Origin of the sequence: Methanolobus sp. (assembly GCF_016278385.1) — an archaeon.
GTDB lineage: Archaea > Halobacteriota > Methanosarcinia > Methanosarcinales > Methanosarcinaceae > Methanolobus.
Window position 1 is genome coordinate 1 of record NZ_JADQBY010000004.1, and the last position, 90,297, is coordinate 90,297.

At 41.5% G+C, this 90,297-nt stretch carries 93 protein-coding genes, 4 tRNA genes and 1 pseudogene; 52 read left to right on the forward strand and 46 right to left on the reverse strand.

The window, feature by feature from the left end; translation table 11 throughout:
- Positions 1-130: 130 nt before the first annotated feature.
- The 3 genes from QZZ23_RS01885 to QZZ23_RS01895 all read right to left on the reverse strand — a co-directional run bounded on the left by QZZ23_RS01885 (position 131) and on the right by QZZ23_RS01895 (position 2,472).
- Positions 131-349 carry a hypothetical protein gene (locus tag QZZ23_RS01885; RefSeq protein ID WP_292466507.1) on the reverse strand — a complete coding sequence of 73 codons (219 nt, stop codon included), beginning with the start codon at positions 347-349 and terminating at the stop codon, positions 131-133.
- Positions 350-733: 384 nt separating this feature from the next.
- A complete protein-coding gene (locus QZZ23_RS01890) occupies positions 734-1,570 on the reverse strand; it encodes a hypothetical protein (protein ID WP_292466508.1) in 837 nt (278 codons plus the stop codon).
- Positions 1,571-1,575: 5 nt separating this feature from the next.
- On the reverse strand, positions 1,576-2,472 hold the full coding sequence (locus QZZ23_RS01895; protein WP_292466509.1) for a hypothetical protein: 897 nt from the start codon (positions 2,470-2,472) through the stop codon (positions 1,576-1,578).
- A gap of 698 nt (positions 2,473-3,170) precedes the next feature.
- Between QZZ23_RS01895 and QZZ23_RS01900 the strand changes: the two genes are divergently transcribed.
- From QZZ23_RS01900 to QZZ23_RS14645, 4 genes and pseudogenes are all read left to right on the forward strand, one after another.
- Positions 3,171-3,980: a hypothetical protein gene (locus QZZ23_RS01900; RefSeq protein WP_292466510.1), complete on the forward strand. Its 810-nt coding sequence runs from the start codon at positions 3,171-3,173 to the stop codon at positions 3,978-3,980.
- Positions 3,981-4,083: 103 nt separating this feature from the next.
- The gene (locus QZZ23_RS01905; RefSeq protein ID WP_292466511.1) at positions 4,084-4,683 is read left to right on the forward strand and encodes a hypothetical protein; all 600 of its coding nucleotides are present in this window, start codon (positions 4,084-4,086) and stop codon (positions 4,681-4,683) included.
- 257 nt (positions 4,684-4,940) lie between these two features.
- The gene (locus tag QZZ23_RS01910) at positions 4,941-5,660 is read left to right on the forward strand and encodes an NAD(P)-binding domain-containing protein (RefSeq protein WP_292466512.1); all 720 of its coding nucleotides are present in this window, start codon (positions 4,941-4,943) and stop codon (positions 5,658-5,660) included.
- A gap of 95 nt (positions 5,661-5,755) precedes the next feature.
- Positions 5,756-5,908: pseudogene (locus tag QZZ23_RS14645) on the forward strand (hypothetical protein); the annotation flags it as partial.
- A 314-nt stretch (positions 5,909-6,222) separates the two neighbouring features.
- Here QZZ23_RS14645 and QZZ23_RS01915 read toward each other — a convergent pair.
- Positions 6,223-7,815 carry an FMN-binding glutamate synthase family protein gene (locus tag QZZ23_RS01915; RefSeq protein WP_292466513.1) on the reverse strand — a complete coding sequence of 531 codons (1,593 nt, stop codon included), beginning with the start codon at positions 7,813-7,815 and terminating at the stop codon, positions 6,223-6,225.
- Positions 7,816-8,275: 460 nt separating this feature from the next.
- On the opposite strand from QZZ23_RS01915, the gene glnA (QZZ23_RS01920) reads away from it, so the two are divergent.
- A complete protein-coding gene (gene glnA, locus QZZ23_RS01920; protein ID WP_292466514.1) occupies positions 8,276-9,604 on the forward strand; it encodes a type I glutamate--ammonia ligase in 1,329 nt (442 codons plus the stop codon).
- A 3-nt stretch (positions 9,605-9,607) separates the two neighbouring features.
- Positions 9,608-10,117 carry a GNAT family N-acetyltransferase gene (locus tag QZZ23_RS01925; protein WP_292466515.1) on the forward strand — a complete coding sequence of 170 codons (510 nt, stop codon included), beginning with the start codon at positions 9,608-9,610 and terminating at the stop codon, positions 10,115-10,117.
- Between the two features lie 217 nt (positions 10,118-10,334).
- Here the strand turns inward: QZZ23_RS01925 and QZZ23_RS01930 are convergent, their stop codons facing one another.
- The 5 genes from QZZ23_RS01930 to glnA (QZZ23_RS01950) form a co-directional block, all read right to left on the reverse strand.
- Positions 10,335-11,357 carry a Coenzyme F420 hydrogenase/dehydrogenase, beta subunit C-terminal domain gene (locus QZZ23_RS01930; RefSeq protein WP_292466516.1) on the reverse strand — a complete coding sequence of 341 codons (1,023 nt, stop codon included), beginning with the start codon at positions 11,355-11,357 and terminating at the stop codon, positions 10,335-10,337.
- Between the two features lie 5 nt (positions 11,358-11,362).
- Positions 11,363-12,103: a hypothetical protein gene (locus QZZ23_RS01935; protein ID WP_292466517.1), complete on the reverse strand. Its 741-nt coding sequence runs from the start codon at positions 12,101-12,103 to the stop codon at positions 11,363-11,365.
- Positions 12,104-12,108: 5 nt separating this feature from the next.
- Entirely contained in the window at positions 12,109-13,617 is a 1,509-nt protein-coding gene (locus QZZ23_RS01940; RefSeq protein WP_292466518.1) for a glutamate synthase-related protein, read from the reverse strand.
- Positions 13,614-14,666 (reverse strand): glutamine amidotransferase family protein, encoded by a 1,053-nt coding sequence (locus tag QZZ23_RS01945; protein ID WP_292466519.1) that lies wholly within the window; start codon positions 14,664-14,666, stop codon positions 13,614-13,616. The genes QZZ23_RS01940 and QZZ23_RS01945 overlap by 4 nt, the downstream gene beginning before the upstream one ends.
- A gap of 208 nt (positions 14,667-14,874) precedes the next feature.
- A complete protein-coding gene (gene glnA / locus QZZ23_RS01950; RefSeq protein WP_292466520.1) occupies positions 14,875-16,215 on the reverse strand; it encodes a type I glutamate--ammonia ligase in 1,341 nt (446 codons plus the stop codon).
- 417 nt (positions 16,216-16,632) lie between these two features.
- Between glnA (QZZ23_RS01950) and QZZ23_RS01955 the strand changes: the two genes are divergently transcribed.
- From QZZ23_RS01955 to QZZ23_RS01975, 5 genes are all read left to right on the forward strand, one after another.
- Positions 16,633-17,154 (forward strand): hypothetical protein, encoded by a 522-nt coding sequence (locus tag QZZ23_RS01955; protein WP_292466521.1) that lies wholly within the window; start codon positions 16,633-16,635, stop codon positions 17,152-17,154.
- A gap of 351 nt (positions 17,155-17,505) precedes the next feature.
- Positions 17,506-18,024 (forward strand): CoB--CoM heterodisulfide reductase subunit C, encoded by a 519-nt coding sequence (gene hdrC, locus QZZ23_RS01960; protein WP_292466594.1) that lies wholly within the window; start codon positions 17,506-17,508, stop codon positions 18,022-18,024.
- Positions 18,021-18,917, forward strand: a complete 897-nt coding sequence (hdrB, locus tag QZZ23_RS01965; RefSeq protein WP_292466522.1) for a CoB--CoM heterodisulfide reductase subunit B — start codon at positions 18,021-18,023, stop codon at positions 18,915-18,917. Before hdrC ends, hdrB begins: the two co-directional genes overlap by 4 nt.
- A gap of 110 nt (positions 18,918-19,027) precedes the next feature.
- Positions 19,028-19,102 (forward strand) — tRNA-Arg (locus tag QZZ23_RS01970).
- Between the two features lie 36 nt (positions 19,103-19,138).
- Complete coding sequence (locus QZZ23_RS01975) at positions 19,139-19,591, forward strand: N-acetyltransferase (protein WP_366931295.1); 453 nt, start codon at positions 19,139-19,141, stop codon at positions 19,589-19,591.
- A 25-nt stretch (positions 19,592-19,616) separates the two neighbouring features.
- Here QZZ23_RS01975 and QZZ23_RS01980 read toward each other — a convergent pair whose 3' ends face one another.
- Both QZZ23_RS01980 and QZZ23_RS01985 read right to left on the reverse strand, forming a co-directional pair.
- Complete coding sequence (locus QZZ23_RS01980; protein WP_292466523.1) at positions 19,617-20,054, reverse strand: GNAT family N-acetyltransferase; 438 nt, start codon at positions 20,052-20,054, stop codon at positions 19,617-19,619.
- Positions 20,051-21,241, reverse strand: a complete 1,191-nt coding sequence (locus tag QZZ23_RS01985; RefSeq protein ID WP_292466524.1) for a M20 family metallopeptidase — start codon at positions 21,239-21,241, stop codon at positions 20,051-20,053. The genes QZZ23_RS01980 and QZZ23_RS01985 overlap by 4 nt, the downstream gene beginning before the upstream one ends.
- 187 nt (positions 21,242-21,428) lie before the next feature.
- Here QZZ23_RS01985 and QZZ23_RS01990 point away from each other — a divergent pair, with 187 nt between their 5' ends.
- On the forward strand, positions 21,429-22,370 hold the full coding sequence (locus tag QZZ23_RS01990) for a nucleotidyltransferase domain-containing protein (protein ID WP_292466525.1): 942 nt from the start codon (positions 21,429-21,431) through the stop codon (positions 22,368-22,370).
- Positions 22,371-22,402: 32 nt separating this feature from the next.
- On the opposite strand, the gene QZZ23_RS01995 is transcribed toward QZZ23_RS01990, so the two are convergent.
- A complete protein-coding gene (locus QZZ23_RS01995; RefSeq protein ID WP_292466526.1) occupies positions 22,403-22,720 on the reverse strand; it encodes a DUF2098 domain-containing protein in 318 nt (105 codons plus the stop codon).
- A 62-nt stretch (positions 22,721-22,782) separates the two neighbouring features.
- Entirely contained in the window at positions 22,783-23,739 is a 957-nt protein-coding gene (gene mptA, locus QZZ23_RS02000; RefSeq protein WP_292466527.1) for a GTP cyclohydrolase MptA, read from the reverse strand.
- Between the two features lie 423 nt (positions 23,740-24,162).
- Between mptA and QZZ23_RS02005 the strand changes: the two genes are divergently transcribed.
- Positions 24,163-24,453, forward strand: coding sequence for a non-histone chromosomal MC1 family protein (locus QZZ23_RS02005; RefSeq protein ID WP_292466528.1), 291 nt, complete (start codon positions 24,163-24,165; stop codon positions 24,451-24,453).
- A 167-nt stretch (positions 24,454-24,620) separates the two neighbouring features.
- Complete coding sequence (argB, locus tag QZZ23_RS02010) at positions 24,621-25,514, forward strand: acetylglutamate kinase (RefSeq protein ID WP_292466529.1); 894 nt, start codon at positions 24,621-24,623, stop codon at positions 25,512-25,514.
- Between the two features lie 21 nt (positions 25,515-25,535).
- On the opposite strand, the gene QZZ23_RS02015 is transcribed toward argB, so the two are convergent.
- Positions 25,536-26,576, reverse strand: a complete 1,041-nt coding sequence (locus QZZ23_RS02015; protein WP_292466530.1) for an archaeosine biosynthesis radical SAM protein RaSEA — start codon at positions 26,574-26,576, stop codon at positions 25,536-25,538.
- A gap of 30 nt (positions 26,577-26,606) precedes the next feature.
- On the reverse strand, positions 26,607-27,521 hold the full coding sequence (gene guaA, locus QZZ23_RS02020; protein ID WP_292466531.1) for a glutamine-hydrolyzing GMP synthase: 915 nt from the start codon (positions 27,519-27,521) through the stop codon (positions 26,607-26,609).
- 259 nt (positions 27,522-27,780) lie between these two features.
- Between guaA and recQ the strand changes: the two genes are divergently transcribed.
- Positions 27,781-29,859: a DNA helicase RecQ gene (gene recQ / locus QZZ23_RS02025; RefSeq protein ID WP_292466532.1), complete on the forward strand. Its 2,079-nt coding sequence runs from the start codon at positions 27,781-27,783 to the stop codon at positions 29,857-29,859.
- Between the two features lie 23 nt (positions 29,860-29,882).
- On the opposite strand, the gene QZZ23_RS02030 is transcribed toward recQ, so the two are convergent.
- The 3 genes from QZZ23_RS02030 to hxlA all read right to left on the reverse strand — a co-directional run bounded on the left by QZZ23_RS02030 (position 29,883) and on the right by hxlA (position 32,135).
- Positions 29,883-30,008, reverse strand: coding sequence for a hypothetical protein (locus QZZ23_RS02030; RefSeq protein WP_292466533.1), 126 nt, complete (start codon positions 30,006-30,008; stop codon positions 29,883-29,885).
- Positions 30,009-30,076: 68 nt separating this feature from the next.
- Positions 30,077-30,835, reverse strand: a complete 759-nt coding sequence (locus QZZ23_RS02035) for an A24 family peptidase C-terminal domain-containing protein (RefSeq protein ID WP_292466534.1) — start codon at positions 30,833-30,835, stop codon at positions 30,077-30,079.
- Position 30,836: 1 nt separating this feature from the next.
- Entirely contained in the window at positions 30,837-32,135 is a 1,299-nt protein-coding gene (gene hxlA / locus QZZ23_RS02040; RefSeq protein ID WP_366931299.1) for a 3-hexulose-6-phosphate synthase, read from the reverse strand.
- A gap of 80 nt (positions 32,136-32,215) precedes the next feature.
- Here hxlA and QZZ23_RS02045 point away from each other — a divergent pair, with 80 nt between their 5' ends.
- The 3 genes from QZZ23_RS02045 to pyrI are packed head-to-tail and all read left to right on the forward strand — an operon-like array spanning position 32,216 to position 34,115.
- Complete coding sequence (locus QZZ23_RS02045; protein ID WP_292466535.1) at positions 32,216-32,662, forward strand: DUF5788 family protein; 447 nt, start codon at positions 32,216-32,218, stop codon at positions 32,660-32,662.
- A gap of 59 nt (positions 32,663-32,721) precedes the next feature.
- Positions 32,722-33,648, forward strand: coding sequence for an aspartate carbamoyltransferase (gene pyrB, locus QZZ23_RS02050; RefSeq protein ID WP_292466536.1), 927 nt, complete (start codon positions 32,722-32,724; stop codon positions 33,646-33,648).
- Positions 33,645-34,115, forward strand: coding sequence for an aspartate carbamoyltransferase regulatory subunit (gene pyrI, locus QZZ23_RS02055; protein WP_292466537.1), 471 nt, complete (start codon positions 33,645-33,647; stop codon positions 34,113-34,115). Before pyrB ends, pyrI begins: the two co-directional genes overlap by 4 nt.
- Positions 34,116-34,321: 206 nt before the next feature.
- On the opposite strand, the gene dapB is transcribed toward pyrI, so the two are convergent.
- From dapB to QZZ23_RS02075, 4 genes are all read right to left on the reverse strand, one after another.
- The gene (gene dapB, locus QZZ23_RS02060; protein ID WP_292466538.1) at positions 34,322-35,113 is read right to left on the reverse strand and encodes a 4-hydroxy-tetrahydrodipicolinate reductase; all 792 of its coding nucleotides are present in this window, start codon (positions 35,111-35,113) and stop codon (positions 34,322-34,324) included.
- Positions 35,110-35,985 (reverse strand): 4-hydroxy-tetrahydrodipicolinate synthase, encoded by an 876-nt coding sequence (gene dapA, locus QZZ23_RS02065; protein WP_292466539.1) that lies wholly within the window; start codon positions 35,983-35,985, stop codon positions 35,110-35,112. The genes dapB and dapA overlap by 4 nt, the downstream gene beginning before the upstream one ends.
- Before the next feature lie 24 nt (positions 35,986-36,009).
- Positions 36,010-36,204 (reverse strand): 30S ribosomal protein S17e, encoded by a 195-nt coding sequence (locus tag QZZ23_RS02070; protein ID WP_292466540.1) that lies wholly within the window; start codon positions 36,202-36,204, stop codon positions 36,010-36,012.
- Positions 36,205-36,319: 115 nt separating this feature from the next.
- Complete coding sequence (locus QZZ23_RS02075) at positions 36,320-36,607, reverse strand: hypothetical protein (RefSeq protein ID WP_292466541.1); 288 nt, start codon at positions 36,605-36,607, stop codon at positions 36,320-36,322.
- A gap of 126 nt (positions 36,608-36,733) precedes the next feature.
- Here QZZ23_RS02075 and dinB point away from each other — a divergent pair, with 126 nt between their 5' ends.
- The 5 genes from dinB to QZZ23_RS02100 all read left to right on the forward strand — a co-directional run bounded on the left by dinB (position 36,734) and on the right by QZZ23_RS02100 (position 41,806).
- A complete protein-coding gene (gene dinB / locus QZZ23_RS02080; RefSeq protein WP_292466542.1) occupies positions 36,734-37,822 on the forward strand; it encodes a DNA polymerase IV in 1,089 nt (362 codons plus the stop codon).
- A 302-nt stretch (positions 37,823-38,124) separates the two neighbouring features.
- Entirely contained in the window at positions 38,125-40,041 is a 1,917-nt protein-coding gene (locus tag QZZ23_RS02085; protein WP_292466543.1) for a methyltransferase domain-containing protein, read from the forward strand.
- Between the two features lie 177 nt (positions 40,042-40,218).
- Positions 40,219-40,503 (forward strand): ferritin family protein, encoded by a 285-nt coding sequence (locus tag QZZ23_RS02090; RefSeq protein ID WP_292466544.1) that lies wholly within the window; start codon positions 40,219-40,221, stop codon positions 40,501-40,503.
- Between the two features lie 18 nt (positions 40,504-40,521).
- A complete protein-coding gene (locus tag QZZ23_RS02095; RefSeq protein WP_292466545.1) occupies positions 40,522-40,794 on the forward strand; it encodes a ferritin family protein in 273 nt (90 codons plus the stop codon).
- Positions 40,795-40,903: 109 nt separating this feature from the next.
- The gene (locus tag QZZ23_RS02100; protein ID WP_292466546.1) at positions 40,904-41,806 is read left to right on the forward strand and encodes a pirin family protein; all 903 of its coding nucleotides are present in this window, start codon (positions 40,904-40,906) and stop codon (positions 41,804-41,806) included.
- Here the strand turns inward: QZZ23_RS02100 and QZZ23_RS14650 are convergent.
- The 6 genes from QZZ23_RS14650 to QZZ23_RS02125 form a co-directional block, all read right to left on the reverse strand.
- Positions 41,799-41,945, reverse strand: coding sequence for a nucleoside-triphosphatase (locus QZZ23_RS14650; RefSeq protein WP_366931300.1), 147 nt, complete (start codon positions 41,943-41,945; stop codon positions 41,799-41,801). The genes QZZ23_RS02100 and QZZ23_RS14650 overlap by 8 nt on opposite strands.
- Positions 41,946-42,036: 91 nt before the next feature.
- Positions 42,037-42,321 carry a hypothetical protein gene (locus QZZ23_RS02105; RefSeq protein WP_292466547.1) on the reverse strand — a complete coding sequence of 95 codons (285 nt, stop codon included), beginning with the start codon at positions 42,319-42,321 and terminating at the stop codon, positions 42,037-42,039.
- 164 nt (positions 42,322-42,485) lie between these two features.
- Positions 42,486-43,229 (reverse strand): heparan-alpha-glucosaminide N-acetyltransferase, encoded by a 744-nt coding sequence (locus QZZ23_RS02110; RefSeq protein ID WP_292466548.1) that lies wholly within the window; start codon positions 43,227-43,229, stop codon positions 42,486-42,488.
- 23 nt (positions 43,230-43,252) lie between these two features.
- Positions 43,253-43,720, reverse strand: a complete 468-nt coding sequence (locus QZZ23_RS02115; protein ID WP_292466549.1) for a Zn-ribbon domain-containing protein — start codon at positions 43,718-43,720, stop codon at positions 43,253-43,255.
- Positions 43,721-43,794: 74 nt separating this feature from the next.
- Positions 43,795-44,658, reverse strand: coding sequence for an S-methyl-5'-thioadenosine phosphorylase (mtnP, locus tag QZZ23_RS02120; RefSeq protein WP_292466550.1), 864 nt, complete (start codon positions 44,656-44,658; stop codon positions 43,795-43,797).
- Between the two features lie 17 nt (positions 44,659-44,675).
- A complete protein-coding gene (locus QZZ23_RS02125) occupies positions 44,676-45,374 on the reverse strand; it encodes a phosphoribosyltransferase (RefSeq protein ID WP_292466551.1) in 699 nt (232 codons plus the stop codon).
- Between the two features lie 140 nt (positions 45,375-45,514).
- On the opposite strand from QZZ23_RS02125, the gene QZZ23_RS02130 reads away from it, so the two are divergent.
- From QZZ23_RS02130 to QZZ23_RS02150, 5 genes are all read left to right on the forward strand, one after another.
- Positions 45,515-45,589 (forward strand) — tRNA-Met (locus QZZ23_RS02130).
- 124 nt (positions 45,590-45,713) lie between these two features.
- Positions 45,714-45,788, forward strand: a tRNA-Met gene (locus tag QZZ23_RS02135).
- Positions 45,789-45,867: 79 nt separating this feature from the next.
- Complete coding sequence (locus tag QZZ23_RS02140) at positions 45,868-46,701, forward strand: DMT family transporter (RefSeq protein WP_292466552.1); 834 nt, start codon at positions 45,868-45,870, stop codon at positions 46,699-46,701.
- Positions 46,702-46,853: 152 nt separating this feature from the next.
- Positions 46,854-47,081 (forward strand): DUF5654 family protein, encoded by a 228-nt coding sequence (locus QZZ23_RS02145; protein WP_292466553.1) that lies wholly within the window; start codon positions 46,854-46,856, stop codon positions 47,079-47,081.
- A gap of 192 nt (positions 47,082-47,273) precedes the next feature.
- A complete protein-coding gene (locus tag QZZ23_RS02150; protein WP_292466554.1) occupies positions 47,274-48,593 on the forward strand; it encodes a signal recognition particle protein Srp54 in 1,320 nt (439 codons plus the stop codon).
- Positions 48,594-48,627: 34 nt separating this feature from the next.
- Here QZZ23_RS02150 and QZZ23_RS02155 read toward each other — a convergent pair whose 3' ends face one another.
- Complete coding sequence (locus QZZ23_RS02155) at positions 48,628-49,197, reverse strand: GMP synthase subunit A (RefSeq protein ID WP_292466555.1); 570 nt, start codon at positions 49,195-49,197, stop codon at positions 48,628-48,630.
- A gap of 263 nt (positions 49,198-49,460) precedes the next feature.
- Here QZZ23_RS02155 and QZZ23_RS02160 point away from each other — a divergent pair, with 263 nt between their 5' ends.
- The 7 genes from QZZ23_RS02160 (at position 49,461) to QZZ23_RS02190 (ending at position 56,203) form a co-directional block, all read left to right on the forward strand.
- The gene (locus QZZ23_RS02160) at positions 49,461-50,828 is read left to right on the forward strand and encodes an ATPase domain-containing protein (RefSeq protein ID WP_292466556.1); all 1,368 of its coding nucleotides are present in this window, start codon (positions 49,461-49,463) and stop codon (positions 50,826-50,828) included.
- Between the two features lie 152 nt (positions 50,829-50,980).
- Positions 50,981-51,778: a 2-amino-3,7-dideoxy-D-threo-hept-6-ulosonate synthase gene (locus QZZ23_RS02165; RefSeq protein ID WP_292466557.1), complete on the forward strand. Its 798-nt coding sequence runs from the start codon at positions 50,981-50,983 to the stop codon at positions 51,776-51,778.
- 37 nt (positions 51,779-51,815) lie between these two features.
- Positions 51,816-52,958, forward strand: a complete 1,143-nt coding sequence (locus QZZ23_RS02170) for a 3-dehydroquinate synthase II (protein WP_292466558.1) — start codon at positions 51,816-51,818, stop codon at positions 52,956-52,958.
- A gap of 16 nt (positions 52,959-52,974) precedes the next feature.
- Positions 52,975-53,679, forward strand: coding sequence for a type I 3-dehydroquinate dehydratase (gene aroD / locus QZZ23_RS02175; RefSeq protein ID WP_292466559.1), 705 nt, complete (start codon positions 52,975-52,977; stop codon positions 53,677-53,679).
- A complete protein-coding gene (locus QZZ23_RS02180; protein WP_292466560.1) occupies positions 53,676-54,497 on the forward strand; it encodes a shikimate dehydrogenase in 822 nt (273 codons plus the stop codon). Before aroD ends, QZZ23_RS02180 begins: the two co-directional genes overlap by 4 nt.
- Positions 54,494-55,810: a prephenate dehydrogenase gene (locus QZZ23_RS02185; protein WP_292466561.1), complete on the forward strand. Its 1,317-nt coding sequence runs from the start codon at positions 54,494-54,496 to the stop codon at positions 55,808-55,810. The genes QZZ23_RS02180 and QZZ23_RS02185 overlap by 4 nt, the downstream gene beginning before the upstream one ends.
- Before the next feature lie 102 nt (positions 55,811-55,912).
- A complete protein-coding gene (locus QZZ23_RS02190) occupies positions 55,913-56,203 on the forward strand; it encodes a hypothetical protein (protein ID WP_292466562.1) in 291 nt (96 codons plus the stop codon).
- Positions 56,204-56,225: 22 nt separating this feature from the next.
- On the opposite strand, the gene tpiA is transcribed toward QZZ23_RS02190, so the two are convergent.
- The 4 genes from tpiA to QZZ23_RS02210 all read right to left on the reverse strand — a co-directional run bounded on the left by tpiA (position 56,226) and on the right by QZZ23_RS02210 (position 61,122).
- Positions 56,226-56,894, reverse strand: a complete 669-nt coding sequence (gene tpiA, locus QZZ23_RS02195; RefSeq protein WP_292466563.1) for a triose-phosphate isomerase — start codon at positions 56,892-56,894, stop codon at positions 56,226-56,228.
- A 161-nt stretch (positions 56,895-57,055) separates the two neighbouring features.
- The gene (locus QZZ23_RS02200; protein WP_292466564.1) at positions 57,056-58,234 is read right to left on the reverse strand and encodes a bifunctional 5,6,7,8-tetrahydromethanopterin hydro-lyase/3-hexulose-6-phosphate synthase; all 1,179 of its coding nucleotides are present in this window, start codon (positions 58,232-58,234) and stop codon (positions 57,056-57,058) included.
- A gap of 215 nt (positions 58,235-58,449) precedes the next feature.
- Positions 58,450-59,061: an endonuclease III gene (nth, locus tag QZZ23_RS02205; RefSeq protein WP_292466565.1), complete on the reverse strand. Its 612-nt coding sequence runs from the start codon at positions 59,059-59,061 to the stop codon at positions 58,450-58,452.
- A 96-nt stretch (positions 59,062-59,157) separates the two neighbouring features.
- A complete protein-coding gene (locus QZZ23_RS02210; protein ID WP_292466566.1) occupies positions 59,158-61,122 on the reverse strand; it encodes a PAS domain S-box protein in 1,965 nt (654 codons plus the stop codon).
- 182 nt (positions 61,123-61,304) lie between these two features.
- Between QZZ23_RS02210 and QZZ23_RS02215 the strand changes: the two genes are divergently transcribed.
- From QZZ23_RS02215 to QZZ23_RS02225, 3 genes are all read left to right on the forward strand, one after another.
- On the forward strand, positions 61,305-61,769 hold the full coding sequence (locus QZZ23_RS02215; protein WP_292466567.1) for a YqaA family protein: 465 nt from the start codon (positions 61,305-61,307) through the stop codon (positions 61,767-61,769).
- 142 nt (positions 61,770-61,911) lie between these two features.
- Positions 61,912-62,112, forward strand: a complete 201-nt coding sequence (locus QZZ23_RS02220) for a hypothetical protein (RefSeq protein ID WP_292466568.1) — start codon at positions 61,912-61,914, stop codon at positions 62,110-62,112.
- Between the two features lie 58 nt (positions 62,113-62,170).
- Positions 62,171-62,244 (forward strand) — tRNA-Val (locus QZZ23_RS02225).
- A gap of 99 nt (positions 62,245-62,343) precedes the next feature.
- On the opposite strand, the gene QZZ23_RS02230 is transcribed toward QZZ23_RS02225, so the two are convergent.
- Positions 62,344-64,296, reverse strand: coding sequence for a PAS domain S-box protein (locus QZZ23_RS02230; protein ID WP_292466569.1), 1,953 nt, complete (start codon positions 64,294-64,296; stop codon positions 62,344-62,346).
- Between the two features lie 287 nt (positions 64,297-64,583).
- On the reverse strand, positions 64,584-64,799 hold the full coding sequence (locus QZZ23_RS02235; RefSeq protein ID WP_292466570.1) for a hypothetical protein: 216 nt from the start codon (positions 64,797-64,799) through the stop codon (positions 64,584-64,586).
- A gap of 236 nt (positions 64,800-65,035) precedes the next feature.
- Between QZZ23_RS02235 and QZZ23_RS02240 the strand changes: the two genes are divergently transcribed.
- The 4 genes from QZZ23_RS02240 (at position 65,036) to QZZ23_RS02255 (ending at position 70,918) form a co-directional block, all read left to right on the forward strand.
- Positions 65,036-65,548 (forward strand): deoxyuridine 5'-triphosphate nucleotidohydrolase, encoded by a 513-nt coding sequence (locus tag QZZ23_RS02240; protein WP_292466571.1) that lies wholly within the window; start codon positions 65,036-65,038, stop codon positions 65,546-65,548.
- A 54-nt stretch (positions 65,549-65,602) separates the two neighbouring features.
- A complete protein-coding gene (locus QZZ23_RS02245; RefSeq protein WP_292466572.1) occupies positions 65,603-66,397 on the forward strand; it encodes a 2-amino-3,7-dideoxy-D-threo-hept-6-ulosonate synthase in 795 nt (264 codons plus the stop codon).
- Between the two features lie 413 nt (positions 66,398-66,810).
- Positions 66,811-68,556 (forward strand): glycine--tRNA ligase, encoded by a 1,746-nt coding sequence (gene glyS / locus QZZ23_RS02250; protein WP_292466573.1) that lies wholly within the window; start codon positions 66,811-66,813, stop codon positions 68,554-68,556.
- 91 nt (positions 68,557-68,647) lie between these two features.
- Positions 68,648-70,918, forward strand: coding sequence for a DEAD/DEAH box helicase (locus QZZ23_RS02255; RefSeq protein WP_292466574.1), 2,271 nt, complete (start codon positions 68,648-68,650; stop codon positions 70,916-70,918).
- A gap of 44 nt (positions 70,919-70,962) precedes the next feature.
- Here QZZ23_RS02255 and QZZ23_RS02260 read toward each other — a convergent pair whose 3' ends face one another.
- Positions 70,963-71,433 (reverse strand): Sjogren's syndrome/scleroderma autoantigen 1 family protein, encoded by a 471-nt coding sequence (locus QZZ23_RS02260; RefSeq protein ID WP_292466575.1) that lies wholly within the window; start codon positions 71,431-71,433, stop codon positions 70,963-70,965.
- Between the two features lie 118 nt (positions 71,434-71,551).
- Here QZZ23_RS02260 and QZZ23_RS02265 point away from each other — a divergent pair, with 118 nt between their 5' ends.
- From QZZ23_RS02265 to QZZ23_RS02285, 5 genes are all read left to right on the forward strand, one after another.
- The gene (locus QZZ23_RS02265; RefSeq protein WP_292466576.1) at positions 71,552-71,818 is read left to right on the forward strand and encodes a UPF0147 family protein; all 267 of its coding nucleotides are present in this window, start codon (positions 71,552-71,554) and stop codon (positions 71,816-71,818) included.
- A 147-nt stretch (positions 71,819-71,965) separates the two neighbouring features.
- The gene (locus tag QZZ23_RS02270; protein ID WP_292466577.1) at positions 71,966-72,601 is read left to right on the forward strand and encodes a haloacid dehalogenase; all 636 of its coding nucleotides are present in this window, start codon (positions 71,966-71,968) and stop codon (positions 72,599-72,601) included.
- A gap of 28 nt (positions 72,602-72,629) precedes the next feature.
- Positions 72,630-74,249: an O-phosphoserine--tRNA ligase gene (gene sepS, locus QZZ23_RS02275; RefSeq protein ID WP_292466578.1), complete on the forward strand. Its 1,620-nt coding sequence runs from the start codon at positions 72,630-72,632 to the stop codon at positions 74,247-74,249.
- Positions 74,242-74,400 (forward strand): hypothetical protein, encoded by a 159-nt coding sequence (locus QZZ23_RS02280; RefSeq protein ID WP_292466579.1) that lies wholly within the window; start codon positions 74,242-74,244, stop codon positions 74,398-74,400. The genes sepS and QZZ23_RS02280 overlap by 8 nt, the downstream gene beginning before the upstream one ends.
- Before the next feature lie 208 nt (positions 74,401-74,608).
- Complete coding sequence (locus QZZ23_RS02285; protein WP_292466580.1) at positions 74,609-75,265, forward strand: DUF169 domain-containing protein; 657 nt, start codon at positions 74,609-74,611, stop codon at positions 75,263-75,265.
- 8 nt (positions 75,266-75,273) lie between these two features.
- Here QZZ23_RS02285 and QZZ23_RS02290 read toward each other — a convergent pair whose 3' ends face one another.
- Positions 75,274-75,663 (reverse strand): DUF473 domain-containing protein, encoded by a 390-nt coding sequence (locus tag QZZ23_RS02290; RefSeq protein WP_292466581.1) that lies wholly within the window; start codon positions 75,661-75,663, stop codon positions 75,274-75,276.
- Positions 75,664-75,667: 4 nt separating this feature from the next.
- Positions 75,668-76,414: a proteasome assembly chaperone family protein gene (locus tag QZZ23_RS02295; protein ID WP_292466582.1), complete on the reverse strand. Its 747-nt coding sequence runs from the start codon at positions 76,412-76,414 to the stop codon at positions 75,668-75,670.
- A gap of 148 nt (positions 76,415-76,562) precedes the next feature.
- Between QZZ23_RS02295 and QZZ23_RS02300 the strand changes: the two genes are divergently transcribed.
- A complete protein-coding gene (locus QZZ23_RS02300; protein WP_292466583.1) occupies positions 76,563-77,156 on the forward strand; it encodes a pyruvate kinase alpha/beta domain-containing protein in 594 nt (197 codons plus the stop codon).
- A 50-nt stretch (positions 77,157-77,206) separates the two neighbouring features.
- On the opposite strand, the gene QZZ23_RS02305 is transcribed toward QZZ23_RS02300, so the two are convergent.
- Positions 77,207-77,386, reverse strand: coding sequence for a hypothetical protein (locus tag QZZ23_RS02305; protein WP_292466584.1), 180 nt, complete (start codon positions 77,384-77,386; stop codon positions 77,207-77,209).
- Between the two features lie 31 nt (positions 77,387-77,417).
- The gene (locus QZZ23_RS02310) at positions 77,418-78,239 is read right to left on the reverse strand and encodes a F420-dependent methylenetetrahydromethanopterin dehydrogenase (RefSeq protein WP_292466585.1); all 822 of its coding nucleotides are present in this window, start codon (positions 78,237-78,239) and stop codon (positions 77,418-77,420) included.
- A gap of 227 nt (positions 78,240-78,466) precedes the next feature.
- On the opposite strand from QZZ23_RS02310, the gene serB reads away from it, so the two are divergent.
- Both serB and QZZ23_RS02320 read left to right on the forward strand, forming a co-directional pair.
- A complete protein-coding gene (serB, locus tag QZZ23_RS02315; RefSeq protein ID WP_292466597.1) occupies positions 78,467-79,372 on the forward strand; it encodes a phosphoserine phosphatase SerB in 906 nt (301 codons plus the stop codon).
- Positions 79,373-79,412: 40 nt separating this feature from the next.
- On the forward strand, positions 79,413-80,273 hold the full coding sequence (locus QZZ23_RS02320) for a coiled-coil protein (RefSeq protein WP_292466598.1): 861 nt from the start codon (positions 79,413-79,415) through the stop codon (positions 80,271-80,273).
- A 380-nt stretch (positions 80,274-80,653) separates the two neighbouring features.
- Here the strand turns inward: QZZ23_RS02320 and QZZ23_RS02325 are convergent, their stop codons facing one another.
- The 5 genes from QZZ23_RS02325 to tgtA all read right to left on the reverse strand — a co-directional run bounded on the left by QZZ23_RS02325 (position 80,654) and on the right by tgtA (position 86,677).
- Positions 80,654-81,013 carry a hypothetical protein gene (locus QZZ23_RS02325; protein ID WP_292466586.1) on the reverse strand — a complete coding sequence of 120 codons (360 nt, stop codon included), beginning with the start codon at positions 81,011-81,013 and terminating at the stop codon, positions 80,654-80,656.
- 754 nt (positions 81,014-81,767) lie between these two features.
- Positions 81,768-82,913, reverse strand: a complete 1,146-nt coding sequence (locus QZZ23_RS02330; protein WP_292466587.1) for a radical SAM protein — start codon at positions 82,911-82,913, stop codon at positions 81,768-81,770.
- Positions 82,914-82,916: 3 nt separating this feature from the next.
- Positions 82,917-84,074: an NAD(P)/FAD-dependent oxidoreductase gene (locus tag QZZ23_RS02335; RefSeq protein WP_292466588.1), complete on the reverse strand. Its 1,158-nt coding sequence runs from the start codon at positions 84,072-84,074 to the stop codon at positions 82,917-82,919.
- A gap of 25 nt (positions 84,075-84,099) precedes the next feature.
- Positions 84,100-85,044, reverse strand: coding sequence for a UbiA family prenyltransferase (locus QZZ23_RS02340; RefSeq protein WP_292466589.1), 945 nt, complete (start codon positions 85,042-85,044; stop codon positions 84,100-84,102).
- 163 nt (positions 85,045-85,207) lie between these two features.
- On the reverse strand, positions 85,208-86,677 hold the full coding sequence (gene tgtA / locus QZZ23_RS02345) for a tRNA guanosine(15) transglycosylase TgtA (RefSeq protein ID WP_292466590.1): 1,470 nt from the start codon (positions 86,675-86,677) through the stop codon (positions 85,208-85,210).
- A gap of 135 nt (positions 86,678-86,812) precedes the next feature.
- Between tgtA and QZZ23_RS02350 the strand changes: the two genes are divergently transcribed.
- Both QZZ23_RS02350 and QZZ23_RS02355 read left to right on the forward strand, forming a co-directional pair.
- On the forward strand, positions 86,813-88,270 hold the full coding sequence (locus QZZ23_RS02350) for a TrkH family potassium uptake protein (RefSeq protein ID WP_292466591.1): 1,458 nt from the start codon (positions 86,813-86,815) through the stop codon (positions 88,268-88,270).
- Entirely contained in the window at positions 88,267-88,926 is a 660-nt protein-coding gene (locus QZZ23_RS02355) for a TrkA family potassium uptake protein (protein ID WP_292466592.1), read from the forward strand. The genes QZZ23_RS02350 and QZZ23_RS02355 overlap by 4 nt, the downstream gene beginning before the upstream one ends.
- 61 nt (positions 88,927-88,987) lie before the next feature.
- On the opposite strand, the gene QZZ23_RS02360 is transcribed toward QZZ23_RS02355, so the two are convergent.
- Positions 88,988-90,127, reverse strand: coding sequence for a hypothetical protein (locus tag QZZ23_RS02360; protein ID WP_292466593.1), 1,140 nt, complete (start codon positions 90,125-90,127; stop codon positions 88,988-88,990).
- Between the last annotated feature and the right edge of the window lie 170 nt (positions 90,128-90,297).

Sequence of the window (90,297 nt, forward strand, 5' to 3'; positions counted from 1 at the left end):
TAAATTGAGTTTGAATACTTAAGTGAATCTAAAATCAAGGTATATCGAAATCCTCCAGAGTGAATATTTTAAAAATCAGAGGAGAAAATAATTAATGGCGCCTGAACACTGAAAAACTATTATTCAACATTTACCATTTTAAATCATTTTTGGATAATTGTATTTTGGTATCATACATGGATCTGTTTAACAAAGCATCCATTTGTTCATTATCGAGTTTCCTGACAAAACATGAAGCAATATAATGCTTATCAGGATAAAGTACCTGAATGCGGATTGCGTCCTTAATTCTTGACTCAATGAATTGTTTTAATGAATCATTCAGATCTTCCTTTTTTATCACCACCATCGATTAAGAGATACCACGGATAGGGTTGGTATCCCTTAAACGAAGAGGGGGTTGTTGGTACTGTGGTGGCATCTTAGGCTGGATGTGGTTGGGGGTTAGATGCCACCAAGTGGGGTGGTGCCTGCCAGATCAGTAACGCTGACAGGCAATTCCCTAATTCGTAGTATTAAATATAAGGATATTTATAGAAAAATACAGCATTATATCTGCCAAATAAATAATGAAGCTTTAAAGAGAGATTAATTAGCAAAAAAAGCAATTATAATTGCTTTAAAACTTATTAGAACCGTAATAACTATTTATTAGTATTTATTACGATTTTAATAAATTATACCACTTTAAATATAAAACTATGTGCCACAGACAAAATAAGATAGACTAATATCAGAGGTCAGATTCTGTAAAAAATAGAATATTACCTCGTCCTTCTCTGACTTTTCGCAACTTTCCCCATTTTTCAAGATTAAGAAGCATCACACTGACCTTGCCTTCTGAATATTCCAGATGTTTACGTAGGTCCTTTTGTGCCATTGTTCCCCCATGAGATTGAATAATGTCCAGTATTTCCTGATGTTCAGATGACAATGATCCTGTTGATATTGCCTCTTTTACAGGGAAATTGCTTTCATGCGTTTTTGTGACAAAAATATCAGATGAAGATACAGACTTCGTGTCATCATGAAAAAGATCCATTTTCAGATATTGTTTATCTGCATCTAAAGAAAAACCCATAATTTCTGTTCGTGTCACCATTTCCGCTTGTGATCTTTTTTTGAATTTGTATAATATCATTACTAAAAGAACAAGCACTAACAGAAGAGGGAGAGGAAATAGATATTCTACGGATATGTGGTCTACAGAAACAATACTATCTTCCACTGCAATACCTGTGTATGCGGGCAATAGCAACATATCAACTACATAGCTGCCGTTATCTGATATGGTAATAACTTCCTCATCATAGTAGGTAAGTTTATCATCTTCAAAAAAGCTGGCGTTTATAAGGTAAGTACCATTAGGCAACTCAAAAGAGTAAAAACCATATTTTGCAACCATGGATTGCTCAGGGGTTGAGTTCACCTCAATCAGAGAATTATTAAGAGGATTAAATGTATTCCATTCATATGTAGTTCCATGAACAGTTGCAGTAGCACCAACAGGAACAATCCATAAAAAAAGAAAGATGATAGCGATGCAGGATGCAATATATGTTGCCTTCATGCCATTTACTCTTTTGTTTGGTATTTCATATCAAATATAGGCGGTATCCAGACACCTTCATTGCTCGTACTTCTATTGGAAAGCATATAGGTACCTTTACCGTATAACTCAACCTCTCCGGTGCCGTTTACATCAATGATCAGATCATTGCTTATGATAACTACCGTAAGCACTGATCCTGAAAGAGTAACATTGCCCTGGACGTCATTATACGAAAGGATCTGCTGCATTGCATCACTTTCTGGAACAATGACCTGCTCAGACTTTACTTCAGAACCCTTAAATTCTTCCGTATTGATCTCCATATCGCCTATGAAATCAAGTATTGTTAACTTACCTTCGGAGATACTTAATTCAAGATCAATGTCACCTGAAAGTATAGCAAGACCACTACCATTGGCTACAAGATTACTGTTATCCGCGAGCATAAGTGGTCCCGGAAGATATGCCTTAACATCATCGAATATAGGTTTTAGTTCTGAATTTGCGTGAATGATACTTTCCTTTGACAAACGGATGTATTCATCTTTTTCAGTATCTGAGGATGCATTTTTAGCCTGTTCCAGATAAGTCCTGGATTCAGATACCAGCATGGAATAATTATCAACCGTCGGCTCCAGTTCGGTTACATTGTTCCCTTCGGCCTTCATTTCAGCGATAAACTTGTCAAGATGCTCTACCATTTCCTCTGATTTCTGGATATTGTCACTTAGGAATAACTCCCCATCATTGGGAAAAGCAGGTTTATCATCATGAGGTTCCTTGATCACATAAGATGAATATTTAGAAATAAAGTCATGATGATTACCTTTATCTCCAGGATTTTCCCATGAATCTGTTATACCCATTATTGCTACAATAAATATGAGAAGCATTATCATTACAAGTGGCATTTTCTTCATTGTGATCTCACCACACAGGAATGATTCCCATATATTTCGATTCTTTGTTGCAGATTGACATATTAAAATACACCTTAACGTTTTTACTACATCCACAGAAAAGCGAGATTTAAATATAAACATACTTAAGCAAATGATTAAAAAATAGCAAAAAATAAAGCAATAATATCAGGTTTTAACCTTTATGAAGCTTTTTTGTAGGATATATTTAGAAATAAACAATCATTTAGCCATTAAATAAAAAAACCTCTGCAACAGACCACAATATATCCATAGTACAAATTATGAACTATGAAGAAAGAAACATAATCCGGCAAATGACAATACATCTAATTTGAGATATTAAAGAACGGATTAAAATAGCTATAATGAAAAAATTGTACAGCACATTGGATCATACTGAAAAATATTATTGAACCTATTCTGAGATTACATCTTTATAGCTCCCAACATTATACCGGGATTACAAAGATATGATTATATGTGACTTCATCCCACCTATTTAGAACTTTAAGGATTTTAAAGATTCTATTCCAATATAAAACTTTATTCAAGTTTTATTTTCTAATTTAAAGCTCTAATTTCGCTTTTTTTAGTTAAGTATTCTTATATTCAAGCCCGATAATCTGGAAATTGTCAGAAGCGCGTCAATAATTGAGGTGCTTGTCTGATAGTAGAAAAAAAGGAGAACAAAAAAAATGAAACAGAAACTCTTGAAAGCAATTGCCTGTCTTTCATTAGTATTGATGGTGTTCAGTGCTATGGCACCTGGCGCCTTTGCTGATGTTACAGGGACAGCAAGTGATGCAGATAAATTCAGTGAACATAGTAAAATGAGAAATGGTTCACGCGGTGGTCCAGGAATGGACAGAGGAGAAGCTGTAGAAGCAATGGAATTTGACAGTGAAGACCAAGAACTTGAATTCGTTGTTGAGAAAACAACTGAATCTTTTAACTACAGAATCGAAAGACTGAACGAAATGCTTGAGAACATTGATGAGATGGATAACGAGAACATCACCGAAGAATCAATTGAAGAGCAGATCACAGAACTTGAAACGCTCCTTGAAGACATTGAAGCTGCAGAAACACTGGACGACTTCAAGGCAATAATGGAAGAAGCAAAAGAGTCCATGATGGAAAATATGCCTGAAAAGGGCGAAAGACCAGCTATGGAAGAGATGGAATTTGACAGCGATGAAGAGGAAATGGAGTTCATTGTAGAAAAAGCAACTGAATCTATCAACCACAACATTGAAAAACTGAATGAAATGCTCGAAAACATTGATGAGATAGATGATGAAAGTGTCACCGAAGAATCAATTGAAGAGCAAATCGCTGAACTTGAAACACTCCAGGAAGACATTGAAAGTGCAACAACACTGGATGAACTTAAGGAAATAATAAAGGAGGCAAGAGAAAACAACCCACAACCACATGGACACGGACACGGAGGAGAATTCGGACCTATGAATCCTGACTTTGAGGAAGGAGTAAAAGCTGAGTAATAAAAAATGAATTGACTGTGAAATATATAGTACCACCAACCATGAGATAGGGTCACTCATCCTATCTCACAAATAACTTACCGATTTTTAAGGGGTTATAAGTATGAAACAAAAATTAACCATAACATTTGCACTATTGATGATACTATTCAGCACTGCAATACCGGGCGTGTATGCCATGGAAGATGAAAAAACCATGGGAATGCCTGAGATGAATACTGAGCAGATGAAAGAAATGACTCTTGAAATGATAGATAACAGTATAGATTCATTAACCAAACTCCAGGATGAACTTGAAAATGAAGACCTTCTTGACTCAATAGATAGTCTGCTTAAGCAGATGGAAACACTAAAGACCGAACTTGAAGTAACCGATGATGAAGATGAAATAGCTGCTATCATGGAAGAGTTCAGGAGCTCAATGGAAGAAGCACCTGATGAGATCCGTGAGACTCTTATGCAGAAAGGCCCCGGTGAAGAAGGGCAGGGACCTGCAATGGAAGGCAATGAAAACATAGAGCCTCTTGAAGGAGATTTCCCCGGCAATGGAACTATGGAATACAAAGGACCAATGAATGGTGACGCACCAATGGATAAAACGGATGATGCTCCAGCAGGCGATGAAACAGACTCCAAAGAATCATCGGAAAAAAGCACAGGACTTCTCAGCGGCCTTATTAACATGATCAAGTCGCTGTTTTAAACCAACAATCCTTACCTGATTCACCGGTTTACCTGATATTCTCCTGATTTCATTATTAAGGCAAACCTTTTTTGCTTTTTTGTATTAGTGGTAGAAGACAAATACTGCCAGAAGATATAGTAAATAAGGAGTTACTATATATACCATGACAAGGATTAACACAGTCAAATATCACATGTCATAATTGACGAGATAATACCAAAAACGTTAACATATAATAGAATCTCATAATATCCTCACAAAGCAGGAGAAAGGTCATGATAATTGCAATACTTGGAGGCACAGGCAATATAGGTAAAGGCTTTGCGCTTCGCTGGGGTCAGAAGCACGAAATAATTATAGGTTCCAGGGATTTGAAAAAAGCCGAAGCTGTCGCTGCAGAATACAACGAAGTACTTGAAAAATACGGACATAAAAGATGTATAACAGGTACCGATAACAGAACAGCCGCAGAAAAAGCCGAGATCGTAGTCATTGCTATTAGATATAATCAGCTTGCTCCTGTTATGGAACTGATATATCCGGTCATTGAGAACAAGTTAATTATCAGTGTCGTTGTACCTATGGAAAAAAATATGTGCTATATCAGCCCTGGAAGCAATTATCCACGAACTCTGATAGAGAGTAAGGAATTCAACACCCAGTATTTCTGTTTCTCAATACCTGAGGCAGGAAGTGCAGCCCAGGAAATCTTCACGATGATACCTGAAAGCACCGAACTTGTAGCTGCATTCCATTCGGTCCCTGCAAAGAAACTGGCTAATCTCGACATGGAACTGGACTATGACATAGGAGTATGTGGAAATTCCATGCATTCAAAAGAAATAGTCTTCGATCTGGTCAGGAACATCTCCAATATGAGACCACTGGATATCGGTCCACTGGAAACGGCAGGAATGGTTGAGTCCCTCACACCTTTACTTATTAACGTTGCAGCAAGGAACGAAATGAAGGACGTTAGCCTTAAATTCGTTTGAACTATCAGCTTTGCAAGGAAGAGACCAATGGGTCTGGAAGAAAAATACAATTAACTATTTCATGAGCTTACTTATTACACGGCCTCCCATCATTTATTCATCAATATGTAGTTGATGCGTTTGCAGCACAATATGCCAAAAAAGATACTAGGAACATATCCCTCACTTTTGCTCTTATTGGCTTTTATCTGCACATTGAAAAGAATCATTCCGGCAGAGAAGTGCAAAAGACCCATATGAAACTGGCAAAACAACGCAAGGATTGCCTTCATTCAATCTGCCGGGCGAAAGAGGAGACATTACAATTTCAGATGTCATTGGAACCTTACTTGGCCCGGAGAGGAAGGAAGTGATCGACAAGTGATCTGCTTCTGTCTGGGAAACGTATAGCGAAAGTCATCAGATAATCACAAATCTTGTACAAACTGGGCTTTACGACAGAAAATAAAGATATCGTTCAATGTCAAATTCAACTGTTGGCCTGGCAAAAGATAAGTGTAATAGGCTTTGTGATATATCATCCAAAATAAAAAAGAAAAAGTAAGCATTCAGCTTACTTTGTTTATCCGTCAAGTATCTCTTCTGCGATGTCCCTGTAGGCATCCATTACATAGGAGATTCCGGTTACTTTTGCTGCCTCTTCTGTAAGTGTCATAAGGTCCTTACGTGAGAGTGTAGAGGTGTTGAATCTCCTTGAGCCAGCCATGAGTTGCTGCAGACCTACTCTCGTCTTTTCAGAATAGGAATAGATACCAATGGCACCCAGTGGGATATCGTTTATGTCGTTACCATAGCGCTCTTCAAGTTCTTCGTAGTGAACAAAGATCTCTTCTTTCCTGTGTCCGAATTCAGAAACTGTCTTTGGAAGATCTCCTTCTTCAAGCCATTTGCCGATATTCTTTCCAACCATTCCCGGAATCATCAGGCCACGGCCCATGCATACTGCCTTGAAGTATGGAGCGCCCATTGCAAGAGCCTTGTAAATACCATCTTCACTTGAGAATCCTCCGGCCATTGCAAGGTCAGGTACCCTCTTGCCCTTAGCGCTGAGCTTGTCTGCAAATTCATGTACAAGTGATTGCAGGTAGATTGTTGGTGTTCCCCATTCTTCCATCATTGGCCATGGGCTCATGCCGGTTCCACCTGGGGCACCGTCATAGGTGAGCAGGTCAATCTTTGCATCGGAGCTGTATTTAATGGCCATTGCAGTTTCTGCCATGGAGTATGCACCGGTCTTCAATGTGATACGGTCGAATCCAAGTTCTCTGAGTCTGTCACATTCTTCATGGAATCCTTCCTCGGTGACAAAACCAAGTCTGGAATGTCTTTCGAATTCTCTTATGGCTCCAATCTTGTATGCTTCCTGTACAGATGCAAGTTCAGGATCAGGTGTTACTATGTAACCTCTTTTCTTAAGCTCAATGGCGCGGTCAAGTTCCTTTACCTTGATCTCTCCTCCGATACATTTTGCACCCTGTCCCCATTTGAGTTCAATGGTGTCCATTTCATGTTTGCTGGAAAGATATTCTGCAACACCAAGCTGTGTGTCCTCCACGTTCATCTGAACGAGCATTTCACCGTAACCGTCATGGAACTTCTTGTATAACTCAATCCTGCGGTCCATCTCCGGGGATTCTGATACAAGGCCATTACTGTCTCTTTTAAGTTCTGGATCAACACCGCAAACATTCTCACCACAGACGATGGTGATACCGGAAATAGCTGCACCGATGGCGAAGTGTTCCCAGTTCTTCCTTGCAATATCAGTGGAACCTAATGCTCCGGTGAAGATTGGTACTTTCATCTTTACTTTTTTGTCCCATCCATATTCTGTTTCTGTGTCAACGTTCGGGAATCTTGCAGTTTCAGGGCCAGCTACCATTCCATCCGGCATACCTATAGCTCCAACAGCGTATCCCTGTATATTCAGGTGGGAGTAGTCTATTGGATAATTTTTGTCTGCACCTGCAGTGACCTCACCAAAAGGTCCGGGGTAGAGAACTTCACGTCCCCTGAAAGTAGATTTAAAGATTTCACAGTTTCCACGGCATCCGTCCACACAACGTGTACAGAGGCCTGACATCGGTACTACACTCTTTGACCTGTTAAAGGTCCTAGTAGCGTCATTTGCATTTGGTTGCCTAAGGTTGCCCATGCTTTTGTCACTTCCTCTATTTTATAATACTATTTTTGTACAGGTCGGTCTTCCTACCCCCGGCCTGTTCCTAACCATCTGGATAGTAATAGTAGGATAACGGTTGGCTTGTGCTTTTATATATACTTTGTTATTTTCCGAGTCTTATGGCTGTCCAATATCGCTATCCAGCAACCGTGTGCCGCCTCTCTATATATATTTGTGTTTATTCATCAGGATATTAGGATAATATTTGATATTGTACATTTTGCCCTAGCTTATTAAGTCATCTATATTGGCTATAACTAACTCAATTACATATTTTGGCAAACATGGAATTTATATTATTTTTGAGAGAAACAACCGAAATTCCGGATCTATAAGCAATCATACAGCAAACTATAACTTCATGGACTGAGATAGCCTAAATCGATTTTGCATTCCATGTGCAAGATATAGAGGAAAAATAGCAGGCGATCAAATGATAATTTGCAATAAGGAAGACGTTATCAAAGTCGTTGAAACAAGCAACGTGAAGTTCATACGTTTGCAGTTCACTGATATACAGGGTATGGTAAAGGATGTTGAGATCCCAGTCACACAAATCGAAAAAGCCTTAACCGTCGGAATATCCTTCGATGGATCATCCATTGAAGGTTTTGTAAGGATCGATGAATCAGACATGGTGTTAAAACCGGATATAAGAACATTTGCAATACTGCCCTGGAACAACGATAAAGGTCTGGTAGCAAGAATGATCTGTGACATTTATATGCCAAACGGAAAACCGTTCGAAGCTGATCCCCGTTATGTCCTTAAAAAGGTCATGAAAGAAGCTGAAGAGATGGGATATGAGCTCAATGTAGGCCCTGAACTGGAGTTTTTCCTTTTTGAGAAGATAGATGGAAAGGCAACTGTAATACCTCATGATTATGGAAGGTATTTTGAATTTGCACCTACCGATCTTGCAGAGGATATCAGAAGGGAAATTGTCCTGACCTTAATGGACCTTGACTTCGATATTGAGGCCTCACATCACGAGGTAGCTTTTGGCCAGCATGAAATCGATTTCAAATACGGGGATGCGCTGACAACGGCAGACAATGTAATGACGTTCAAGTATGTCACCAGAACCATTGCAAAAATGAATGGCCTACATGCCACCTTTATGCCAAAGCCAATTGCTATTGAAAATGGATCAGGTATGCATGTGAACCTTTCACTTTCAAAGGATGGCGAGAATGCATTCTATGATGAGAATGGAGATATGCAGATCAGTGAAACCGCAAGACAATTCATTGCAGGTGTCCTGAAACACATCAAAGCCATATCATGCATTGCAAACCCACTTGTAAACTCATACAAGAGACTTATCCCCGGGTATGAAGCACCTGTTTACATAACTTGGTCAGGTGCAAACCGCAGCTCCCTTATACGTATACCTTCCCCCAGGGGCAAAAGCACAAGAACAGAGCTTAGAAGCCCGGACCCCTCATGCAACCCCTACCTGACATTCGCAGCAATCCTTGCTGCTGGTTTAGAAGGAGTAAGGAACAAGATGGACCCCGGAAAGATTATGGATTACAATGTCTTTGACCTGACTAAACAGGAACGTGCAGAGAGAGGTATTGAAACACTGCCATCAACCATTAGTGAAAGTGCAGATTATCTCGAGAGTGATGAACTCCTTAAAAGCACTCTTGGAGAACATGTCCACGACAATATACTGAGACTTGCAAGGGCAGAATGGGATGCGTACAGAACACAGGTCCACGACTGGGAGATACAGCGTTACCTGAATACTATCTGAGATATGGGTCTGATATATTCAATAAGTGAAACAAGAAAAACAGATTATCTACAGGTCAAGAGATTCATTGAACTTGTAGATAATGATTTTCATCCTCCCCTGAGTGAAAGGGAAGGAGGCATCTCAGAAAGGATAGATGTAGGTCTGGATACATCCAAAGCAAATTTTTTTGTTGCCAGGTTAAAAGAAAGAGATTCATCCGATCATATTGACGGAATTGTAGGTATGGTGGGTTATACAATGAACTGGAAAAGTGGTGATACCGCTTACATTAATTTTCTTGCCACAAATCCTCTTTACAGGAACTACGGAATCAGCCGGAATCTTTGCCTGAGACTTGAAGATAAACTGAAAAAACAGGATTTCAAAACAATCTATCTTTGCACATGGTCAAGCAATCCTGCTGCAATATATTTCTATGAGAAGCTCGGATATTATGCATATTCTGTTGTTCTTGATGACAGAGGAAGAGGAATAAATACGATATACTACAAAAAGAACATCAGCATATAGTTATGCAAAACAATAATATACGATTAGATTATCGATAAGAGAGTCTTTTTCTTAAATTTACATTCATTACGGAAAACCTTGCAGGATATACCTTATCCTCATGATTTCACCGTTTTGAGTGAAAAAAGACAGGACACGAGTGCCTATTGCATGGTTAGGAAGAATAGAGGAAGTGGTAGGCACCGTGTCCATAAACGTGATATGTTTTGTTTTTGGGTTACTCCTCTGGCATTCGTTCAAGCTTTTTTGAAGATAGCTTTTCAACCAATTCCAGATTCACATCATTTTCAAGTGACAGTTTTCCATTTCTTACCGCATTGTCAACAAACTGTTTGCCAACAGGGTTGCGTATTATCAGGGTAGTGTAACCCTGGGCACTGCCGATGGAACCTGCCGATATGTCTGCATCCAGCGCAGTGAGATCTGTACAGATATGACATCCCGGACGAACACAGTCTTCAACATCTTTTAGTGAGATAATCGTCATGTTTCCGTCTTTCAGGGTGATCTCAAGCTTACCCTTTACATCAAAGTGTATGATGTCAAGAGGATCTATCTGGCGCTCTGCAATGAGTTTGTCCTGTACAAGTTTTTCGTAATCGAAGGTTTCCGTACAGAAAAGCCCCACTGCAAGACGTATGTATTTCCTGAATGGACGCAAAAGGTCCATTTCGCTCTTTCGCATCTTACTTACAGCCTGCATGACACAAGGAACACCTACTACTGCTATGTTGGTGTACTTTTTAGTAATTACAGCTTCTTTCAATGAAGCTACAAGAGGAACCCACCAGTTGTAACGGCTTCCTGCATGGTGGACAAGCACTTCTGAGGATGTAATTACAGATGATGAAGGGCGCAGTGTCCAGGGATCTTCCACAACAGTAACTATTGCATCTATCATTCCCTGTTCAAGAGCATTCGTAAGTATTGCTGTCACAGCTCCACCACTTTGCTTTCTTGGAACATCTGTCTCTGCCTTTGCGGACACGATGTCCATGTATTCACCAAGAACCTCAGATGATGGTTTGCCAATTCTTGGGCACACTTCATAGCATGCACCACAGGGAACACCGTCATTGACATCCTTACAGTAGCCACTGTTGAGAGGATGCGTGGAATCCCTGCCGATTTCAAAGTAAATGGCATCTGCCGGGCATACAGCCACACATGCGCCACATGATGCGCATTTTCCTGTGTCCCAGATTTCTGCCTTCAGATCTAGATAATTTTTACCTGCCATTAGAATCACTCCCATGTGTATTTACCTGCAAATGGCCTGCTGCTTGCAGGAATTATTTTTGAATAGTTCGTATCCAGGAATTGAGACGAATCTATGCCAAACCTTTCACAGAAATCTTTTATCACAGGAGTAAGCCTCTCCAGGTCATCTTCATTGAACTTAACTTTCTTGGCTCCGACACCAAGCAGTTTTTCGTTGACATCGCCCCTTATGATGATCTCTCCGCCATGTATTCCACTACCGATACCACGGTCCTGTATCGTTGGTTCCTGTCCAATGCCAAATACAAGTATGAGACCGCCGGCCATGTATTCTCCAAGGAAGGCATGGCTTGTACCGCCTACGACAAGGATAGGGCGCTTGCCATCATACTCCTTCATGTGGATACCGCCGCGGTAACCGATGTTGCCTTCTACAAAGACCTTCCCACCGCGCATACTGTGTGCTACTGCATCTCCGGCACTTCCGTGAATTATCAATGATCCGTAATCCATCGTGTTTCCAGGAGCATGCTCTGCATTACCGAAAATCTCACATTCGGGACCGCTCATGAACATACCAAGGTCTCCGCCGGGAACACCGTTAATGGTGATCTTTGCATCGCCCCTTACACCATTGCCGATGAAACGCTGTCCCAGAACATTATTGAGCACTATTTCCTTTACACCAGAAGCTACTGCTTCACGGATCAGTTTGTTCAGAGGAGTGTAGTGCATACCTTTGGCATCAATTACTAAAGGTTCCACTTCAATCAGGCCCCCACAGATTCTATTTTGAGTACGTCAAGCAGACCTTGGTCAAGCATGTAACCACGCAGACGTTCACGGTTTCCGCGAAGACTCTCAATACTGTTGAGACCTGCTGCACCCATGAGTTCACTTATTTCAAGTGTCCAGGCATTGATAAGGTTTGCAACATTTTCTGAACCTACCTCAGGGTCTATACGGTCAACCAATTCCTGTTTCTGAGTTGCGATACCCCATGGACAGAGTCCACGATAGCAGTTTCCACATACACGGCATCCTAATGCTATGAGTGAGGCTGTTCCAATATAAACTGCATCAGCACCGAGTGCTATAGACTTTGTAATATCAGCACTGTTGCGGATACCACCACTTGCGATCAATGAAACTTTATTCCTTATTCCCTGCTCATTCAGTTTCTCATCCACTGCAGCAATAGCAGCTTCAATAGGAATACCGACATTGTCCCTGAACACCTTTGGTGCTGCACCAGTACCGCCTTTGAAACCATCAATTACAACAGCATCAGCATCTGATCTTGCGATTCCTGCTGCAATTGCTGCCACGTTATGTACTGCAGCTATCTTTACGAAGACCGGCTTTTTCCACTCAGTGGCCTCTTTCAGACTGCGCACAAGCTGGGCAAGGTCTTCTATACTGTAAATATCATGATGAGGAGCTGGACTGATTGCGTCTGAACCCAGTGGTATCATACGAGTACAGGAAACATCAGCACATACTTTCTCTCCAGGGAGGTGACCACCAATACCGGGCTTTGCACCCTGACCCACCTTAATCTCAATGGCTGCACCGCGTTCCAGATAGTCGATGTCAACACCGAAACGTCCTGATGCGATCTGGACTATGGTATGGTCCTGATAAGGATAGATGGACTCGTGCATTCCTCCCTCACCAGTACCCATGAAAGTTCCGGTCTTTGCCACTGCCTTTGCAAGACTTAGCTGTGCATTCAGGCTGATGGCACCGTAACTCATGTGACCGATCATTATAGGAGTGTCAAGTTTAAGGTTTGGAGCAAGTTTTGTTTTGAGATCAATGTCACCATTGTTCTTTGTAAATTCAAGTTTTGCAGGCTTCTTACCAAGGTATGTCCTCAGCTCCATTGGCTCCCTGAGAGGGTCGATACTTGGATTGGTGACTTGGCATGCATCCAGCACCAGCCTGTCAAATATAATAGGATAATCGCGCGCATTGCCCATTCCGGAAAGGATTATCTTTCCAGTGCGTGCCTGGTTGATCACGTCTTCACGTGCCTCTGCTGTCCATAGAGGATGACTGCGGTAGTCCACAGGCTTTTCCTGGAGATTGATAGCATCTCTCGGACACATGGAAATACATCGGTGGCATGCCGTACATTTGCGTGAATCGATGAGTATCTTATCATTCTCGATCCTGTATACACCATATGAACAGTTATCGACACAACGCATGCATTTCATGCACTGGTCACGGTCAATACTTATCTTGTACTTTAGGGGAACACTTCCAAGGCTCATATTGTAACCCTCCCGATAACTGGTTCGCCCGCCCTGGGCATGTATATTGTCTTTACTTCAGGATCCATTGTGCGTATGGCAGCCTCTTCACTTGAGATGTATAGACGGGAACCGTTCTCTCCTACAATAAGTGGACGTAGTTTTATCCTGTCAGTGAAACCTACGATCCCATCCTTTGTAGCAACAACTATTGCAAAGGGACCGTTCATCAATGCAGGTCCGTATGTAAGACGCAATGTACGAAGGAACTCTTCCTGCTTTTCTGGCATTTCATCGATCTCATCCCAGAAAGGGGGTGCAAGTGCCGTAACAACGGTCTCAGATGGAAGTCCATGTTTTCTTCCTAGAAGGTCGAAAAGGTAGGCTACAACTTCCGTATCGGTGAACATTGTACAATCGTATCCATTGCTTTCCACATAACGACGGTTAGTACCGTAAGAAGTTATCTCACCATTGTGAACAACTGACCAGTCAAGCAAGTTGAAGGGGTGAGCTCCTCCCCACCATCCGGATGTATTGGTAGGATAACGGTTGTGTGCAAGCCAGATGTAACCTTTGTAATCCTCTATGCGGTAAAAGTTAGCTACATCCTCTGGCCATCCTGATGCTTTGAAAACTCCGAGGTTTTTTCCAGAGGAAAAGATCAAAGCACCTTCAACGGTTGAATTGATACTCATCACAAGACGTTTGACATTATCATCGTCAGGATTTGTAGTACCCACCATCAGATCAGTATAAGGTTTGAAGAAATATCTCCAGGGTATGTGTTCCTTTTTGAGACCCGGTTGTTCATATGTAGGGATTTCTTCCTGATGGACGACTCTGCCCCATGTTTGCAGTATCTTATCCACCATAGTTTTTGGTTCTAGCAAATTATCAAAAAATACATGGATGGCGTAGCAATCTGCGTAGTCAGGGTATATACCATAAGCTACGTATCCTGCGCCTTCTCCACTTCCTCTTTCATCCATCAGACTCAGGGCTTCCTTTATGCTGGAGCCGTCCATTCTGGACATAGTCCGATCGATTACGCCTATAATTCCACACATGTTGATCACTATGAGTATTTAATCTAAGGGCTATTAAAGAGCATTCACCTGATATGAATTTAACCATGCAAAAATCCATAAAGGGAAAGCTCGGGGTTGTGTGAACAACTTCTATTCACGTTTTAGCAACAACAAGAAACGCTGCTGACTTAAGATCAATTATAAATTATGATTTTGAAATATAAAGTGAAAGTAAGGGGAATTCCCCTTACAGTATGCTAAGGTATGTGTCCAGTTCCCACTGGTGGACCTGTGCCTTGTAGTCATCCCACTGGGCATTCTTTGCTTCGAGATAGTTTTCGAATACGTGGTCACCAAGAACTTCCTTTACAAATGAACTTCCAGCCATAAGATCAATAGCTTCCTTCAGGTCGCCTGGCAGAGATGCAATACCTTGTGCTGCCCTGTCCTCTTCAGTAAGCTTGAATATGTTGACATTTGTTGGTGCTGGTGCTTCCATTTTCTTCTCGATACCGTCAAGACCTGCACTGAGCATTGCTGCAAAGGCGAGGTATGGGTTACATGCTGGGTCAGGACATCTGAGTTCTACCCTTGTACCGAGGCCTCTTGATGCAGGAATCCTGATAAGGGAACTGCGGTTTGATGCAGACCATGTACAGTAGATAGGAGCTTCATATCCAGGTACGAGCCTCTTGTATGAGTTTACAGTTGAGTTGGTAATTGCAGCAAACTCACGGACGTGTGTGAGGAGACCTGCGATGTACTGCTTTGCAATTGTTGAAAGCTGGTCAGGAGTATCTGGGTCGTAGAATGCGTTCTTTCCGTCCATCATAAGGGACTGGTTGGAGTGCATACCTGAACCGTTTACACCGAAGAGTGGTTTTGGCATGAAGCTTGCGTAGTATCCCATGTGATATGCAATGGATTTTACAACATACTTGAAGGTTACAATGTTGTCACATGTGTTAAGGACATCACCGAATCTGAAGTTGATCTCGTGCTGTGATGGAGCTACTTCGTGGTGTGATGCTTCAATTTTAAAGCCCATATCTTCAAGAGCGAAGTCAATAGCCCTTCTTACATCCTGTGCCTTGTCAAGAGGTGCGAAATCGAAATATCCACCATTGTCAGTAAGGTTTGTTGTTGGATGACCTTTCTCATCAAGTTCGAAGAGGAAGAACTCAAGTTCAGGACCGGTGTTCATTGAGTATCCAAGCTCTGCTGCTTTTGCAACAGCCTGCTTCAGAACATATCTTGGGTCGCCCTCGAAAGGCTTTCCGTTTGGTCTGTATACATCACCAATGATACGAGCAACTGCGCCTTCCTTTGGCCTCCAGGGGAGGAGTCTGAAGGTGGTTGGATCTGGCATGAGGATCATATCAGACTCTTCGATCCTTGTGAATCCTTCAATTGAGGAACCATCGAACATTACACCGTTCTCAAATGCACCTTCGAGATCTTCTGCAGGGATTGCCCAGCTTTTGATCATACCCATGGTATCGGTGAATTGGGTTCTTATGAATTTGACATCGTTCTCGGTTACAGCCTGTAACACGTCTTCCTTAGTTACTGGATTTGCTTTTACCATTTTGAATACTCCTCTATTCGCTTAGGGGTGTAAGTAACCTGTTACCTACTCATTACTATATATAAGTTTGCACACATAGAAGAATAAAACGGATTACTTGCTAAATAAAAACAAGCCCTGAAAATAATTAAAACTTGCCTCTAAAATGATACAAAATAACAATATTCATATTCTATCTCTACAACTATCCTAGATAGTTAAGTAAATCGGAATTATTATTGATTTGACATTAATAGATTTGAAGTTACAGTTATTTTTTGAGATGTTTTCTAATTGACTCCAAAATCCTTAAATTCGCTACACAAAACACATATCTTAAAAGAAATAATCAACATTTAATTCAAAATCTTGTCACTTGTAGAAAAAAAATAAATAAAGAGTCTGGATGAGAATTAATCACTGTTTTGGAGAACAAATATGGATAAGTCAAATAACATAACATTAAAATATCTCTTTGTTTTGTTTATTGGAACATTCGCATTCTTTTTTATTGGAGGTGCCATAGGAGGAAAACATCAACTAGTAATGCCTATTCTCTCTGCATTGTTGATTTTTATGTTGATTTTTATGCTGATTTATGGCATAGGATTAGTCATATTTAGGAATTTTTCAACTGGCTTTATTCTCAAAACGTTTGCAATATCGTTTGGTGTGCTATTCTTGATTTATACTGGTTCCATTGGATGGGATGCTTACAGTCCTTCTAATGTAAGGTCAATCTATGCATATGAACTGGAAAGTGCGCCCGATGAATTTGTTGTTGTAACGCAGGAGGAGCTGAATGAATATCCCGGCCTAAAACGAGCGATCGAAACCAAAAATCATGTGGAAGTGAGTGCGAAAGAATTTAGGAGAACGCTGGGTTTTCTTGGACAAAACGGAATTTATAATATCAAAATAGGAGATGAATATTATCAGATCGTTTTCTCATCAACCTGAAAAATCGTTATTCAGCAAGTAATAACTATGAAGTGGAAACAAATTATGGGCATTATTATGGAATTAACAAACGAAGAAATAAATCTTGATCGTTATTGTCGGAAACTATATCAGATTTGCAAAAAAGTATACAAAATAACAAAAACAGGATTTTGAAAAATAAATCAACATTTTCAGATATGGTATAAAACCAGTTTCATATCAAAACTCCATTCGTTGCAAAAAGTTAAAACAAAGAAAAAAGAATGTCTATATCTAAGGTTGCCGCAACCTTGTAGGGATACTTACGGATGGTTTATTATTCTTACAAAAATATTGATTTTAAGATAAGTGAGATTGGACATGACGGACATGAAAAAGTTTGGAACTGGTATTTTGGATGAACTGAAAAATGCATCCATTGATGCATCCAAATGTATGCAGTGCGGAGTCTGCAGTGCCAGTTGCCCCTCCGGAAGACATACAACCCTGAATATAAGAAAACTTGTAAGAATCGCAGGCAAGACTAACGACATACTCAGCAATGAGGAACTCTGGATGTGCACCACATGTTACAATTGTCAGGAAAGATGCCCCAGGAATATAAATATAGTAGATATATTACTGGACATCAGGGCCATTTCCGTACATCAGGGATTCATACATCCCGAACACAGAGTTGTCTGTGAAATGTTACTCGAATATGGACATGCAGTACCCATTAATGAAAAGAACAGAAAAGAAAGGGTGAATCTCGGACTGGAAGAACTTCCTGAGACCGTGCACAAGTATGAAGACGGACTTGAAGAAGTGAAGACACTGCTTGCATCCTGTGGTTTTGGAAAGCTTATAAAACATACTGAAAGTCGAGTAACGGAAGATAAAACATGAAAGGATTATCACTCTTTTTAGGATGTCTTGTGCCCAACCGCTACCCCGGAATCGAACTGGCAACGAAGCTATGCCTTGCAAAGCTTGACATTGACTGTACCGATCTTGCCGGTGCATCCTGCTGTCCGGCTCCCGGCGTGTTCCGTTCCTTTGACAGGACAACATGGCTTACGCTTGCAAGCCGCAATATTGAATTGTCAGAAAAAATGGAAAGGGATATGTTGACAATTTGCAACGGATGCTTCAGTACCCTTGCAGATGCAAACCACAGTATAAAAGAAGATGACTTTGCAAAAAAAGAGGTTAACGAGCATCTGAAAAAAATCGGAAAGGAAGTAAAAGGCAACATTGACGTCCGGCACATAATAGAATTCCTGTATGAAGAATACGGACCTGAAAAGATTGCATCCTATGTTGAGAGACAACTGGACATCAGGGTCGCAGTACACTATGGATGCCACCTTATCAAACCCACAAAAGATAGAGGACTGGGTAATTTTGAAAGACCAACTTTCTTTGACGAACTGGTCACTGCACTTGGTGCAACAAGTATTGAATACCCGGACAAGATGGCATGCTGCGGAGCCGGTGGGGGAGTGCGCGCCTCTATGAAGGAAAAGTCACTGGAAATGACAGAGGCAAAACTTTCCAGAATAAAAGAAGCAGAAGTGGATTGCATAGTCAACTCGTGCCCGTTCTGCCACATGCAACTGGGTGAAGGGCAATCCGAGATCAAAGAGCAAATGGAAATTGAGTACGATATTCCTGTGCTACACTACACACAACTTCTCGGACTTGCACTTGGATTCACTGCAGAAATGCTTGGAATTGACACAAACATAGAGAAGAACAGGAAATTTATGGACCTACTGGACGCAGAAATAGAATCTTAAAACACATTTCCCCGCTTTTTATGAAAAATATACTACAAGATTATTGACAGGAAATCTATATCACCAATAACTTTAAGATATTGAATGTTATTACGTGAGTAGCACAACATGAGCGTGTGGCCTAGTCAGGATATGGCGGCAGCCTCCTAAGCTGCAAGCCGGGGGTTCAAATCCCTTCACGCTCGCTATTTCTCTTTTTAACAATTACCGGAGATTGATAATTGATAATCAGAAAGGCTACTGTCAATGATATACCTGGAATTAAGAGCATCATAGACCATTATGCAAAACAGGAAAAGATGCTTCCACGTTCATTGAGCGAACTGTATGAATTCACCCGCAGTTTTTACGTTTGTGAGATAGACAATGAAATTATAGGCTGCTGCGCCCTGCAGGTAAGCTGGGAGGATATGGCAGAAGTACTATCATTTGCTGTGAAACCTGAGTATAGAGAACAGGGCATCGGTACGGAACTTATCAAAGCCTGCCTTAAAGAAGCAAAAGACTTTGCCATCAACAACGTGTTTACACTGACCTATGCAGTTCCATTCTTTGAGAAGCAGGGCTTTGAGATAATCGACAAACAACGACTTCCGCACAAAGTATGGAGCGGATGCATAAAATGCCCTAAATTCCCAAATTGCGATGAAGTTGCAATGATGAGAAATATATAAGAGATCATTACTTTGATAAATTCAGTTACAGGGACTTTCCAAAATACAAAGTCCCAGCATCTTCTTTTACTATTTCAAAACCATTGTCCAGATAGATTGAAATGGCTTTTTTGAGAGATTTATCTGTTTTCAATTTTGCAAATGAATAGTTCTTTTTTGAAAAATCCAGTGCAGCCAGGAATAAAGAAAGACCAAGACCTTTTCCACGGCATTCTTCTTTCACATACAACCTTTTTATTTCACAATGACCCGACCCCAGATCCTTGACCGCAGAAGTGCCGACAATCTCACCATTATACAAATATATGAAAAAAGCACCTCCGTGCAGAAGGTAATTCCCCTCGATATCATTCAGATCGGAATCCTTTAATGGATCATAGTCAAATCCTTCACCTAAAAGTACACCGATAACAAAATCCCTTGTTCCGGAAGAATACTCTGATGAGAAAGGAACTATATTCATTCCAGATATTCCCCATGATTTTTCAGAAAATCAACAGCTACAGAGTAGAGTAACTCAACACCGGTAATTAATACATCCTCATCTATGTCAAAGCTGGCTGAATGATTTCCTTCCACAATCCCTTTATCTTCATTCCTTGTCCCGATAATCGCATACATACCCGGAACTTCCCGTAAGTAGTAGGCAAAATCTTCTGCACCAAATATTGCTTCTGCATGAGTATTAACAATGGGATATTTACTTTTCAGCAACTTTGAAGCCGTGTCTGTAAAAAGAGGATCATTGAAAAGGACAGGATAACCGCGATAAATTTCAAGTTCATAAGAAGGAACTCCATTAAAGTATTCCCATGAGTATGAAACCATAAGAGAATCAAGAATCAAAGACATCGTTTCTTCTATGACATCAATATCCACATCATCGAATGTCCTGAAACTACCCACAAGTTCAAGCTCATCCGGCGACCTGTTGAATTGTTTGCCACTATGGATAGTACCAAACCCAAGTACGTAGTCCGAAGGAGATACTTTTTGAGATATTAAAGGATTCAGAGAAGAAATGAATTCTGAAGCTATCTGAATCGGATCAATACAGTAAGCAGGTATTGAATGGTGACCGCCTTTTCCGTATATCTTCACAGTAAAGCGATTCGAACTTGCCATGAAAGGGCCTGGACGTATATTTATGACACCGACATCAACATCACCAAATATATGAAGACCAATGATGGCATCCACACCTTCAAGTCCGCCTTCATCTATGACCCGCGACGCACCTCCCGGCGGGACTTCCTCAGCAGGCTGGAAGATGAATTTTACAGTCCCGCTGATATCATTGCGCCTTTCCTTTATGAGCCTGGCAACCCCCAGAACGATAGCCATATGCCCGTCATGCCCGCATGCATGCATTACTCCGGCATTCTGTGAGATATATTCTTTATTCAGTGTTGTCAGGGATTCTTCTGCCGCAAGTGCGTCAATGTCCGAACGGATAGCGATACATGGACCTGAACCCCTGCCGTGAACTTCTGCAATAACACCGGTATCAGCAATCTTCCGGCAATCAATCCCAAGTTCTGTTAGAACCGACATTATCATTGCCTGCGTACCATGCTCATGAAAACTCAGTTCCGGATTCCTGTGGAACTCCCTGCGAATATCCCGTACCCATTTTTCAAAGGATTGCAAATCATTTCACCCTACAGCAACAATTAAAAATCAATTATATTGAACAGACGATGTTATCAGAAACATATATTAGATTTAATACCTGCCACCATGTCAGCACTATTTTTATGTAAAAAGGTATTTTACCTGTACAAATATCTGCCGGAAAATACACATAAAATACCGGAAAACATCAGGAAGGTTAAATATGATAAAAACAAGACTCAGGGATTTCCTTGTTACAAAGGATGACTGGATTTTTGCAGTTTCCGATTATTTTCATCCACATGGAATCAGGTCAACAATGAGATACGTGCCTGACGAGGAAGGAGAACGAGAACTTAACGGTAAACGCTATAAGAAATATGATTTTGACGTGGCTTTTGACTTCATGCGTGCAAACCGTCCCGAATGGGTTGAGGATGTGCATGTAGTACCTGAAGACCAGATCAAAAAAGTACTTCCTCCAAACAGTGTTATTGACAGCCTATATGACTCTGACAAAAGAGTGAAGGCCGTTGTGGATGTTCTTGAGAAAGCGGACATCGACCGGGAAATGATGGGCGTTACCGGCTCACTTTTACCCGGACTTCAGAACGAAGGCTCAGACATTGACTTTGTGGTCTACGGCGAACAATGGTTCACAGCAAGGGATGCCATCGCAGAGGCAAAGGCAGAACCCGGACCCATAGAAGATATTGATGGAACGATGTGGAAGAAAATATACAATAAACGCATCCCTGAGATATCATTTGAGGAATTCATCGCCCATGAGAAAAGAAAGGGCAATCGCGGAATGGTTGATGGTACATATTTCGATCTTCTCTTTGTCCGTGACTGGGAGCAGATACAAGAGCCTACTTTACGTGGGAAGGACATCGGAACTATGAAAATAGAAGCAAAGGTCACAAATGCAGACCTTGCCTTTGACAGCCCTTCAGTATACAAAGTTGAACATGATGAGATAGACCACGTGCTTTCATACACCCACACCTATGCAGGACAGGCACTCCCCGGAGAAATAATTGAAGCACAGGGTGTTGTTGAGCAAGTTGGCGACATTAAAAGACTTGTCGTGGGAACTTCCAGAGAACCAAAAGGTGAATGGATACGCTCACTAACATTACTTGAAAAAGAAGGCCTTATTTAAATTCGTGTTTTAAAACAGACATGTAAAGGCGGTTAGCCGCCGCCTGTTACCTGTCCAATATCATATCCGGCTTCGTCTTCTGCTCCGTAAGTCTGTATATATGATTCAGCATCTTTGACAGAAGTACGGGATTTAATTTCTTCTTTCAGGTCGCTGGCATCTGCGATGACAAGCGTCTCAGGCTTGTAAAAAAGATTGGTGCGATCTACCAACACCCAGACACCGTCATCATCTGTTTTAAGATCGAGAACCATTCCTACAGTACCCGTATTCATGTACCTGACAATAGATCCTATTTCAATCGGATTGCCGTCCATACCCAGAGTTTCGATCTTTGCTGAATCTTCCACGATATAACTCCTATAATTTAATTTAACTTATGGATGTTATATGAAACCAGACAGATTAATAGTTAAGCATCCTGAGAGATTTCCAGGCGCAGATCACCAAGGCTTGCAACCCTTTCAGCAAAAGCATTGTGCCTGTGTATGCTTTCTTCATTGATCTGTTTGATCGTCACAATTGCCTCATTGGGCAGATGTTCAAAATCCTTGACAACGTTCTTTGCCATGGTCCTTACACAATCCTCCACAAACTTAGGATTATTGTGTGCAGTCTGAACAACCATTGCCTCATCAGAACGCTTAAGGAGCTCAAATACACTGGAACTCATGGATCGTTCAATAATCTCTATTATATTCTCAAGTGAAACGAAAACATTGCCTTCTACTTCAATTGAGATTATACCGCGTCCACGCTGGTTGTGTGTTGCCATAGGAACTCTATGAAGGAATTCCGCAATATGTTTGTCATCAACACCAATTTTTACCAGTTCCTTCATTGCATTATCTCTCATAATCTCTTGAGCACATGGGCATGCAGTCATTCCCACAACCTCTGCACCAATGAGTTTCTTGACGATTATATTCTCGATGTCTTCACGCATGGCAATCGCTTCAGCAAATATTTCCACGACTTCCTGGCACTCCATCTTTGTAGAAGGAGATTCTCTTTTTACGACATACTCACTTTTCAGAATTACTTCTGCACGTGTGGCATATTCATGGCGTTTCAACAGGCTTTGGGCAACATCGCTACACAACTGTTCTATTTCATAGACAGGCATGTTTACTGCTTTTTCAAGAACTTCGTCCACTGCCTCAAAGTTGCGTGACAGGTTCGCGCCTTTCAGATGAGAAGGCAGATCTACGAAGATATCAAAAGTGCATATCAGGATAACAGGACGCTTGTCCTGCCTCTTGATCTGAACGAGTTTTTTTACATTAGTAACACCGACGCGAGTCAGGTTAATAGGTATCTGCGGCTTGTTTGCCTGTATATCAGGTAGTTTAACAACAGGGACTTCCATTATAATAACCTCTAAAATTCAAAAGATGGTAAACCATTCTACAATGGTAGATATATCATGCTGAAAGGGAGTCATTACATGTAAATGTTGTGTTAAGTTCCCCAGATACTAAAAGAAAACAAAGTAGAAACAGAAGAATATACAAAGTACAAATACAACAACATACGCCCCTTATGAAGAGGTAGAAGCGCATTACTGTAAATCAAGTTGACTTGATATGTTGCCACATACTGCTCTCTTACAAACTGAGACTAAATGAAAATATTATAATAATTCATCCATATTTCATGTAGAATCACGCCCTAAATCACGAGATATGTAGTAAAACAAGAACAAAAGACAACATTAAAAGAAAAATATATATACCTTATATACTAAATACGGATATCAGTGGTAATCGCATAATGATTACGAGGTGATATCATGTCTGAAACAAGAAATTTTGTGTTAAGAGACAAGAAAGGAAATGAACATGGGGTGTTCACAGGGAAACAGCCCAGACAGGCTGCTCTTAAAGTGGCAAATAGAGGAAAAGGAACAAAATCAAAGCCAGATGAAATCAGGCTTCGTGAGCGTGGAACAAAGAAGGTACACGTATTCAAAGGCTGGAAAGAAAAAGTTGCAGCCCCAAAGAACAAACCAAACTGGATGCCTGACAAGATCAACAAGCCTTTTGTAAAGAAGGTAGGCATTGAAAAGCTGGAAAAAGTCTGAATTTCATAAAAGGACTCATCGCATGGGTCCTTTTGTTTTACATATATTTTTTGCATCCTTATTCCTGCGGCTGAAATAACTTTTAAATCATTTGAGCATATAATTATAAGCTCCGGATTTCAATCGAAGATATATAGGACTTAGAAATTTAATCGCAGGTATATATAATGACACTTAATCGAGAGAATGTGCTAATCGAGGCATTGCCCTACATAAGGGATTTCCACGATTCAATAATGATTATCAAAGTAGGTGGCCATGCCATGGTCAATCCTGAAGTGATGAGTGACATCATACAGGACATTGTTCTTCTGAGATTTGTAGGGATACACCCTATCATAGTTCACGGGGGCGGACCGGAGATTTCCGAAAAGATGAAGCGCATGGGCAAAGAATCCCAATTTGTAGGCGGCCTGCGGATAACAGACGATGAAACACTTGAGATCGCACGCATGGTCCTTGTGGGCAATATAAACACCGAAATCGTTGCACTTATTGGAAAACACGGTGCTAAAGGGATTGGACTTTCCGGAAAAGACGGGAAGATGATCATCGCAAAGAAAAAACCATTCCAGAAAGTTATGATTGAAGATGTGGAACACGAGGTAGACCTGGGATGGGTAGGAGATACAGAGATAATTAACACAGACCTCCTCAACATACTAATTCGGGAAGACTATATACCGGTGATATCACCAATTGCCATGGACATCAATGGTAAGGCACTGAACATCAATGCAGACACCGTTGCAGGCGATATAGCAGCCGCTCTTAAGGCAAAAAAACTAATCCTTATGACCGACGTCCCTGGCCTTCTGAGAGACATTAATGACAGGAGTTCACGCATCTCAAGAGTTGCTGTTGAAGAAATTGAAGAACTGATAAACAGTGGGCTAATATCAGGAGGGATGATACCTAAGATGAGAAGTGCCGCCGGATCGGTTATGAGCGGAGTTGAGAAAATACACATAATAGATGGAAGTGTGTCCCACTCAGTGTTACTTGAACTTTTCACAAATACCGGAATCGGTACAATGGTCTACAAAAAAGAAGATGAATGAGAACTCATCTTAATGTTATTTTTAATCCATTATCGGACTGCCGAATGTATGGTCATCGAGTTCCAGTACCTGCTCCCACAGATTTTTACAATCGCAGGAAAGATGCTCCAGACATGAAAGGTCCTGCGTAAGCGAGAACAACCTGATGGCATCTGCAACGTCATGACTGCATTCCCTGCAGTTACGCGGACCTCTTTTAGAACCTGCACCTACAGGATCGGATGTGATTATCATATCAGGGAAATCTTTCTTCGTCCTCTGCAATATATCCACAATGCTCCATAACCAGGGAGGTCGATACTGCTTTCTTTCCCATAGATACTCAACATATGTACCGCGCTGGACATTACACAGATTAATGGAAAAAGTATCAGAATACTGCACAGCATCACGCACTGTCTGTATGATATCCTCCAATGCCTCTTTTTCAGACAGGAACAGAGGTTTCAGCATCAGATATGATTTTACTGTTGCACCATTTGCTCTTGCTGCCGTTGCGGCATCGATGAAGTTCTTGAATGTGAATCCTTTGTTGATAGATCTTTTACGGATTACATCAGAACTGGTCTCAAGACCCATTGCAACTTCAAATGCCGTGTTTTTAAGAGTGCTTACACAATCCTTTACACTTTCTTCTGTCACAAATTCCGGACGTGTTTCAGCCAGTACTTTTACGACCCTTTCATCAGCATCAAGTTCACCCAGTATCCTGTGCCGCACCTCAAGAGGAATCTCATTCGTATCAAGGAAACTGCCGGAAGTGAATATCTTGACCATGAACTTATCAAAATCCGAAGCCTTCCTCATTGCTCTTGTAAGCTGGGCTAACAAGTCATCGTCTGATGGAGCGGTATGTGCACTATCATAGACATAGCCACACATGGTGCAGCCTCCTGCCTTACCCCACCAGCATCCGGATGTCTTAAAAATTATAGTAATGGTGTCTACCTGCTCAGTACCGAGAAGGTCTTTCCCGGCCCACACAGCAGCAGGCTCGTTGGTACGAGAGGGTTTTATCCTCTGGCGATTACGGATATCAAGAACTTCTTTATTTAATGACATTTGCCTGAACTCTTAGTATAAATGTAATATTCACTCGAACTCTATTGTAGCTGGTGGTTTGGGGGTCAGATCATACAGAACCCTCGCAACTGAAGGGATCTCTGCAGTGATACGCGATTCTATAGTTCTAAGAACACTCCATGGAAGCTCCATTGCTTCTGCAGTCATGCCGTCCCTTGAACCTACTGCCCTTACAGCAACTATCCAGCCATGTACTCTCACATCACCCTTGACTCCTGTGCCCTTGCCCACAATTGCGGCAAAGGTCTGCCAGGGATGGAATTGCTCTACAAGCTCTTCTTCAACAATTGCATTTGCTTCCCTTACAGCATCTACAAGCTCCTCAGTGACCTTGCCGACGATCCTTACTGATAAACCGGGACCAGGGAAAGGCATCCTCTCAGATATCTCATGAGGGAGTTCCAGTGCACGGGCAACCTCGCGGACCTCATCCTTGTACAGGTCATCTATTGGTTCCACAATTGCCTTAAAATCCATAACTGAAGGAAGACCACCGACGTTGTGGTGTGATTTTATGCCACCTTCGGATTCTATCCGGTCAGGGTAAATGGTACCCTGAATCAGATATTCGGCTTTCAGTAACTTTGCCTCATCCTCAAAGACACGTATAAAAGCCTCACCGACTGCCTTGCGTTTCTCCTCAGGATCCTCTATACCTGCAAGGGCTGAGAGAAAACGATCCTTTGCATCTACTACCTGAAGGTTCATGTCGGAGAATATTTCCTTTATTCTCTCGGTCTCACCCTTGCGCATAAGCCCGGTGTCAATGTATATAGGTGTCAGTTTGTCACCAATAGCACGGTGTGCAAGGATTGCACATACTGAACTGTCTACACCTCCGGAAAGTGCAATAATGGCTCTGCCATCTATCTGCTGCTGAATCTTATCTATTGCCTTAGGAATGAATTTGTCTACTTTTACCATGAATGATAACTCCAAATATGAGATTTTTATGGGAATTTTTAGGGATTTTACCCTGAAATAGTATTTCGTACATATTAATGCTCGCCCGGACATAAGAGCCTTGCCGGAAAGAATAATCAAAAAACAGTCCTATTTGAGCACCAATCACTCACATCTCCCCAGAAAGAGGTTTGGAAGATATAGAATACTTTCACCCTGCATACAAGACAATTAAATACCTCAGTTAGATATATGCAGTAAAAGCAAGTATGGTCAAAAGATGCACGAAACTCTCCGGAAGTATTTTGGATATTCTGATTTTCGTCCCCTTCAGGAAGACATAATTAACGATGTGCTCAATGACCGGGATACTTTTGTGCTAATGCCCACCGGAGGAGGGAAATCCCTTTGTTACCAGCTTCCTGCCCTTCTGAGGGATGGCATTACAGTAGTCGTATCTCCCCTTATATCACTCATGAAAGACCAGGTGGACAGCCTGAAAGAGAACGGCGTTGATGCGGCCTACCTGAATAGCACGCTGAAGCCTGCCGAGTCAAAGCGCATATATGAAGAACTGAAAAGGGGAGAGATAAAGATACTGTATGTTGCGCCTGAAAGACTGAATATGTCAAGCACTATTACGCTGCTCAAAGGTTTGAATGTAACTCTTTTTGCAATTGATGAGAGCCATTGTATTTCCGAATGGGGACATGACTTCAGACCGGAGTATCGCAAGCTCAATTACCTTAAGAAAAAATTCCCAAATGTCCCCATCATTGCACTTACTGCAACTGCTACGCCAAAGGTCAGGGAAGATACGATTCAGCAGCTTGGTATTGCAGAAGGAAAAACATATGTTGCAAGTTTTAATCGCAAAAACCTGTTTTATCGGGTCAGGGCAAAAAAAGACACATATGACAATTTACTCCAGTACCTGAGAAAGAAAAAAGGAGATAGCGGCATAATCTATTGTCAAAGCCGCAAGACAGTTGACAGCCTTAGCACCAAACTAAGGAAAGCCGGCTTCAACGCACTTCCATACCATGCGGGCCTTACAGACAATCAGAGAGAAAAGAACCAGGATCTGTTCATTAAAGACAGGACAGACATCATTGTCGCTACTATTGCCTTTGGAATGGGAATCGACAAGCCTAATGTTCGTTTTGTAATCCATTACGACCTTCCCAAAAACCTTGAGGGCTATTATCAGGAAACCGGACGAGGTGGCAGGGATGGTTTGGAATGCGAGTGTGTTCTTTTCTTCAGTCGTGGTGACAAATACAAAATAGAGTATTTCATCAAACAGAAAGATAAGAAAGAAGAAAGAGACATCGCCCTCAAACAGCTCAATGACATGGTAGATTACTGCGAAACCAATGTATGTCGCCGGAAAGTATTGCTTGGGTATTTTGGGGAAGAAGTGTTAGAAGAGAATTGCGGGAAATGTGACGTTTGCCTGCAACCACGCATTGAAGTTGATGGAACAGGTGATGCAAAGCTGCTAATTAATTGCATAAAGGAACTTGACCAGAGATTTGGAATGAACCATGTGATTGATGTGCTCACCGGCAGCCGGGCAAAGAAGATCACTGACAAGAAACACCACCTTCTCAAAAACTTCGGACAGGGAGACATGCATCTAAAAGCAGTCTGGCTGGACATGGCAAGAGAAATGGTGCGACAGGATGTTATAAAAGTAGAGGGTGCGCGTTACCCCCTGCTAAAATTGAACCGGAAGAGTGAGGAAGTCCTCGCTGGTGAAAGAATGGTAACCTTCACACGAAAAGTAAGTGAGGACTGCCAGGAAGATTATGAGCCAGTTTCTTCTTCACCCATCAGAGAAGAAAACTTTGGATCACCATCTCCGACCCTACACAGGAAAGTAAGTGATGACCCCGATAAAGATCTTTTCAACAAACTGAAGGAACTGCGTATATCACTGGCCCAGATGCAGGACGTACCCCCATATATCGTGTTTGCGGACACCAGTCTTCGTCAGATGGCTGCTAAAAAGCCGCAAGATAAAGCAGAACTCTTGAAAATAACCGGTGTAGGAGAATACAAACTCAAGAAATATGGAGACATGTTCCTTAAGGAAATAGCAAAGCATTGTGACGGACCTGAGGGTAAACAAACAATCGATAAAAAGAATGCTTCCAAAGCAGTTGTCAAAAAAGAAAATAGTGCTAAAACAAGTTCTTTGACAAGCCCAAAACCTGCGCTCAAAAAAGAAATGGTACTCAGAGCATTGAGTGAACTGGAAAATGACCTCCTCATAGCAATAAAAGACAAACTGGGCGGCACATATTCCGATGAGGAAATAAGGAATATATATCAATCACTTATCAAAAATAAATGATAATGATCGAATTTTCAAATTCATTATTCACATGTATCCAGCAGATGCCTTTTAGGGCGAACCCTCTGGTCACCCGGATGAATAGGATTTACTTTTGCTTCCTTTTCGTATTTTTTCTGCGTTTTATCTTCAGGATTTTTCTCTGTCATATAACCCACCTCTAATTAGTAATTTGTAAGCCCGGCTATTAAAAGTTAATGAAAAGAAAAAGAGCAATTCACATCATCATGAATTGCAGTGTTATATAAAAAATAAGGTCCCCGAATACCACTGCGGTGATAAAACCTGCGGTGATAGGAATCATAAATGGAAGACCGGGAGTTATCCACACACCACCCTTTACTTTTCCAGCTTTCTGGTAGCCTTTCAATTCAGATATCACTTCAGAACTAAGTTCAGTACCTGACCTTGAAAATTTGAACTTAACACCATCCTTGGTTTTACTGTAAGCATCTATCATGCGAAAATGTCCTTTTTCCAGTTTGGAAATAGGCATGATGTAACCGATGAACATGTAGTATGGCCGCTTTAATGACTCTGTGGGATTTTTAAGCAGGTTGTATAGGAAAAGTCCTATAGGCACTATGATCGTGAGTATTACAGAATTTCCAAATACACTAAAAGCAAAGATATTGAAAAGTGGAACTCCATATACAGGAAGTGATGTTGAACCTATCATAATTGCCGGAAACGTGGGGATTATCAGAGAAATAACCATTAGAACCTTAGCATCAGCACCACCAAACGCCCCTAGCTGGAAAAGCACATACACAAAGGCGAAGATGAAAAGGAATGTAAGTATGTTGCGTATGAGATATGGAAAACCATAGGTCATAAGGTCGTACATTATAAAGATGAATCCAACGCCAAACATCATGATCCATACTTCATTGACAACACGGCGGGTTTTGATATCAGCATAGCAGGCATACAGTAAAAAAGGCATGCATGCAAGTACTTTGAGTATTTCTATCATTTCAGTGTTTCTCCCATTTTTTCAGTTTCATGACCTCTGAGAGGGTTGATCCTCTGCGTATCTCTTCAAAAAGGCGCTGTTCGGTCTTTTCGACTTCCTTTGCACGCCTTGCAATCTCATAAGCACGTTCCTTTGGGATTACCACGACACCATTATCATCTCCGATGATATAATCACCCGGATTTACGGACTGGTTTCCACAGACTATTTCAGAATTTATTTCACCAAACCCTTTGGGCTCTCCGGCATTAGGAACATTACAGGTTGCAAAAACAGGTAACCCTATTTTACGAATTTCATCTATATCCCTCACTGCCCCATCGACGACAACTCCTGCTATACCCCTGTTAAGACAGCTTAGGGTTGCAAGGCCACCCCAGGGCGCAACATGCCTGCTGCCGTTATAAATAACAATCACGTCCCCTTCCTTTGCCCCATCTATGGCTTCCACAGCCTTGGCCCAATCACCTTTGAAGGTCTGGACCGTAACCGCAGTACCAACCATTTTTTTACCAGCCACCATGGAGAATATATCCTGCATGGCCCCTTTACGATGCATGGAATCTGAAATATTGGGAGTGGAAACACCTTCCAGTATCTTACGGATCTCTTCGTCATGTGATGTTTTCAATACAGGTGCAACAGAAGGAAAATCAACACTTTGCCGGATGGCATTTGCTGAGGCGGTCACATTGGATGAGCGAATAATATTTCCCCCAACAATCACAATGTTCGCGCCAGAGGTCACAGCTTCCGAGCATGAATCTGCGTCCAGCCCGCCTGCTATGGCAACAGGAATACTCACGTGTTTCACGACTTCTTTCATTATGGCAAGTGAATCCTGACCTCCCATCTGCTGGTCTATGCCCGCATGCACATTAATGTAATCAACCCCCATCTTTTCCAGTTCGATACTACGGGAAACAGGGTCATTGACAGATATCAGGTCTGCCATTATCTTCACACCATATTTTTTTGCGGCACGTATCGCTTCCTGAATGGTGGAATCATCGGCACTGGCAAGTACAACAACAATGTCTGCACCTGCTTTTGCACCCATTTCAACTTCTATAGAGCCGGTATCCGCTATTTTCATATCTGCGATAATTGTCCTGCCAGGAAAATTTTTCCGGATTTCCCTAATGGCATCCATGCCATCGCTTTTTATGAGCGGCGTTCCGACCTCGATCCAGTCCACACCCCCTTCAAGAGATTCTTTTGCTATCTGTATTGCTCGGTCCGTTTCTAAAATGTCAAGAGCTACCTGAATGATTGGTTTGATATGATCACCTTTGGAAATACTTACACTACTAAAATACTTGAAAACCTATAAATTTAATCACGCAAAACTAATATCTTGTGAAATAATCCGGGAGAAAAATGACTGAAAATGAAGAGATATCCGATCAGGAACGACAAATATTGCTGAACAGACTCCATAAGTGTCTTTTCTGGGTAGGAGAACAGATTCCCAATAAGATATACATCAAAGGAAAAGAGGTAAACCTTCATGAAGTTGTCTGGGAGATAGTCAATAAAACTAAGCTGGACGAGGATGACCTGAAAAACATTGATTATTTTTTAGAGCTCTTGTGCGATAAAGAAAAAGAATACGACGACTGCCTTGAACATGATCATCTAAATTGCGAGGAAGCAAAAGAACTCTTTGATCAAGCAGCGGGTGTTATGCGGGCGATTATGGACCTTAAGGAACTGACAATATCCTCAAAAAGAAAAGTCATTTTCAAAAACCGGCAAATATGCAATGATGTGAATACAGATGAATGGGATACGCTGACAGAAGATATAAAGCAAAATGAACTCTGAATACATATATCCCCATTATCAGGCAAATATTATATCCCATGTAATGCCTCTAGTAGTCAATGAAATTCAAGGACCAACATATCATTTCCATGAGAGAATTCCCAAGGGAAATGATCGATCATATCCTCAATGCTGCTGAAAAGATGGAGCCCATTGCACATGGGAAACAGAAATCAGACATGCTTGCCGGAAAAGTTCTTGCAGTCCTCTTTTTTGAACCAAGTACCAGAACCAGGATGTCTTTTGAGACTGCAATGTTGCGGCTTGGAGGAGATGTACTGAATTTGGGATCGGTGGATGCAAGTTCCATAGCCAAAGGAGAAACATTGGCGGATACCATTAGGGTTGTCGATGGCTACGTAGATGCTATTGTGTTACGTCACCCTAAAGAAGGTGCAGCGCAGCTTGCCTCTGAATTCTCAATAGTGCCTATTCTTAATGCAGGAGACGGTGCAGGCCACCATCCAACACAGACACTGCTTGACCTTTACACCATTAAGCGTGAGAGCCACCTTGAAGGATTAAAGATTGCACTTGCAGGTGACCTGAAATACGGAAGGACCGTGCATTCTCTTTGTTATGCGTTATCCCTATATGGCGCACAAATAACACTGATATCCCCAAAAGAACTTCGTATGCCGGAAGAGATAATCAGCGACATAATAGCAAGGGGTGCAAAAATCATTGAAACTGATTCAATTGAGGATGCCATCAATGATGTTGATGTGCTTTATATGACGCGCATACAAAAGGAAAGATTCCCGGATGCTGCAGAATATCAGAAAGTTGCAAATAAGCTTAAGATAACAATTGAAACATTAAAAGATGTGAAACCTGAATTAAAAATCATGCATCCGTTGCCAAGGGTTAACGAGATAGATACAAAAATTGATGATACACCCCATGCATGTTACTTCAAGCAGGCATTCTATGGAGTACCTGTACGCATGGCACTTTTAGGACTGGTTTTGGGGGCTATAGAATGACTGACATCGAAACAGAACTAAGGGTGCGCAGGATAGAGAATGGAACTGTTATAGACCACATCACTGCAGGAAAAGCATTAAATGTGCTAAAGATACTCGGACTGCCTGATTCATCCCACGGAGTCGTAAGTGTCCTGATCAACTCCCATGGAAAATATGGGGAAAAAGATGTCGTGAAGATCGAGAATCGTGAACTTAAGGTTGAAGAGGTTGACAGAATAGCGCTTATTGCACCTAACGCAACTATCAACATCATACGCAACTTCAATGTAACAAGCAAGAACAAGGTGCATATACCATCTTTTGTAGAGAACGTTGTAGGATGTATAAACCCTAATTGTATTTCCAATAGTGATGAACCCATCACCTCGAAGTTCAAAGTGGATACTGAAGATACATGCCTGAAACTCAGATGTTTTTACTGTGGCCGGATGATATCAGAGAATATTGCAGAGCATCTGCTCTAGAGTAGAGTTAAATAAATAAAAAGGAAGAAACGGTTGGAGGTAGAAATCATGGCACCAAAATACACATGCTACAATTTATAATATATAATAACACATATATATAATTGATGGCCATTGTTAATGATTTAACATGAACTTTTATGCAAATAAATCACTCGAACTATGCCACAAATGAACACGTCTGTTCCAAAAAAAAGGTTTTGCCATTAAAGGCCAAGAATATCCTGCATGGTATAAAGCCCGGGTTCAGCATTACCAATCCATGCAGCTGCTTTTACCGCACCGCCTGCAAATGCCTGCCTTGAATGAGCCTGGTGTTTTATTTCGATCCTTTCACCATCACCTGCAAAGAGGACTGTATGATCACCTACAATATCCCCGCCACGAACAGCATGAATACCTATTTCTTTTCCACGTGGAGCAAGACCCTCACGGCCATAGACATAATCTTTGCCGCCAAGAACCTTGCTGATAACTTCAGCAGCTCCTTTGGCGGTGCCACTTGGAGCATCTTTCTTCTGATTATGGTGGGCTTCAATGATCTCAATATCAACATCATCAAGATACTTTGCTGCTTCACCAAGGAGCTTGAAGAACACATACACACCAACTGAGTAGTTAGGTGAGATAATTCCTGCTACATTGTTGCTGGTAATTGAATCCTCTATGGATTTTTTCTGCTCAGGAGTCAGACCGGTAGTACCTACCACTAGACTCACACCACATGCTGCTGCCCTTGGGGCATTGACCGCTGTAGCATTCGCAATGGTAAAATCAATAAGCACCTGAGTGCCGGTGTTTTTCAAAACAGATTCCATGTCATCAACATGGGACAATGGGACGTTCAAAGTACCTATATGAGCTACCTCGCCCACATCCTCACCGATGTTCATAAGATCGAAAGCTGCTGTTAAGCAAACATCTTCAGACCTGATGATATTGTCAATGAGGAGTCTGCCCATTCTTCCCGAAGCACCGGTAACTCCAACGTTTATCATAAGATGCACCCCATGCTGCGAAGAACCTTTTCGAGTTCAACGCTGTTCCCTTCACTTAGAGGCGCAAGAGGGAGTCTCATAGCTCCACTTGACAGACCGAGAAGTTCCACAGCGCGCTTCACAGGAATTGGATTGGTCTCTGTGAATAATTCACGGATAAGAGGTGCCATTTCAAAATGAAGTTTTTTTGCAGTTTCGAAATCACTGGCTTTTACAGCATCATAGAGCTTTACCATCATTTCAGGAACAATGTTGGCAACAACAGATATCACACCTGCTCCGCCCATAGCAAGTATTGGAAATGTAAGTCCGTCCTCACCTGAGAGAACTACAAAATCTTCATCGACAGTCTGTTCAAGTATCTGTGACACTTTTCCAATATTGCCACTTGCCTCTTTTACAGCCACAATGTTCCCTACTTTTGAAAGCTCAATAATTACTTCCAAAGGCATATCCTGTCCTGTTCTGGAAGGTACGTTATATAGTACAATAGGGATATCAGCAGATTCCGCTATTTTCTTAAAATGAGCAATTAGTCCTGCATTATTGGGTTTAATGTAATAGGGGGATATAATAAGAACACCATCTGCCCCGGAGTCCGCCGCATGTTTTGTGAGTTCAACTGCTTCAACAGTGTTGTTAGAACCAGTACCTGCCATGACAGGAACCTTCGCACAATCAACACAAAGGTTGATCAGCTGTTTATGCTCCCCTGTTGACAGGGTAGCAGATTCACCGGTCGTGCCACTGACAACAACTCCGGAAACGCCACCTTCTTCAACATAATTGACAATATTTCTGAAACTTTCCTCATCAATGCTATTATCACTAGAGAATGGCGTTACAAGAGCAGGCAAAACTCCTTTGAACATGGGAATATCCCCTCTCCAAATAAATTACTGTAATGGCTTATGTGTCATCTTTCTTGTCACGTAACCAGCTACACGGTTTCTGATAACCTTGCTCTCAATGGTGGTGTACTTTGACACAAGTGGCTTATTCTTATCGAAGTCAGTTGTAAATACATCACCATGCTTTTCTACTAAGCGAATTGAAATTCTCTTGATATTGGTTTGTCTAATATTTCCCATGATAATTCTCCATTATTATTAAAATGAAACTCTATGATAGTAACTTGTATCGGGTTATAATAAATACCCTTACATTTATACCTTTTGGAATACTGAAATGCACCTGAAGACTTAATTATATATCTGTTTTTCCCAGAAGACGGTCAATTGCTTTTGCGTCTTTGAAAACTGGCTCTCTTGTGCCTTTTTGATTAAAAAAGAGAGCAATGAGCACAATTAGAAGGCCGATATTGGGATTTAAGTATGCAATAAATATTCCCAGAAGAATAAGTGTTGATGCCAGAATACCTTTTATGACACCTTTGCGGTAAGAGCCAAGACGAGTTCTTTTATAGATGCGAATATCCCGCAAGGTAAGGAAAAGGACAACAACATATGCCAGCATCGCTATATAAACGTACATTTTCACACCTGTACCCTTTAACTAGCTATTAACTTGATAACACTTGCCCATGGTCCGGGATATTATACCAGGGTTCTGTTGAGGCAGGCATAATTAGTTAAATCCGGAAATATACATAAGGTTTGAATGAAAAGCTCACCCAGGGAACGGATAACACTGCATCTGGACATGGACAGTTTTTACTCTTCTGTGGAAGTAAGAGAAAGACCGGAACTGAAAGGATTACCGGTTGTTGTGGGTTCAGACCCGAAGGGCGGCAGCGGAAGAGGAGTTGTAAGTACATGCTCCTACGAGGCAAGGGAATTTGGAATACATTCCGCAATGCCCATATCAAAAGCCTACCGGCTCTGCCCTGATGCAGTTTTCCTTCAGGTCAACATGAATCTTTACAAAGATGCTTCTGAAAAAATAATGAATATCATACGTATTTTTGCAGACAAATTCCAGCAGGTAAGTGTGGATGAGGCTTACATCGATATTGGGGATTCGATAAGTGATTATGAGTCTGCGACTCTGCTTGCAAGAAAGATCAAAAGCGAAGTCAAGCGATTGCAGGGACTTACATGCTCCATAGGAGTCGCACCCAACAAGGTCATTGCAAAAATAGCATCTGATTTCAATAAACCCGACGGACTTACAATTGTAAGACCGGAAGATATACAGGATTTTCTATTTCCCCTTCATGTATCAAAGATACCGGGCATAGGAAAGAAGACACAACCCATTCTTCAGGAAATGGGAATAGAAACTGTGGGACAGCTTGCATCATGTGATGTCCAGCTTCTTATAGCGCGTTTCGGGAAGTTCGGAGTAGTAATGCACCAGCTTGCAAACGGTGTAGACATGCGCGAAGTAAAGGAACGCGAAGAAGTGAAATCCATCAGCACTGAGGATACTTTTGATGAAGACCTATCAGATGCCGAAGATATCGAAAAATCACTTACCAGCCTTTCAGAGAAGGTCTATGTATCACTCCTCAAAAAGCGTTTCAGGTTCAGGACTGTGACCCTCAAGGTGCGTTTTGAAGATTTCAGGACATACACAAGGGCAAGGACATTACATGCAGCCACTACGGACAAAGAGGCAATCAGAAAAACATCCTGCAGCCTTATGGAAGAGTTTCTTGGAAAAGGGAGATTCCGATTACTGGGAGTCGGGGTCACTAAACTTGAAAAACTTGATGAGAGACAGACTTATCTTAGCGATTTCCTGTAAGTGAATGCCTATCTTTAATACTGCCACATTCTTTGAAAAACAAGACAAACGATACATAAACACAATATATAAGAGATTTAAAAGACTATAAGAGATTTATTTGAGCTTTAATTAAGTAAATAAGCTTATTTTAAAGAAAAAACCAGTATCAACATTTATATTCATTTTTTAAACGAATTCAAGCACTATAAGTGAACTAATACTGCAATAAAAGATTTTATCACAGGTTTTTTATTCTTATAACCCCTATCGAGCGTTGGTTGCATATATTATACATTCCGAAAATTAGAGGGTTATACCTGATGAAAGATAGATCTAAAGATTACCAGAACAAAGAAAAACAAAAACCAAGGACATTGGGACCTGTACCGCACCTTGAAGAGCATGTGAACCCGGACTGGTGGAAGAAAATATTCAATTCACTCTACCTGAAAACCGATGCAGATATCGTTGATGATGCATCCATCACCAGACAGGAAATAGATACATTCTCTTCAATTCTCAATATTAATCCTGAAAGCCATGTACTTGACCTGTGCTGTGGGCAGGGCAGGCATTCACTTGAGCTTGCAAGAAGGGGATTTAAAAATGTTGAAGGACTTGACAGGTCACACTATCTCATACAAAGGGCAAAGAACTCTGCAAAGAAGGAGAGTCTTGGAGTCAGGTTCAAAGAAGGGGATGCAAGGAAAACACCCCATCCAACAGACACCTTTGATGCTGTAATGCTCCTTGGAAACAGTTTTGGTTATTTTGAGACATCTGATGAAGACCTGAGAGTACTGAAAGAAGTAAAAAGGGTCCTCAAACCGTGGGGAAAGATCTTACTGGATGTTGCCGACGGATCATATCTAAAAGAAAAATACCAGCCACGTTCGTGGGAATGGATAGATAAACATAACTTCGTCTGCAGGGAACGCTCCATATCCACAGACGGACAGAAACTGATATCAAGAGAAGTAATTGTTAACGATACCTCAGGAGTTATTGCAGACCAGTTCTATGCAGAACGCCTCTACACCACCGAATCAATGATAGAGCTTCTGAAAAAGGCAGAGTTCGTCGACATAGAGATGGTAGACTCCATCGATTCCCAGACACTTAGAAACCAGGATCTCGGAATGATGGAGAAACGCATATTGGTCACTGCATCTGTGAGGAAAGACTGGACGCCTAAGAAGAAAAAAGTGAAGGATATTGAAAAGAATGTTGTTGTGGTCTTCGGTGACCCGAGGAAAAATGATTCACTAAAACCATGTGGCATCTTTGATGACGACGACATATACACCATTGACCAGCTAAAAGGCAGCCTCAACGAGATAGAAGGTTATTCTGTCAAATACCTAGACAACCATGATACGCTTATTAGCGACCTTTCAAAACTGAGAGGAAAGATAGATTTCATTTTAAACCTCTGTGATGAAGGATTCGGGAATGACCCCAAGAAAGAGCTGCATGTACCTGCCATTATGGAGATGCTGAACATCCCGTACACAGGTTCAGGCCCACAGTGCCTGGCTTTCTGTTACGATAAAGCACTTGTGATAGGTATTGCCAAAGACCTTGGAGTTCCGGTGCCAGAGGGAATCGTTGTAAAAGGAGAGGACAACCTGTTCGAACTGCCAATGGATTTCCCAGTCATTGTGAAACCAAACTTCGGAGACTCAAGTTTTGGCTTGAACCAGCACAGCGTATGTAACAACCGTGATGAGGTTGTCAGGGCTATTTACGACATCAGGGAAGGACTGGGGTACGATAAACCCATACTTGTAGAGGAATTCCTTACAGGACAGGACCTGAGCATCGGCATAATAGGAAATCCTCCTGAAAACTACACAGTCCTGCCGCTTACAAAGGAAGATTACTCGGAACTGCCCGGTGATCTCCCCAGATTATGCGGTTACGAGGCTAAATGGATACCTGATTCACCATACTGGAAAATCAAATCCGCACCAGCAGACCTTCCAAAAGAAACAGAAGAACTCATAGTTGAGTGCAGTCTGAAACTTATCAACAGGCTTGAATGCAGGGACTACACCCGTCTGGACTGGAGAGTTGACTCATCAGGAACGCCTAAACTGCTGGAAGTCAACCCCAACCCAGGATGGTGCTGGGACGGGCATCTGGCAAAGATGGCGAAGATAGCCGGCATCTCATACACTGAGATGATAAGGATGATCCTTAAAAGTGCGGATGAAAGGATATCTGCACAGAGGTAATACTTTTTTTATCAGAGGGATTTAACATCCCTCTTTTTTTAATAGGTTCCGGCTAATTTAAGTAATCTGACTAACCATGGATAAATGGGAGTGAATATGGATGTTTGGATAGAAGATATCGAAACGACCAATTCTATTTTTATAAATACAAATGCGGAGTAAACGGAGTGTGTAAAAGTGTTTTCAAAAGTACCTATCGATATTGCAAAGATGAGCAAGGAAGACATAAATAAAGAAATGCTCAGGGCTGCACTGATCGCAGAATTGGATGCCATCAATCTTTATGAGCAGATGGCAGGCATGACCGAGAACGATGAAGTCAGGAGAGTTCTCCTTGATGTTGCAAAGGAAGAAAAGACCCACATAGGTGAGTTCCAGACACTCCTGCTGAGGATGGACAAAGAGCAGGTTGAGGAACTTGAAGCTGGCAGGGAAGAAGTGGACGAAGAGTTACATAAATAATATCAAGGAGAGGGTAATTTGTTCTCAGAAGTTCCAATTGATATTGAAAAAGTAAGTAAAGAAGACCTTGACAAAGAGATTATGAGAGTGGCCATCATGGCAGAGTTCGATGCAATAAATATGTATGAACAGATGGCAAATCTTACCGATGACGAGGATCTTAAGATCATCCTGCTGGACATAGCCAAAGAAGAGAAAGTACATGCTGCTATGTTCCAGACAGTGCTCATGGAAGTGGATCACGAATACCTGAAGGTCATGGCAAGTTATGCACTGGTAAAAGATAAGTGACTTACATTTATTCGCCAAACGATATTGAATACTTTTCTTTTTTTCATTGACATGCCGGTACTAAAAACACTTAATATGACCTGAAGACAATATCCCATTAGGGAATATTATGGGAAACATCAGAAAGGTCAGAAAGATACTGAAGAGCATGCCAACCATTGAAGGTGCAGGAGTACACCTCAAAAGGGCATTCGGGTTTAACCACGTACCACAACTTGATCCGTTCTTACTGCTTGACGATTTTCATTCAGATAATCCAAAGGAGTACACCATGGGTTTCCCCTGGCACCCGCACAGAGGTATGGAAACTATAACCTACGTGCTTCAAGGCAACGTGGAGCATGGAGACAGCATGAACAATAAAGGTGCCACCGGACCCGGAGATGTGCAATGGATGACAGCAGGCAGCGGGATAATCCATCAGGAAATGCCAAAAGGTGACAACAACGGAAACCTGTGGGGCTTCCAGCTATGGGCCAACCTCCCTGCATCCCGGAAGATGATGGTTCCACGTTATCAGGAAGTAAAAAGCAGCCAGATACCAGAAGTCACCATGGACAACGGCACCCGCATCAAGATAATATGCGGAAAAATAAACGGAGTTCAGGGCCCTGTAAAAGACATTGTCACAGACCCCGAATACCTCGACGTAACTGTTCCTGCAAAAACCTCTTTCGAGTATCCGACAAAACCCGGATACACCGTAGTAGCCTACGTCATAGAAGGAGACGGACACTTCGACCCTGAGAACGACCAGTACTCATACGAGGTAGATGGAGCAAAGTATTTCGACCTTGAAGGCGGCTCATCCACCAAAAAAGATAATCTCGTCATGTTCGACGACGGTGAAAAGATAGCCATCAATGCCGGAGAGAATGGAGTCCGTTTCCTGCTGATGACCGGCAAGCCCATCGGAGAGCCTGTTGCCTGGTACGGACCGGTAGTCATGAACACCCAGGAAGAATTACAGCAGGCTTTTGAGGATTACAGAAACGGGACATTTGTTAAGTGAAAATAAGATGAAAAGCCTTACAATTCCCTGCCACACGAATCTCCGCAGTCCTGATGCCACAGGCTTTTAGATCAAGCTTTTCCACAGCCCCTGCTACTACAGTCGATTTGCCAACATCCGGTTTTCCAGTTACATCTATTCAAAGCACCTGAAATCTCCTTTCAGATTAGCCACAAAAATTACAAATAAATAAACCGAGAGTGAATCCCGGCCATTATCACTAATTCCAATCAGACTGATATGTCTTCTATCTTGTCCAGGAAGATGATTTCTGGTTTGCTGATTACGCCCACTTCTCCCATTTTCTTTTTTAATTCTGCAGATTCTGTGAACTTGCGTGCGTTCTCAATAGAATCCCACTCGAAAAGGATTGCCAGAGAATTAGGATCTTCTGATGTGCGGAAAACCATTCCACCTTTGGAACCATTCGCTTTTCGAGTAGAACCGTTCTCGTCAAATCCTTGTTTCCATTTAGAAAAATCTTCGACTCTATGTTTGATAAGTACGTATACCATTGTTTATAACCCCAATATTCCTCTGGCTTACATCTATATAGTGTTTTACAATCAAATTAATATTACTTCTAAACAGAACTCTTTGTTAGAACCAGTTAACTTTGAACCTATTCATAGAATTCTCAAAATATTGAGGATTTCTATACATACAGAATACGATCAATTCAAATTGAAGCAAACAAAAACAAAATCCCTACAATCACCGGCTGATGCACCAGATAGATCAGCAACGACTTTTTGCCCAGATACTCCAGCAACCTTACGACAGCATTGCTCTCACACTCACACATCCTGAAGCTCCGCTGATAATCAGGATACAAGCTGTTCCCTGTGAAAACACCCAGCAGGACCACGCCAAACCATGGGATCAGTGGAAAGTAGTCAAGGGTATAGAAACCGTAGGGTTTGATGCCAAGCCAGAGCAGCCAGGGGAAATCTGCATAGGCTCTATCCATGACCACACCTGCAAACAGGAACATAATACCTGCAATCAGGCTGAACTTCCTGTATTTCAGGAATGGATAGGCAAGGATTATAGAAACACCGATGAGGTGCAGGATTCCAAAATAGATAGTACCTCGTTCAAGGGCGGTTGCTGTGACAACTGTGATTACAAGACCCCATGCAAAAATACCTGCACCTCTTTTGAGAAAATGAGAGAACTGGTTCTGTGTGCCATGTATGGATAATGCGCGGGAATAACTTAGCGTAAGGGAAACACCCGCAAGGAATATGAAGAGAATTGCGGCACTGCGTCCTATTATCAGGAGAATACCGGAATGCGTGTTAAATTCATGAATCCCGAGAAAATCAAGATCAAAAAAGAAATGATAGATAACCATCAGAAAGATGGCGATACCACGGAAGGCATCAACTTCAAAGAATCGTTTGTTCTGGCTCTTATCCATTGTCTGCCCCTAAAAGAAAATGCTCACCTTTTCTTCTTTTTCTTGTCCCTCTTATCATTATCCTTAAATACGGAAGCAAGGTGCAATGCGTAAGCACCATCCTCTTTAATGGCCATGACTATTTCCTTGCGACCAAGTAGGGAATCAAGGTTCAGCTCATAGGAACCGGGGCCAAGAATGCGCACGGATTCAACACGCTCACCTTCCTCTTCAATAACACAGGGAGGGGATTTTTCAACACCCAGAATATCATCTATCTCCCGGATAATCTTTTCAGATGGTCCTTTAGAATTACCTTCATGGGATGTTTCGTCAATAATAGTGTGCTTTTCCTCATTTTCAGTGCCTTCGCCACCCTTCGCGACAGAGCCGGCAGCCTCCTCCTCACTTACGTAAAGGAATTTATTCCAGCCACATTTAGGGCATCCGCTCAATATTACTGAAGCACCGTCTACAAAGATAGATTCGCATCTTGTACACTTATGAGGCATTGATCCACCGAATTAAATAAGCACAACGATATATTAAAACACTTGCGATATGTCTGTAACAGACAGCAAGCTCATCAATCATTGAGATACCTGCCAATAAAAGGATCAAGACGCCTTTTGGTATCAGAGGGAATCATGGACGGGACTGTGGTTATGGCACCCATCAGGGCATCCTTGCACATACAATGCTGCTTAAGGCTGAGTTTGTCAAGTGATTGCACAATTATATCTTTTACAGCAGTCTCGTTCTTCATGGCATTCTCAATGATAGCTTCAATGGTCACATCTTCCTCATGCCACACATCATAATCTGTCACCGTAGCTATCATGGAATAGCAGATCTCTGCTTCCCTGGCAAGTTTAGCCTCAGGGATTGCAGTCATACCAATAATGTCAAAGCCAAGTGCCTGATATACACGGGATTCTGCACGGGTTGAAAACTGCGGACCTTCCATACAAACGTATGTACCGCCTTCTTTCACAGCATAACCTCTGGACCTGGCAACATCAACTATGGTCTTTGAAGTTTCAGGACAGAACGGGTCTGCAAATCCCATGTGCACTACGATCCCGTCCTCGAAGAACGTAGATGGTCTGGATTTAGTATTATCATATATCTGGTTTGGAATCACTATGTCCAGCGGTTTGAACTCTTCCCTAAGGCTGCCAACTGCTGATGCCGCAATTATGCGTTTCACACCGAGTTTTTTAAGCGCGAAGATATTGGCCCTGGAATTCAGTTCAGATGGAGATATCCTGTGCCCTACCCCATGCCTTGGCAGGAAACAAACGGTCTTATCCCCGAGTTCCCCTATTGTTATGGAGTCGGAAGGTTTACCAAAAGGCGTATCAACATCCACATCACGTACTTTGTCCAGCAGATTTGCATCATATATGCCGCTTCCGCCAATTATTGCAATGTCAGCTTTTTCCTGCATTATATCCCTCATTTTATTCAGATAAGTTTCCAGTATTGCTTTCCGTCTTCGCTAACAGAGCTTACGACACCCCGACGGTGCATTTCGTCCATTATTTCAGGAAGACGACCAGGTTGTGCAATCTCAAATGCAAATGAATCCAGTGAATGATAAATATAGAGACCATGCCTGATAGCAGGAATGTCCCACTGTACTCTGCCCTCTTTTTTCATAAGCGTTGAAATCAGATCGATCATGTCCTCGATGAAATTCCAGGGGAAAACAACCCATGCCCATTCCTCAAGGCGCTCACCACAATAATCCGGATCAAATTCGGAAGAATTCAGATACTGAAGGGTTGCTGTCCTCACTTCTTTTGGACCCTGTTTATTTACATATTCAACAGAATGTATGAGACTCTTGCCCGTATCAGCAATATCATCAACAATAAGTATGTTCTTCCCAGAAACAGACTTATCAGCAAGAGGATATTTTATCAGTGGCTCATCACCGGCAAGTGCAGTGCCCAGGTAGTGCTCTATCTTCAGGCTTGTCAAATCATCAAGACCCAGGAAATCACACAGCACACGTCCTGCAAACCATCCACCTCTTGCAAGAGCTATTATCATATCAGGTTCATAACCTGAAGCTTTCACTTCATTTGCAACTTCCCTGCAAAGGTCGTAAATGTAATCCCAGTTTGTAACAACGCATTTGAATTTATCAGGTAAGGCCATTTTATCTCTCCAATGCACCTTATTTGTAGAGACAAGATATATATTTATTTCACATCGAAAATTACCACTAGACGAAATGCATATATACTATGTAGATGTTGAAGGGGGAGTACCTTTCCAAAACAAACATCAATCAACGAAGCGGGGTGGGGTAGCCAGGAGATCCCGACGGGCTCATAACCCGTAGACCGATAGTTCGAATCTATCCCCCGCTACTTTTCTAACATTCATTTTTGGTTTTACCATCAATTAGTGTGTTAGAGACGTGTTTTGGAAACATACATATATAGTATGGAAACATAGTGAGATTATATTTCTAAATTAAAAAGCAAACTCCGAAGCGGGGTGGGGTAGCCAGGAGATCCCGACGGGCTCATAACCCGTAGACCGATAGTTCGAATCTATCCCCCGCTACTTTTCTAACATTCATTTTTGGTTTTACCATCAATGGTGCATTAAAACATTTTTTTTTCAAGCAACCGGAGTAAACGAGGTGGAATTATCTATTGCCATATTCGGACTCGCAGCGGCAGCCTGTTGGGGAGCCGGGGATTTTAGCGGAGGAATTGCAACAAAACGCAGTGGAGTATTGATAGTTGCAATAATTTCTCACATCCTGGAAATAGTAATACTTATTTCTGCTGCATTGCTGTTCACAGAAAACGTACCGCCTACAACGGATTTCCTATGGGGTGCAATCGCCGGACTTGCAGGAGGAATAGGAATCCTTGCCCTTTACCATGCACTATCTATTGAAAAAATGGGCATTGTAGCCCCTATTACAGCGGTTTTAAGTGCAATTGTGCCCATGACATACGGAATAATAACAGAAGGACTTCCTACTACAAGTCAACTTATCGGTTTTCTTTTTGCGTTCATCGGAGTATGGATGATATCAAGAGAAGAGAACAATCCGAAGATAGAGTTGGAAAAACTGAAGCTTCCGATTATTGCAGGACTTGGTTTCGGGCTTTTTATGATACTTATCGATCAGGTACAGTCAAGTAGTGTATTCTGGCCACTTGTCGGAGCGAGGATGGCAACCATCCCGACGTTCATACTTGTAGCCTCCTACAAAAAGCAAATTAAGATACCGAACCTTAAATTTTTACCACTCATAGCACTCGCCAGTTTGCTGGATACGAGCGGAACCGTATTCTATGTCCTTGCCTCAAAGACCGGAAGACTGGATATTGCTGCCATCCTTACTTCAATGTACCCTGCAATAACCGTACTTCTTGCATGGGTACTTCTGAAAGAGAGATTGAAGAACAGGCAGTGGGTTGGCGTATTTGCCGTCATGGTAGCAGTAGTATTAATAGCATAAATGTCCCAATGAGCCATATTTTGAAAATATATTTTTGATTAGTGATATTTTGTGAAAATATTGAGTGTACTGACAGGTTAAGTTCATATCTATTGTGATGGAATAGATAGTTATCCTAAAATAGTTTTATTTGAAAACAAGGAGGTTTTGAAATGAAAGGAGAAGTTATTGAAAAATTGGCTGCACTTATGACCGCAGCATTCGGGCTGGTAGCAGCTCTTGCATGGAACGGAGCTATCCAATCACTGTTTGCAGAAGGAGGACCATTTTATTTCCTTGCTGCCTGGGGAGTCTGGGCATATGCAATCTTTGTTACTATCCTTGCAGTCGTAGCTACAATTTGGATAGGCAGGATGGCTGAAAATACAACGAAAGAATGATTTTTAATTCTTTCCATTTATTTTTTAGTTTCTTTTTATCCTAGTTAATTATCCTAATAGAAACCATGCACTTGCTTTTGGCTATTTTTGATTTGTATCTGTTTTATGAGATGGACTACATTCCCACTAGGATTAAATATGAACTGCCCATTTAATAGAGCAAAAGAGAGATTTGAAAAGGATGATCCTTAAATGGTAATGGATAAACTCGGGAATTCCCTGCAGGATGCCCTAAAAAAACTGGTGAAATCAGGACGTATCGATGAAAATACCGTAAATGAGGTTGTCAAGGATATACAGAGAGCTTTGCTTCAGTCTGATGTTAACGTTAAGCTGGTCATGCAGATGTCCCAGCACATCAAAGAGCGTGCACTGAAGGAAGAAGTCCCCTCCGGAATGAGTCCCAGAGAACATATAATAAGGATAGTCTATCAGGAACTCATCAATATCATTGGAAAGAGTACAGACATTCCCCTTAAAGCACAGACCATTATGATGGTCGGTCTGCAGGGTAGTGGTAAGACAACCACTTCCTCAAAGCTCGCACGCTATTTCCAGAGAAAGGGACTGAAACCCGCAGTAGTTTGTGCCGACACATTCAGACCTGGTGCTTACCAGCAGCTTAAGACTCTCTGTGCCAAACTCAACGTCCCATTCTATGGGGAAGAAGGAAACCCTGATGCAGTAGGAATTGTAGAGAGAGGCCTGAAAGAACTTGAAAAGAATGACATACTCATTGTGGACACCGCCGGTCGCCACTCACTCGAGAGTGATCTCATCACCGAGATGGAAGAAATACACGCCATTGCCAAACCTGATTACAAACTTCTTGTGCTTGACGGTGCAATTGGTCAGCAGGCAAGCGAACAGGCACGTGCATTCAATGATTCCATAGGAATATCAGGAGTCATAATCTCCAAACTTGACGGTACAGCAAAAGGAGGTGGTGCACTTTCTGCAGTATCTGAGACAAATTCATCCATCGCTTTTATTGGTGTAGGAGAGACACCGGATGACCTTGAGAGATTCGAAGCTGACAGGTTCATTTCAAGACTTCTGGGAATGGGCGACATCAAGAGTCTTATCGAAAAAGCGGAAGAAGCCCTTGGAGAAGAAGACTTTGACATGGAAGCAATGCTTCGTGGAAGATTCACGCTCAAGGATATGTACAAGCAACTTGAAAGTCTCAATAAAATGGGACCAATGAAACAGATCATGCAGATGTTGCCACTGGGAGGTCTTGGCGCCAAGATTCCCGAAGATGCATACAAGGTTACCGGTGACAAGCTTGGACGTTACAGAGTACTCATGGATTCCATGACAGAGGAAGAAATGCTAAATCCAAGAATTATTGGTAGTGCTCGCATCAAGCGAATTTCCAGAGGTTCTGGCTCCAGTCCGGAAGATGTAAGGGAACTACTAAAGTATCATAAAATGATGCAAACCGCCATGAAAGGATTCCGTGGTGGGAAATTCAATATGCAAAAAATGATGAAGAAAATGGGAATGTGAGAACTAATAAGTCTCATGTAGGAGAATGCTAGACTTAATAAGTCTCGCATATCTCAAAGAAATTCATCAAAAGTTTTTCTCCTTTTTCTGTGTGTGCCACCTCAGGGTGCCACTGAACACCAAATATAGGCCTGTCCACATGCCTCATTGCCTCATATTCACAGACATTGGACCTTGCAAGCTGTATGAAGTCCTCAGGCATACTTAAAACTTCATCGGCATGTGATGCCCATACAGAGGTTTTTGGACCAAGTCCTTTCAAAAGCTCATCCTCGTCAATGATCTCAACTTCAATATCAGCATAGCCACCTGAAGTACCTGGACCAATCTCACCACCAAATGTTTTTGCGATAAGCTGATGCCCAAGACAAATGCCAAGAATCGGAATGTCAATGCTTTCAACATATTCAGCACATATACCAGCCCTTTCCATTGTCGGACCACCACTCAGTATAAGCCCGTCAGGACCTTCATCAAGAATATCATCAACCGGTGTTGTGTTGGCAATTATCTTTGTATCCATATCCAGATCCCTGACTGCACGGTGGATAAGATGACAGAACTGCCCGTAGTTATTGATTACAATAATCTTTTGTTCCCTCATAAATTATTTCCTTAATAGATTTGTTTAACATTTGTATTAATGCCATAATAGTAATTAACCATATAAGAGCGTTTCATACTTGCTTCAACACCAAATAGTATGTGTTCAAAATAGACTAAATAATATTTTTGACATGATAACTAATGAATAATGTTAAGTAAAAGTACAAACAAAACTACTAAATAAAGAGGAAATTAGATATAAATATAGAACATAAGTAAATTCCCTTTGTTCCCATACTAGCGATAAGGTGAGGTACCATATTGGAAACTAAATTTACAGGAATACCAGGCTTAGACGAGGTATTTGGCGGAGGCATCATTTTGCCATCCACAATACTGATAGCAGGAAATCCAGGCAGTGGGAGGACCATACTTGGAATACAGAGCTTATGCGAAGCATCCAGAAACGGAGAAAAGACTCTTTTTATCAGCGTCACCACGAAATCCGAAGCTGCGATACGTGAAAACCTTTCAAGCTATGATTTTTACGACGAGTCAATAAATGTACATACATTCAGCATTAGCTCCGTGGAAAGAGATCCACTTACAATGCTTGTCGAGCTGGGAAATATTGTGATGTCCCTTAAACCTGACAGGGTATTGATAGATTCGGTCACACCAATTGGATTTGGCTTTGCTGAAGCTGAAAGAAGAAGATTTATGTATTCTCTTAATTCTGCAATTGGAGAATGGAATGCCATTGTCTATCTTACAGGAACAATGTCACAGTCAGATGTTTGTAGATTAGTTATCAGTGACATAGTAGATGGAATTGTTTACCTTTCACAGGATATCCAGAGAAGGGGAAGCAAACGCATAATTAAGATAATGAAAATGAACAATTCCAGCTATATCGAAGGAGAACACACTTTCGATATTTCAAGTGCTGGAATAAACGTATATCCAAGAATAATCGCCCCTAATACTGAGCAATTATCAGAAGTTAGCAGAATAGACGTAGGGATACCTAAATTCAATGAATTAAGCCGTGGCGGACTTTTTGAACTTTCATCAACCCTCATAGCAGGAAATACAGGCACTGGCAAAACATTGTTCGGGCTTTATTTTATTGTTCAGGGGGCAAGGAATGGAGAACCAGGAATAATAAGCACTTTTGAAGATAACCCCACTGAACTACGGCGCTATGCTGCAAGCCTTGGACTTGAGCTTGAAGAACTGGAAGATAAGGGACTTATAAAAATAATATATACCCCTCCGTCGGAGATCAATGCTTGCAGACACACAGTTCACCTCAGGAAGAACATTGAGGAAATTGGAGCAAAAAGGGTACTTCTTGATGACATATCAGGGTTTGATTACGTGTTTGAAAACCCTGTTGCAAAAAGGGAACACATTTCCAATCTAATGAGAGTTTTCAAAAATATGGGCCTTACATCCATGTTAATCAGTGGTAACAGTGCAGCAGGTAACAACGTGCTTGTAACTGAGATACCTTTATCGTCACTTGTAGATGTTTTGATACTTCTAAAACATATGGAAATAGATAAGGAGATCAAAAAGACAATGTCCATTCTGAAAATGCATGGCAGTGATCATGAGAAACATCTTATCAGCTATGATATTAACTCTGAAGGAATAAGCATTGGCAAATTCCTGAAGGACATATAATTTTTTTAATCTTTTTTTGTAAAGGTACATAAAAACATTTAAATAATAAACCGTGCTACTATGTCACACAGTAACACAGATAATATAAATACATTGATGCTCATTATAGCACATTAATACACACTTATTTACATACACAGAAGGCAAACAAAATGGCAGAAATAGGCAAGAAGATCCGCATCGAAAGAATCATGCACAGAGAAAGCAGGAACATAGTAATAATACCCATGGATCACGGAATCTCAGACGGACCTATAAAAGGTCTGATCAATGTGACAGATACCATCAACAAAGTTGCAGACGGGGGAGCAGATGCTGTCCTCATGCAGAAAGGGATTGTCAACCATGGACACAGAGGATACGGACACGATGTAGGACTCATAGTTCACATCAGTGCATCCACCATCCTTGGACCTGACCCGAATAACAAGGTCCAGGTCTGTTCTGTTGAAGAGGTAATGAAAATGGGCGCAGATGCAGTTTCAATACATGTGAACGTAGGATCAGAAACTGAAGCGGACCAGCTTCAACAACTAGGAAACGTATCCGAGGAATGTAACTACTGGGGAATGCCACTTCTTGCAATGATGTACCCACGAGGTAAAGACATCAGCAACCCACATGACTCCGAGCTCATAGCTCATGTTGCCAGAGTCGGTGCTGAACTTGGAGCAGATGTCGTTAAAACACTATACACTGGTGATATTGATACATTCAAAGACGTTGTCCAGGGATGCCCTGTACCAATTGTTATTGCAGGTGGACCAAAGACAAACACTGATGAGGAATTCCTGCAGATGATCGAGGGTGCAATGGAAGGCGGTGCAAGGGGCGTTGCGATTGGAAGGAATGTGTTCCAGCACGAGAACCCTACAAAAATTACAAAAGCCATAACAGAGATAGTGCACTACAAAAAGTCAGTTGAAGAAGCACTGGAAATGCTGAAATAAGCTAAGATTGTTTCCTGTGCTTGCGGACGTGCTCATTATGAATAACAAGATAATCTGGATAAAAGCCGATGAAGGCAACTGGGATGAACGCAAGGCTGTAATTACAACCGGAATGGAATCCGGCGTAGATGCCATTATGGTTGATGCTGCTGATGTTGGAAAAGTAAAAGAGCTTGGAAATGTTAAAATAGCAGCCTTTTCCACAAATCCTGTAGAAGGAGCGGATATTATCGTAGTAGGAAAGGGAGGAGAAGGAGACGGAACAAAACCATTACCACCTGACTATGGCGGTTCCCTTGATATTACAACAGCCCTTCGCCTGAAAGATAAAGGATTCAAGGTTGCAGGATACGTAATCATTCGCAACAAGGATTACGAGAACTTTGCAGCAGAAATGGGAAGTGTCTGCGATTATCTTGTAACCATAGGCACAGACTGGCAGGTCATACCTCTGGAAAATCTCATCGCAGGACTGCAGAAGGAGAATGTTATGCTCCTGTCCGGCGTTCAGAATTCAGAACAGGCAAAGCTTGCCTTTGAAACAATGGAACACGGTACCGACGGAGTAATGCTTGACACTAAGGACCTGAGCCAGATCAAAAAGACAGCAGAAGTAGCTGAAACTGCAGGTGTTGATAACCTTGAGATCAAAACAGCTGTTGTTACAAAAGTAGAGTCCATAGGAATGGGCGACAGGGTTTGTGTAGACACATGCAACCTCATGGTCAGAGGAGAAGGCATGCTTGTAGGATCACAGGCAAACGGTATGTTCCTGGTGCACTCCGAATCAGAGGAGAGTCCATACGTTGCATCCCGTCCGTTCAGGGTTAACGCAGGTGCAGTACACGCCTACATCAAAGTAGGAGAAAAGACCCGCTACCTTTCCGAGCTTAAAGCAGGCGACGAAGTAACAATAGTAAACGGTGATGGAAAGCAGAGAACAGGTGTAGTTGGAAGAGTAAAGATAGAAAGAAGACCACTCATCCTTGTTGAAGCAGACATTAACGGCAAGATAATCAAGAACATACTGCAGAATGCAGAAACCATTAAACTCGTTACAAAGAACAAGGACCCGATAGCTGTTACTGACCTCAAGGTTGGCGACGAGATACTTGTCCATTCAGAAGATATTGGCCGCCATTTCGGAATGAAGATCGAAGAGACCATTATCGAAAAGTAAACAGGAGGTATTGCTAATGGTTAAGATAGGAATCTTTGACCTTGAAAAGAAACCTGCAATCGTTTCAGTGATAGACGAAGACCCGGCAGAGAATGCAAAGGCTGCAAACTGGCTGGGTGCCAATGTCCTTGAACTGAGACTTGATCTCCTTAATTTTCCAGATATTGAGGAAGCTAAAAAGACCATTGGCAGGATCAAAGTGAATACCAGCCTTCCGTGTATTGCTACCAATAGGTTACAATCTGATGGCGGCAAATGGGAAGGTTCAGAAGATGACAGGATCAAATTATTAATTGACATTATGCCTTTTGTGGAAGCTGTAGATATCGAGCTTAGCGCAGATGAAGAGCAGCGAAAAAAGGTAATAGCAGCGGCAAAAGCAGCAGGTATAACAGTTATTGTATCAGCCCATGACTTTGACAAGACACCCTCAGTTGAGGAAATGAAAAAAATACTCAACAGCGCACATGAAGCAGGTGCCGATATTGCAAAGCTGGCAGTCATGGCAAAGTCAAAGCAGGATGTACTTGACGTTCTTCAGGCAACTGCTGATATGGAAAAACCGGTATGTACCATCGCAATGGGAGATGTCGGCAAACACAGCCGCATTGTTGCTCCTTGCTACGGTTCACGTCTCACATACGGAGCAATTGCAAAAGCAGTTGCCCCTGGACAGATCAAGATACACGAACTCAAATCAGCTCTGGAGATTCTCTTTTGAACACAGTATACGGTGTATACGGAGACCCAATAGCACATTCATTATCCCCGAATATGCATAATGCTGCTTTCAGGGAACTTGGCATGGAATCCACATACCAGGCATTCAGGGTCAGTTCTGAGAACCTCAAGGATGCACTCCTTGGAGCTAAAGCCATGGGTTTTGGCGGAGTTAACCTTACAGTGCCACTAAAGCAGGAAGCCCTGGGAATAGTAGACGCAGACCCGCTGGCTGAGAGTATTGGCGCCATTAATACAGTTGATTTTAAAGATGGAATGATAGGCTACAACACCGATGGCATCGGTGCAAAACGCGCCATTGAGGAACAGGAGATCAAGATAAAGGGTTCAAAAGTACTCATTGTAGGTGCAGGAGGCGCTGCAAGAGCCATTGCATTCCAGTTTGCAAGGGATGGAGCAAACATTACCATTGCAAACAGGACAGAACAAAAAGCACTTGACCTTTCCATGGAAGTCTCAAGTGTTGGCCTTGCTACCGGATGCGGAATTGATTGCATTAAAGACATGATCGCCGACAGTGATATCCTTGTAAATTGCACGACACTTGGCATGAAACCAAATCCAGAAGGAACTATTGCAACTGCTGAAGATATGCACCCGGACCTTACAGTATTTGACATTGTTTACAACCCGCTGGAAACCAGATTGCTAAAGGAAACAAAGAAAGCTGGTGCAAAGGCTATTACAGGTGAGATGATGCTTGTCTACCAGGGTGCTGAGGCATTCCGAATATGGACAGGTGTTGAGCCACCTATTGAAGTTATGAAACAAGCGGTACTGGAGGGCCTTGGAATTTGAAAGTCCTCATCATAGGCGGTACCGGCGAAATGGGACAGTGGTTCACACCTTTTTTCAAGAACCACGGTTACGAAGTTGTCGTGTGGGGCAGCAGCGGGAAGATTGAGGTTGCCGAACGAATGGGAGTCGAGTTTGCCAATGACCTTGATGCTGCAATAAGCACCGGCGATATTGTTATTGTAACAGTACCCATCAATATTACCGAGAAGATCATCAGTGAAACTGCACCTAAAATGAAGAGTGGAAGCCTGCTTATGGATTTCACATCACTTAAGGTCGGACCCACTGATGCCATGAAGAAGTATGCTCCCAAAGACGTGGAGATACTCGGCACCCACCCAATGTTCGGACCTTCGATACCAAGTCTGCACGGACAGATCTTCATTTTAACACCAATTAACGGACGATGTGAAAAATGGTTCCCTGTGATGCGCTCACTTTTTGAGGATAACGGGGCACACATCGAAGTTATCACCCCCGCAGAGCACGACAGATTTGTTTCCGTAGTGCAGGGACTAACTCACTTTGCTTACATTACCATAGGAACCACATTTGACAGTCTTGATTTCAGTGTGAACGAATCAAGGAGGTTCATGAGTCCGGTTTACGACATCATGCTTGATTTCGTTGGCAGGATACTGGGACAAAATCCATACCTCTACGCATACATCCAGATGGAGAATCCTGAAGTCCTTAAAGTGCATGATGCTTTCATGCAACAGTGCAAGGAAATGTCCGCAATTGTCAGAAAAAAGGATGTTGAAGCATTCACAACTAAAATGAGAGATGCTGCCATTCATTTTGGAGATACGGCATCAGCACTTCGCCGCTCGGACAAGCTAATAAACTCGAAAATAGCCGAGTTCGACGAACTGATCGATTCCATTGGTATGGAAAGAGGACTCAAACACATATACTCCAATATTGTACACGTAGGAATAGTAAAAAAAGTCACTCCAAGAAGTGTAGTCCTCTTCATAGGTAATCGGCTAGTGCCCCTAAAAATGGAGAATTTGCGCCTCCTTTCCACAGAGGAACTCAAAAGATGGAAAAAAGAGATATTGAGACACCATACAAGAGATATCTCAGTACTTATCCCACAAGGGTCAAACCCCGAGACTATTTGTAATATAATCGCCTGCAATGATAATATTATTTCTGTAAGGAAAATCGACACATACACCGGAGTGAAAGGAACAGACAAGATCAGTGTAACTTACCGTGTCAACATAACCGGAGATTCTGACGCAGGAAAGGTGAACGATAAGATCGTGGAGCAGCTTTGCGGCATAGGCTGTAAACTCAGAACTTAATGCGCCTTATAAATGAATTTTAGGTTAATTGCTTCCATTTTCTAACAATTTATCAGGGTAAACGTTATCAGGCATCTGAACCTACATCAAGTAAGTGATAACGTGAAAGGTTCATCCCCAAGCCCCCAACAATATAACCTGGTCTATAAGATTGGTATCTTTTTTACCGCTGCTTTCGGACTGTACCTTGGAATATCGGGGCTTTACCTCATAATAACGGATAGGAACTTCATAGCTGGCATACCACTCTTCATTGCCGCAATACTGATAGCACCCCCGCCAATAGGCATATACAAAATGGTGAAAGATAAATTCAATGTAGACCTTTCAATGGCCTTACGGATGATAATTGCAACCCTGATGCTGTTCATTGCATGGTTGAATCTGCGCTGAAAAACAAGTAAGAAAAAAATAATCAGACCTTGCTCACAAGGTCCTCAAGCGCAGCCTTAGGATCTGCTGCCTTCACAATACCCGACGCCAGCAGGACACCGACTGAACCAAGTTCAAGAGCTGCTGCAAGGTCTTCCCCTTTTGAGATACCTGCGCCACAGAGAACCTGTACTGCCGGGTTGATTCTCTTGACCGCTTCAACAGAACCCGTTACAACCCCAGGGTCTGCTTGTGATACAGGAATACCGGAACCGATGAGCTCGGGCGGTTCAACTGCTACATAGTCAGGACCAAGGGCTGCTGCTGCTGCTGAAGTTGCAATGTTGTTGGTACAGACTATTGTTTTAAGGCCTGCGCCTTTTGCAATAGTGATGGATGCATCGATGTTTGCAAGTGTAAGACGGCATTCTGAATGATTGATGAGGGTTCCAACTGCGCCTGCGTCTTTGATCGACTGAACAAATGCGCTTCCTGTAAAGCTGCCCGCACCTACAGGGTCAAGGCTCTGGGAATAGACCGGCAGGTCAACCTGTGACGCAACACGGTAGATATCACAGAATTGAGGTGCAACACCAATCTCGATACCTGAATCATCTGCAACTTCTTTACATGCCTGTGCAACCTTTACGGCGCCTTCGCCTGTACTCTCAAGATATGTCTTGAGGTTTAGGACTATCAATGTAGAACTCAAACTCTATCACTCCAATATGAATACCACTATACGTGCAATAAATGTAGAAGTATAGATGTAAGTTCAACTATAAATATAAAAGGCAAGTGAACAGGTCAAAATAAAAGCAAAGAATAAAAGAAACTGAAAAGAAAAAAGAAAAACGTGTGATATCACACGTTTTAGAAGTCAGTCATTACTCTGAACTGGTCAATCTCAGGGTTGTTAAGACCTTCAATGAACTTCTCTGCGACCTGCCTTACATCCTTTGCATTGGTGATTGCTCTTCCAACTACAAGAACGTCAGCACCTGCTTTGAGTGCTGCTGGCATTGTATCGATACGCACGCCACCAGCTACTGCCACAAGGATCTTTGGTGAGAGTGCCTTGATATCCTCAATGCTTCCCCATGCGTGTTCTGAGGTCTCTACATCGATACCACGGTGCAGTTCAACTACATCAGGGAATACGTCAAGCTGCTTGAGTACAGCTACAGGATCAGCACAGTTGAGTGTGTCCATGATAGCATAGATACCTGTCTTGTGAGCTTCCTCAATCACTTTGTTCATGGTTGCTATTGGTGCAAGTGCTGAAACAACGATTGCGTCTGCGGTTGCGTCTGCCACCATACGTGCCTCGAGGTTTCCTGTGTCCAGGGTCTTAAGGTCAGCAACTATGAATGCATCCGGGCGGACCTCTCTGAGCTTTGAGATTACGTCAACACCATAGCGTTTGATAAGAGGTGTGCCTGCTTCAAGAATAACGTGGTCACTCTTTGGAATCTGGTTGACGATGCTAAGAATCGCACTGATGTTCGGGTTGTCAAGTGCAACCTGAAGATATGGCGGGTTCCAGAGTCTGGATACCTTAAATCCCATGATAGCATGGCCCATTCTGTCCTTCTCCTTGAGTACAGTGTCAACATCCGGGAAACCAGCTACTGCGCGATTTACAGCGAGTTTTGCTGCTCCATAGTTGTATCTGTAGATCTTGTTGTAGTCCTTTGCATCAGGGTGGATGAACACACTTGCAACAATAACTAGGTCTTCAATATCCATGTCACCAAATACTCCCTCTTCAAGAGCATCTGCAACAGCTTTGGATACAGCAGCCTGTGCAGGACCGAATATCAGTGCAGCCTGATCCATGTTCTTTACTGTGACTTTAGGCACAATAAGTGTTGCTGGCTTTGCAGGAAGGTTTGGACGAATAACTGAAAGCAGAGGTGTGTGACCTACTGACAATTGCGTAAAACCATTTGCGAATGCCTGGCCCACTGGACCATCTTTATTGCCGACCATAACGTCAACGTGTGCGAGTTCTGGTGCCTCGCCAATTAATGCTTCTCCGATTAGTAACATGATTCTCACTCGTATATATATATAGTAAATATCAATTTGTTTACAATTTATTTATTAGTTAATTAATGCTATTTGCTGGTATGAAATTTATCAGTTCTCGTGCAAAACCAGCACTTTTTATATTAGAGTTACGGCATAAAACACAAGATTTGTGCTTTATATAGTATATGGCAATAAATAGTTTGTTGAAACTGTGGTTTTTAGCTTTAAAAGAGTCAGATAATCTTTGGACAGATATCGTCCATAATACACCCATCACATTTCGGACCCACCGGACGACACACATTCTGCCCGAACAGAACCATAAGCCCATTTATGTCCTTCCAGTCATCCTTTGAAACCACTTTTTCAAGCTCTTTTTCCGTTTCATCAGGCTCCGAGGTTTCAACCAGACCCATACGATTGGATATCCGGTGTACATGTGTATCCACTGCAATGACATCCTGCTCAAATCCATACCCAAGCACGCAGTTGGCAGTCTTCCTGCCCACGCCGGGAAGTTTGAGAAGCTCATTCATACTGTCGGGGACAACTCCACTATAATCCTGTAAAACGATGCGGGAAATATCAATGATACGCTGGGCTTTCACCCTGTAGAAACCCACATTCCTTATCAGTTCCTGTATCTCATCCACGTCTGCCTCTGCCATTTGCTGAACTGTGCCAAATACACTGAAAAGCTTCTTCGTTGTCGGGATAGTCACATCATCACGGGTACGCTGAGACAGGACAGTGGATATCAGAAGATAGAAAGGATCACGGTTAATGTGAAAATAACCATTCGGATACAGTTCCCTGAGGCGTGAGACTACATCTTCGACGTACATCAAATGAGTGAAAAACGTCAGGATATAAAATGCTTTGCAATGGAGTATTGAAAAATGAAAAACAGGGACCAATAATTAAAAAAGAGCAGCAAGACACTATTCACCTGGAACTATACTTTTGTTCATATCTTCAATATTAGTTATGGAGCACGGAGGTAATATCACATGGACAGTTGTTCCTGAACTCTCTTCACTTTCGATCCATATTTTACCACCATGGATTTCAGCAATGGTTTTGCTCACATATAGCCCAAGCCCGCTTCCACCATACTTTCTTGACATGGACCCATCTATCTGATAAAAACGCCTGAAAATATTAGACAATTCATGCTTGGGTATGCCTATACCTGAATCTTTGACAATGATATGGACATTGTCCTGATCCTTAAATGCACTCACCAGAACTTTTGACCCATCAGGACTGAACTTGATAGCATTATCAATTATGGACCTGAAAAGATAAGGTATGTACTCCACATCCCCGTTTATCAGGGGCAAGTTATCCTCAATATCAACCAGAAGAATCAAATCCTTGTCCTGTGACCTGAATTTGAAATAATCGATCACTTTGTTCAAACTGTCAACTATTCTGATAGGTTCCAGCCTGTAATGCACCTTGCCGGATTTTACAATGCTCATGTATATCATTGAATCCATCAGAAAGCTCAGCTGGTCATATTTTTCAAGGACTGTTTTCATAGCATTTTTCTGTTTGGAGTTAAGCGGCCCCAGAACTTCATCATAAACAAGTTCACTGTAACCTTTTATCGAGATAAGGGGAGTTTTTATTTCATGACTTAAGTTAGAGATGAATTCATTTTTCATCTGATCAAGGGATTTGAGTGCCTCATTCTTGTCTGCCAGTTCTTCGACATACACACCGATTTCCTTTTCAGCTTTTTTCCTATCAGAAATATCACGGGAAACTCCAAGAAAAAACTGGAAATTGCCATCATCATCATAAACAGGGTTCGCAACCGTTTCCGTCCACACACGGTGCCCGTCCCTGTGAAACTGCTCTATCTCATAAATCTCAGAATATTGACCTGCGCCAGCTTCTAATTTACTATAAAACCTGTTCATTGCCTCAACGATCGTCTTCTTGTGCTCTGGTGGGAAGATATCATCAAATGTCTGCTGAGCGACTTCTTGAGGTGTGTACCCGCGCAATTTGAAAACAGAAGGACTGGTATAGTTGAACTTACCATCCGGAGTGAGAGTCCATATCACATCATTTGCACTTTCAGTGAGAAGACGGAACTTCTCCTCTGAGGCTTTTAGTTTCATTGTTGCCAGCCTCTCATCAGTTACATCTGAACCAGAACTCAGGATCTCTAAAATATCACCATTAACGTCTCTGAAATAATTATTATTCCAGCAAATAATCCTTTTTTCTCCTTTTTTTGTGAGGATGCAGCTTTCAAACTCTTTAACCTCATCGATGTTATCTCCCATTGCATTGATGAACACAGAGGAAAAAAGGTCTCTGTTTTCCGGTGGGACGACCTTTTTAATCCAATTATTACCAATTAGTTCGGATTCTTCGTATCCAAGCACCTGACAGCATTTTCTGTTCACAAGTTTTACTGTACAATCATTGTTAAAAGCAACAATCATAGAGCCCGCTATATCAAGATAATTTTGTGCCCTGTCCCTCTCAAAGATAAGCTCATCATATAGCTGCTTATTTTTTATCAGGGTATTTACGCGAGTAAGTACTTCCAATCTCTCAATTGGTTTTACAAGAAATTCATCAGCACCTGCTTCAAGCCCTATTATCTTGTCATCCAGTGTTGAAAGAGCAGTAACCATAACAACTGGTAAAAACTGAGTAGAACGGGAGGATTTAATCCTGCGGCACACTTCATAGCCATTCATACCAGGCATCATTACGTCAAGTAAAACAAGGTCGATGTGTTCAGAGTTCAGAATAGCAAGCGCATCTTTCCCATTATAGGCTGCGAATGTAATGTATTTATCCGAAAGAATCGTTTCCAAGAGATTGACGTTAAGATAATCATCATCAACGACCAATATTGTATGCACAGGTTTGTTGTCCATGAATTGAGAAAACTTGTATGCCACGACTAAAGTATACTTTTTGGTTAGCGATTCAATTTAATTCCAATAGCACATAAGAATGTATTATTTCAACACAGAAACATAGAATGTATTAATATATAAATTTCATTAAGCGAATGTTAATAGTTGCTGTGGACAAAACATAAAAAAGGACCTTAAAAATGATTGATTTTCTTTTAGAGTTGATAGATGAACACGCTTTTATGGGTCTGTTTATAGCGAGCTTTCTTGCCTCTACAATCCTGCCATTGGGTTCTGAAGCTTTTGTTGTGTTATTAATTAGCAGGGGATTTGATGCTTTTCCAGTTGTAATGGTAGCTTCAATTGGCAATTATCTGGGAGCATGCACCACATATTATATAGGGCTGCGAGGAAGAACTGATATTATCGAAAGGTTCTTTTCGATATCCAAAGAGCAACTTCAAAAAACGGATGAATTGTTTTCAAAATACGGATCATTTTTGCTGTTTTTCACATGGCTACCCCTGATAGGAGATGCAATTGCAGCAGTCGGAGGAGTGCTTAAACTGGATTTCAAGGTGTTTTCATTTTATGTGTTCCTGGGAAAACTGGCAAGATATATTATACTTACATATATTACAATAAATACATTGTCATTTTTTTAATATTAATGCCAATAGAATTAGATTTATGGTAACTGAATTGTCCGAACAATTAGAGTAAAAAGGATTAACTATATATACTTCACACGTGCATATAAATAAATATATATTACCAAAGATAGTAAAACCATTTAAAGGAATGAAAATGGCACAACTAGATCTTGATGAAAAGTCACTGAAGAAAAACTCTTTGCTTATACCTGCCGCAGTGATTCTTGGAACTCTGCTGGCAATCACCGCATATACTTATCTGCCACCAACAACTGCACTAATAGGTATATTCGTAGGAACTATAGTAGTAGCATTGATTACGTATGCAGTCCTAAAAAAAAAATACCACCAGTAACCTAACAGAAAAAACAACGACAGATTTATAGACCCATACACCATTTTCTCCCTGCAAAGGGCTCGTGGTCTAGCTGGTCATGACGTTGCCTTCACACGGCAGAGGTCGGGTGTTCGAATCTCCCCGGGCCCATCATACTTATTTTGTGATTCCAAGACGGTTATATATTATACACATATCTGGCCATATCATGTGTCTTAAGAAAAGATTGAATGATCACTCTACTGCAGACTAACCCATTTTCCCCACAGGAATGGAAAAAGTAAAAGTGCTCCCCTCACCAACCTTGCTTTCAACCCATATCCTGCCTTCATGAAGTTCAACGAACTTCTTTGCAAGGGCAAGACCAAGACCGGTGCCTACATACTCGTTAGTAAGATAGGAATTCAATTGTTTGAAAGGATGAAACCGTTTATCGAGATCCTCATCAGAGATACCAAATCCGGTGTCCTTCACACTAACGAGGATGACACCATCCGAGCATCTTGCATCAATCGTTACATAGCCATTCTCATGAGTGAACTTGATAGCATTACTTCCCAGATTGTACAGAATCTGCTTGAACTTGATTCTGTCTGCATTGATAGTATCAACCTGAGAGTCGACCTTGGCATCTACTTTGATATGCTTATTCATTGAAAGAGGGGACAGCAACGTCTGAACCTCGTCAACAGCATCCGAAACAGAGAATATTTCATATTGAAGCTCCATTTTACCAGCTTCGACCTTGGATAGATCCAGTACATCATTAATAAGCTTCAGCAGATGTTTTCCAGCATCTGAGATGTGATTTACATAACGAACCTGTCTTTCATCAAGAACACCAAAGCCCTCATCGAGAAGGATATCAGAAAAACCTATAACAGAAGTAAGTGGAGTCTTCAGTTCATGGCTCATGGTTGCCATAAACTCATCCTTACTTCTATTGGCAGCCTCTGCAACCATCTTTGCATGAAGCAGTGTATCCTCTGCCTTTTTACGCTCACTTATATCCTCAATGGTACCTACAACAGAATTCCTTGCGGCATAATATTCTGCAATTGAATGGATGTCACGGATAGCACCATCATTTGGTCTTTTTATTTTGAACTGGATATCATATGGTATTCTTTCCCGGATAAGACTCTTCAAAGCCTCATTCATCATTGGCCGGTATTCAGGCAGTGTTACTTTTTGTATGTCGTCTATTATGAGAGTTTTTACATCCATGAGAGTTTTTACATCCAGACCATATATTCGAAAGGCCTCCTCAGAAGCAAAAACCTCACCTGAATTCAGATCAATGCTCCAACTTCCTACATGCCCTATCTTTTGTGCAGTCCTCAGTTGCATTTCTCTGGTTTTTAATTCATCTTCGGCCAGCTTACGCTCAGTAATATCGTGAATAACAGAATACAACAGGTTTTTTGAATCAACTGTAACCGGACTGCTATAGACCTCTACATCACGGATATCCCCGTTAGCAAGCCGATGCCTGAAAATGAAATAATTGCGTTTCTCACGGACTGCTTTTTGCATTTCAGCCTGTACTTTTTCCGAAGAGAGGATGTTAATTTCATATATTTTCTTGCCGGTCATCTCATCCTGCGACCATCCGTAATATGCACATGCCGCAATATTAGCATCGATAATGTCAGAGTTTTCAGGATCAATCAAGAGCATAACTGCCTTATTATGCTTGAATAAAGACCTGTAGGTATCTCCATTTACCTGAATGAGTTTATCAGCCCGGTTAATACCTGTAATATCCTTCAAAATAAAAATAAAAAGCTTATTTGGAGATTCTACACAAGTTGCGCTTACCTCCAGATTAAAAAGTCTGCCATCTTTTGAACGGTGAGTTAACTCAAAACGATCTTTACTCTGTTTAATGAGATCTGGTAGAGTATCAACAAAATCATCCCGGTGATCGCTTGCATCAAGATCTTTTAACGTCATCCCGAGGAGTTCAGCCCTGGAATAGCCAATTAGCTGGCAGTATGCCTCGTTTACATCCAGTATTTGTCCGTGCATGGATATACACAAATAGCCATCAATTCCATGCTCCATAACATCTTCATTGCAGGAATCAGTATCAAATTCATTTGATACTGATGATGAATCACAATCAACCGAATCTTCATTTGTCCTGACAGAGCATACATCGCCCCCATTTAGAACAGAACACTTCCCCTCTTTTTTCATTCGAACAAAACCCCGCTTTAGCAATATGTAACATTTCTGCCAGATAAAACCTTTAACTACTTGAGTCATCGTGGCAAGATTGAAAGAATTATGAAATTAATGTATATCCACTCCATAAGGAAACTACATTCCTTGCAAGAATCTATGCAGTTGGTGTATTAAATTTGTTTTGTTTAGCACGCAAACTCAGAGCATAATAAAAATAAAATAAAACCGGATAAAACTGAAACAAATACAAGAATAGATACTAACGGAATGATCAAAAAGAAAAAAGAAGAGGATTAAAATCAATCCTCTGCGCTAAAATGCCACTGACAATCATCTGAAATATTGTCCTGGGCCAAGGGCATATATTCTTCTTTGTAACGGGGCAGATCTGCACTTGCATATTTAGGGAAAACAAGAGACACTTCTTTCTGGTAGGTAGTTCCATCAGGGCTTAAACTAACCCTAAACATAATCTCAGGCCTGCCGCCATTCTTTACTAGATCCGTACTACTCACATTAATTCACTCCTTCAAATTACCTCATTTAGATTGTCTTTGTGATTTTCCACACCCATACCTAAAATACAACAGGATAATGAGAAATGGAAACATCCTCAAACTCACCACAATACACATTATCAATAACACATATAAACTGATTGGTTTACAATAATATGTGTGATAGATAACACACCACACACCCAGTCTGCGACTTGCCAAACAGATATATCCAATAAGGAAAACCTAGAACCATGACACTCTTATCAAGAAACGAGCTCAGAGACATAATTAACAGCGATACACCACTCGTAGAGAATATGATTGATACTGAAACCCAGCTCCAGCCAAACAGCGTGGAACTCACCCTCAAAAACATAGAGAAATATGTAGACGCAGGAGCAGTTGATTTTGACAATAGCGAAAGAAAAACACCATCCACAGAAACGATAGAGTTTGATGATAAAGACTGGGCACATCTTGATCAGGGTGCATATAAAATAACATTCAACGAAATTGTGAATATTCCACTTGACCTTGCAGCCATCGCAAGACCCAGATCAACATTACTCAGGTGTGGAGCAAATATCGGAACTGCCGTATGGGATTCAGGATACAGAGGCAGAAGCGAATCAATGCTTGTAGTACACAATCCCCATGGATTCGGGCTGAAAAGAAATGCCAGGGTTATGCAACTATTATTCTTCAATCTTCATAGTGAACTTACAGAAGGATACAGTGGTAAATACCAGCATGAGAACCTATGACACGACAATCTATTTTACGTTAGGATTATCTATAATTAAATCAATGACCCAATCATGAGTGAAATTGGTAAATCTGTCAGGATGGAAAGGATCTTCGACCGTAATACAGGTAATACTATTATTATCCCCATGGATCATGGAGTAGGAGCAGGACCGATAAAAGGCATAATTGATCTGCCCACCGCTGTGAACAAAGTTGCAGATGGAGGAGCAAATGCAGTACTCGGACATATGGGACTTCCAAAACATGGCCACCGTGGATATGGCAGAGACATAGGACTTATCATACACCTCTCAGCTTCAACTTCTCTGGGGCCTGATCCAAATCACAAGGTAATCGTCACAGACATTGAAGAGGCTATTAAAATAGGAGCAGATGCAGTATCCATCCACGTTAATGTTGGTGCTGAGGATGAAGCAGAGATGCTTCAGGATATGGGACATATTGCCCGCAAATGTGACGAATGGGGAATGCCATTGCTTGCTATGATGTACCCAAGGGGACCTAAAGTAACTTCCGAACACGATGTGGAATACGTCAAACACGCAGCAAGAATCGGAGCAGAACTAGGTGCGGATATTGTCAAGACAAACTACACAGGAGACATAGATACTTTCAAAGAGGTAGTCAGGGGATGTCCCGTACCTGTCGTTATTGCAGGCGGACCAAGAATGGACACTGAAAAGGAACTTCTTGAAATGGTATACGATTCCCTTGAAGCCGGTGGCAAAGGTGTTGCAATAGGAAGAAACGTATTCCAGTCAGATAATCCTACAAAGCTTGTATCACATATTTCAAAGATTGCACACAAGGGTATGACTCCAGAAGAGGCACTTGGATCAGAGTAATATTTATATAGTACATCGTTTCCAGTGGAAATCAGGGGGTTTTGCCTAAATCCCACTAAGTTCTTTTTTTTGTGTATCACAGAGTTTAATGTGTAATGTAGTTGAAAATACATCTACAAAGTAATTATAGTAAAAACCAGAAAAAGATAGGAAGAACAAGGCCAGTGTTGAAATGACCAATTGAATCATATAAAGATGGTGGTACGATATGATATGATTTGATTTAATTCGGCCTTGCTCACACAGTAAAAGTATGAACATGCATATAAACATAATGAACCCGATTTTATCAAAAAACTACATGATTTAAGATTGTTGTGAGCATCGCTTTTTTCTAAGAACTTTCGTTACTATTAAATGCAATGGGCATATCGATGGATTCATAATAATTACAAATATTCAGAGGATAATCTATGGATAAATATGAACAGGTAATAGAACTGGCAAAGCGCCGGGGATTCCTATGGAACTCTTTCGAACTCTACGGAGGAACCGCCGGATTTTACGATTACGGACCTCTTGGAAGCACCCTCAAACGTAGAATAGAACAGATTTGGCGTGAAACCTATGTAGTCCAGGAAGGCTACATGGAGATTGAAGCACCAACCATCGGTATCGAAGAAGTTTTTGTAGCATCCGGTCACGTAGGTGGTTTCTCAGATCCTCTTTGTGAATGCAAATGCTGCGGAGAAGCTTTCAGGGCAGACCATCTTGTGGACAAGATAGTAGCTGTAGCAGATTCATTAAACAACGAGGAACTTGACAAAGTAATAAAAGAAAACAACGTGAAGTGCCCCGAGTGTGAAGGCGATCTTGGAGAGACATACGAGTTCAACCTCATGTTCAAGACAAACATAGGACCTGGTGCAGGCAGACAGGGATACATGCGCCCCGAAACCGCACAGGGAATGTTTGTGGACTTTTTAAGACTTGCACGTTTCTACCGGGAAAAGCTCCCCTTCGGTGCAACACAAATTGGAAAATCCTACCGTAACGAGATATCTCCAAGACAAGGAGTAATAAGACTCAGGGAATTCACCCAGGCAGAAGCTGAGATATTTATTGATCCCAATGACAAGAAACATGCCAACTTCAGCAGATTTGCCAACACTGTGATCAACCTCTATTCGGATGAGGGGCAAGACAGGGAAGAAGTAGAGAAGATGCCCCTTGGCGAAGCAGTCAAAAATGGTATAATTGCCCATGAGTTTCTGGCATATCAGATAGGACTTACCAATCACTTCCTCCAGCGCGTAGGAATAACAGCGGATAAACTGAGATTCAGACAGCATAAGAAAGATGAGATGGCACATTACGCCATTGACTGCTGGGATGCTGAGATCGAGACCGACAGGTTCGGTTGGGTAGAAGTGGTCGGAATTGCAGACAGAACAGACTATGACCTGAAAGCCCATGCAGGAGTTAGCAAGACCGAGCTCTCAATCTATAGAGAGTACAGTGAACCTAAGATAGTTACACAGTTTGTAGTCAAACCCAATATGGGAAAACTCGGACCACTTTTTAAAGGTAAGGCAAAGGCTGTGGCTGATGCACTGAAAGCCCTTGGTCAGGCTGAACTTGAACAGGATAACATCACAGTTGTAGTAGATGGTGAAGAGTTCACAGTTCCCGGAGAGATTGTAGAGTTTGCAGACGAAACTGTAAAGATCAGTGGCGAAAACATCATACCTCACGTTATAGAGCCTTCCTACGGTATTGACAGGATATTCTACTCAACAATGGAACATGCTTTTGAAGAGGAAATGGTCGCCGGAAAGGAAGACACTGAAGAAGAAGCAAGGATTGTGATGAGACTCAGAAAAGAGGTCGCTCCTGTACAGGTAGCCATCCTTCCGCTCCTTACACGAGAAGAGCTCATCAACCCTGCAAAAAGCATTGAAATACAGTTGAAGCAGAAAGGACTACTCGTATCCTATGACGATTCCGGTACCATTGGAAGACGTTACAGGAGAAATGATGAGATTGGAACACCATATTCTGTTACCATCGACTACGATACACTTGAAGACAATTCTGTGACCATCAGGGACAGGGACAACATGAAACAGATCCGTGCTCCAATGGAAGGTATTGCAGACCTGCTCCATGAGCTTATATACATGGGCAAAGACTTTGAGAGTGCCGGAAAGGCACTCTGAATCCTTTTTTGATCATACAACACTTTCACCCCACTTAGCTCAGGTTTAAAAGTCTGAAGAGTGTATATATGGCAAACTAAGGGCCATAGACATGCCAGAATACATCAGACATCCCTTGATTAAAGCAGATGCTGTTGAGCAGAGGCTCTACCAGCTTGATCTGGCAGGCAAGGCACTTGATACATCAACATTAGTAGTCCTTCCAACAGGTCTTGGTAAAACGGTCATTTCCCTGCTCGTTATGGCATCCCGACTCGAAAAATATGGGGGGAAAGTGGTAGTCCTCTCACCAACCAAACCACTTGTTGAGCAACATGCTTCTTTTTTCAAAAATGTATTTCAACTCCCGGAAGGCGAGGTCCTGACATTCACAGGCAGTGTGAACCCTGAAAAAAGGGCAGAGTTATGGGAGAGAGGTAAAGTTATTGTATCCACACCCCAGGTCATTGAGAATGATATCCTGACAAAGAGAATAAGCCTTGAGAATGTCACACACATAACATTTGATGAGGCACATAGGGCTGTTGGCAATTACGCTTACACATACATTGCAGAGAAATATTATGAAACTGCAAAGAATCCCCTTTGTCTTGGCATCACTGCAAGTCCCGGAAGTTCAGATGAGAAGATAGCAGAGGTTTGTGAGTCATTACACATAGAATCCGTTGCAGTGAAAACAGAATCCGATAAAGATGTCATGCCTTACATTCACAAAAAAGATGTAGAATGGAGACGCATCGACCTCCCGGATGGAATGAAAGAGATAAAGGACCTGCTTAACAACGTGCTTGTGGACCGGTTCAAAAAACTGACAGAACTTGGATATCCCATATATAACCAGAAATACGTCTCAAAAAAGGACCTGCTTGGACTTCAGGGAAAACTGCAAGGAGAGTTAAGAGGTGGTATGCCAGACTCTTCGGTTTACAGTGCAATATCCCTCCTTGCAGAGATTATGAAAGTGAACCATGCAGTTGAGATCACGGAGACGCAAGGTATTGAATCACTGCGCATGTACATGGAGAGACTTGACAATGAGGCATACTCAAAAAACGGCAGTAAGGCATCCAAGCGTCTTGCAGAAGACCTGTACATCAGACAGGTAGTACGGTGCCTGAAAGACTGCGATATAGAGCATCCTAAACTGGAGTATGTAAAAAGTATAGTGCTTGATGAACTGGAAAATAAGCCACATTCCAGAGTTATTGTTTTTGCAAACTATCGTGATACTGCCGAGATGATCACAAACGCACTATCAGAAATAGAGGGAATAAGACCTGTAAGATTTGTTGGCCAGGCATCTAAATACAAGGACAAGGGTCTGACACAGAAACAACAGGTTGAGATCATCGAACAGTTCAAAACCGGAGATTATAATGTTCTTGTGGCAACGTCTGTTGCAGAGGAAGGACTTGATATACCATCCACTGACCTTGTTCTTTTTTATGAACCAATCCCTTCAGAAATCAGAAGTATCCAGAGGAAAGGCAGGACCGGAAGGAAGCACGAAGGACGTGTGGTTGTTCTTGTAACCAAAGGAACCAGAGATGAAGGCTACTACTGGAGCAGTCTTTCCAGGGAAAGGAAGATGCAAAGCAACATGAAAGAGCTTCAGGCATCCATGCCTGCAAAGAAAAATAGTGCCATTGCAGAAGAGTTTGCAGCGGAATTTCCGGATGAAGAACAGAAAACGCTGTTTGAGTATGAACACAATGATGATAAAATAAGAATAGTTGTGGACCAAAGAGAGATTCGCAGCTCAGTTGCCCGAAACCTTGACAGGAGCGGAGCGGAGATCATTGTCAAAACCCTGGAGGTTGCAGATTACATCCTCAGTGACCGTATAGCTGTTGAAAGGAAAGAAACACAGGACTTCATCAGCTCACTCATTGAACAGAAGTTGTTCGAACAAATTGCAAACCTTTCCAGAACGTATGAAAAACCCGTACTTATTGTTGAAGGTGAAAGCCTTTTTAATTGCAGAGGAATGAATCCTAATGCAATACAGGGTGCATTGTCCTCAATCTCCCTTGATTTTGGAGTTTCTGTTTTTTACACCCGTGACGCAGAAGACACTGCTTCCATGCTGATACAAATAGCAAAAAGGGAGCAAGTTGATGAGAAGAGAGAAGTAAACATGCACGGGAAGAAATCTGCACCCATGTTGCCCCAACAGCAGGAATATGTGATATCATCTATCTCAGATATCGGACCAAAGGCTGCACGTAATCTATTGCATCATTTCCACACGGTTGAAAACATTATGAAAGCGAGTTACGAAGAACTATTGGAAGTTAACAACATAGGCCCGAAGACTGCAGCCAGGATTAGAGAAATAGTAGGCAGTGAGTACAAGAATTGATTTGAAATTAGTAAACAGTGGGCGGATTTCCACCCACATCAATATTAATTACGCATTTTTCCAGCTATGTCCATGCAACGGTCGATAAGATCAAGATACTCAGCTATTCTCCTGCCATCGGCCTCTCCCTGCATCTCGCGCGCCATGGAAGTCATCTTACTGATCAGCAGAGACTCCAGTTCAGAAAATGAACCCGACACAGAAGCAGAATCCACTGCTGACCTGACTGTCGTTTTTTCCAGAGAGACAGATTTCTCAGAACTTGCCGCAACCGAGTTTTCTTTTTCTTTCATAGAAGATAGTTCATTTTTTCCAGAGGAAGATTGAACTGGAGCGGGAGCAGGACTGACAGCTCTGCGAGGGTCACGAATATCCTCACAAACAGGACATAATACACGCCCCTGGTACCTGAAGAGAGGGGCACCACAACTATCACAATGTTGTGCCAGCATAGTGCCTCCTATCTCAAGCATTTTAGATATCTTCTGTATATTTTCATCATCTGTGTTTGACATATTATCTCCTTTTTCTCAAAACCTATAATACCAATGAAAGTCTTTTTATAGAATATAATTATTTAGGAATAAATTGAGCAACCCTATTTTGATTTTAAGCTTATCAAGGTGATCCCATATGTCAAATTTTGAACAAGTCATTGTAGAATGTAAACAAAAGTTAGAATATATCGCAAACGATAATTCAGTACCAAGAAATATAAGGCGTTCTGCAAATGAAATTCTGGAAACATTGAGCAAAAAAGATGAACCACTCTTCTTGAGAACCTCATCCAGCATATCTATTCTCGAAGATATTAGCAACGATCCTAACATCCCTGTCCACACAAGGACACTCATATGGGATGTTGCAAGCCAGCTCGAAACCATCCCGGTTGACGAGTAGAATAATCGAACAGCATTATTTGTTCGTTTTTAACCTTTTTTTGATATTTAAACCAACTTAATTATTTTTCTCACACATTTAGCTCTGTTTATACTGTGCTTTTGAAAAACTGTTTATACCAAGCTGCAAATTAACTAAAGGGTTGGAATGATCAATAACATATCCTGTAGTATCAAAAACAACTTTGAAGAAAAAGATAAAGCAAGAGAGAGTACTCTGGCGATTTCCAGAGATGTTGTACGTAATTGCAGAGCAGCAATGTACAAAATACATAACAAGGATTTCAGCAAGGCGTTCATGTTAATTGGAAAAGCAGAAGAGATGCTTAAAAAAATTGACGGGCTGCTGCAAAATTACCCCGACATATACTACTCAGGTTACCTGGAACATGCACAACAAGAATTTGTGGAATGCATAGTCGTTTACAATATCCTTAAAAAAGACAGCGAAGGAGATAAAATGCCAGGTCCTGGTGATCTTAATGTTAGTGATGTTGCATATCTGAACGGACTCGGGGACGTAAGCGGGGAACTCAGGAGACATACACTGGACCTCATCAGGAAAGGCACTCCTGAAGAGGGCGAAACATACCTTCAATTGATGGAAGAGATACACAATTGTCTTATGATGTTCGACTACCCGGATGCAATGACCCATGGACTCAGGCATAAAACCGATGTAACAAGATCTATCATAGAAAAGACCCGAGGAGACCTAACCAATGCAATACGCCAACAGATGCTGGAAAGGGCCATGAAGGATTTTGAAAATAAAATTAATTAGTTCACTATCAATATTACGAGGAAAATACATGAAATTCAATCCTGATGATATCAAAAAAGCGGTAAACGAGGATTTTGACGCTGCATGGAACAATGGAAAGTACTACATCAGTGAAACAAAACTGAATGACCAGTACCCACATATGAAAATCAAATATGGAAAACCACATCCCGTATATGACACTATCTCAAAGCTTCGTGATGCATACCTTAGAATGGGATTCGGAGAAATGATGAACCCCCTCATAGTTGATGAGAAAGAGGTTCATAAACAGTTCAGCCACGAGGCACTTGCCGTCCTTGACAGGTGTTTCTACCTTGCAGGACTTCCACGTCCAAATGTAGGCATATCAGATGAACGCATTGCCACCATCAAGGAAATTCTAGGTGACATCGATGATGAGGCGATTGAAACTATCAGAAAAGTATTACATTCATACAAAAAAGGCGAGGTTGAAGGAGATGACCTCGTACCTGAGATGGCAGCAGGCATTAATGTGTCTGACTCACTGATTGTTGAAATGATAGATCAGGTCTTCCCAGAGTTCAAAGAACTTATACCCCAGGCAACAAAGAAGACACTCAGAAGTCACATGACATCAGGTTGGTTCATAAGTCTTGCATCGCTCATTGAGCGTGAAAACCCACCTTTCAATTTATTCTCCATTGACCGTTGCTTCAGGAGAGAACAGGATGAGGATGCAGCACGTCTTATGACATACTACTCAGCATCCTGTGTCATTATGGATGAGAACGTGACCATCGACCATGGAAAAGCAGTTGCTCAGGGACTATTATCACAATTCGGTTTTGAGAAGTTCATGTTCAGGCCTGATGACAAACGCAGCAAATATTACGTACCTGACACCCAAATAGAGGTCTTTGCATATCATCCAAATCTGGTGGGTTCTAAGACCAAATATTCCGATGGATGGATAGAGATAGCAACCTTCGGAATTTATTCGCCTACAGCCCTCTCACAGTACAATATACCCTATCCTGTGATGAACCTCGGCCTTGGCGTAGAGAGACTTGCAATGATACTCCACGATGCAACCGACATACGCTCACTCACCTACCCGCAGATCACGCAATACTCCGAATGGAAGATGACTGATAATGAGCTTTCAAGAATGACCTATGTGGAAAATGTTCCGGAGACTGCAGAAGGCAAGGAAATAGTAAAGGCTATCACAGCTATATGCGAAAAATATTCTGCAACCCCAAGTCCATGTCAGTTCCCTGCATGGGAAGGAACCATCAACGGAAAGACTGTGAAAGTCTCAGTTATCGAGCCTGAAGAGGAAACAAAACTTTGTGGACCTGCTGTGTTCAATGAAGTGGTTGCATACAACAGTGATATCCTAGGAGTGCCTGACAACAAGAAGTGGAAAGAAGTACTTGAGAACCATTCCGCAAGGACCGGTGTCAGATTCCTTGACGCATTCGCATGCCAGGCTGCAAAGGATATAGAGGATGCCGTTGCAAACGGTGAGACTGAAGTTGAGACAAGAGTAAGGATAGTAAAGGTACCTTCGGAGATCAACATTCGTCTTGAGCCTCTTGCACAGCGTTTCATTACAAGCAACAAGAAGAAGATAGACATCCGTGGACCTGTATTCACAACAGTAAGGGCAACTATTGAATAAGAGCGAACTTGACTACTGGTTCAACCCCTCTTCCCGCACATTGGAGGAACTCAGAAAGCTTCAAAGCAAAGCCATCAAAAATCATAGTGTTGGAGATGGCTATGGGAAAATAGACAGAATAGCTTACGCAGAAGCACATTTTTGGATATAGATCATCTGTGAAATGGCTATTCTGGACTATAACACTCTTGAAGTCGCTGAGAAGACAATGCATCTGTTTTTATGGAGTTTGAAATTGAGCAGGATACCATTATGTTTGACTCCTGACATTTGCCTGGAAATGGTGAAACATTGTCTGAAAGGACATCATCTTCCAAAAACCAGGAGACTTTCCTTATGTATACAGCTGAAGAAAAAAAATGTGCAATAGAAAAGCAAAGAGTGAAATGATGAGTTCATGTGTGTACCCAAATATTGAAGCACTTATTGACGAAGGTGAACCTGTATGTATTACCCTTTGCCAGGATGAAGGTGAAACATCAGACCTTCTATACTGTGAACTTGTACACAAGGCAAGGTCAGGAGAGTCGTTCCATATAGAACACCAACGATGCATGCCTGGAGATTATATATTAGGCATTAGTGAAACAAGCCCTGTAGATTATTATCTGAAATCCAATAGGTACAAAGATATGGAAAATGCACAGAAAGCAGCCATTTCCCTCCCTCGAATCGAAAAGGTTTTTAGATCCATAAGAATCGAGCCCTTGAAAGAAAACAAAGAGAAATTCGACGTATTACTGCTTTACCTTAAACCGGAAAGGGCCATGAGGATAATACAGGCATATGCATATCATTACGGCGAAGGCATTCCGTCAAAATCCATAGGTGCAGCCTCCATATGTGGTGATTGTACTGCAAGAACACTTAAAATGGGAATTGGAATATCCTACGGATGCAAGGGTTCAAGAAAACATAGTGGCTATGCAAATGAAGAAGTGCCTATAGGCATCAGTTATGAATTACTGAAAATAATAGAAGAGGGATTAAAAAATATCCCTGCAACCTTTGATTAAGATAGTTCTTACCTGGCATTATAGACCGGCATCTCTTCCGCATCCACCTTTGTAGTTTCTCCAAGAGCGCTATTCAGCACTTTACGCACACGTGCAACGCACTTCAGATCGAGCTGCAACCTGAGACTTGTAGTCTCACGTTCTTCATAGTAGATCTCATTACTTTGCGTCACGCGATGAGTTGACACCTGATGCCTGAGCAGCTTTACAACTAGCCCCATACTTCCACCTGTGAGATCTTCGGGACTTGTGTGTGTGAGGAATAACATATCGCCCACATTAAGATGTAAAGCAGCCATGAAATTATAAGGGCTTCGAATTTCAATCGTGAGGAGACGGTTCTGCCTCAATTCAGAGACAACGCGTTCAGATATTCCTGTCAAAGCAACATATTCCATGCTATCACCCGTACATTGGGAACTCTTTCCTGGCACCTACTGGTTGTTCAGTAGTCCTTACATCTTCGGCAAGTTTCTGAAGTTCAATCTCTATCTTTTCAGCCTGCTCAATAAGACTTTCTGTGTTAATATTAAAATCATACAGAAGGTTCAATACGTCAATAACCACTGCTGCTGCCCTCGGATCGGGGTTCTGGCTCATTGTTGAGCCAAGAAGACTTATTGCAGGCATCTCGCGTACAAGGCATTCTCCCATGATGCTGCCAGATATTCCGGAAATTGTACCCATCTGGAAAAGTTCTACCTTATCCCTGATCCTATCCAGCATTTCAAGAGTGGTTGCAGCACCAAATACCTTATGATCCTCACTCATGGTTGCAATACCTGCGAGGGAAACTATTTCCTTTGCATTGATGGATTTTGCCCATGTGAGAAGAGCCTTGCTGATGTCATAGGCCACCACAGGATTAATAGGAATATCCGATACGATCATCACCATTTTATGCTCAATACTTTCATAAATACGTACAGGCATGTTTATGAGTCCTTCATAGAGAACTGCAATAGGAGGGAAATGCCTCGAATCAATAGAGCCCACATATTCCATCTTCAATTCATCAATAATCTGCTGACTGGCAATGTTACCTACCAGACCAATTCCTGGAAAACCTTCAATTAATACCGGATTTTCAGATTGTATCTCGGTTGTAATGATCTTTACATTGTTATTATCATAATCTGTTTCAGCCAAACGACCACCTCATAAAATATGACGTACTTAACTCCCTTATATTAATATAACTGCCGTCTTATAGATAAGCGCATCGTTTACAATCATAAATTAAACTTATATGCGATAAGCGGAGCAATTGTTTATTCTAAAATTAAAAGGCGATAATATGGATAAGACAATCACATACTTTGACGATGTAGGTAAAGCAAATACAGAAGAAGTAATGAGAGTATCTGCTAAAAGAGCAGCAGAACTTGGAATAAAATACGTGGTCATGGCAAGTACAAGTGGAGAGACCGCACTTATAGCTGCAGAAGAATTCAAGGATCAGGATGTGAAACTGATTGCTATAACCCACCAGTACGGACTAAAAGAAGGCGGCAAATGGGAAGTTGATGAGGAAAAACTAAAGAAACTCAATGAGCTTGGTGTTGTAATGACCACACAGTCCCACATGTTCTCAGGTGTCGAGCGTGCCATCCAGAAGCGCATTGGTGGTGCAAGCCGTGCAGATGTCATTTCTGACACGCTTCGTGCAGTATTCGGTAAGGGTTTCAAAGTAGCCATCGAATGCGTAATGATGGCAGCAGACTCAGGCCATATACCGGTATCCCCGGATACAGAAATAATAGCCATTGGAGGAACAAGACAGGGTGCCGATGTGTCCGTAGTGGTCAGACCTGCGCATTCCTTTGATTTCTTCGGCCTTCAGGTAAGAGAAATAATAGCAATGCCAAGGGCTAAGGAAGAACCAAAATAACATTTTATTTTAGAATAGATATAATGCCGGACCATCCGGCTCTTTTTTAATTACTTCTGCCCATCCATTTCAGCAATAACAGAAGATTCCTCTTTATTCAATGACTCATTCTCCTCGCCTGCATTACCACTGGAATTCATGACAATGTAACTCTTAAGGAAATAAGCAGTGAAGAGGACAAATAACACAAAGAGACCAATCGCGCTCAGAATTACAGAAAGAGTATCCATAAAAAGAAAAAGTAAGTACCTTGAAGGTACTTTACTGTGGCTTCTCGTAGAGAGCGGTCTTGGTCATCAAGTGGCCTTTCTTTGCGTGTGGCTGCCTGAAGACACTGTTGTTTGCTTTCTCGATCTCTCTTGCGTCGATTGCCAGCTGTGCTGCTGCGCGCATCATCTCATGACCTGCTGCTGTTGTGAGGGTGACCTGCTCGATCTCCTTCATCATGAAGCATGCAGGGAAGTTGATCTTTGCGACCATGTCAGCCATGTGAAGAGCTGCAAGAGCTTTTGCCTTTGCGTATGGGTTGTTGAAACCTGCCCTCTCGATACATTTCTCTGGCTTTGCGAGAATGTGTGGAAGTTCGAGTGCCTTGCCTTCGTCTGCCATTGCGGCAACTTTGTCAAGCTCTTCCTGAATGAGTCTTACAACACCACATGTTGAAAGTACTTTCATTGCGTCAGAGTTGAATGATGCCATCTCTACAGCGTCAAGGAATTCGGTCTTTGCGCCGATGAGTGGGTCAACGGTCATGATAATATAACCAAAGCCTGCTGCCTGGAGTGCCTCACGGTCTTCCTTCTTGGTTGGACCGTCTGAGATAACTATACATGGAACATCCTTGTATATCTCACGAGCTGCTGTTGGACCAGGTGCACTGGAATTTGGGCTGATCATGACGTAGAAATCAGCATCGAATTTTTTAAGTTCTTCTGTTGCTGCTGCTTCGTCTTTGCCCATTTTAGGACCGGTTCCGAAAGAACGGATAGTAATTCCTTCTCTTGCTGCGATCTCATCCTGAACGAGGTCTATTACCTGGCTCATACCTAAGTTACCGAGTTTAATAAATCCAATCTTTGCCATGTAAAATCACAGTAGTGCAATGGGCAGTGTAGCATATATTATTTTTGGAATAACACTTCCATCACACAATCTGGATAAATACATTCTAACAATAAAAATCAGGAGCTTCTGCCATTATTACACATGGTAGCTGATCAAGTATATTTTTAGTAGAAAAATAATCATGTACGACAGTAATTTCTGTTTCTGTTTTCATATAAAGCCTCTCGAATCCTCGCCTACTGGAAATCTACCATTATATTTTACATAATTACTATCATATTACAAATCAAACCGTCTTTTTGCGATATTCTTTAGAGAAAGTCTACAAAAAATATAACTGCCATGGACACTGCATCCTATCCGAAAGCCTTAAAAACAATGTAGCGTATTTCAACACAATCTCGGCACTTAAATACTGTTTAATACGGGATTCAAATTCCAGGTTTGATGAAGTGAGTCGTACTAGCAACAATTCTGATAAGGTTAAGCTAATAGTTTTTGATATGGACAGCACCCTTATAGATGCTGAAACCATTGATGAGCTTGCACATGCCGCAGGTGTGGGAGACGAGGTAGCTGCTATTACAGAAAGGGCAATGCAAGGAGAATTAGATTTTTCTGAAGCGCTTCTGGAAAGAGTAAAGCTGCTAAAGGGCCTTCCACTCGATAAGGCCCATGGTGCTCTTGACAAAATGCCCTTTATGCCCGGTGCGAAAGAACTTGTCAAATACCTGAAATCCCGTGGTTATAAAACTGCAATGATATCCGGAGGGTTTACCATGGCTGCTGAGCGTATTGGTGGAGCTTTGGATATTGATTCTGTGGTCGCAAATGAACTTCTGATAGACAATGGCCATCTGACAGGAAAGGTGAAGGGTCCTCTTACAGAACATGGTTCAAAGGAATCTGTTCTTGAGGAAATATGCCTTAAATATGGAATCAAACCCAATGAGTGCATAGTAGTTGGCGACGGTGCTAATGACATATGTATATTCAAAAGGGCAAGATATGCCATAGCATTTAATTCCAAACCAATCCTTCATGAATATGCTGATATTGTTATAACAGAAAAGAATTTGGAAGCAGTTATACCGATTATCCAATTGCTGGAATCGGAAAAAGGCCAAGTATCGTGCATTAGAGATGCATGAAATGCCAGCTCTTTTGCTGGATCGGGAGGACAATAAAGAAATGATAAAAGAACTGAATGACAAGAAGACTGAACTTAAGAACCAGTCTGAAGAATACAAACAGAAACGTAATGAGCTTAATGCAGAGGCAAGTACACTTGCATCAAAGCGCAATGATCTGAACAAGAAGACCAAGGACCTTATCAACGAAGCTCAGGAATACAAAGTACTCCGTGACGAGAATAATGAGAAGGTAAAGGAAAACAAGGTACTCCGCGATGGGGTCAATGAGAAGGCAAACGATGTATTCGCCAAGATAGACCTGATACGCAATGAGAACAACCTTGGTGGCCCCTCGATCAAAGACATCCGCAAAGAGATTGACAGGCTTGAATTCGCACAACAGACAGAAGTTCTCACAACCAACAAGGAAAGAGAGCTAGTCAGCAAGATCACTGACCTCCAGAAGCAATATGTCCAGAAGAAGCAGCAGCTTGAAGGCAATGAAGAGCTCAAGAACCTGCTTACAGAAGCACAGGAGATCAGGGACGAAGCTTCACAATTCCACAATACACTTTCAGAGTACGCACAGAAGGCTCAGGAATATCATGACAAGATGATTATCACCTTCAAAGAGGCTGACAAAATACGTGCAGAATCAGATGCGGCTCATAAAGAATTTGTTCAATTCCAGGAAAAAGCCGATGAACAGCACAAGCTATTCATTGCAGCACAGAAAGAGATCCGTGATATTGACAAAGAACTCCGCAAGATGAAGAAGGGAGATGTCGATGGAAAGAAGGAAGCTGCAAGAGCAGATGCACGCAAGGATGCGGAAGACATCATGGACAAGTTCAAGTCCGGAGAAAAGCTCACTATGGAGAACCTAATGGCACTCCAGAGATCAGGTGTCCTGAAATAATCAAAATCATGAGGGTGACACTCACCCTCTTTTCAACTGTTTTTTTTAGTTGATTTTATTAATCTTTTTAGAGAACAAAATTATTGTTCACGTCCAAGACGGACTTATAATTATACATATATAGTTTCATCTCATTTTGTACCGCCATAAAAGCACGTGGAGAAAATCATCTACAATATATTGTAGAGCTTACGCCTTGCAAAATAAAGAGAAACAATGATAGGCAAAAAACATTTTTGTAGTATGTCTTTGGAAGTTACAAAAGTGTTACTGCAAGATAGTTTTATAAACATCTGGTCAAGCACTTGGCCAAGTGTGTATAAATAACCTGTCAAGGTATTGAATGATTACAATCTTTTTCATTTGGCAGTTTGTGAGATTTATATTTTATTCGATTTGAGCAAAAGATGTGATGCAATAACTACACAAAATAGACTCACAAATGTGTAAGAAATAGACATAAACAAATCAGAAAAATTAATTGTAATGGCAAATGCAAAAAGACCAGCTGCAATCATATTGAACATATTACCTACAATAAAAAACAAATTCAGTTTCTTGTTCTCATCTTTTATATATCGTAATGCTTCATGGAAGAGGAACCAGATACCACTCAACATCAAAAAGGCACCAAAAACAAACATCATTATGGGAATGCCGTTTAGGAAAATCGATTCTAACAATTTATCATACTGAGGATAAACAAAAGTAATTCCAATAAAAATCGCTGCAATCCCCATAATCAAAAGTGACAGTCCTAGAAACCAAAGATTGCCTATTTAGTGGGTTTTAGGATTACTACCTAATGCTTTTTTATCAGTTCCCATTAAAGATTAATAGTTTTTTTCTAATATGTATTTTTCTTTTAGAAAAATAGTTGTATATAACATCATTTCTTTCTTTTATATGGGTTCCCGAGTATTCCCGGCTCCGTGGGTAATTTCCGTTATTATGGGTTATCTTCGTTCTGTTTTCCTTTATTTGGCAATTTAAGTAAATACGCTTTTAAACAACGTTAATAATAAAAAAAATAGACCAGTAAGTACTAAAACGGCAATTGCAGCAAATGTTAAAAGTATCATCTTCTCTAGTTTTTTAAGTCTATTTACCTTCTCAAAATATCCATTTAAAAAAGAATTACTATTTCTTTTTTAGTATTTGCAACAAACCAAGCATTCAATAGAACACCCAGATAGAATGCAACAAACAAAAGTATAACACTAAAAGCAATACTTAGAATAAATGAAAAAATATTATCCATAGTTGCATATATGCCTTCGTTCTTTATCTTCATTCTTTAGGGGTTATCTTCGTCCTATTTGGCTTATCAATGAATGTGATTTTTGGGCACTCATAACTCACCGACGTCCATCAATCAGCAACTTAAGAGTCCCACGTCCAAGGACACACACATCAGTATCAAAATATCAAAAAAGTAGACTCATCCACATTGCGAGTCATCACATTGTAAAATATAGTCTAGGACTATACATCTTAGCGGTCAAGCTCAAGGTGAATCTTTCTGAACTCAGAATCCCTCATTAAACACGGGCCTGAAGTGAAAACAGGATCTTTGTATATCTTTTTCCATATGGATGCAAGAGGTTGATCGTTAATATTCCCGTATGATTTTGGCATGCATGCACAAGGCAGAACGTTGCCTTCAGGAGTGACATGGAGCCATTTTCTTCCTGCAAAGCAGCCCATTTTCCTTATAATCTGAGGTATAGGGAAAACACGAGGACCTTCTGCATGAGATGCACGCTCTACAAAATCATCGAACTTTTTCAGGCCTTCGGATGAGAGGACTTCCTTTTCATGACCCTGCCACCGTCCTGTTGGAACAATCTCATAGAAAGATAGTTCGTGAACACCAAGATCCTTTGCAAGCTCATAGAAAGCATCGAGTTCATCAACATTCCTTGGAGACAGGACAACATAAATACCGACTAAAATACCTGCATCCAGACCATATTTTATGGCATTGACAGCATCTCTAAACACCCCGGGCCTTCCACGCATGAAATCGTGACCTTCTTCATTTGCACTATCAAGACTTACACTGAGCATGGAAAGACCTGCATCTTTCAGGCTTGATGCACGCTCAGGAGTCATCCCTACACCAGACGTGAAAAGACCCGGAATTGCCCTGGACTGGTCAACATAACTGATGAGGTCTTCAAGACCATCATATAGCAGGGGCTCCCCACCATCGAATATTATGAGAGTTGTACCCATATCCAGAGTCTGATCGATGACACTCTTCACAACATCCGGACTGAGCCTTGCCTTATTCTTAGTGTCCGGGAGAGCACAGTGTAAACACCTGTTAGGACACTCCTCTGTAATTGAAATCGTTATTTGCTCAGGAACAAATTTGCCCCTCATAGCACTCATCTGGCTTGATACAAGCCTGTCAAAAGCCTTGCTGGGTATGGGAGGCATCCAGGTGGAATATATCAACTGGTTATTTTCCACCTTTGAAGGTTTTGTATCCTCAAATATCTCCATCATATCCGATACAAAAGAACCCATTACAGAAGATGCAATACCAGAGGTCTTCATCTTCACCCGATCATTTTCGATCTGGGCATATACTTTAAAAAATGGGTTTTTGTAAAAGTAATATTTGTGTTTCATTGCTCACTTCATCCTGAAGATAGCCCTGTATGAAAATATTGAAGACGGGTTATTTTTCAATATCATCTTTGATACCTGTAATGCCTGGTTAAAAGGACTACCGCCAAGTACCGTAAGATCCTCCCCTTCAAAGACTTTCATCATTCCATTGATCTCCCAGTCACTCATTTTCCTGAGAGTCTCCATGGCAAATCGTCCAAGGTAGTACTCGGTCCTGTATTCATTATTCCAGAGTCTCCTGTATTCTGAAAGGAATCTCTTTGAAGTATCATCTTTTGAGATGGCTGCGGCTGCAACATCACCGCACATCTGTCCCGCATGCATGCCATATCCTATGCCGGACTGAGCAGCAGAACCACCTACAACCATAACACCATCGGCAATTATCTCACCGGGAATGGCAACTATTGGATCACCACCCACGGATTTACTGATAATCTTCACATCGTCGAGCCCTTTAAGTTTCTTGAACCTTTCAAGCCATGCATCGAAAAAATCGGAAACATCCATTCCATGCCTGCGGACATACATACCCAAGGTAGCCCTGTTGCCACCGCAAGGAGAATATGTGGATTTCCAGCCAGGTGCATGATTACCAATATAATATTCAAACAGGTCAGGTTCACCGATGCCTTCAGCCTCTATCTCTGCTTCCAGCGACCAGGCAATATCCTTAGGATATTTAATAGGTTTCAGACCTAAAAGACCACTTATTCTGGAGTTTATCCCATCTGAAACGATTACGAGCTTACATTTGATCTTACCTTTTGAGGTGCTCACTATGAAGCCGCCCTCAGTCCTGAGAACATTAAGGACCTCGATTCCGAAACGAACATCTGTACCGGCATCCATTGCCTGTTTAATGTAGAATTCATCGAACTTCTTACGGTCAAGGAAGTAAGCATCACCTTCAAAAATAACATTCTTACCAGAGGGTGCGATTATATAGGCACCTTTGAGGTTCTTAATAACATAGCTCTGATCTACTTCTTCGCCGGTCCTATCAAACATTCCTTTGAAAAAAGTGTTTGCAGGATGAGTAGGAACTCCCGCTGCCTCCTTTTTGTCAAGAAGAAGAACTTTGCAGCCTTTTGCTGATGCATTCCGTGCTGCCATAACTCCTGCAGGAGAAGCTCCTATTACTAAAATATCTGCATCCATTTTGAACCTCGTGACTACCTAATTATTACCATAAAATACCGGAATATGCCGGAACAAGTATGCAAAGTATTACATCAAGTATGAGAGAACCAAACATGACACCTCTGTATCTGGAGCCCTGGAGGAACAGTTGTCCACCACGTTTCTGTGTTGGGTTCTTTATAAAATCAAATGACTGTATGAGCATCCATCCACCTGCAAGCAGCGCACCTGCAAAGTATATGGGACCAATCTTTGCAGTAATCCCAATGGCTATGGAAGCGATAATCCCTACTGCCCACATAAAAGTTACAAACTTTGATGTTGCCGGGATACCGAATGTTACAGGAAATGTGGGTGCACCCCTTGCCCTGTCACCTTCTACGTCCCTTGCCACACCAGATAGTGTGAAACCCCAGTCAGTGAAGCACATCATCAGACCAAGGAATATTGCAGGAAGCGGAAGAATGGAACCATATGAAGGGTCCTTGAGAATTCCTGCCGGGTCAAATGCCAACCAGATACCAATAGGTACAAGTCCATAGGCAATTCCCACAGGCACAAAACTAAGAAAAGTCATTCTCTTTGCGAGTTTTGAGTATATACTGATGGTGACAACAGCTATCACAAGAACCACAAAGGATTCAGGATTCAGGTAAAGTGCTGCCAAACTGGCTATCAGGAACAGGAATCCCGCATACTTCAATGCCTGATCCCTTCTAAGTTTGTTGGATACAAGCGGACGATCTGGAAGGTTTATCTGATCAATATCAATATCACAGCAGTCATTAAATACATAGGAACTTGTGATCGCTGCATAACCTCCGATAACTGCTATTATGAACAATATCGGGTCCGGCAGTACTCCTATTGTAAGATAGGATGCCAACAGAGCACTGGCTGCAGGAAGGGCAAGATCCATATCCGCTATCTCCGGTCTTAACATTTCAAGATAGGGATTTCTCGTTTTTGAACCTGAAGTGGAAACCAAGTATATCACCAATAGATTATAGTTTGTAATCCCCGGTATCGTATATTAGTATTAGGGTTGTGTGGATTAAAAATGGACCAATTGATTTGAAGAAAATATTGAGAATAATACCTGAATATCTGCAGAATAGGTTAGATATCTAGGTATATTAGTAAAAACTATATCACTCGTTTTGTGGAGGAACTACAGTGACGTTGTCCATTACCCCAAGTTTCTCCACCAGAGGATGCTCGAACCTTTCATTCATCAGGAAAGTGTAGGTTGCATCCCGGTTCAGCTCCACTAGCTTGATGGTGTTCTGATAGGCAGTTTCCAGTGACTCGTAATCAGGTGATCTTACAACTTCCGCATTGAAAGGATATACCTCTGCGAGTTCCTGTGGATAGGAGCCAAATGGCGGCTTGAACACCATGACATTGTCATACTCTTTGTCTATCTTCGTAGGGTATGCTCTTATGAGTACAGTACCTTCGATGGTAAGCCTTTCAAGCTGTTTGTTGAAACGCAGGACCTCTGGCCTCTTTGAGGATTCCGGTCCGCAATAGAATAATGTGGATTTGGATGAAGGGTCACACTCTTCCAGCCATGTGGAATAAGTATACATCTGTTTCAATGCTTCCAGCATTCTTGGATGAGCACGGCAGCGCTGTTCTACAAGCTCCAGAAGGTTGCCTTCCCAGATTGCCTGCTTGACCTCACGCATCTCTTCGAATGTGGCGTAGAGGTTATGCCTTGCAAGAAGCTCGGTACAGTTGTGTGCTTTTTTCAATTCTTCTGCTGTGTGAGCTATACATACAGGACAGGAGCACGGTAGGTATTTCAGTTTATCCACATGATAAGTGCCCCTTGAAGTGATGTAGCGTCTATCCTTTGCATAAAGTGCATAGGCTGCAGAGTCAAAGAGATCACATCCCAGAGCAACTGCTAGTGCGAACATCATTGGGTGTCCTGCACCGAACAGATGGACAGGCGCTGTAGGATCAAGACCTTTTTTAGCGGAAGCAATTACATCTACAAGATCAGCGTAACGGTACGATTCCATCAAAGGAACAACAGCTCCGAATGGATATACGTCAAAGCCTACTTCTGAAAGCTCGCGAGCACACTCCTCGCGAAGATCCTTGTAAGTAGCACCCTGCACCGGACCCGCCAGGAGCATATCGCCTTTCACAAGTTCCTTTGCGGCTTTTAAACGCTCTATTGTGATATCCATATCTTCCTTTGCCTTTTCGTAGGACACATCAGGATGTGTGGGAATATCCAGAGGAACGCCAATGTCAGAACCAATTTTCTGCTGGAAATCAATTATCATTTCATTGGTAACTTCGACCTCACCATAGACTGATAACTGAAAAGAACCTGAATCGGTCATAATAGGACCGTCAAAATCAAGTAATGCGTGCAGACCGTCCTTTAGTGCCTTTTCCCTTAGTTCATCCTTGCGATAGATAATATATGAATTGGTGATAAGTATCTCAGCACCGAACTCCCTCATTTCGGAGGGTTTTATTGTCTGGATATTAGGATTAATGACAGGCATTACAGTGGGTGTCTCGACAACTCCGTGTGGTGTGGTCAGTTTACCAATACGCCCTGCTGCATCCTTATGTATGATATCGAATTGTGATGACATGAGCTTGTAGATGAGGTTAAGATATATTTAAGCTTCCTCTTGGGAAATTAAGCTCAAAGATATGATAATAGAGTAAAAATAGTAAACGAATAACTCACGACATAATTTATAATGTTGTAGGTATCTTTATAAGATATGTACGAACTGCACACTCCCGTTAATATAAAGGCTGTAGCTAAGTACATGGGATATTACCTTATAGCTTTTACATTCGTGCTCATTGTCCCGATGATCGCTGCATTGATACTTAATAACACAGAAGCTGCTATTTATTATGGAGTCACTGCTATTGCAGTATTTATTTGTGGTTCTGCTATTTATCGGGCTTTACCGGACTATGATCTTGAAACTAAAGATGCCTTAATAATTGTAGCACTGGTGTTTCCTGTTTCTGCTTTCCTAAGTGCGATCCCCATGTCCCTTTCAACAGGGATGCCTTTTTTCGATGCGTATTTTGAAAGCGTATCAGCAGTTACAACAACCGGACTGAGTGTTGCACCTGCAGACGTAGGACCTGTTTTCCTTTTTGCCCGTTCATGGGGGCAATGGGTCGGAGGAATAGGAATTATTCTAGTAGTACTTTCTGTTCTGATAAGTCCGGGAACTACAGCATTCCGGATGTACAAGGCCAACTATGGAGACATGAAAATCAAACCAACTGTGGTATCCACTACGCGCACACTTGGTAAGGTCTATATACTTATTACACTAGTATCCATTATTTTACTTCTATCAAGTGGCATGTCACTGTTCGATTCTATATGTCACGCATTGTGTTGTGTATCCACAGGAGGATTTTCAACCCGTTCTGACAGTATAGGAGCATATCAGGGAAGCCTGATACCTGCCGCCATTAGTATCTCGTGTCTGCTGGGCGCCGTGAGTTTTGTACTCTACCCATATCTGTTTAAAAAACCAGAAAAAATTTTCAATAATAAGGAACTAAAATTGTTTCTGTCACTTATTGCCCTTGCTTCGACAATATTTGCGTTTACCCTTTCAAGAGAGAATTTTCAATATCATACTATTCAGGACAATCTGTTCCAGATAATCTCCGCAGTTACGACAGCAGGTTTCTCTACATTTGACCTGTCTATCCTGTCAGAGGCATCTAAAGCAGTGCTGATATTCATGATGTGGATAGGAGGAAATGTTGGATCAACGGCAGGCGGTATAAAGGTATTCAGAGTGCTTTTACTCTTCAAAGTGGTCCACAATGTACTTCTGAGATTGTTCTTACCCAGAGAAACCATTACCCCCATAAAAATAGAAGAACAGGTGATCAAAAGTGAAGAAATCTACAATCTTGTAACATTTATGCTGCTTTATACATTAATACTGGTAGGCTCATCATTTATTTTCATACTCCATGGAGTGGATACAAATAATTCCGTATTTGAAGTATCAAGTGCTCTGAGTACTGTGGGCCTTTCTTCAGGAGTAACGGGTTCTACAATGCCTTTTGTGTTAAAAGCAGTACTGATAATAGATATGTTGTTTGGAAGAATAGAGATAATACCATTGATATTGCTTTTTATGCCTGGAACATGGATTAAAAGAAAAAGAAGCAGTAAAAGGAAGGTGAAAATATGAGAGTGATTGTAGTAGGGGCCGGTTCACTGGGAGTACATCTTACAAAAAATATGATAGAACAGGGAAGAGAGGTGATACTTATCGAGAAAGATGAGACGATAGCTAAGGAGCTTGCAGAAACTCTGGATTGCACAGTGATTAATGCTGAGGGCACAAGACCAGATATTCTTGAAAAAGCAGATATTACCAATGCAAATGCTATTGTTGCCTGCACGAGCAATGATCAGAACAACATTCTAATTGGTTTAATCGCCAGAGATGCAAAAGTTGAAAAAATAATCCTCAAGATCGACGATAAGCAGTTTATGGATGTTGCCAGCAAACTTGGTTTTAATTATATGATCAATCCTTCAAGCATATCTTCCAGTTATATTTCAGATGTCCTCAGAGGAATAAATACAATTGAACTGAGTAATCTGGTACGTTCGAATGTCAGGTTCATGGGTATAATGGTCACAGATGACATTATTGATAAGAATTTGTCTGAAATCCCACTTCCAGAAGACAGTGCATTCATAGGAATTTATCGTAAAAATGAATTTATCCTTGCAGAGAAGGATCCAAAATTGAAGGAGAAGGATGAAGTGATAATTGTTACAAAGGCAGAACTGATAGAAAATGTGAATGAGGCTTTGGGAAGAAATACTGAAAAATGAAAAATCCAGGGAAATAGTACCTGGGCTGAAAAATGAACCCTACTATGTAGAAAATCCTCAATCATTTTTCAGTAACATTCATTATATCTGCAAGTTCAAGACCCTCACTGCCGACATCTGAGAGTTGCCTGAATATTTCTGCTTTTGAGATATATTTCTCAGTTCTTGTTTCATCCGGGCGCTCCATTTTAATGGTAATCTCTTCCTTATTGTAGCCCTTATCAAGACATTCATTGATCAAGTCACCGTATTTTGCAGCGATTATTTTCAGACAATCGAATACCCTATTCTCCGATATTGCGTCTTTTCCATCGAACAGTACCTTCGAAAGTGCGCGGGACTGGACAGCTACTAAAAAGTATTGCTTCATCTTTTTTATCAGCAGCAGGACTTCTTCCTCTTCAAGCGATTTTACTAATTCCTCGTCAACTGTGATGTCATTATCATTATGAAATATCATGAAGGTATTCTTATCGGCAACTACCCTGAATACATGTTCAGAGTCATCGTCCTTTAATAGAGCTTCAAGGTGTTCATCTCCATTATAATCCATGGAAACAACGCGGTGATTAGACAAGTCTATACTTTTCACTCTATCTTCCCTATGCAATAACCCGCCTGAAACCCATATCGGCAAAGAAAATTTTTTGTAGAAATCATCTACTTTTAGTGAGGTTGCATTGAAGTCCAGATTGAACCAGTATTCCATATTTTCAGCAAATGAAATCTGCTTGCCACTGATGCTTCCATCTTCCTGCTGGAGTAAGTATGTATCTATTGAATTGTAGATACTTTCTTCAAAGAAAGGATCCAGAAGGGATACTATTTTGGTGCTTAACTGATCCAGCTCAAACTCTACAGTTTTCACATTATCGTCAAGCTCTTTTCCCAATTCCGTTTTCTTTTTGGAAGAAATAGAAACTATTGATGCAATTGACTCATCTTTCACAATTGCTAGACCCATGTCTTCTAGGTTTTTGTCTAGCTCCTGTATCATTTTTGTGACACCTGTTTCGAATTCATCAAGTATCTTAATCTTACTTTCCACCGCTACAGTGCTTTTTTTCTTCTTTTCGTTGAGAAGACGGGATGCCTTTTCAAGAGGTACTACCTCTTTGACAAGTTTTGTAAAGTCGTGCAAATCTGTTATGAAATCCCGTTGAACCGGCAATTCCGTAGAATCTTGAAATGTATATTTCATATAATTAGCCCCACGGTAAATAGGCAGTCTATGGATAAATACTATTGTAATAATGTTAGCTTCCAATTAAATGACAATAATAGTTTAATAGATTGATCTTCTAAGTTTATGTGCTTGAATGTGTGCCGCGCTTTGCGCGGGATACATTCATTTCTTATTTTACAAATTAA

Coding starts and splice junctions, on each gene's coding strand:
- QZZ23_RS01885 (WP_292466507.1), bottom strand. CDS start 349: ATGGTGGTGATAAAAAAGGAAGATCTGAATGATTCATTAAAACAATTC.
- QZZ23_RS01890 (WP_292466508.1), bottom strand. CDS start 1,570: ATGAAGGCAACATATATTGCATCCTGCATCGCTATCATCTTTCTTTTT.
- QZZ23_RS01895 (WP_292466509.1), bottom strand. CDS start 2,472: ATGAAGAAAATGCCACTTGTAATGATAATGCTTCTCATATTTATTGTA.
- QZZ23_RS01900 (WP_292466510.1), top strand. CDS start 3,171: ATGAAACAGAAACTCTTGAAAGCAATTGCCTGTCTTTCATTAGTATTG.
- QZZ23_RS01905 (WP_292466511.1), top strand. CDS start 4,084: ATGAAACAAAAATTAACCATAACATTTGCACTATTGATGATACTATTC.
- QZZ23_RS01910 (WP_292466512.1), top strand. CDS start 4,941: ATGATAATTGCAATACTTGGAGGCACAGGCAATATAGGTAAAGGCTTT.
- QZZ23_RS01915 (WP_292466513.1), bottom strand. CDS start 7,815: ATGGGCAACCTTAGGCAACCAAATGCAAATGACGCTACTAGGACCTTT.
- glnA (WP_292466514.1), top strand. CDS start 8,276: ATGATAATTTGCAATAAGGAAGACGTTATCAAAGTCGTTGAAACAAGC.
- QZZ23_RS01925 (WP_292466515.1), top strand. CDS start 9,608: ATGGGTCTGATATATTCAATAAGTGAAACAAGAAAAACAGATTATCTA.
- QZZ23_RS01930 (WP_292466516.1), bottom strand. CDS start 11,357: ATGGCAGGTAAAAATTATCTAGATCTGAAGGCAGAAATCTGGGACACA.
- QZZ23_RS01940 (WP_292466518.1), bottom strand. CDS start 13,617: ATGAGCCTTGGAAGTGTTCCCCTAAAGTACAAGATAAGTATTGACCGT.
- QZZ23_RS01945 (WP_292466519.1), bottom strand. CDS start 14,666: ATGTGTGGAATTATAGGCGTAATCGATCGGACTATGTCCAGAATGGAC.
- glnA (WP_292466520.1), bottom strand. CDS start 16,215: ATGGTAAAAGCAAATCCAGTAACTAAGGAAGACGTGTTACAGGCTGTA.
- QZZ23_RS01955 (WP_292466521.1), top strand. CDS start 16,633: ATGGATAAGTCAAATAACATAACATTAAAATATCTCTTTGTTTTGTTT.
- hdrC (WP_292466594.1), top strand. CDS start 17,506: ATGAAAAAGTTTGGAACTGGTATTTTGGATGAACTGAAAAATGCATCC.
- hdrB (WP_292466522.1), top strand. CDS start 18,021: ATGAAAGGATTATCACTCTTTTTAGGATGTCTTGTGCCCAACCGCTAC.
- QZZ23_RS01980 (WP_292466523.1), bottom strand. CDS start 20,054: ATGAATATAGTTCCTTTCTCATCAGAGTATTCTTCCGGAACAAGGGAT.
- QZZ23_RS01990 (WP_292466525.1), top strand. CDS start 21,429: ATGATAAAAACAAGACTCAGGGATTTCCTTGTTACAAAGGATGACTGG.
- mptA (WP_292466527.1), bottom strand. CDS start 23,739: ATGGAAGTCCCTGTTGTTAAACTACCTGATATACAGGCAAACAAGCCG.
- QZZ23_RS02005 (WP_292466528.1), top strand. CDS start 24,163: ATGTCTGAAACAAGAAATTTTGTGTTAAGAGACAAGAAAGGAAATGAA.
- argB (WP_292466529.1), top strand. CDS start 24,621: ATGACACTTAATCGAGAGAATGTGCTAATCGAGGCATTGCCCTACATA.
- QZZ23_RS02015 (WP_292466530.1), bottom strand. CDS start 26,576: ATGTCATTAAATAAAGAAGTTCTTGATATCCGTAATCGCCAGAGGATA.
- guaA (WP_292466531.1), bottom strand. CDS start 27,521: ATGGTAAAAGTAGACAAATTCATTCCTAAGGCAATAGATAAGATTCAG.
- recQ (WP_292466532.1), top strand. CDS start 27,781: ATGCACGAAACTCTCCGGAAGTATTTTGGATATTCTGATTTTCGTCCC.
- QZZ23_RS02030 (WP_292466533.1), bottom strand. CDS start 30,008: ATGACAGAGAAAAATCCTGAAGATAAAACGCAGAAAAAATACGAAAAG.
- QZZ23_RS02035 (WP_292466534.1), bottom strand. CDS start 30,835: ATGATAGAAATACTCAAAGTACTTGCATGCATGCCTTTTTTACTGTAT.
- QZZ23_RS02045 (WP_292466535.1), top strand. CDS start 32,216: ATGACTGAAAATGAAGAGATATCCGATCAGGAACGACAAATATTGCTG.
- pyrB (WP_292466536.1), top strand. CDS start 32,722: ATGAAATTCAAGGACCAACATATCATTTCCATGAGAGAATTCCCAAGG.
- pyrI (WP_292466537.1), top strand. CDS start 33,645: ATGACTGACATCGAAACAGAACTAAGGGTGCGCAGGATAGAGAATGGA.
- dapB (WP_292466538.1), bottom strand. CDS start 35,113: ATGATAAACGTTGGAGTTACCGGTGCTTCGGGAAGAATGGGCAGACTC.
- dapA (WP_292466539.1), bottom strand. CDS start 35,985: ATGTTCAAAGGAGTTTTGCCTGCTCTTGTAACGCCATTCTCTAGTGAT.
- QZZ23_RS02070 (WP_292466540.1), bottom strand. CDS start 36,204: ATGGGAAATATTAGACAAACCAATATCAAGAGAATTTCAATTCGCTTA.
- QZZ23_RS02075 (WP_292466541.1), bottom strand. CDS start 36,607: ATGTACGTTTATATAGCGATGCTGGCATATGTTGTTGTCCTTTTCCTT.
- dinB (WP_292466542.1), top strand. CDS start 36,734: ATGAAAAGCTCACCCAGGGAACGGATAACACTGCATCTGGACATGGAC.
- QZZ23_RS02085 (WP_292466543.1), top strand. CDS start 38,125: ATGAAAGATAGATCTAAAGATTACCAGAACAAAGAAAAACAAAAACCA.
- QZZ23_RS02100 (WP_292466546.1), top strand. CDS start 40,904: ATGGGAAACATCAGAAAGGTCAGAAAGATACTGAAGAGCATGCCAACC.
- QZZ23_RS02105 (WP_292466547.1), bottom strand. CDS start 42,321: ATGGTATACGTACTTATCAAACATAGAGTCGAAGATTTTTCTAAATGG.
- QZZ23_RS02110 (WP_292466548.1), bottom strand. CDS start 43,229: ATGGATAAGAGCCAGAACAAACGATTCTTTGAAGTTGATGCCTTCCGT.
- QZZ23_RS02115 (WP_292466549.1), bottom strand. CDS start 43,720: ATGCCTCATAAGTGTACAAGATGCGAATCTATCTTTGTAGACGGTGCT.
- mtnP (WP_292466550.1), bottom strand. CDS start 44,658: ATGCAGGAAAAAGCTGACATTGCAATAATTGGCGGAAGCGGCATATAT.
- QZZ23_RS02125 (WP_292466551.1), bottom strand. CDS start 45,374: ATGGCCTTACCTGATAAATTCAAATGCGTTGTTACAAACTGGGATTAC.
- QZZ23_RS02145 (WP_292466553.1), top strand. CDS start 46,854: ATGAAAGGAGAAGTTATTGAAAAATTGGCTGCACTTATGACCGCAGCA.
- QZZ23_RS02150 (WP_292466554.1), top strand. CDS start 47,274: ATGGTAATGGATAAACTCGGGAATTCCCTGCAGGATGCCCTAAAAAAA.
- QZZ23_RS02155 (WP_292466555.1), bottom strand. CDS start 49,197: ATGAGGGAACAAAAGATTATTGTAATCAATAACTACGGGCAGTTCTGT.
- QZZ23_RS02165 (WP_292466557.1), top strand. CDS start 50,981: ATGGCAGAAATAGGCAAGAAGATCCGCATCGAAAGAATCATGCACAGA.
- QZZ23_RS02170 (WP_292466558.1), top strand. CDS start 51,816: ATGAATAACAAGATAATCTGGATAAAAGCCGATGAAGGCAACTGGGAT.
- aroD (WP_292466559.1), top strand. CDS start 52,975: ATGGTTAAGATAGGAATCTTTGACCTTGAAAAGAAACCTGCAATCGTT.
- QZZ23_RS02200 (WP_292466564.1), bottom strand. CDS start 58,234: ATGTTACTAATCGGAGAAGCATTAATTGGCGAGGCACCAGAACTCGCA.
- nth (WP_292466565.1), bottom strand. CDS start 59,061: ATGTACGTCGAAGATGTAGTCTCACGCCTCAGGGAACTGTATCCGAAT.
- QZZ23_RS02210 (WP_292466566.1), bottom strand. CDS start 61,122: ATGGACAACAAACCTGTGCATACAATATTGGTCGTTGATGATGATTAT.
- QZZ23_RS02215 (WP_292466567.1), top strand. CDS start 61,305: ATGATTGATTTTCTTTTAGAGTTGATAGATGAACACGCTTTTATGGGT.
- QZZ23_RS02220 (WP_292466568.1), top strand. CDS start 61,912: ATGGCACAACTAGATCTTGATGAAAAGTCACTGAAGAAAAACTCTTTG.
- QZZ23_RS02230 (WP_292466569.1), bottom strand. CDS start 64,296: ATGAAAAAAGAGGGGAAGTGTTCTGTTCTAAATGGGGGCGATGTATGC.
- QZZ23_RS02240 (WP_292466571.1), top strand. CDS start 65,036: ATGACACTCTTATCAAGAAACGAGCTCAGAGACATAATTAACAGCGAT.
- QZZ23_RS02245 (WP_292466572.1), top strand. CDS start 65,603: ATGAGTGAAATTGGTAAATCTGTCAGGATGGAAAGGATCTTCGACCGT.
- glyS (WP_292466573.1), top strand. CDS start 66,811: ATGGATAAATATGAACAGGTAATAGAACTGGCAAAGCGCCGGGGATTC.
- QZZ23_RS02255 (WP_292466574.1), top strand. CDS start 68,648: ATGCCAGAATACATCAGACATCCCTTGATTAAAGCAGATGCTGTTGAG.
- QZZ23_RS02260 (WP_292466575.1), bottom strand. CDS start 71,433: ATGTCAAACACAGATGATGAAAATATACAGAAGATATCTAAAATGCTT.
- QZZ23_RS02265 (WP_292466576.1), top strand. CDS start 71,552: ATGTCAAATTTTGAACAAGTCATTGTAGAATGTAAACAAAAGTTAGAA.
- QZZ23_RS02270 (WP_292466577.1), top strand. CDS start 71,966: ATGATCAATAACATATCCTGTAGTATCAAAAACAACTTTGAAGAAAAA.
- sepS (WP_292466578.1), top strand. CDS start 72,630: ATGAAATTCAATCCTGATGATATCAAAAAAGCGGTAAACGAGGATTTT.
- QZZ23_RS02285 (WP_292466580.1), top strand. CDS start 74,609: ATGTGCAATAGAAAAGCAAAGAGTGAAATGATGAGTTCATGTGTGTAC.
- QZZ23_RS02290 (WP_292466581.1), bottom strand. CDS start 75,663: ATGGAATATGTTGCTTTGACAGGAATATCTGAACGCGTTGTCTCTGAA.
- QZZ23_RS02300 (WP_292466583.1), top strand. CDS start 76,563: ATGGATAAGACAATCACATACTTTGACGATGTAGGTAAAGCAAATACA.
- QZZ23_RS02305 (WP_292466584.1), bottom strand. CDS start 77,386: ATGGATACTCTTTCTGTAATTCTGAGCGCGATTGGTCTCTTTGTGTTA.
- QZZ23_RS02310 (WP_292466585.1), bottom strand. CDS start 78,239: ATGGCAAAGATTGGATTTATTAAACTCGGTAACTTAGGTATGAGCCAG.
- QZZ23_RS02320 (WP_292466598.1), top strand. CDS start 79,413: ATGATAAAAGAACTGAATGACAAGAAGACTGAACTTAAGAACCAGTCT.
- QZZ23_RS02325 (WP_292466586.1), bottom strand. CDS start 81,013: ATGGGGATTGCAGCGATTTTTATTGGAATTACTTTTGTTTATCCTCAG.
- QZZ23_RS02330 (WP_292466587.1), bottom strand. CDS start 82,913: ATGAAACACAAATATTACTTTTACAAAAACCCATTTTTTAAAGTATAT.
- QZZ23_RS02335 (WP_292466588.1), bottom strand. CDS start 84,074: ATGGATGCAGATATTTTAGTAATAGGAGCTTCTCCTGCAGGAGTTATG.
- tgtA (WP_292466590.1), bottom strand. CDS start 86,677: ATGTCATCACAATTCGATATCATACATAAGGATGCAGCAGGGCGTATT.
- QZZ23_RS02350 (WP_292466591.1), top strand. CDS start 86,813: ATGTACGAACTGCACACTCCCGTTAATATAAAGGCTGTAGCTAAGTAC.
- QZZ23_RS02355 (WP_292466592.1), top strand. CDS start 88,267: ATGAGAGTGATTGTAGTAGGGGCCGGTTCACTGGGAGTACATCTTACA.
- QZZ23_RS02360 (WP_292466593.1), bottom strand. CDS start 90,127: ATGAAATATACATTTCAAGATTCTACGGAATTGCCGGTTCAACGGGAT.